The organism is Candidatus Zymogenaceae bacterium (genome assembly GCA_016931225.1).
In the GTDB taxonomy this organism is placed as follows: domain Bacteria; phylum Desulfobacterota; class Zymogenia; order Zymogenales; family Zymogenaceae; genus JAFGFE01.
The window spans coordinates 57,672-173,014 of sequence record JAFGFE010000014.1 but is presented as its reverse complement, the minus strand read 5'-3'; the positions used below and the strand labels follow the sequence as shown (position 1 = coordinate 173,014).

General features: G+C 56.1%; 95 protein-coding genes, 1 tRNA gene and 1 pseudogene (2 of these 97 cut by a window edge). 45 read left to right on the top strand and 52 right to left on the bottom strand.

Annotation, left to right across the window (positions count from 1 at the left end):
• The 10 genes from ftsE to JW885_06220 all read right to left on the bottom strand — a co-directional run.
• Positions 1-497 carry the 5' portion of a cell division ATP-binding protein FtsE gene (gene ftsE, locus JW885_06265; protein ID MBN1881760.1) on the bottom strand. Its footprint begins 157 nt before the window's first position, so the window shows 497 of its 654 coding nt (coding positions 1-497); it begins with the start codon at positions 495-497; its stop codon lies off the left edge, out of view.
• A 180-nt stretch (positions 498-677) separates the two neighbouring features.
• Positions 678-1,076, bottom strand: a complete 399-nt coding sequence (locus tag JW885_06260) for a hypothetical protein (protein MBN1881759.1) — start codon at positions 1,074-1,076, stop codon at positions 678-680.
• A 141-nt stretch (positions 1,077-1,217) separates the two neighbouring features.
• Complete coding sequence (gene ruvB, locus JW885_06255) at positions 1,218-2,240, bottom strand: Holliday junction branch migration DNA helicase RuvB (protein ID MBN1881758.1); 1,023 nt, start codon at positions 2,238-2,240, stop codon at positions 1,218-1,220.
• A 16-nt stretch (positions 2,241-2,256) separates the two neighbouring features.
• Positions 2,257-2,868 carry a Holliday junction branch migration protein RuvA gene (ruvA, locus tag JW885_06250; GenBank protein ID MBN1881757.1) on the bottom strand — a complete coding sequence of 204 codons (612 nt, stop codon included), beginning with the start codon at positions 2,866-2,868 and terminating at the stop codon, positions 2,257-2,259.
• Complete coding sequence (gene ruvC, locus JW885_06245; protein ID MBN1881756.1) at positions 2,865-3,413, bottom strand: crossover junction endodeoxyribonuclease RuvC; 549 nt, start codon at positions 3,411-3,413, stop codon at positions 2,865-2,867. The genes ruvA and ruvC overlap by 4 nt, the downstream gene beginning before the upstream one ends.
• Positions 3,358-4,107, bottom strand: a complete 750-nt coding sequence (locus JW885_06240) for a YebC/PmpR family DNA-binding transcriptional regulator (protein MBN1881755.1) — start codon at positions 4,105-4,107, stop codon at positions 3,358-3,360. The genes ruvC and JW885_06240 overlap by 56 nt, the downstream gene beginning before the upstream one ends.
• Before the next feature lie 165 nt (positions 4,108-4,272).
• The gene (locus JW885_06235) at positions 4,273-4,662 is read right to left on the bottom strand and encodes a hypothetical protein (GenBank protein MBN1881754.1); all 390 of its coding nucleotides are present in this window, start codon (positions 4,660-4,662) and stop codon (positions 4,273-4,275) included.
• A gap of 270 nt (positions 4,663-4,932) precedes the next feature.
• Positions 4,933-5,595: an OmpA family protein gene (locus JW885_06230; protein MBN1881753.1), complete on the bottom strand. Its 663-nt coding sequence runs from the start codon at positions 5,593-5,595 to the stop codon at positions 4,933-4,935.
• Positions 5,596-5,677: 82 nt separating this feature from the next.
• Entirely contained in the window at positions 5,678-6,211 is a 534-nt protein-coding gene (locus JW885_06225; GenBank protein ID MBN1881752.1) for a glycine zipper 2TM domain-containing protein, read from the bottom strand.
• 212 nt (positions 6,212-6,423) lie between these two features.
• Positions 6,424-7,611, bottom strand: coding sequence for a PQQ-binding-like beta-propeller repeat protein (locus JW885_06220; GenBank protein ID MBN1881751.1), 1,188 nt, complete (start codon positions 7,609-7,611; stop codon positions 6,424-6,426).
• A 287-nt stretch (positions 7,612-7,898) separates the two neighbouring features.
• On the opposite strand from JW885_06220, the gene JW885_06215 reads away from it, so the two are divergent.
• From JW885_06215 to JW885_06190, 6 genes are all read left to right on the top strand, one after another.
• On the top strand, positions 7,899-8,750 hold the full coding sequence (locus tag JW885_06215) for an NAD(+)/NADH kinase (protein MBN1881750.1): 852 nt from the start codon (positions 7,899-7,901) through the stop codon (positions 8,748-8,750).
• Between the two features lie 3 nt (positions 8,751-8,753).
• Positions 8,754-10,478: a DNA repair protein RecN gene (recN, locus tag JW885_06210; GenBank protein ID MBN1881749.1), complete on the top strand. Its 1,725-nt coding sequence runs from the start codon at positions 8,754-8,756 to the stop codon at positions 10,476-10,478.
• A 77-nt stretch (positions 10,479-10,555) separates the two neighbouring features.
• Positions 10,556-11,089, top strand: a complete 534-nt coding sequence (locus tag JW885_06205) for a GNAT family N-acetyltransferase (GenBank protein ID MBN1881748.1) — start codon at positions 10,556-10,558, stop codon at positions 11,087-11,089.
• 72 nt (positions 11,090-11,161) lie between these two features.
• Positions 11,162-11,725: a YfcE family phosphodiesterase gene (locus tag JW885_06200; GenBank protein MBN1881747.1), complete on the top strand. Its 564-nt coding sequence runs from the start codon at positions 11,162-11,164 to the stop codon at positions 11,723-11,725.
• The gene (locus JW885_06195; GenBank protein MBN1881746.1) at positions 11,722-12,390 is read left to right on the top strand and encodes a hypothetical protein; all 669 of its coding nucleotides are present in this window, start codon (positions 11,722-11,724) and stop codon (positions 12,388-12,390) included. Before JW885_06200 ends, JW885_06195 begins: the two co-directional genes overlap by 4 nt.
• Positions 12,391-12,485: 95 nt before the next feature.
• Positions 12,486-14,552, top strand: a complete 2,067-nt coding sequence (locus JW885_06190) for a DUF3160 domain-containing protein (protein ID MBN1881745.1) — start codon at positions 12,486-12,488, stop codon at positions 14,550-14,552.
• 168 nt (positions 14,553-14,720) lie between these two features.
• Here JW885_06190 and JW885_06185 read toward each other — a convergent pair whose 3' ends face one another.
• Positions 14,721-16,073, bottom strand: coding sequence for a TldD/PmbA family protein (locus JW885_06185; protein MBN1881744.1), 1,353 nt, complete (start codon positions 16,071-16,073; stop codon positions 14,721-14,723).
• 425 nt (positions 16,074-16,498) lie between these two features.
• On the opposite strand from JW885_06185, the gene ubiE reads away from it, so the two are divergent.
• Positions 16,499-17,209, top strand: coding sequence for a bifunctional demethylmenaquinone methyltransferase/2-methoxy-6-polyprenyl-1,4-benzoquinol methylase UbiE (gene ubiE / locus JW885_06180; protein ID MBN1881743.1), 711 nt, complete (start codon positions 16,499-16,501; stop codon positions 17,207-17,209).
• 175 nt (positions 17,210-17,384) lie between these two features.
• Here ubiE and JW885_06175 read toward each other — a convergent pair whose 3' ends face one another.
• From JW885_06175 to JW885_06155, 5 genes are all read right to left on the bottom strand, one after another.
• Positions 17,385-17,873 carry a hypothetical protein gene (locus tag JW885_06175; protein MBN1881742.1) on the bottom strand — a complete coding sequence of 163 codons (489 nt, stop codon included), beginning with the start codon at positions 17,871-17,873 and terminating at the stop codon, positions 17,385-17,387.
• Positions 17,874-18,120: 247 nt separating this feature from the next.
• The gene (locus JW885_06170; protein ID MBN1881741.1) at positions 18,121-18,801 is read right to left on the bottom strand and encodes a zinc metallopeptidase; all 681 of its coding nucleotides are present in this window, start codon (positions 18,799-18,801) and stop codon (positions 18,121-18,123) included.
• 74 nt (positions 18,802-18,875) lie between these two features.
• Positions 18,876-19,676, bottom strand: a complete 801-nt coding sequence (recO, locus tag JW885_06165; GenBank protein MBN1881740.1) for a DNA repair protein RecO — start codon at positions 19,674-19,676, stop codon at positions 18,876-18,878.
• A 114-nt stretch (positions 19,677-19,790) separates the two neighbouring features.
• Positions 19,791-21,125, bottom strand: coding sequence for a magnesium transporter (mgtE, locus tag JW885_06160; protein ID MBN1881739.1), 1,335 nt, complete (start codon positions 21,123-21,125; stop codon positions 19,791-19,793).
• Between the two features lie 190 nt (positions 21,126-21,315).
• Positions 21,316-21,897 (bottom strand): isochorismatase family protein, encoded by a 582-nt coding sequence (locus JW885_06155; protein MBN1881738.1) that lies wholly within the window; start codon positions 21,895-21,897, stop codon positions 21,316-21,318.
• Between the two features lie 540 nt (positions 21,898-22,437).
• On the opposite strand from JW885_06155, the gene JW885_06150 reads away from it, so the two are divergent.
• From JW885_06150 to JW885_06115, 8 genes are all read left to right on the top strand, one after another.
• Positions 22,438-23,817 (top strand): MFS transporter, encoded by a 1,380-nt coding sequence (locus tag JW885_06150; protein ID MBN1881737.1) that lies wholly within the window; start codon positions 22,438-22,440, stop codon positions 23,815-23,817.
• A 92-nt stretch (positions 23,818-23,909) separates the two neighbouring features.
• On the top strand, positions 23,910-24,212 hold the full coding sequence (gene gatC, locus JW885_06145; protein ID MBN1881736.1) for an Asp-tRNA(Asn)/Glu-tRNA(Gln) amidotransferase subunit GatC: 303 nt from the start codon (positions 23,910-23,912) through the stop codon (positions 24,210-24,212).
• Between the two features lie 13 nt (positions 24,213-24,225).
• The gene (gene gatA / locus JW885_06140; protein MBN1881735.1) at positions 24,226-25,686 is read left to right on the top strand and encodes an Asp-tRNA(Asn)/Glu-tRNA(Gln) amidotransferase subunit GatA; all 1,461 of its coding nucleotides are present in this window, start codon (positions 24,226-24,228) and stop codon (positions 25,684-25,686) included.
• 111 nt (positions 25,687-25,797) lie between these two features.
• Positions 25,798-27,228: an Asp-tRNA(Asn)/Glu-tRNA(Gln) amidotransferase subunit GatB gene (gene gatB / locus JW885_06135; GenBank protein ID MBN1881734.1), complete on the top strand. Its 1,431-nt coding sequence runs from the start codon at positions 25,798-25,800 to the stop codon at positions 27,226-27,228.
• Between the two features lie 211 nt (positions 27,229-27,439).
• Complete coding sequence (locus JW885_06130) at positions 27,440-28,945, top strand: AsmA family protein (GenBank protein MBN1881733.1); 1,506 nt, start codon at positions 27,440-27,442, stop codon at positions 28,943-28,945.
• A gap of 5 nt (positions 28,946-28,950) precedes the next feature.
• Positions 28,951-30,018 carry an S-methyl-5-thioribose-1-phosphate isomerase gene (gene mtnA, locus JW885_06125; GenBank protein MBN1881732.1) on the top strand — a complete coding sequence of 356 codons (1,068 nt, stop codon included), beginning with the start codon at positions 28,951-28,953 and terminating at the stop codon, positions 30,016-30,018.
• Between the two features lie 195 nt (positions 30,019-30,213).
• A complete protein-coding gene (gene pcnB, locus JW885_06120; GenBank protein ID MBN1881731.1) occupies positions 30,214-31,551 on the top strand; it encodes a polynucleotide adenylyltransferase PcnB in 1,338 nt (445 codons plus the stop codon).
• 66 nt (positions 31,552-31,617) lie between these two features.
• Positions 31,618-31,695: transfer RNA gene (locus JW885_06115), tRNA-Pro, on the top strand.
• A gap of 528 nt (positions 31,696-32,223) precedes the next feature.
• On the opposite strand, the gene JW885_06110 is transcribed toward JW885_06115, so the two are convergent.
• The 5 genes and pseudogenes from JW885_06110 to JW885_06090 all read right to left on the bottom strand — a co-directional run bounded on the left by JW885_06110 (position 32,224) and on the right by JW885_06090 (position 39,886).
• Positions 32,224-34,065 carry a hypothetical protein gene (locus JW885_06110; GenBank protein ID MBN1881730.1) on the bottom strand — a complete coding sequence of 614 codons (1,842 nt, stop codon included), beginning with the start codon at positions 34,063-34,065 and terminating at the stop codon, positions 32,224-32,226.
• Between the two features lie 641 nt (positions 34,066-34,706).
• The gene (locus tag JW885_06105) at positions 34,707-35,309 is read right to left on the bottom strand and encodes a methyltransferase domain-containing protein (GenBank protein ID MBN1881729.1); all 603 of its coding nucleotides are present in this window, start codon (positions 35,307-35,309) and stop codon (positions 34,707-34,709) included.
• Positions 35,310-35,312: 3 nt separating this feature from the next.
• Positions 35,313-35,822 (bottom strand): annotated as a pseudogene (gene tsaA / locus JW885_06100) (tRNA (N6-threonylcarbamoyladenosine(37)-N6)-methyltransferase TrmO).
• A gap of 228 nt (positions 35,823-36,050) precedes the next feature.
• Complete coding sequence (locus JW885_06095; protein MBN1881728.1) at positions 36,051-36,428, bottom strand: hypothetical protein; 378 nt, start codon at positions 36,426-36,428, stop codon at positions 36,051-36,053.
• 17 nt (positions 36,429-36,445) lie between these two features.
• On the bottom strand, positions 36,446-39,886 hold the full coding sequence (locus JW885_06090) for a PAS domain S-box protein (protein ID MBN1881727.1): 3,441 nt from the start codon (positions 39,884-39,886) through the stop codon (positions 36,446-36,448).
• A gap of 564 nt (positions 39,887-40,450) precedes the next feature.
• Between JW885_06090 and JW885_06085 the strand changes: the two genes are divergently transcribed.
• On the top strand, positions 40,451-41,101 hold the full coding sequence (locus JW885_06085; GenBank protein MBN1881726.1) for a class I SAM-dependent methyltransferase: 651 nt from the start codon (positions 40,451-40,453) through the stop codon (positions 41,099-41,101).
• Positions 41,102-41,130: 29 nt separating this feature from the next.
• On the opposite strand, the gene JW885_06080 is transcribed toward JW885_06085, so the two are convergent.
• Together JW885_06080 and JW885_06075 are read right to left on the bottom strand one after the other, a co-directional pair.
• Positions 41,131-41,613, bottom strand: coding sequence for a class I SAM-dependent methyltransferase (locus JW885_06080; GenBank protein MBN1881725.1), 483 nt, complete (start codon positions 41,611-41,613; stop codon positions 41,131-41,133).
• Positions 41,614-41,843: 230 nt separating this feature from the next.
• A complete protein-coding gene (locus JW885_06075) occupies positions 41,844-42,047 on the bottom strand; it encodes a hypothetical protein (GenBank protein MBN1881724.1) in 204 nt (67 codons plus the stop codon).
• A gap of 455 nt (positions 42,048-42,502) precedes the next feature.
• Here JW885_06075 and JW885_06070 point away from each other — a divergent pair, with 455 nt between their 5' ends.
• Positions 42,503-43,132 carry a 4-vinyl reductase gene (locus JW885_06070; protein ID MBN1881723.1) on the top strand — a complete coding sequence of 210 codons (630 nt, stop codon included), beginning with the start codon at positions 42,503-42,505 and terminating at the stop codon, positions 43,130-43,132.
• Between the two features lie 751 nt (positions 43,133-43,883).
• On the opposite strand, the gene JW885_06065 is transcribed toward JW885_06070, so the two are convergent.
• The 9 genes from JW885_06065 to JW885_06025 form a co-directional block, all read right to left on the bottom strand.
• Positions 43,884-44,285 (bottom strand): GAF domain-containing protein, encoded by a 402-nt coding sequence (locus JW885_06065; GenBank protein ID MBN1881722.1) that lies wholly within the window; start codon positions 44,283-44,285, stop codon positions 43,884-43,886.
• A gap of 243 nt (positions 44,286-44,528) precedes the next feature.
• Positions 44,529-44,849 (bottom strand): hypothetical protein, encoded by a 321-nt coding sequence (locus JW885_06060; protein ID MBN1881721.1) that lies wholly within the window; start codon positions 44,847-44,849, stop codon positions 44,529-44,531.
• Between the two features lie 279 nt (positions 44,850-45,128).
• Positions 45,129-46,637, bottom strand: a complete 1,509-nt coding sequence (locus JW885_06055; GenBank protein MBN1881720.1) for a hypothetical protein — start codon at positions 46,635-46,637, stop codon at positions 45,129-45,131.
• Positions 46,638-47,067: 430 nt separating this feature from the next.
• Positions 47,068-47,676, bottom strand: coding sequence for a hypothetical protein (locus JW885_06050; GenBank protein MBN1881719.1), 609 nt, complete (start codon positions 47,674-47,676; stop codon positions 47,068-47,070).
• A 216-nt stretch (positions 47,677-47,892) separates the two neighbouring features.
• Positions 47,893-49,566, bottom strand: a complete 1,674-nt coding sequence (locus tag JW885_06045) for a hypothetical protein (GenBank protein ID MBN1881718.1) — start codon at positions 49,564-49,566, stop codon at positions 47,893-47,895.
• A 306-nt stretch (positions 49,567-49,872) separates the two neighbouring features.
• Entirely contained in the window at positions 49,873-50,829 is a 957-nt protein-coding gene (locus JW885_06040) for a hypothetical protein (protein ID MBN1881717.1), read from the bottom strand.
• A 309-nt stretch (positions 50,830-51,138) separates the two neighbouring features.
• Complete coding sequence (locus tag JW885_06035) at positions 51,139-52,779, bottom strand: FGGY-family carbohydrate kinase (GenBank protein MBN1881716.1); 1,641 nt, start codon at positions 52,777-52,779, stop codon at positions 51,139-51,141.
• 1 nt (position 52,780) lies between these two features.
• Positions 52,781-54,298 carry a fucose isomerase gene (locus tag JW885_06030; GenBank protein ID MBN1881715.1) on the bottom strand — a complete coding sequence of 506 codons (1,518 nt, stop codon included), beginning with the start codon at positions 54,296-54,298 and terminating at the stop codon, positions 52,781-52,783.
• A 42-nt stretch (positions 54,299-54,340) separates the two neighbouring features.
• Positions 54,341-55,360 carry a LacI family DNA-binding transcriptional regulator gene (locus JW885_06025; GenBank protein MBN1881714.1) on the bottom strand — a complete coding sequence of 340 codons (1,020 nt, stop codon included), beginning with the start codon at positions 55,358-55,360 and terminating at the stop codon, positions 54,341-54,343.
• Positions 55,361-55,638: 278 nt separating this feature from the next.
• On the opposite strand from JW885_06025, the gene JW885_06020 reads away from it, so the two are divergent.
• The 6 genes from JW885_06020 to JW885_05995 all read left to right on the top strand — a co-directional run bounded on the left by JW885_06020 (position 55,639) and on the right by JW885_05995 (position 62,089).
• Positions 55,639-56,799: a DUF2961 domain-containing protein gene (locus tag JW885_06020; GenBank protein MBN1881713.1), complete on the top strand. Its 1,161-nt coding sequence runs from the start codon at positions 55,639-55,641 to the stop codon at positions 56,797-56,799.
• Positions 56,800-56,887: 88 nt separating this feature from the next.
• Positions 56,888-58,285: an MFS transporter gene (locus JW885_06015; protein MBN1881712.1), complete on the top strand. Its 1,398-nt coding sequence runs from the start codon at positions 56,888-56,890 to the stop codon at positions 58,283-58,285.
• Positions 58,286-58,643: 358 nt separating this feature from the next.
• Positions 58,644-59,909: a hypothetical protein gene (locus JW885_06010; GenBank protein MBN1881711.1), complete on the top strand. Its 1,266-nt coding sequence runs from the start codon at positions 58,644-58,646 to the stop codon at positions 59,907-59,909.
• A gap of 32 nt (positions 59,910-59,941) precedes the next feature.
• Entirely contained in the window at positions 59,942-60,790 is an 849-nt protein-coding gene (locus JW885_06005; protein ID MBN1881710.1) for a phosphodiester glycosidase family protein, read from the top strand.
• A gap of 58 nt (positions 60,791-60,848) precedes the next feature.
• Positions 60,849-61,421 carry a nitroreductase family protein gene (locus JW885_06000; GenBank protein MBN1881709.1) on the top strand — a complete coding sequence of 191 codons (573 nt, stop codon included), beginning with the start codon at positions 60,849-60,851 and terminating at the stop codon, positions 61,419-61,421.
• A 122-nt stretch (positions 61,422-61,543) separates the two neighbouring features.
• Positions 61,544-62,089 carry an AhpC/TSA family protein gene (locus JW885_05995; protein MBN1881708.1) on the top strand — a complete coding sequence of 182 codons (546 nt, stop codon included), beginning with the start codon at positions 61,544-61,546 and terminating at the stop codon, positions 62,087-62,089.
• A gap of 123 nt (positions 62,090-62,212) precedes the next feature.
• On the opposite strand, the gene JW885_05990 is transcribed toward JW885_05995, so the two are convergent.
• On the bottom strand, positions 62,213-63,529 hold the full coding sequence (locus JW885_05990; GenBank protein ID MBN1881707.1) for a fucose isomerase: 1,317 nt from the start codon (positions 63,527-63,529) through the stop codon (positions 62,213-62,215).
• Entirely contained in the window at positions 63,526-64,800 is a 1,275-nt protein-coding gene (locus JW885_05985) for an ROK family protein (GenBank protein ID MBN1881706.1), read from the bottom strand. Before JW885_05985 ends, JW885_05990 begins: the two co-directional genes overlap by 4 nt.
• A 196-nt stretch (positions 64,801-64,996) precedes the next feature.
• On the opposite strand from JW885_05985, the gene JW885_05980 reads away from it, so the two are divergent.
• From JW885_05980 to JW885_05960, 5 genes are all read left to right on the top strand, one after another.
• Complete coding sequence (locus JW885_05980) at positions 64,997-65,659, top strand: transaldolase (GenBank protein ID MBN1881705.1); 663 nt, start codon at positions 64,997-64,999, stop codon at positions 65,657-65,659.
• Between the two features lie 100 nt (positions 65,660-65,759).
• Positions 65,760-66,038: a UxaA family hydrolase gene (locus tag JW885_05975; protein MBN1881704.1), complete on the top strand. Its 279-nt coding sequence runs from the start codon at positions 65,760-65,762 to the stop codon at positions 66,036-66,038.
• A 22-nt stretch (positions 66,039-66,060) separates the two neighbouring features.
• The gene (locus JW885_05970) at positions 66,061-67,224 is read left to right on the top strand and encodes a UxaA family hydrolase (protein ID MBN1881703.1); all 1,164 of its coding nucleotides are present in this window, start codon (positions 66,061-66,063) and stop codon (positions 67,222-67,224) included.
• 378 nt (positions 67,225-67,602) lie between these two features.
• The gene (locus JW885_05965; protein MBN1881702.1) at positions 67,603-68,964 is read left to right on the top strand and encodes an SGNH/GDSL hydrolase family protein; all 1,362 of its coding nucleotides are present in this window, start codon (positions 67,603-67,605) and stop codon (positions 68,962-68,964) included.
• A gap of 77 nt (positions 68,965-69,041) precedes the next feature.
• Positions 69,042-72,734 carry a PAS domain S-box protein gene (locus tag JW885_05960; GenBank protein ID MBN1881701.1) on the top strand — a complete coding sequence of 1,231 codons (3,693 nt, stop codon included), beginning with the start codon at positions 69,042-69,044 and terminating at the stop codon, positions 72,732-72,734.
• 23 nt (positions 72,735-72,757) lie between these two features.
• Here JW885_05960 and JW885_05955 read toward each other — a convergent pair whose 3' ends face one another.
• From JW885_05955 to JW885_05940, 4 genes are read right to left on the bottom strand one after another with little or no spacing between them, the layout of a single operon-like run.
• On the bottom strand, positions 72,758-73,396 hold the full coding sequence (locus tag JW885_05955; protein ID MBN1881700.1) for an NAAT family transporter: 639 nt from the start codon (positions 73,394-73,396) through the stop codon (positions 72,758-72,760).
• Between the two features lie 15 nt (positions 73,397-73,411).
• Positions 73,412-73,945 carry a MarR family transcriptional regulator gene (locus tag JW885_05950; GenBank protein ID MBN1881699.1) on the bottom strand — a complete coding sequence of 178 codons (534 nt, stop codon included), beginning with the start codon at positions 73,943-73,945 and terminating at the stop codon, positions 73,412-73,414.
• A gap of 11 nt (positions 73,946-73,956) precedes the next feature.
• Positions 73,957-74,295: a hypothetical protein gene (locus JW885_05945; GenBank protein MBN1881698.1), complete on the bottom strand. Its 339-nt coding sequence runs from the start codon at positions 74,293-74,295 to the stop codon at positions 73,957-73,959.
• A gap of 14 nt (positions 74,296-74,309) precedes the next feature.
• Complete coding sequence (locus tag JW885_05940) at positions 74,310-76,163, bottom strand: FAD-binding protein (protein ID MBN1881697.1); 1,854 nt, start codon at positions 76,161-76,163, stop codon at positions 74,310-74,312.
• A 238-nt stretch (positions 76,164-76,401) separates the two neighbouring features.
• Here JW885_05940 and JW885_05935 point away from each other — a divergent pair, with 238 nt between their 5' ends.
• Entirely contained in the window at positions 76,402-76,707 is a 306-nt protein-coding gene (locus JW885_05935; protein ID MBN1881696.1) for a cupin domain-containing protein, read from the top strand.
• A gap of 88 nt (positions 76,708-76,795) precedes the next feature.
• On the opposite strand, the gene JW885_05930 is transcribed toward JW885_05935, so the two are convergent.
• From JW885_05930 to JW885_05900, 7 genes are all read right to left on the bottom strand, one after another.
• Complete coding sequence (locus JW885_05930; protein MBN1881695.1) at positions 76,796-77,266, bottom strand: hypothetical protein; 471 nt, start codon at positions 77,264-77,266, stop codon at positions 76,796-76,798.
• 90 nt (positions 77,267-77,356) lie between these two features.
• The gene (locus JW885_05925) at positions 77,357-77,950 is read right to left on the bottom strand and encodes a hypothetical protein (GenBank protein MBN1881694.1); all 594 of its coding nucleotides are present in this window, start codon (positions 77,948-77,950) and stop codon (positions 77,357-77,359) included.
• 280 nt (positions 77,951-78,230) lie between these two features.
• Entirely contained in the window at positions 78,231-78,965 is a 735-nt protein-coding gene (locus JW885_05920; GenBank protein ID MBN1881693.1) for a DNA alkylation repair protein, read from the bottom strand.
• A 281-nt stretch (positions 78,966-79,246) separates the two neighbouring features.
• A complete protein-coding gene (locus JW885_05915; GenBank protein MBN1881692.1) occupies positions 79,247-79,978 on the bottom strand; it encodes a hypothetical protein in 732 nt (243 codons plus the stop codon).
• Positions 79,979-80,147: 169 nt separating this feature from the next.
• Positions 80,148-80,954 carry an ABC transporter ATP-binding protein gene (locus JW885_05910; GenBank protein ID MBN1881691.1) on the bottom strand — a complete coding sequence of 269 codons (807 nt, stop codon included), beginning with the start codon at positions 80,952-80,954 and terminating at the stop codon, positions 80,148-80,150.
• A complete protein-coding gene (locus JW885_05905) occupies positions 80,951-81,886 on the bottom strand; it encodes an ABC transporter permease (GenBank protein ID MBN1881690.1) in 936 nt (311 codons plus the stop codon). Before JW885_05905 ends, JW885_05910 begins: the two co-directional genes overlap by 4 nt.
• 338 nt (positions 81,887-82,224) lie before the next feature.
• Positions 82,225-83,202, bottom strand: a complete 978-nt coding sequence (locus JW885_05900) for an ABC transporter substrate-binding protein (GenBank protein ID MBN1881689.1) — start codon at positions 83,200-83,202, stop codon at positions 82,225-82,227.
• 326 nt (positions 83,203-83,528) lie between these two features.
• Between JW885_05900 and JW885_05895 the strand changes: the two genes are divergently transcribed.
• The 10 genes from JW885_05895 (at position 83,529) to JW885_05850 (ending at position 98,081) form a co-directional block, all read left to right on the top strand.
• Complete coding sequence (locus JW885_05895; protein ID MBN1881688.1) at positions 83,529-84,035, top strand: tetratricopeptide repeat protein; 507 nt, start codon at positions 83,529-83,531, stop codon at positions 84,033-84,035.
• A gap of 51 nt (positions 84,036-84,086) precedes the next feature.
• Positions 84,087-84,656: an HDIG domain-containing protein gene (locus JW885_05890; GenBank protein MBN1881687.1), complete on the top strand. Its 570-nt coding sequence runs from the start codon at positions 84,087-84,089 to the stop codon at positions 84,654-84,656.
• Between the two features lie 73 nt (positions 84,657-84,729).
• On the top strand, positions 84,730-85,728 hold the full coding sequence (locus JW885_05885; GenBank protein ID MBN1881686.1) for an MBL fold metallo-hydrolase: 999 nt from the start codon (positions 84,730-84,732) through the stop codon (positions 85,726-85,728).
• On the top strand, positions 85,718-88,588 hold the full coding sequence (locus tag JW885_05880) for a tetratricopeptide repeat protein (protein ID MBN1881685.1): 2,871 nt from the start codon (positions 85,718-85,720) through the stop codon (positions 88,586-88,588). Before JW885_05885 ends, JW885_05880 begins: the two co-directional genes overlap by 11 nt.
• 15 nt (positions 88,589-88,603) lie before the next feature.
• Positions 88,604-92,185, top strand: a complete 3,582-nt coding sequence (locus JW885_05875) for a tetratricopeptide repeat protein (protein MBN1881684.1) — start codon at positions 88,604-88,606, stop codon at positions 92,183-92,185.
• A 14-nt stretch (positions 92,186-92,199) separates the two neighbouring features.
• Positions 92,200-93,081, top strand: a complete 882-nt coding sequence (locus JW885_05870) for a purine-nucleoside phosphorylase (protein MBN1881683.1) — start codon at positions 92,200-92,202, stop codon at positions 93,079-93,081.
• Positions 93,078-94,406, top strand: coding sequence for an amidohydrolase (locus JW885_05865; GenBank protein MBN1881682.1), 1,329 nt, complete (start codon positions 93,078-93,080; stop codon positions 94,404-94,406). The genes JW885_05870 and JW885_05865 overlap by 4 nt, the downstream gene beginning before the upstream one ends.
• Positions 94,407-94,421: 15 nt before the next feature.
• Positions 94,422-94,802 carry a cupin domain-containing protein gene (locus tag JW885_05860; GenBank protein ID MBN1881681.1) on the top strand — a complete coding sequence of 127 codons (381 nt, stop codon included), beginning with the start codon at positions 94,422-94,424 and terminating at the stop codon, positions 94,800-94,802.
• Complete coding sequence (locus JW885_05855; protein MBN1881680.1) at positions 94,799-96,118, top strand: amidohydrolase; 1,320 nt, start codon at positions 94,799-94,801, stop codon at positions 96,116-96,118. Before JW885_05860 ends, JW885_05855 begins: the two co-directional genes overlap by 4 nt.
• 217 nt (positions 96,119-96,335) lie before the next feature.
• On the top strand, positions 96,336-98,081 hold the full coding sequence (locus tag JW885_05850; protein MBN1881679.1) for a carbamoyl transferase: 1,746 nt from the start codon (positions 96,336-96,338) through the stop codon (positions 98,079-98,081).
• Positions 98,082-98,182: 101 nt separating this feature from the next.
• Here JW885_05850 and JW885_05845 read toward each other — a convergent pair whose 3' ends face one another.
• Complete coding sequence (locus JW885_05845) at positions 98,183-99,568, bottom strand: pyridoxal phosphate-dependent aminotransferase (protein ID MBN1881678.1); 1,386 nt, start codon at positions 99,566-99,568, stop codon at positions 98,183-98,185.
• 1,074 nt (positions 99,569-100,642) lie between these two features.
• Here JW885_05845 and JW885_05840 point away from each other — a divergent pair.
• The 4 genes from JW885_05840 (at position 100,643) to JW885_05825 (ending at position 107,010) form a co-directional block, all read left to right on the top strand.
• The gene (locus JW885_05840; protein MBN1881677.1) at positions 100,643-102,322 is read left to right on the top strand and encodes an ABC transporter substrate-binding protein; all 1,680 of its coding nucleotides are present in this window, start codon (positions 100,643-100,645) and stop codon (positions 102,320-102,322) included.
• A gap of 84 nt (positions 102,323-102,406) precedes the next feature.
• Positions 102,407-103,714: an ABC transporter permease gene (locus JW885_05835; GenBank protein MBN1881676.1), complete on the top strand. Its 1,308-nt coding sequence runs from the start codon at positions 102,407-102,409 to the stop codon at positions 103,712-103,714.
• A 144-nt stretch (positions 103,715-103,858) separates the two neighbouring features.
• Positions 103,859-104,860 carry an ABC transporter permease gene (locus JW885_05830; GenBank protein ID MBN1881675.1) on the top strand — a complete coding sequence of 334 codons (1,002 nt, stop codon included), beginning with the start codon at positions 103,859-103,861 and terminating at the stop codon, positions 104,858-104,860.
• 11 nt (positions 104,861-104,871) lie between these two features.
• Positions 104,872-107,010, top strand: coding sequence for an ABC transporter ATP-binding protein (locus tag JW885_05825; protein ID MBN1881674.1), 2,139 nt, complete (start codon positions 104,872-104,874; stop codon positions 107,008-107,010).
• A gap of 254 nt (positions 107,011-107,264) precedes the next feature.
• Here JW885_05825 and JW885_05820 read toward each other — a convergent pair whose 3' ends face one another.
• The 6 genes from JW885_05820 to JW885_05795 all read right to left on the bottom strand — a co-directional run bounded on the left by JW885_05820 (position 107,265) and on the right by JW885_05795 (position 112,824).
• Positions 107,265-108,302: a flippase-like domain-containing protein gene (locus tag JW885_05820; GenBank protein ID MBN1881673.1), complete on the bottom strand. Its 1,038-nt coding sequence runs from the start codon at positions 108,300-108,302 to the stop codon at positions 107,265-107,267.
• Positions 108,299-109,303 (bottom strand): glycosyltransferase family 2 protein, encoded by a 1,005-nt coding sequence (locus JW885_05815; protein ID MBN1881672.1) that lies wholly within the window; start codon positions 109,301-109,303, stop codon positions 108,299-108,301. The genes JW885_05820 and JW885_05815 overlap by 4 nt, the downstream gene beginning before the upstream one ends.
• A gap of 304 nt (positions 109,304-109,607) precedes the next feature.
• Positions 109,608-110,135, bottom strand: coding sequence for a hypothetical protein (locus JW885_05810; GenBank protein MBN1881671.1), 528 nt, complete (start codon positions 110,133-110,135; stop codon positions 109,608-109,610).
• A 199-nt stretch (positions 110,136-110,334) separates the two neighbouring features.
• Positions 110,335-110,583: a hypothetical protein gene (locus JW885_05805; protein MBN1881670.1), complete on the bottom strand. Its 249-nt coding sequence runs from the start codon at positions 110,581-110,583 to the stop codon at positions 110,335-110,337.
• A gap of 155 nt (positions 110,584-110,738) precedes the next feature.
• Entirely contained in the window at positions 110,739-112,148 is a 1,410-nt protein-coding gene (locus JW885_05800) for a HAMP domain-containing histidine kinase (GenBank protein ID MBN1881669.1), read from the bottom strand.
• Entirely contained in the window at positions 112,141-112,824 is a 684-nt protein-coding gene (locus tag JW885_05795; GenBank protein MBN1881668.1) for a response regulator transcription factor, read from the bottom strand. The genes JW885_05800 and JW885_05795 overlap by 8 nt, the downstream gene beginning before the upstream one ends.
• Before the next feature lie 205 nt (positions 112,825-113,029).
• Between JW885_05795 and JW885_05790 the strand changes: the two genes are divergently transcribed.
• Together JW885_05790 and JW885_05785 are read left to right on the top strand one after the other, a co-directional pair.
• Entirely contained in the window at positions 113,030-113,641 is a 612-nt protein-coding gene (locus JW885_05790; protein ID MBN1881667.1) for an isoprenylcysteine carboxylmethyltransferase family protein, read from the top strand.
• A 241-nt stretch (positions 113,642-113,882) separates the two neighbouring features.
• Positions 113,883-115,343, top strand: partial view of a phospholipid carrier-dependent glycosyltransferase gene (locus JW885_05785; GenBank protein MBN1881666.1) — the 5' portion only. 216 nt of this gene lie beyond the right edge of the window; the window shows 1,461 of its 1,677 coding nt (coding positions 1-1,461); it begins with the start codon at positions 113,883-113,885; its stop codon lies beyond the right edge, outside the window.

The window sequence follows — 115,343 nt, the reverse complement described above, 5'->3', positions numbered from 1 at the left end:
CCGGTGGGCTCGTCGGCAAGCAGAATGGGCGGCTCGTTGACAACCGAGCGGGCGATGGCGACCCGTTGCTGCTCCCCACCGGACAGTTCCAGAGGATAGGCCCGTTCCCGATCCTCCAGACCCACAAACTTGAGCACCCGGCGCACCCTCCTGTTGATCTCCCGACGTCCGATCCCCATTACCTCCAGGGGAAAGGAGACGTTATCCAGCACCGTCAGGGAGGACAACAGCTTAAAATCCTGGAACACCACCCCCACCGCCCGCCGTAAATAGGGAACCTTCCTTCGGGGCAGAGAACCCACATCCACCCCGTTGATGAATACCTGACCCTTCGTGGGACGCTCCGCCAAAAATAGAAGCTTGAGGAGCGTCGTCTTCCCCGCGCCGCTGGGACCGGTCACGAACACGAACTCACCCTTCTCCACATGCATGCTCACATCCGAGAGCGCGTCCGGGCCCATGCCGTAATTTTTGTATACATGGTTAAGGCGTATCATGGGATTTCTGTTCCGGTATGCCGGTTAAAAAAAAACCATATCCGAAGTACATCGGAAATGATCCTTTCCGCCCCCACGAGGAGAGAAAATAACCTCTTCGTTCCCACCCTCATCCAGATATTCAGGTATAACGGGCTTTTTGATCCGCCGTCCCGCTATATAAAAATGAAAAACACCCGATCAATCAGTATCTTCGTTCGCCAGGTAATCGAGGATTACCTCGTCCAAAGTCTTTTCGGAGATACCTCCGTCACCGAGGTCCACCTCCGCCTGTGCGGGCACTTCGGGAGGAATATTGGGCACCGCCTCCGCCGCCGGCTTCGCACCGGCGTTGTCAAACACGCCGTTTTTCAGGTCCATGAGCATCATCTTATGCTGCTCTTTCATTATCTCCCGCACGACATCGTCCATCTTCTCTGAACTGACGATATCCGCATAGCTCGTGCGTTTGGAATGGAGTATCGTACCCGCCTGATATAACAGCGTGGTGACCACGGGATTATCCGAACCGCTATCCTCGGTCTGGACGTGGTACAGTACACCCTTATAGCGTACATTATGGTTGAATCCCGGTATCATATATAATTTATTCCAACAGGAACCTAAATGAGATTGCTTTGCTCTATAGCCATCAGTCGACGGGCAAAGACCGAGATATTCCTCTGGTGCTTATACGGACTGTAGCAAAATTGCACATAAATAGCAAGATAAATGTGTTACTTAATCGAACAGAGACTTCTGCTCCTGTTTCGGTGATCGGTTAAAGTGCTGATACGCCCGGCGGGTGGCCATTCTCCCCCGGGGAGTTCGATCCAAATACCCCTCCTGGATGAGATACGGCTCGTACAGGTCTTCGATGGTGTCTTTTTCCTCGCTCACCGCCGCCGACAGCGTCTCCACCCCCACCGGGCCGCCGTCGAACTTGTCTATGATCGTCAAGAGCAGCCGTCGATCCATCTCGTTGAAACCGGCCTCGTCGACATCCAACATTTCAAGGGCCTGATTGGCCACCGCCGTGTCGATAACGCCGTCCGCCCGGACCTGGGCGAAATCCCGCACCCGGCGCAGCAGTCGATTGACGACCCGGGGAGTTCCCCGGGACCTGGATGCGATCTCCCGGGCCCCCTCGGGGGTGATTTCGACGTTCAGGATTGCAGCGGATCTTTTGACGATCTCCTCGAGATCGGCCACGGTGTAAAAATCGAGCCGCGCCACCACGCCGAAACGGTCCCTGAGAGGGGAGGTGATGAGCCCCGCACGAGTCGTCGCCCCCACCAGGGTAAATTTGTCGAGCCCGATCTTGATGCTTCGGGCGCTGGGTCCCTGACCGATGATCACGTCCAGGGAATAATCCTCCATCGCCGGGTAGAGAATCTCCTCCACCACGGGACTCAGGCGGTGTATTTCGTCGATGAAAAGAAGCTCCTTTTCCTCGACGTTCGTCAGGATCGCCGCCAGGTCCCCCGGCCGTTCGATGACCGGCCCCGACGTGGCCCGAATGCCCACCCCCAGCTCGTGGGCGATGACATGGGCCAGGGTGGTTTTCCCCAATCCCGGCGGGCCGTAGAGGAGCACATGATCCAGGGCCTCCCCCCGTTTCCTTGCCGCCTCGATGAACACCGACAGGTTCTCCTTGATTTTTTTCTGGCCTACGAACTCACTCAACCGCTTCGGCCGGAGTCCCGCCTCGAAAACAAGGTCGTCGTCGATCGGTGTGGGGCTGTTGAGCCTCGTATCGCTCATAACCTGGACACCCCCCTCACCCCTGTTTCTGTCCCAAGAGCTTCAACGCGTTCTTCAATAACGCCTCCACATCCGACGCATCTCCCTCGGACTCCCGTCGGGAGGCCTCCCGCACCACCCGCTCCGCTTGGGTGCGGGGATAGCCGAGCTGCACAAGTGCGTCGATGACATCACCCACCCCCAGCCGCCCGCCGACGGCCGCCCGGCCCTCTTCCGTGCCGATGCGCTTTTCCACCTTCTCCCTGAGCTCCAGGGGAATGCGCTCCGCCGTTTTTCTGCCCACCCCCGGCACCGACATCAACCGACTGATATCTCCGGCCAGCACCGCTTCGTCCAGCTCAACGGGGGAAATGCCGGACAGCACCGCCAGCGCCACCCTGGGGCCAATGCCCGAAATGCCGATGAGATCGAGAAATGCCCGACGCTCCTCGGGGGTAAGAAATCCGAACAGGCTGATATCGTTCTCCCGAACGCTGGTGTGAACCAGCAGAGACACCTCATGGCCCTCGCCGGGCAGGCGGGCGTACGCGGAAAGAGACATCAGCACTCGATAGCCCACGCCCCCCACATCGACGATGATCCCCTCCAGGGATTTGTAGAGGATATTTCCACGGAGCGCTGCGATCATATGGTTTTTTTCATGCCCAGGGGGCCCATGTTGTGCATATGGCACACCGCCACCGCCAGGGCGTCGCAGGCATGATCCCCGATATCACAATCCAGAGAGAGAAAACGCCGGACCATCGCCCCGACCTGGTCCTTCCCGGCGGCGCCGTATCCGGTTGCCGCGGCCTTGACTTCCCGGGGCGCGTACTCATAGACCGGGATGTTCGATTGGGCCGACGCCAAAAGGAGCACGCCCCGGGCATGGCCCAGCCTGATGGCACTTTTAACGTTCTTCGCGTGAAACAGGCCCTCCACCGCCACCGCGTCCGGCCTGATATCAACGATGATCCGCTCGATTTCCCGGTGAATATGTGCAAGTTTCTCGGAGAGGGCGTCGTTTCTCGACGGCTTTATTTCACCCAGGGCCCGAACCGAAACATCCCGCCCCCGACACACGACGCCGTAGCCGGTAACGGTCACCCCCGGATCGATGCCCAGTATGGTGTATTCGTCAGAAATCGAGTCCCTCCATGATTTCTTCGGGGATGTCGAAATTGGCGTACACATTCTGCACGTCGTCGTTATCCTCCAGCGCTTCCATGAGCCGGAGCATCTTTTCGGCGTCCTTTCCCTCTAAAGAGATGGTATTTTGGGGGATCATGGTCACCTCGGCGCTCTGTATCGGGAATCCCCCGGATTCGATCGCCTCTCTGACGGTCTCGAAGTCCCCCGGCTCGCACACCACCTCGAAGGAGTCTCCCTCCTGGCTCATATCCAGCGCTCCGGCCTCCAGGGCGACCGTTAACAGCTCATCTTCGTCCACATCTTTGGCCTCGATGATGATCACACCCCGCTTCTCAAACAGCCATCCAACGCAACCGTTCTCCCCCAGGTTCCCGGAGTTTTTCGAAAAGATGTATCTGATGTCCGCCACCGTCCGGTTTCGATTGTCCGTCAGGCTTTCAACCAAGACCGCCACCCCCGCTGGGCCGTATCCCTCATACACCACCTCTTCGAAGCTCTCTCCCTCCAGCTCCCCGGTTCCCTTCTTGATGGCCCGCTCGATATTATCCTTGGGCATGTTCGCGGCCTTCGCAGCGGCGATGGCCGTCCTGAGCCGCGGATTTGTATCAGGATCGGGGTCGCCCATTCTCGCGGAGACGGTGATTTCCCGGATGAGCTTCGTGAACATCTTGCCCCTTTTTACGTCCACGATGCCCTTTTTATGTCGTATGCTGTGCCATTTGGAATGTCCTGACATGGCGTGAATCCTCTCTACGTGTTCCCTGATAGTATGGTATCGTCTCCCGGTGCGTGTGCCGGGCGGGTGCACGCACGACACCGGGGATATATACAAAAACCGGTGTATTACATATTACCTGTTGACCGCGTGTCAATCGACTGCCCGTTCGCCCGGCGCAACCCTTCAGATTTCGGGGGGAAACGGCGCATCGCCCCGCTGGTCGGTGAGCTTGAGCACAGAGCCGAAATTATCGAATATCAGAAACGAAACGCCCGAGCCGTCGGGGGCGGCGCAACCATCGGTCATGATGCTCCTCTCCCACCCGACCTCCACCTCAACCCTCCCCGCATCATCCACCGTCACCTCCCCGATCTCCATGGTGTAGGTAATCCCGGGCGCGTCGGCCATATCCACGGTTATCTTCTCTTCGAGCGCTCCATACACGCCCGCATACCGTACGGAGACCAGGGCCATGAATCCTGCGGGGTCGCCTGCGGCATATGCCGCAATCAACTCATCGACGGCATCCATCACGTCCCGGCGGTCCATATCCGCAAGACCCGTCCTACCCATAGTGGCGCAGCCCGCCGGCGTCACAAGGCACACACAAACCAGCAATATAACAAACAACCGCACTGAAAACACGGTGAATTTCCTTCCCGATGCCAACGATTCGATAAAAAATCCTACACCACGCCTATTTTATATCCATATCTTTTAACGATATCAGCATACACCAATACCGGGCGAACACAAAGAAAAAACAGAACGGAATATACTCCGCCATTAGAAAAAAGCCCCCAATATCGAGGGCTTTTCCAGATCCATACGGGAGGGCGTCCGTTATGACGACCCTACCATGATCAACTCCACTCGACGATTCGTTTGCTTGTTATGCGCCGAGTCGTTGGGAACAATAGGTCGGTCCTCACCGTATCCGTAGGCCGTAATCCTGCGGGGATCGACGCCGTAGGATATCAGTGCGTTTCTGACCGCGTTCGCCCGCTTTTCGGACAGCATCTGGTTGTACTCCCGGGTACCGTCGCTGTCGGTATGTCCCTCGATGATGACCGAAACCGACGGATCGCTGTTGATGATGCCCGCAACCCGCTGGAGTTCCGAATACGCGCCGGGCAGAAGCTCCGCGCTGTCGTATGCAAACAATACATCGTTGGGGAAATAGGCCGTCATTCGGTTTCCGGAGTGGGACGTCTCGTAGCCCATGTCATTGAACTGCTGTTCCTGCCGCTCGAAGGCGTAGCCGATGGCGCCCCCCACCAGCGCGCCACTCACGGCACCGATGGCGGCCCCCTCTCCGGCATGGCCGGACTCATTCCCGATAACCGCCCCCAGGCCCGCTCCCACGCCGGCGCCGATGAGCGCCCCCGCGACTGTGGGAGAAACTCCGCCGGACGAGGTGCAGCTTACCAAACCGAACACGAGGGCGAGGGACAGGGCAAGGAATACGATTACCCCCTTGCCCTTCTTTTTGTATATACGTTTCATTATAATCACCTCTCCTCATCAAACCATTGAAAAACACGGGCCCTCCGTATCCGGCGGGCCCATGGTACGTTTTTCGTCATCGTTACGGCGACATAACCCGACGGTTTTGCTCCTTGTAGTAGTTGTCGGAGTAGGTCGGAGAGCTTTCCCGTGGAGGATTGTTCGTATTGTATTCGCCGCCGTAATACGGGTAATAGTTGGGGTCGTTGTAGTAGGGATCATTGTAATAGGGGTCGTTATAATACGGATCGTTGTAGGAGGGATCTCCGTAATACCGGTTGTTATATTCGGAGTTGTACTGTTGATCGTAGTATCTTCGATTCTGATTTTCAAATGCATACCCGATGGTCCCGCCGATGAGGGATCCTGCCAGGGCGCCGATGCCCGCACCTTCCTCCGCATGACCACTCTCATTCCCGATGACCGCACCCAGACCCGCTCCCGCCAATCCGCCAAGCAACGTACCGCTCAGCGTCGGTGTCAGCCCGTAATTGTTGTACGGGTTGCCCCCATAATAGCCGTTGTTATATCCGCCGTAGGAATAACACCCGGCAAGGAGCAATGCCGCCGCACCCATTAATAAAACAAACAGGCGCATGCTTCTATTCTTTCTCATGGTCTTTCCTCCCCATGTTTTTTGATTGGTTCTATCCTATGATAGGACATTTTCAACAAAAATACCGTGATATGTATCACACCCCCTCTTTCCCTGTTCTCTGCATTTTTGCAGGGTGTATCGAAATGCGGGCGACTCTCCCTCCCAAGGCGGATTTCGAAAAACCGTCTCGACCCGGCCCGTTCGGCACGCCGCGTGCGGGAATGCACCCGTTACAGGGCGAGACAGTAGAGCCAACCGGTATCGGTGGCCACGTAGACCCTGCCGAAAAAAAAGACCGGACGCACCCGCACTCCGCCGTCCAGGGTTCCGCCCCACAGTATCGCCCCGTTCACCGTGGAAAAACAGATCACCTTCCCCTCATAATCCACCGCCAACAGATACTTGCCGCCCAGTGCGATATGACTTACCGATGTATCGCCTGCGTCCACCTCCCAGATCGTTCGTTTCATCTCCAGATCGAACGCGCACACCCGGGAATAGCCGTCTCCGCCCGCCATATCCGATCCGCCCAAGGCCGCCAGGTGCCCGCTGATATAATAAAGCGCCCCCGCGGTATAGATTCGGCCCCTCTTCAGGATGGGGGACGGCCCCGCCTCCATGGCCGAAAGCCCGATGGAGCCGAGATAGCGTCTCCAGGAATTATAATTCGTCTCTCCGGTCCTCACATGATAGGGGATGATGTACTCGTCTCGGAACAGGTAGACGGCGCCGTCATAAAAGACCGGGGCCGAAAAATAGACGATGTCCCGATATCCCTCCTCCTTTTCCTTGCCGGTCAGCTTCGTGGACCAGACCAGCGCCCCGTCCCGCATGCTTAACGCATGAAGATAGGAATAGGATCGGATAAACAGCAGTTCGCCGTCGGTGGCGGGGGGAAATTTCAAGATCGCCTGGTAACCAATCAATCGCTGTTCCCAAAGAGTGTGACGCTCCTTTAGATCATGGGCGATGACCGAGGTTTCTCCCGCGTTGTCGACAAAGCTGTAGTAAATCCGTGTGTCGGTCATGAGGGGGACCCCGGCGGTCCCACCACTCTTTTGCATCACGCGGCTGCCGTCCGAAAGATCGTACACATGATTGGCCGAAAGCGCCGATGTTTCCTGTGGCCCCATGAACATGCCCCGAACATCCCGGGGATCGAGGCCGGAAAACGAGGAGTAGTAGAGATGGCAGTTCCGCATACGGATGTGGAATTCAGTATCGTCCGCCAGGGCGCCGTCGACCGCATTGAAGGCATACAGATGATCCCCCAATTCCAACAGGACATATCGATCCACCACCGCCAGCGGGTTCACCACCCCCTCTGACACCTTTCTTCGCCACAACACCCGGGGCGGCGTTATATATTCTTCACGCCGGAAGGGGGTGACGGCCTTTTTATCCTTGTGCTTGCTCATGCCCGATGTCCCATACTCTGCACTCGCCCCCGATCTTCCGGGGATACCTCCACCTCTCCGGGTATGGATATGAATCGCCGATATATAAATAAAAGACTCATATTAATTATAACACGAAGTTGTCCCCCGTCAAAAAAAACCGTACCGACGATAATTAGACGAAGACAACCGCTCTCGGGTTAAAAATGAATATGGACACCCTCGAGAAACTATGGTATGTATGTGCTTGCCGTTATTATCGAATTGGACCGTCAATGAATGCCCGGAAAAAGGACGATCGGCCCGATATCAACCGCATCGGGATCATCGCCAAGCGAAACAAGCCCCAGGCCGGAGAGATCATCTCCAAGCTGATCCCCTGGCTGGATACATACGGCATTGAGGTGATCGTGGACGAGGAAACCGCCTCCCAGATGACCCTGCCGCAGTCCGTGTCGTCGGGTAGTATCACGAGCCGGTCCGATCTTGTGATCGTTCTGGGTGGAGACGGCACCCTGCTTCACGCCGCCAGACAGGTGGGGGACAGCAGCGTGCCGATTCTGGGCGTCAACCTGGGCGGTCTCGGTTTCCTGACGAATATCTCTTTGCCGGACATCTACGACGTCCTGGAAAAGGTATTGGTGGGGGACTACCGTATCGAGGAGCGAATGACGCTCCGATCGGAGCTGGAGAAGGACGCCACTATACCGCCCCATGTCGCCCTGAACGACGTGGTTATCAACAAGGGGGCGCTTGCCCGAATCATCACCCTCAAGGTCAACATCAACCAGAGGTACATGACCACCTACCGGGGGGACGGTCTGATCATCTCCACACCCACCGGCTCCACCGGCTACAATATGTCCGCCGGCGGCCCCATCATTTACCCGACGCTCTCGGCCATTATCATCACCCCCATCTGTCCCCACACCCTCACGAACCGGCCGATTGTCATTCCGGGGGACGCGGTCATTGATATCAAGCTCGTCTCGGAAAGCAGCGACGTGTTCGTTACCCTGGACGGGCAGGTGGGGTTTCAATATCCGATGAACAGGAGACTCACCATCAGCCGGGGCGCCACCAAGATACTCCTCGCGGAGCCGACCCATCTCGATTATTTTTCGGTACTGCGCAGCAAACTTCGCTGGGGAGGAAAATAAGCGATGCTGGTGGAGCTTTCCATACAAAATTTTGCCATCATCGATTCCCTCAGGATCACCTTCACCCGCGGCATGAACATCCTGAGCGGGGAAACCGGCGCCGGCAAATCCATCATCATCAGCGCCGTCAACCTGATATTGGGGGACCGGGCCCAGCTCGATCTGATCCGCACCGGCTCCGACGAGGCGGTGGTGGAGGCGATGTTTCATCTGCCGAAGGACAATCCGGTCACGGAGCTTTTATCCCGGCGGGGCATCGACGACCAGGGTGAGGAGCTGTTGATCAAGCGTATCATCTCCCGGGGAGGAAAGAGCCGGGTACTCATCAACGGGTCGATGACGACCCTCGTGATCCTCTCCGAGGTCGGCGAAGAGCTGATCAACATCTCCGGCCAGCACGAGCACCAAACCCTCCTCAGGCCGGATCGCCACATCGACATCATCGACTCCTTCGGGAATCTGTGGCCCCTCAGGCGAAAGACCGGAGAGCTGATCCGCCGGGTTCGGACGCTGACCGAACAGATGGAATCATTACGGATGGACGAGGCGGAAAAGGAGCGCCGCATCGAGTTCCTGAGGTTTCAGATCAAGGAAATAGACGATGCGAAGCTGGCGGCGGGCGAGGAGGAGGAACTCAGGGAGGAGCGAACGCTCTTGGCCAATGCCGAAAAGCTCTTCAAAAACGCGGACGAGGCCCACCGACTCCTGTATGCCATGGAGAACTCCGCATCCGAAAACATCGCCGAGGCGCTGTCGAAGGTCCGGGAGTTGGCCGAGCTCGATAAAAACCTGGGAGCCCTCGCAGAAACCCTCGCCGAGGCGCTGTACGGCATCGAGGATGCCGGAAAAGAGCTGGAGTCATACGCCTCCCGGGTCTCCTTCGATCCGGAGCGCCTCGACCAGGTGCAGGAGCGGCTGCGCCTGATCTCGTCCTTGAAAAAGAAATATGCACAAACCCCCGACGGCACAATCACGGATATCCTCGCCTTCGCCGAGAAGGCGAAGGCTGAGCTCTCCGGCATCGAGATGAGCGAAGAGAACATCCAAAGGCTGAAAGGGGAGATTGAAACAGTAAAGGCCGAGGCCCTTCGTCACGCCCGGGAGCTGGGAAAACAGAGAAGGGACGTGGGCGCCCGGTTTTCCCGCATGGTCGAAGAGGAGGTATCGTCCCTGGGGATGCAGGGGACCCGTTTCGTGGTGAACATCGACACCAGAAAAGCGAAGGAGGGGGAGTTTTCCCTGGACGGCATCGCCGCGAACCCCACAGGGATAGATCGCGTCGAGTTTTTCATCTCTCCCAACGTCGGGGAGGAGCCGAGGGCGCTCGCCCGCATCGCCTCGGGTGGAGAGCTCTCCCGTCTGCTTCTGGCAATGAAGAAAACCCTCGCCCAGACCCAGGTCATCCCCACCCTCATCTTCGACGAGGTGGATTCGGGCATCGGCGGCGGCATCGCCCAGGTGGTGGGTAAAAAACTGAAACAGGTCAGCAGCCACCAGCAGGTCATCTGCATTACGCACCTTCCCCAGATCGCCAGTTTCGCCGATACCCACTACTCCGTGGTCAAGGACGCCGCCAGGACCGGGGCGGATACGTCGCGAACCATCACACGGGTGGAGCGGCTCTCCCAGGATGAGCGGGTCATGGAGATCGCCCGGATGCTCGGGGGTGAGATCATCACGGAAACCACCCTGAATCATGCCAAGGAAATGATCGAGACGGCGAGATGACCGGGCGCACCGACCCACCCATCCCTATACCGTACCGAATAAAACGACACTAACCACCCGCGAAATCACGAGAGACCATGATACGAAAAGCACGCATCGAAGACATACCCGCTATGAGGCGGTTGATAGAGCCCTACGGAAAATCGGGAGACATGCTCCCGGTATCCCTCTCGGAGCTGTATGACAGAATCCGCTCCTATTTCGTGTTCGACCGCGAGGACGACGGCGTTGTGGGCGCCGCGGCGCTTCACGTGACCTGGGGCCCCCACGGTATGGAAAACAACGGCGGCACCGACCCGCCGATCGGTTCATCCAGTGCGCTTCCCATGACCGGGGGCCTGGCGGAGATACGATCCCTGGCGGTAAACAAGGCCCATCAGAATATCGGCATCGCCGGGAAGCTCATAGACGCGTGCATCGCCGACGCCCCGTCTCTGGGGGTTAACCACATCTTCGTGCTCACCTACATCCCGGAGTTCTTTCGCCGGTTCGGGTTTACCGTCGTCGACAAGGCCGTCCTGCCCCACAAAATATGGAGCCACTGCCTCAAGTGCGTCTATTTTCCCGACTGCCGGGAAACCGCCATGATCCTTGACCTCGAGCGGGAATAACACGGGAAATCATCACACCCCGACACGAAACGGTATTTTCAGAGACACCCATCCCGGAAGGAGACACAGGCCGTGCGGGTCGCCGTCATTTCCGATACCCATCACAACACAAATCGAGCGAATGAGGTCCTTGACCTCATCGCCCCCTTTGATGTCCTGATTCATGCGGGCGACGGGGTGGGGGACCTGGCAACGCTTGCCGGAGCCGGGGAGTTTCAAACGGTGGGGGTGACCGGCAACGAGGACACAGGAGGGGACTATCCCCCGGAGACGACCCTGGATCTTTCGGGTCTCTTGTGTCATGTGACCCACGGCCACCAGTTCGATCTGAATCCCTACGCCCCCCGAGATATTTGGAAAAAAAATATGGACGACCTCGCACACCGGGGAAACGCCCTGGGGGCCCGGCTGATCATCTTCGGCCACACCCACCGCCCCCACCTCTCGGAGCGAAGCGGCGTGGTCCTCCTGAACCCGGGCGACCTCTACCCGCTGGCCCCGCACTCCCACGCCGGGCTGATACTGATCGGTCAGGAGAGCTTCGAGGTGTCGGTTACCCGATGCGACCGGGACGACCGATGCGAGGTGGTCCTGAGCGGCTCCTTTCAGATACCAAAAGAAGCCCGAACAAAATGACCGTGCGATGTGTCTTACGTATTTCTGTATTACTCCTGTTGTGCGCGTCGGTGGGGATGGGCGGCTTTGGATGTGCGCCGGCGACATATCAAACCATCGGCTTCGCCTCCGGCGAGCCTGTGGTGCTGGACACGGTGTTCAGTGACGATATCGAGCCCCCCCCGGCGACACCGTTTTCCCTCCCGCCCCACGCCACAGGCTGGGAGATCACGGAGAGCGCCGTGGTTGATGTGACCGGAGACGGCAGGGCCGAGCTGATTGTGGTCGTGTGGCGGCCCTGGCGGGACTGGCCCATCATGCGCTGGCACGAGGAGGAAAGCCCCATCGCATCTTATAAAGATAAAAACGGCATGAGCTGTCATTTGATCGTCCTGGAGCCGGACACCGGTGATGAGATCTGGGCGGGGTCGGCCCTGCCGTTTCCGATAGAAGACATGGCGTCGGGAGACCTGGACGGGGACGGCATATACGAGGTGGCGACGATCAGGGGTGAGTACGGTAAGAAATGGTGCGGCGTATGGTGCAAACGCCCCCGCTTCGTGGACATCTGGGAGTGGGAGGACATGGGATTCGTGATGAAGTGGGGGCCGATTCCGGGACGGTTCACGGGTCTTTCCATCACCGATCGAGACGGCGACGGCATCGACGACCTGGTCCTGTGGTAGTCCGGCGCGTGAAAACAGCAATAGTCGTCATTTTTCGACGTCGCCGGGGGAATCTGGTATAATAATTTTTTGCACTTCAGAGAGAGGAAACCGTCATGAAAATACTTCATATAAGTCTGATACTCTGCTCGCTTGCGCTCCTGCTGCTCCCGGCGGGGCTCGCCCTGGCGCTGGACCCTGGGAGCGACGGGTTTGCCGAGTACGATAAGCCGGCGGTGACCGTCCCGGAAACGTACCGGGGCTACACCCTTCCGATCGATGCCGCCGATCTCTCCAACACAGGCAGCTTCGATCTCACCCCCGCCCAGATGGAACACCTGAAGGCCAACGGCTTCGTGGTGAAACCGGCGGACTGGAAAGAGTTCTACCCCCTCTATGACCAGACGTTCTACATGGAAGAGCCTTCCTTCGTCACCACCGACGCGGCGCTCCACGTCTATCACCTCCTGTTCGACAAAATCCTCCGAGACCTGGAGCGTGAGCGGTTCGCGCCGGACATCACGGCCCTCTCCACGGCCCTCAGGATTGATGCGGAAAAACTCTACAACGAGCTTTCCGGCACATCGATGGAGGAGACGGCGAAGCTCGTGCTGGCATACTTTTCCGTGGCGGAAAAGCTCCTGGACCCCCAGACCCCCATTCCCGAACCGGTGAGGGACATCGTCACGAAGGAGCTCGCCCTAATCGACGCCCACACGGGGCTGTCCGAGGGCGTACTCTTCCCGGGCCAGGTCGAGGATTACTCCCAGTACGTCCCCCGAGGCCACTACACCAAGAGCGAGGACCTCTCCCGCTATTTCAGGGCCATGATGTGGTACGGCCGGAGGTGCTTCCGCCTGGACAACAGTGATGAGACGAAGGCCGCCCTGTTGATCACCTATCTGATGGATACGACCGGTGTCGGGGCGGATCCCGCCGCTTCTGTGTGGGAGCGGGTCTATGAGCCCACAGGATTCCTGGTGGGGAAATCGGATGATCTCTCGATTTCGGACTATCGCCCCATCATGAAAGAAGTCTTCGGTGCATCCTTCAGCCCAAAAGACCTGGGAGATAAGAAGAAACTATCCGCGTTCATGGAGAAGGCCGAAACCCTCCCCCCGCCCCAGATCAACTCCATGTGGGTGTACATCTGGGAGGACGAGGATGAGGTCACCAAGGGGTTTCGCTTCATGGGCCAGCGGTTCGTGCTGGACGCCTACATCTTCGAGCAGCTCATCTTCCGCAACGTCGGCACCCTGGAAAACCCGAGGATGCTGCCCGTGGGTCTCGACGTGATGGCGGCCCTGGGATCGGACGAGGCGCTTTCCATCCTGGAAAAGACCGGGGAGACCGCATACCTCAACTATCCCGAGCAGATGGAAAAGGTGAAAGCTGAGATCGCGGGATTGAAAGAGGATTCCTGGACCCAGACCATCTATTGGGCATGGCTCTATACCTTCCTTCCGCTGTTGGAGGAGAAGGGGGCGTCGTATCCCGCATTTATGAGAAATGACAGCTGGGAGCGAAAGGACCTTGCCACCGCCATGGGATCGTGGACGGAGCTCAAGCACGATACGATCCTCTACGCCAAGCAGGTGATGGCGGAGATGGGCGGCGAGGAGCCGCCGGTCATCACCGGCTGGGTGGAGCCCCAGCCGGAGGTCTACGCCCGGCTTTTGGCCCTCACACGGATGACCCGAACGGGCCTCGACTCCCGGGCGCTTCTGACCGAGAACGTCTCGGATATCCTCGATCGTCTCGACAGCCTTCTGGTGTTTCTGCTCGATGTCTCCCAGAAAGAGCTCAAGGGGATTTTCCTGGAACGGGACGAATACGACCGCATCATGTATATCGGCGGCACGCTGGAATGGCTGACGTTATCCGCAGCCGATGGAGAAGGATACGCCGGATTCTTTGAAAAAATCGACTCGGCCCTCGTGGCCGACGTGGCCACCGACGCCGGCGGATCCGTCCTGGAGGAGGCCACCGGCAGGGTGTTCGAGATATATGTGGCGGTGCCCAACGGCAACGGCGGCCTCTCCATCGCCCGGGGCGGGGTTTTCTCCTACTACGAGTTCCCCTGGCCCATCGGCGACCGCCTGACCGACGAGTCCTGGCGGCTGATGCTGGATGAAGGAAGACAACCCGACCGCCCGGCATGGACCGATACGTTCATTAAATAATAGAAAAACTAAAAAACCTGAGAAACAGAACGGGCGGGGTGCTTTATCGGCGTCCCGCCCGTTTCATTCTATATTAAATATTATCTTCCGTTATTTAAATTCTTTAAATAGCGAAGTACGCTATTTAGAAATTTTAAATAATAAAAGTAATTACAATACTCTGTCCGATCACTCCCCGCTCACATCCAGTCCCTCCACCACAAACGAGGGGGAACCTGTCCCGCCGTAGAAGCGGAGGTCATTCCCCACGGCGATGATGCGGGAAAAGAGGGTCATCAGGTCCCCGGCGATCGCCGCCTCCTTGAAGGGCGCGCCCTTCTTCCCGTTTTCCACCAGAAATCCAGACGCCCCCACCGAGAACTCCCCGGTCACCGGATCGGCGGTGTGCACCCCCATCAGGTCGGTGATGATCACGCCCGTCCCCATCCCCGCAATCAGGGCGTCGGCATCCGCATCGCCGGGCTTGATGAAAAAGTTCCTGACGTTTGATGTCGGCGGCGCCGTCACCCCGCCCCGGGCGGCGGACCCGGTGGGCTCCACCCCCGCCCGGGCGGCGTTGACCAGGTCGTAGAGAAACCCGTTCAGCACCCCTTTTGAGATCAGCTCCAGGGTGCCGGCGGGTACGCCCTCGCCGTCCACGGGAGAGGTGGCCACCCCTCCGGGGAGCAACCCGTCGTCCACGATGGTCACCTGCTCCGAAAACACCCGGGTTCCGAGCTTTTTCGCCAGCATCGATTTTCCCTTCATGACGTTCTCGCCCAGAAAGGATGATGAGAGCACCTCGAGGATATCCACCGCCGCCTGGGGCACAAAGAGCGCCGCGCACGAACAGGTGGGAGCCTTTTTCGCCCCCAGCCGGGAGACGGCCTCCTCCCCCGCCCGCCGTCCGACCCGCTCGGGGTCGATCCTGCCCGCCGTCAGGGCGAACTCCGCGTCCCACCCCATCTCCTGATCGGAGCCGTCCCCCGCCATCGCCATCGTCTGGGCGGAGACCACCGTCTTTTCATAGCCGACGTCCACGCCCAGGGAATTGGCGAGAAACATAGTCGCCCGGACCTCTCCGTACCGGGCGCCCCGAACCCTTTTGACCCTGGGATCGACGGCCAGCGCCGACCGCTCTATCGCCAATGCCCGCTCGATCTTCTCGGGAAGCGGCACGTCTTCCAAACCTTCGTCCGTCAGGGGACCGACGTCCGGGATTTCGTGCGCGGGATCGGCGAACCGGTAGCGGTCGTCCTTTGCGGTGTGTTGCGCCCCGGCCAGGCTGTCAGCCACCATACGGTCAAGGGCGTCGTCGTCCGGGCGGGTGGCGAAGGAAAAGCCGATGCCGCCGTCATTGATGACCCGAAGGCTCACGCCGTAGGGGGCGGAAAAGCTGTAATCCTCCACTCCTCCGTCCTCGGCGGAGATGCCCAGACGCGACGACGCGCCGTAATATATCTCCCAGTCGGGAACGCCCGCACTCGCAAGCCTCCCCTCCAACCGGTCTCGCAACAATTCAAACCGCTCCCGGTGATTCATGCTCTACTCCCAAAAATAGAATGGGGAATACTCCCTGAAACCATATGGTACCAGAGTGGAAAATCCCTGTCAAAATCCTTTTTCGATCATCACAATGTTCTCGCATATCTCTCCGGGCGTCGGCATCGATCCGATACCGTTTCGCGGGCGATTGACAAACAGCCCACGATGGGCAATAATGAGCGGGCGTTTTCTTTGCCGTGTTCCCTCTGCGGTGTGTGTCGTGTGATCAACCGCAGGCGAGCCGGGGAGCGCGGGGAAGGTGGGTGTGCGGGGACGGGCCGCCTCCCGAGAGGAACACATCCTATCTTCACAGACACCGACGAGGCCTTCTCGGGGCATCGTCGGCCTCTGAAAACAGCAACAGAAAGCCGACCGCCGGGGGCGTCGTGCCCAGCGGCGTCGGACGATTGAGACCTGTCACCATGACCAAAACCGGCGTTTCGAACCTCTTCGACTCCATCGCGCACCGCTACGATCTCCTCAACCATGTATTGAGCCTCTCCATCGACCGCCTGTGGCGACGGCGGCTGCTCCGCATGGCCGCGCCCCGCCCGGATGACAAAATCCTGGATATCTGCACCGGCACGGGAGACATCGCCGCGGCCTTTCTCCGGGCGGTGCCGGGCATCGGGGTATGCGGCGTCGATTTTTCCCAAAAGATGCTCGAGGGGGGCAGGCGAAAGGTGTCCCGCGTCCGCCCCGGCACGGAAAAGGCGCTCTTTCCCGGCGACGCCCAGGCTCTCCCCTTTATCGATGACGCCTTCGACATCGCCACCATGGGTTTTGGCCTCAGGAACCTCTCGGACAAAAAGGAAGGCATCATCGAGGCGGCCAGGGTGCTCAAACCGGGTGGAAGGCTCTTCATCCTGGAGTTCGCGCCCCCGCGGTCATCTCTGCTCCTGGTTCCCTATCGGCTCTACCTGGGCCGCATCCTCCCGGTCATCGGGGGGATCGTCTCCGCGAATAGGGGCGCCTACGACTACCTGGCGGACTCGATCCACGGCTTTCTGCGTCCCGAGGAGGTCACCGCCCTCATGGAGGAGTCCGGCTTCACCGATGTCACGTCCCACTCCATGACCGGGGGGATGGTGTATCTCTATCAGGGGATCAAGAAAAAGCGGCTTTCGTCATAATGGAAGGTCGTGCCGGTCGGTTCACTTCCGGGCGGCGGGCACGGATATATTATACACAAAGAGACAATCCGGACGGTATTTTTCCAGATAGGGGAGACATCCTAAAAAAAAGAACACCCGGCGTGCCGAACGTTCTTTTTTCGATGTTAATCGATCGTCGATCGGGATGCCCCGATCAGTGCCGGACCTCGCAGCGATTGTCCCCCCAGTAAAACTGGGTCTTCGCCTCCTCCCTTTTTTCCATCTCGGAAAGAATAAAAGACGTCCTGAACAGGTACAGGAGGTATATCTTTCGCTCCTTTTTGGACAGGATATTCCTGAGCCGTTCAAGGTCCATCAGGTCGTCCCGACAGAAATCCCACGCCCGAAGCTTCTTTTCCATCCCTTCAAGATAATGCCGGATGGCATCCACCTCAATGAGGGGGCGCACGTACCGGGAGATCGGGATAAACAGCACGAGAAATACCAGCAAAAACAGGCCGATCACGGCAAGAAGCCCGTCATCGGAGGAGAGTATCAGACTTGATACCAGAAAGGCGATGATGACAACCAAAAGAGAGCCGAGGGTCATCAGAAACTGGCCGGATACCCGCCATCTGTTCTTGAATAATTTATGAGAGGGAAGGCCCATCTTCTTATCGTAGGCTGTGGCATCGAGCTTCATGGCAGGCGCACCAAAGATTGGACAGGTCAGAGATATAACGTGGAATTACCCACTCCTATATAACATTTATATAATACCGCCGCTCATGCGTTTGGGCAAGAGAAAAACGACGGGATCGAAACCATCGACCCCGTCATATCATCATCACACACGACCGGGATCACCCTCTGCCGTCTGCAGCACAAAGAGGAAAGATTGACCGGTCACCATTGGTGTGATCGGCGCACCCCTCCCGGCGAATGGCCTATCAGCGCCGTGAGAGGAGCAGGAAATACAACAGCTGGAGTATCGCCGTCGCCGCGGCCGCCACATAGGTCATCGCTGCGGCCCGAAGAACGGTCCGGGCGCCGTCCACCTCCTGCTCCATCAGCATCCCCGAGGACGACAGCGCCGCCACCGCCCGCCTGCTGGCGTTGAACTCCACCGGCAGGGTAATGATCTGAAACGCCACCGCCGCGCCGAAGAAGATGATCCCGACCTTTATCAGCGCTAAAGACGACAGGATAAACCCGAAGATCAACAGCGGCCACGCCAGGCTTGAGCCGATGCTCGCGACCGGCACGATTGCGGTCCTGAGCTTTAACGGCGCGTATCCCCCGGCGTCCTGCAGTGCGTGCCCCGCCTCGTGGGCCGCCACGCCGACGCTGGCGACGGACTTGCCCGAGAACACGTCGGGGGACAGCCTCAGCACCTTTTTCGACGGATCGTAATGGTCGCTGAGGAATCCGCTGACGGCTTCGATCTGGACGTCGTGCACCCCGGACGTGGCCAGCATCCGTTGTGCGGCCTGGGCCCCGGTCATGCCGGACGCGGTGGCCACCTTGGAAAATTTCTTGAATGTCCGCTTGACCTTCATGGACGCAAAGATCGACAGCAGCAGAGCCGGGCCGACCAGAATATAATATAAAGGATCCAGCGTGAGTAACATCTATATTCCTCCTGTTTTTTTCTTTTTTGGTATATATCGTACTCTATCGTAAGATATCCACTGATCGTGTCTTGTCAAGATATTTTTGAGCGGCGCCGCCTCATTTCGGTGCGTTCCCCCTCGATGATATATCGCTCGAAAAAATCGAGAGACAAAAGGCGCTTTCCGACCTGGTGATGGATGAAAAGAGGCAGGGCCTGCCTGATCTCGCCCCTCGCCTCGCCGGTCAGGACAATGCGCCGCATTTTATCCGGGGGGGTCGAAAGGCCCGCGGCCATGAACCTGCGCGTCCCCGCCGAGAGGGGCATGCCCGCATCCCTCGGGTCACGACATTTCGTGCAGATCAGCCCGCCGGAGGCGGGCGAGAAAAACGCCCTGTCCTCCATTCCCGCCGCCTTACCGCACCGTACACAGCCGTCCAGAAACGGGGCCAGGCCGAGCTGTTCCAGAAGCCGCATTAGATACAGCCACAGCGCTTCTTCCCGGGCGCCCGGGGCCGAGAGAACGGCAAGGGCCGCCGCCAGGTCGTCGAAGAGCTGTGGCGTCGGCTCCTCCTCCGGGGCAAGCTCCAGCACCAGCTCCAGAAGCACCGACGTCCTGGCCAGCGCCTCCATGTCGGAAGACGCCCCCCGGCAGTCGTCGATGAGGGACGCGTCCTCGATGAGAAAGAGCTCGCGGTTTCTGGGGCGATACATCGAGATTGTGACGATATTGCCCCGATCGAACACGTTCACGAATCGCTTTTTGCTCTTTTTCGCCGCCTTCGCCATGCCGGTGATCCGGCCGGTCCTCCGGGCAAGCAGCGTCACCAACAGGTCCGCCTCACCGGTATCCCTCGCGGCCAGCACAATCGCATTCGTCTCGATTCGTTTCATGGGGTTATTTCGTCACCCTCACCGTGCCGAGTTTCATGATACACGGATTGTCCGTGTCCGTCGTTGTCATTGCTACAACAAAGCGGATATACCTTATATCAATATATCAGTATACTACAGAATAATCGCCGTGGCGAGCACGAGGTATACGAGCATGCTGACAACATCGGTGGCGGTGGTCACGAAGGGGCCCGACGAGATCGCCGGGTCGAAGCCCATGGAGTGGAGCATGATGGGCATGAGGGTGCCCAGGGTGGATGCGATGGTGATGGAAGAAAAGATGCCCAGGCCCACCACCAGCCAGAGGTTCACCACGTCGACGAAATAGAGGCTCGCAAAAACGCCCAGGAGCACCCCGTAGGTGACTCCGAGTAGGAGCCCGATCTTCACCTCCCGAAACACCACCGACCACAATCGCTTGAGGTCGATGCTCCCGATGGCGATTCCCCGAACCACGATGGTGGAGGACTGGGAGGCCACGTTTCCCCCCATCCCGGCGATAACCGGCATGAACGCCGCCAGCACCACCGCCTCGATCAGGGTGTTCTCATAAAATCCGATAATCAACGACGCCAGCACGCCACCCATCCAGCTGGCAAACAGCCAGGGCAGCCGTGTGCCGGCGCTCTTGAGGACGGATGAGGAATAGGCGTAGTCGTCCACGGCGCCGGTCAGCTTGATGATGTCCTCGGTGGCCTCTTCTTCCAGGACGTCGACAATGTCATCGACGGTGATGCGCCCCACCAGTCGACCGACGTAATCCACCACCGGCAGTCCCACCAGGTCGTACTTCTTGAAGAGCCGGGCCACTTCCTCCTGGTCCACGTCCACCGTCACGGTGATCGGCTCCTGCTCCAGTATGTCCTCAATCCTCTTACTCGGGGCGGCGAGGATCAGCTTTCTCAAGGGGAGGATGCCGGTGAGCTTTCCGAAACGATCGATCACGTAAACGTTGTGGATGTCCTCGACCTCATCGGCCAAGGACCTGATCTTCTCGATGGCCTGGTTGACCGTCTCCTCCTGCACGACGCTCACCAGCTCCGTCTGCATGATGCCGCCGGCGGACTCCTCGTCGTAGCGCATCAGGCGCTGGATATCCTCGGCGTCGTCGGTGTCGATCTGCTCCAGGACCTCCTGGGCGACGTCGTCGGGCAGGTCGTCTATGATGTCCGCGGCGTCGTCGGACTCCATGTCATCGACGATCTCAGACAGCCGGCCGCTCTCGAGACCCGCCAGGATGAAGTCCCGGGTCTCGTCTTCCAGCTCGACCAGGACGTCGGCGGCGGCCTCCGTATCGAGGATGGAAAAGACGACCTGCTTTTCATCGGGCAGGAGGTACTGCATGAACTCGGCGATATCCGCCGGATGGAATTTGGAAACCTCCTCCTTCAGCTCCCGGAGGTCGTCCTCGGCCATGATTTGTCTGAGTTTTTTCGTTCGTTCTTTCATGAAAGACCCGGTCCGGCATGCGCCCGTACGATACAGGCGAATATCAATTCATGTTGCGCCCCCGACGGCCGATTAAACCATCGGACCTGTCCGGGGATACCATCTGCAATTCGTTGAAATTATTTATTTATATATTACTACCGCTCATCGGGCGGATATGTCGATCGGAAACGACGGCGTGCAGCCCGCATCACTTGAGCATTTTTGATATCGCCTTGAACTGATCCGACCCGGCCCGCTCAAGCAGCAGAAACAGGTACTGTTCCACCGTGCCGATGCCGACACCCGCATCCCTCATGGACGTAATACCGGTCTCCCAGTCCAGCTCCGTCCGGGAACAGACGGCGTCTGCGGCGATGTGGGGGAGATACCCCGCGTCACAGAGGTCCAGGGCGCTCTGCAGGACGCACACGTGGGTCTCCATGCCCGCCAGGATCAGGTGACGGGCGCCTGTGTTTTCAATGACATCCGCTATGTACCGCTCGCCCATGACGCTGAACGAGAGCTTCTCCAGCGGACGATAGCGATCTCCCAGGGCGTCCCTGACCACCGGCAGCGTCGGCCCCAGTCCCCTCGGGTACTGCTCGGTGACCACCGTCGGCAGGTCGAGGATCTTCGCCGCCTCGATGAGGGTGATGGTCTGCCGGATGATTTTATCGGCGATCTTTTCCTTCATGGCCGACGCCAGGGCCTCCTGGACATCGATGACGATTACCGCCGTATCCTTGGTGGTCGGCCGTGACGGCTCGTTCTGCGGATTTTTCCCTGCCATGCCGGCCCCCCTCCTGAATGAAGCCGTCAAAAAGGGGGGAATTCCCCCTCCCCCCGTAATACATTTTCTTGCGACGGTTGGGCGGGTTTTCGGAAGATCCCCCCCACACACGGTAATGATAAACTGTATCACACTCATCGGCAAAGTCAACGTAAAATCCGGCCGAGAACCGAGAGATGACGGGATCGTGCCGAAGATCCGCCCGACGCCGCCGTCCAACGCCCGCTCACACACGGGATCAATGGGAGGCAGAACGTACCATCATTGAACAGGACGGGCATATCTAAATCCGAATACAATAGACAAAAAAACAGATACATCCGCCGCGCCCGGAACGAAACCGGGCGAATCGACACCCGAATCGGAATAATCCGGCGGGGGGATAAATCCCCGATATGCCCCACCCTACGGCCCCAGGTTTTTAATTGACAATCATTCCGACTATATGATACCAATGGAAAGGTTGGAGAGAGTCGTCCGCTCTCCATAACCGGAAGGTGAGGCGCATTTTTTATTGATTCATATATAAAGGACTGATCCATGAAACTAGATTACAAAAAGACCTTTCTGATCGGTTTGGGATTTTTCGGGGTTTCCCTCGTATGGACGCTGTATAACGCCTTCGTCCCGGTCATCCTGGAAAAATTCATCACATCGGGAACCATCATCGGCCTGATCATGACCCTGGACAACATCCTGGCCGTGACGATACAGCCCATCGTGGGAGCGGTCAGCGACAAGACCAAAACGAGAATCGGCCGCCGCATGCCCTATATCATCTTCGGCGCGCCCCTTGCCGCGGTCCTCTTCTTCTACATTCCCATGGCCCAGGCCTTCTGGCTCCTCATCGGCACCATCGTGCTCATGAATATCTTCATGGCCCTGTGGCGATCGCCGGTCGTGGCCCTGATGCCGGATATCATCCCGTCGGTCAACCGGAGCAAGGCCAACGGCGTCATCAATTTTATGGGAGGCGCCGCGGCGCTCATGGTGTTCTTCGTCGGCGGCATGCTGTATGACATCAATCCGAAGGTTCCCTTTATCGGCGTGTCCGTGGTGACGGTTCTCGCAATCATTATCCTCTTTCTCACCATCAAGGAGCCCAAGGAGATCCCCCACGAGGAGGCCGAGGACATCTCCATGAAGCTGGTGAAGACGTCGGTCATCGCCATCGTCGTGGGTCTGATCGCCTACTTCATCCTCAACACCACGGGTCTCTTCTCCGGAACGTTGGGTCAGATTTTCGAGTCGGCCTACCAGGGCCACGTCATGATGGCGATGCTGATTTTCGCACTGATCGTCTTCATCACCCTGCTCAGGTGGGTGGAGAGAAGCTCCATCCTGATATTCCTGGCGATTTTCTGCTGGTTCTTCGGCTACAACGGCGTGGAAACCTTCTTCACCCTCTACGGCATCAACGAGCTGGGTCTTTCCGCCGGGCGGGCGGCGTTCATGCTGGGATTATTCTCACTGACCTTCATCATCTTCGCCATCCCCAGCGGCTATATCGCCACGAAGGTGGGCAGAAAGCGCACCATCATCGCCGGCCTCATCGGACTCATGATCCTGATGGGAGCGATGGCCTACATCAAGAGCATCCCGATCATCATCGGGATCATGCTCCTGGGGGGCGTGTCCTGGGCCTGCATCAACATCAACTCCATCCCGATGATCTGGGACATCACCACGGAAGAAATGCTGGGGACCTATACCGGCCTCTATTATTTCTTCTCGATGCTCGCTCAAACCGTGTCCCCGCCCATTATCGGCGTGTTCAAGGACATCACCGGCAGCTACCAGACCATGTTCCTGGTGGTGCCCGCCTTCTTCCTGATGGCCCTCATCTGCATGTTGTTCGTCAAGAAGGGCGAGGCGAAGGAGGTAACCACCGCCGACATGCTGGAGCAGATGGAAGTATAATTTAAAAGCAAGAAAACAACACGCCCCCCTTCCGGCGGCCTCGGGAGGGGGGCGATATGGAAAACGCCAACGAAGAAAACCGGTGCCCTCTCATGAGCGATAAAGCTGCGAAAATCACGAAAAATGAAGTTCTGTACGTGTCTCGGCTCGCCCGTCTCGACCTGACGGACACCGAAACCGAGCGGATGACCGACAACATCAACGACATTCTTTCCTACATGGAAAAGCTGGGAGAGGTCGACACCACCAACGTCCCCCCCATGACCCATGCAATCCCGAAAGAAAACGTCATGCGCCCGGATGCGGTGGTCCCGTTTACAGACACGAGCGAGATCCTCGCCAACGCGCCGGAATCGAAGAACACGCTTTTTAAGGTACCGAAAGTGATCGAATAGGATTTTTTGCTTCATGGATATTTGCTCATCGACCATACATGAACTTGCGACCGCGTATCGAAACGGCGACACAGACCCGGTGGCGGCCACAGAGACCTTTCTCGAACGCATCGAGCGGATAAATCCGTCCCTCAACGCCTACATACGCATTACCGCAGATACAGCCCTGGCCCGGGCGAAGGAGGCGAAAAAGCGCCTGGTAAACAATGATGCCACGACCCTCACCGGCATTCCCCTGGGCATAAAGGACCTCATGTGTACCCGGGGCATCACCACCACCTGCGGCTCGAAGATTCTCGAACATTTCGTACCGCCCTACAACGCGACGGTTATCGAGCGCCTTGCGGGACAGGGCGCGGTGATGCTGGGAAAGACCAACATGGACGAGTTCGCCATGGGATCTTCCACCGAGTCGTCCTATTTCGGCCCCACGAGAAATCCCCACAACACCGACTATATACCGGGCGGCTCCAGCGGCGGCTCCGCCGCCGCGGTGGCGGCGGACCTGTGCTGTGCGGCCCTGGGAAGCGACACCGGCGGTTCCATCCGCCAGCCCGCCTCCTATACCGGCATCGTGGGTCTCAAGCCCACCTACGGCCTGGTCAGCCGGTACGGCCTGGTGGCCTTCGCCTCGTCGCTGGATCAGATCGGCCCCATGACCAAGGACGTGCGCGATGCGGCGATCCTCTTTTCCGCCATCGCGGGGCATGACAAGCGGGACTCCACCTCCCTGGAGGTGGACATCCCCGATTACACCGAATTTCTCGATCGAGGCGTCCAAGGCCTTCGTGTGGGCGTCCCGAAGGAATATTTCGGCGAGGGGCTGGACGAAGAGGTCGAAGGTCGGGTGATGGAGATGGTGAAAACGCTGGAAGGGGGAGGGGCGAAGATCATAGACGTCAGCATCCCCCGCACCGAGCACGCCCTGGCCGCCTACTACATTATCGCCCCGTCCGAGGCGAGCTCCAACCTGGCCCGCTACGACGGCGTACGCTACGGCTTCAGGGACACGCGGCCCAAGGACTCCCTCATCGACATGTTCAGGCGGAGCCGCTCCGGCGGATTCGGCCCCGAGGTAAAGCGGCGCATCATGCTGGGGACCTACGCCCTCTCCGCCGGCTATTACGACGCGTACTACAAAAAGGCGCTCCAGGTGCGCCGCCTCTTGAGCGACGATCTGGAGGCGGCCTTCGCCAAGGTAGATGTCATTGCGTGCCCCGCGGCGCCCACGCCGGCATATAAAATCGGCGAAAAGCTTGAAGATCCCCTTTCCATGTACCTGGGGGATGTCTACACCGTCACGGCGAACCTGGCCGGCATTCCGGGTATGAGCGTTCCCGCGGGTCTCAACTCCCAGGGGCTCCCCATCGGGGTGCAGCTTTTAGCGAAACCCCTGGGCGAGGAACACATCTTCCGGTCGGCCTACTACCTTGAACAGAATCGCCCGCATCACACTCCGAAACCGAGCCTGTGATCCTTCGGAGTGATTTCATTATTTTTTTTTAATAATTAAAATCAGAACACCCTCACACGATCTTTGTTATAATTCTTTCAATTATGGCATCGAGAAAAAGACGATATCGCCATGAAATATACCGCCGTTATAGGGCTTGAAGTCCACGCACAGCTTCTCACCGATTCGAAGATCTTTTGCGGCTGCTCCACCGCCTTTGGGGCCGAGCCGAACTCCCATATCTGCCCGGTCTGTACCGCCATGCCGGGGGTGCTGCCCGTCCTGAACCGTCGGGTCGTGGAGTTCGGCATCCGGGCTGCCCTGGCCACAAGTGGGGAAATCGCCGAGTTCGCCCAGTTCGCCCGAAAAAACTATTTCTACCCCGATCTCCCTAAGGGATATCAGATTTCCCAGTACGAATATCCCCTGGCAAAGGGCGGACACGTGGAGATCGAGACAAACGGCGAGAAAAAGAAAATCGGTCTGACCCGCATACACATGGAGGAGGACGCGGGCAAGCTCGTCCATGACGACAAAGCTCCCTTCTCCTACGTGGATCTCAACCGCACCGGTGTGCCGCTTCTGGAGATCGTGTCCGAGCCGGACATGAGCACGCCGGAAGAGGCGGGCGAGTACCTCAGAAAACTTCGCAGTATCCTTCGCTACCTTGGGGTGTGCGATGGGAACATGGAGGAGGGGAGCTTCCGATGCGATGCGAACATTTCGGTCATGCCCGAGGGATCGAAGACGCTCGGCACCCGGACGGAGCTGAAAAACATGAATTCCTTCCGCAATGTCGAGCGGGCGCTGGAATATGAAATCCACCGCCAGATAGAGGTCCTGGAAGACGGCGGCAGTGTCGTCCAGGAAACCCGACTGTGGAACGACCAGAAAAACATCACCGAATCCATGAGGGGAAAAGAAGAGGCCCACGACTATCGCTACTTCCCCGACCCGGACCTGGTGCCGCTGAGGGTCGACCGGGAATGGATCGCCATGATCAAGACAGAGCTGCCGGAGCTGCCGGACGAAAAAATCAGGCGATTTCAGTCCGAATACAATCTTTCCGATTATGACGCCCGGGTGCTCGCCTCGGAAAAGGAGCTGGCAGAGTATTTCGAGGAAACGGTCTCTGCCGGGGCGCCGCCGAAGCCGGCCAGCAACTGGATCATGGTGGAGCTTTTGCACAAGCTCAACGATGACAAGGTCTTCATCGCCGACTCCCCCATCCCTCCAAAAGATATGGCCCGGCTCATCGGCCTGATTGAAGATGAGACCATCAGCGGTAAGATCGCAAAGACAGTATTCGCCGAGATGTACGACACGCACAAATCCCCCGAGGTGATCGTCAAGGAACAGGGGCTCGTACAGATTACCGACAGCGGTGAGATCGCCGCCATCGTGGACGACATCATCGCCGCACATCCCGACGAGGTGGCGGCATATCGGGGGGGCAAGGAAAACCTCCTCAAGTTCTTCATCGGGCAGGTGATGAAGGAAACCAAGGGCAAGGCCAATCCGAAGCTGGTCAACGACCTCGTGAAAAAGAAGCTGGGGGCCTGAAGGGAGGGCTGAAGGGGGACAGGGAGGCCGTGAAGCGTGGGGAGGGGATAAGGGGAGGAAGGGAGAGAGACGGTACGGAAGGGGTGGTGCGGGAGGGACGATACGGGAGGAGCGGTACGGAAGGAACGAGGCCGGCATCCGGGATTGGGTCGGATACAGAAACAAAAAGACGTTGCAATATACAAACAGTAAACGCGTGCGCCGTATATACATGAAGAAACCACTCAAAAAGGCACCGATCATAGCGGCTGGTCTCCTGATCGCCGCCGCCATTGTCGCCGCGGCCGTTCCGTACCCGGTACGAAACAAGTCGGCTATGGACGACATCCAGCACCTGTTCTCGGATATCATCAGCCGGGATGTGACGATTCAGGACATCTCGCTCTCTCTCCTTGCCGGACCCCGGATAATCCTGCACGGCGTGACCATCCCCGATGATCCCCGCATCTCCGGGGAGACTTTCCTCACAGCGGAAAAGGTGGTGGTTTCCCTCAGCCCCGTCTCGTTTTTCTCGGGCGCACCGGTGGTGGATCGGGTGAAAATATCGAGCGGGACGCTCAACATCATATCCGACGATGCCGGCCGATGGAACATCGCCACCCTCGGTGCCGACCGCCCCACAGGCGAACCGAACATCACCGATGGTGCCGCCTCCCTCGGCTGGTGCGGACTGTTTTTCCGGGGGATGACCTACCGGGTCACCGAGGCGGTTTTGTGCAAGATGGACGTCGTTGTGTCAACACCCGCGGCCGTGGGGGATACAACAACGACCATCGAAATGAACAACGTCACGGTTTGTCTGAAAAACCGCGAGGCGCTGTCGATGTTTGATTTCGACCCGAGCACCTTCATCGACGGCCCGCCGGTCACCGGGGATGTGACCGCCCGGACGGATTCCGGGATCATCGGCGGGTGCGCCTACACGGACCTGGCCCTTTCCGGATCGATCGGGAAACAGATACTGGTCATCGATGAGGCCACTGCGTCCATCTTCGGCGGCAAAACCGTTCTCACCGGCCTTTGGGACTTTTCCGATACACCCTGGAATCTGGAGATATCGGTCTGCGCATGGGATATCATGGCGAACAAGATTCTTGGCGTCATCACCGGAAACGGCCAGCATTTCTTCGGCGCGATCTCCTGCGAGGGGAGATTTGAGGGCGTCGGCGACAGTTTTTCGGAAATAACCGGGAACCTTTCCGGGGAGGGCATCGTCAGGATTGAAGAGGGGCTGATCCCCGCCTTCAACATCCGAACGGAGCTCATCGCCCTGGGGCTCATCACCAACAACAGCGGCATGCCCCACGATCTCGACACGATATACTCATCAATAACGGGAAGTTTTACCCTTCAAGACGGCGCCTTTACAACCGCCGCCCTCGCCATCACCTCCCCCGAGTGGGACGCCATCGCGGAAGGGACCCTGGAGCTTTCCGGGGCGCTGGTCTTTGATGGAGATATTTTCCTCTCCGATACCGTTACCATGGAAATCAAGCCCGCATATTTCTCGGAGCTTCTCAGCGACGCAAGCGGAAAGCTGACCATTCCGTTTTATATGTCCGGGAGCCTCGAGGAACCTGATTTTCTCCTGAGGCCCGAATTCCTTACGGAAAAAAACGCCGAAGACATCTTCGACGACTTCCAGCGTCAGATGGAAGAAAAATACAAAAGCGGGTTTTCCATCCGATATAACAACATCTCATATCCCATCCAGTAACAGTAATGATTCATACCACATCGAAAAGCGATACCGGTATCGAAACGATACGGTGGCTCGGCGACGGCATCCGAATTATCGACCAGCGAACGCTTCCCGCAAGGGAGGAATACCTCGTCCTCACATCAATAGATCATGTAGTGGACGCCATCAGGACGCTCGCGGTTCGCGGAGCGCCGGCCATCGGCATTGCAGCGGTCATGGGTGTCGCTCTCCAGGCGCGAATTCTGACGAAGGATGCGCAACCGACAAGGGAGTCGTTCCTCTCAAGTCTCGACGATGCGCTCTCTTATCTCGCCTCCTCCCGCCCCACGGCAAAGAACCTCTTCTGGGCGCTGGAGCGCATGCGCGCCGTCGCCCATACCGCCGACGGCGATCCCCGTGCCATCGCCGACGCCCTCCAGCGGGAGGCCGTCGCCGTATACAACGAAGACCTCACCATCAACAGAACCCTGGGCGACTTCGGTCAGGAGCTGATACAAACGGGCGACCGGGTGATGACCCATTGTAACGCCGGCGCCCTTGCCACTGCGGGCCACGGCACCGCACTGGGCGTCATCAGATCCGCGATTGCCGCGGGAAAGAATATCGGCGTCATAGCCTGCGAAACCCGTCCGCTGCTTCAGGGAAGCCGACTGACAACCTGGGAACTGACGCGAGACAACATCCCGGTAACGCTGATTACCGACGGGATGTCCGGAATCATTATGCAGCGCCGTATGGTGGACATGATCATCACCGGCGCCGACCGCATTGCGAAAAACGGAGATACCGCAAACAAGATCGGCACGTATACCCACGCGGTACTCGCGAAAGAGCACGGCATCCCCTTTTATATTGCCGCGCCGGTCTCCACCTTCGACCCCGAGGCGGAAACGGGGGCGGATATCCCCATCGAAGAGCGGGATCAGGACGAGGTGCGCCGTATCCTGGAGACACGCATCTCTCCTCGGGACGTCCCAGTCTTCAATCCCGCGTTCGACGTCACCCCACAGCACTTTATAACCGCGTTTATCACGGAAAAGGGTATCCTGTACCCCCCCTTCGGTGCCGCCATCGCATCTCTTTTTTAAAAACACCGTCATTCGGGAACAAATGATCGAAAAAAGGCCGACATGTTCGGCCATAAATAATAACACGTAAAAAATAATCGCATTAAATATCCGTTCACGTAAAAAAAGTGTTGAAATATTTACATGTTACCCGTTATAATGTTCACAGTACAATTTCCCTCTGCAACTACTGGAACCGCTTGCGGCATTTATTGTGTGAATTGGCTGACTCATAAAATATCATCTTTGATTGCCACCGGCAGGGAAAAACTCGGTAAATCGAAATCGGCTCCGTACCAGCCCCCCTCGGAGCCGACAATACTTCCCCGAGACAGACATCCTATCTCCCGGAAGAACATCGATCCGGATGCCCTGAAGGTGCTTTATCGATTGCATCGGCACGGTTACAAATCGTACCTGGTGGGGGGAAGCGTGCGCGATCTGCTTTTGGGCAAAAAGCCCAAGGACTTCGACATCGGCACCGACGCCAGTCCCCAACAGGTGAAGAAGCTTTTCAATAACAGTCTCATTATTGGGAAGCGTTTTCGTATCGTCCATATCAGATTCAAGAACAACAAGATCATCGAGGTCACGACGTTTCGCGGGGCGAACAATGACAACAACGCCGAAAACGGTTTTCCCACGCGTCGGGACAATACCTTCGGAACCGATCGTGAAGACGCATTCAGACGTGATCTCACGATAAACGCCCTGGCTTACAATATCGCCGATTTTACGGTCATCGACCATGTGGGCGGCCTCACGGATCTGGAAAACAGGATCATCCGTGTCATCGGCGATCCCGAACTGCGGTTTGTCGAGGACCCGGTCAGGATGATCCGTGCCATCCGTCATGCCGCCCGCACAGGCTTTGAAATCGAGGAAAATACCGCCCGGGCCATTTACAAAATGAAGGATAAAATCCTCCTGTGTTCCCCGGCCAGGATACACGAAGAGCTCCTCAAGGATTTTCGAAGCGGTATCTCCGCCAAATCCATCGGCAAGTTCATTGAATTCGGTATGCTTCAGATGCTGTTCCCGACCATCGTGGAATCCACGATGGAGAACAAAGAGGACAGAAACGTTCTGTTAAAATCTCTCGAGCTGCTTGACGTCCTGACCCTGACCGGAAAGGAGCGGACAATCCCCTTTTATTTCTCGGTTATGATGATCGCCTCAACCCACAGGTTGACCACCAAGACACATCAATTGGAAGAGGGAAAAAAGCAGGACGTCCCCCGTCTCATCCAAAAGCACCTGTCGGAATCTCTCGATCATGTGGGGGTTTCCAAAAAGAATATCGACATCATGCGTCAGCTTCTGTTCCTGCACTGGAAGATGTACAACATGATCGACCGCAGGTTTATGCCGGTCTATCTTCGCAGAAAGCACCTCTTCAACGAGGCCTTTGACCTATTGGGAATTACCGTCCGCGCCACCGGTATCTTTCCCGACGCACCCTGGCCCTCGAAGAAAAACAGATACGATCCGCTGTGGCGAATGATTCTTCACTCCAAGAAACGACCGGTAAAAAAAACCAGGCGGGAGGACTGATTATCCCGACTGGATTCTTCCTTGATTTTTCCCCCAGTCGATAGTAGAGTATGTCATGCTTGAAATCGGGGTGTAGCGCAGCCTGGTTAGCGCGCCTGCTTTGGGAGCAGGAAGTCGGAGGTTCAAATCCTCTCACCCCGACCAATTATTTCAAGGAGTTACGGGTTTCCAATACTCCTTTCTTCGTCTCTGACACCAAAATTGACACCGACCAAGAAAGTATCTCGTCAATAGTTAGGTGGTCACCTCATCGGCAATACATTACCCCGATTTCTGTCCTCCAAAAACCGATAAAATCAACGGTGGCATCAAGATGCCTGTCGGTTACGTTCAGATAGCGTTGTGTTTTGCCGACTCCCCTGTATTCCGAAAACCACCTGATCGACTTTCAAATCGGCGTCGACATGAACCAGAGACACGACACACACACGACCTCGTTGTTAAACCTGTTTTTTTCAATCCTATTATCGGAAATACTCATCGCCCCTCCTCGTTACTCGACGCTCCCATACGCTCTGGTATCGCCCAAACTGACAAGAGGTCATCTAAATTCTGTAACGGTGCCATCGGCACATGAAAATGGGCATCCCGAGAAGTTCCAGGATGCCCTTTTGATTCGACCGTCTTGCCCTGTCGTATTCTTTCCGGTATACCTCCCTCCCGTTCCCAGTATTACGGTGATGGGAAAACAGGGTAAATATAATCTTCACCCACAAAGTTCGTTTGAACCATACCACCGCCGTAACTGTTACAGTTGGGAGAATCGTAACATCGGTGGTGGTCGCACGGCGACCAGTCGCTCCCCAATGGTGTGAAGTTCGTACCACTCCAGATAACATTATTCCCAGCCCCTGGATGTATAGAACACAATACAATTCCGTGATGATCCCTTCGTTCCAGGATATTAGGCCGGTCGCTGCAGAACCCGGTATTGTTGGTAATATAGAAGGGCTCTTCAGGGGTACCGATTGTATCCTCTGCTGTTGGAATCTCATCACACTCCTCACCAACTCTCACCATATAGAGATTGGTTCTTCCATGAACGAAAAAGCTATTGCCGTCTATCATTCCCTTGACGGTTCTCCCGTGCAAATTGACACCACTCGCATCGAGTATTGCATCAACAAAAATAAAATTGTCATCAGAGATGGTTGTATCCAAGACATCTTCGCCACTCATATCTATACCGGCTGCCTCCCATCCTTCTACATGTAGATAATTTCCCTGAATTTCGATAAATGTTTCCCTTTTACTGTCGATACGAATACCAACGCTGCGAGGTTCTAAGGAGTTTTGGGAGGAATCGACAGTGATGGTGTTCCCTTTAATCGTGGCGGGAACGTCGTCCGTCCCGATGCATCCCCCTGTCCCAATAAGAAGGGTAATGCCAATTCCTTCTATATTATCGTCTCCTATCACTAATATGTTATTTCCAGATATATCCACATTGAGACCAATTGACGTATCTAGGTAAATCCCAGCGGCCTCGGAGCCAAGGCCTGTCCCATCTACAATAATTTCATTGTCAATAATTAAAGGTCGACTATCCGAAGTGCCGGGGGAACCGGAGATATTCGCACCGATGCCGACTACCCTCGAATGGATAGTATTTTCTTTAATCGTAAGGCCAGATGAATCACTCGAAAATGAGATCGCCCCACTGCGAGCCCCTATCATGCTAAATTCATTTCTGAAAATTATATTATTGCCCGCTGTTCCGTCTTTTATCCCAAGCCCCGAGCCGGTAAAGGTATTGCCCGAAATCATCCCATAGGTTCCCCCTACTATCAAAATCCCCCTGCAGTAGAAACCATCAAGGAGAAAGGTATTGTCATGCACAACCGCGGCATCACCACTCACAATGGTAATGCAGGTTCCTATCTGGCTTCGATTGTTAAATGAGAAGCCCGCTATCTCTACGTTGGATGCTCTAATCGTAACAGGGCCGTCTATAAGAGGATAAGCCGCGTAAAATCCATGTAGCGGTCCAACGCGGGGGATATTATACCCTTGTCCACAGATCGTGGTAAAATCTTTCCAGACGGTAAATCCGCCATAAGGCACATTCGTCTTCACGACAAAGATAGCCTGTTTTCTGGGGTCCTCCAACGCGTCCAGCGCCTCTGTGATTGTCGTATACGGCTTCTCCCAGGTCCCGTCACCTTCATCCCCGTTTACATATGTATGTCCATTGTTCACATATATTAAATACATCGAGAGACGACCCTTTAATAAACTATCGGTTGTGGGATCATATCCGGTGATGGTATCATAAGGGTAGGGGTCTTCTTTATCGAACATAAGGGCATACTCTTCGACGGTATCAGAGTTGTGGTCTCCCGTATCGTCCGTACCCTCTGCGACGACCATCTCATTTCCTTTCTTCTCATCCTTCATTCCCTTGAAGAACTCCGTGACGGCTTCGTCCCCGGCTATTACACTGAGTGGGGTGAACACCCATACGCCAAGAATTAGAAAAAAACATACAAACATGGTAATGGTTTTCCCGTTCATGTCTTTCCCTCATTTAATAGATTGATAAATAATATTTAATTGTCTTGACGCATCGTAAAGGTATGGTTCCGTCTGAACGGTTACCGTATGCACCCCGCTGATGAGAGATTGCAATAAATAGAAAATGAGAATCGCACTGAATAGAATATTCGCTGCAATTCAATAGAAAAGGGAGAAAAAAGCTGTTATGGGATCACGACTTTCATTCGCCGCGTTGAGAGTGATGAAGTGATTCGATGTTTTAAATTATGCTTATTTGTTGCATAATAATAGAATATCTAATGGACTATGTCAAGATTTTTTCTGTTTGGTATATATAAAATAAAATCCCATTATCCACTCACCTGATCATTTCTTTTCCAGGGCGTTGGGTGTCCCTGAAATGCGCGTCCTTCTTGAATTTCCACACGATTGAATGACGGCGGGAATCGCCGCATGGTGAGATGAAAAAACGCCTTGCTTTTATAAGAACAGCGACAGACCCCGCCCATGAAAGACGAGGCGGAAGTTACTCCGCCCCCCCCTCCCCCCCATCATTGCCGTCCCCGGAATCCGGCGAATTCGAGTGGCCCATTTTTTATCTTTTCGATACTGTTCATTGCGACATTCCCCGAACGCCGCGTCCTCCACCCTCGGGATCCTTATTCCACCCCGAACTGAATCATGTAATTGTACCCGAGATCGACCTCGCTTACGACCGTGAAACCGCATTGTGTTATCAATCCCTTGACCTCCGCGGGAAACAGGCGAATATGCTCCGGCGGCCCGAAGGGGAGGGCCTTTTTATGGCACTCGATGACCGCCAGCCGACCGTCCGGCTTCAGAACACGGCGTATCTCCGTGCACAGATCTTTCGCCCTTCGTGTGATATCCGGGATGTGAAGAACGGTCGCCAACAGACAGACATCCACATACGCGTCGTCGATTGGCAGCTGCCCGGTGATATCCGCGGCCGCCGCCGTTATATTTTCGATACTCTCCTCGTCGGCACGGCTCTTCAGGCCGGTAATGTGGGATTCCGATCTATCCAGCGCATAGACAACCCCCTCCTCCCCGATCAGCCCCGCCGCGTGCAGAGAGTACTCCCCCGACCCACAGCCGAGGTCGAGGAAGACATCGCCCGCCTTGAGCTTCAGTTCCCCGAACACGAGAGCCGGATCGTGCATGTTGAAGCTGCTTTTGCCCCGTCTGCACCCACCTTGACCATGGGCTGTTTCATGTCGGCCTTTTTCAGTGCTGTTCATATCTTCTCTCATCTCATCTACGATCTTTCGCATCCACTCGGGGATGCGGACGTCTTGCTGGCGGTAAAACTCCCCAACAAACGGTTTGATATCCAAAACGGGGCTTCCGTCCACCGCGTCAAGCCCGGACACCGTGAGGACGTTTCCCCTCCTCTCGTGCTGCCGGACGACGGTGGTCAAAATCGGATTGGGGCGGGCCGGGCTGCAGGTGGAAAATATCCCCATCAGCGGAAAATCCGCCCTCCCCATCGGATGCACCTGTTTCAGCGTGCGGCTCGACTCCGGCACCATGTGCGCCCAATAGAGGATGACCAGATGAGAATATTCTTCGATGCCATGAAGGATATCGATCATTTCCTCATCGATAATAATCTCCGACATATCATCCCCCGTTCGGTGGACCCGGCGCCTGATGGCATCCACGTTACCCTGCAACTCGATGCCGTCGTCTCCCGCTACCAGAAAGGGCTTTTTCACTCTGTTGTGCACCCTTCCTACCTCATGGATGACCATGCCGCTGGACGGAGAGGTCGGAGTGTTCATTTTTTTCATTCTGTTTCCCGTCCCTTCAGGATTTTTGTATGATACAGACGACGGGGATATCTTGGAGATACCCGCCGTCCCGTTTTACCCCGGCTGCGATTCCGCCCCTCTTTCCGAGGTACACATGTGCAGCTTTCGCTTCATCCGATTGCATCCGCTCCCGTCACGGAACGTTTTTGCCCCGCGAACCGGCTGATCCTACAGATAATAGACAAAGGTTTCGATTTTCGTTCGGTTGTTCTCGTTCCTGTTCCCGTCAAAGGTCACGTTCAGAACGGGGCGTGTCCGATCGCCCTCGGATCCCTTGTGCAATATGCCCAGCGAAATCGCCGTATTCTCATAGGTAGGCGCCACCGTGATGATCCCGTCGATCCCGTTCAGCTCGTTCAATATCTTGGCCTCCCGGTACCTGCCGAACACGACGGCGTAATAACCGACCATACCGTCGGTCGTTGCAACAAGCGCATTCAGATCCTCCCCGAAGACGTCCTCGCCCGACCGGGGACTGGTCTGAGGTGTGCAGGGGGGCCGCTTGATGTGACAGAGAGGAAAAAGTTGCTGGATGCCGCACGACATGTCACTGCACATCCCACTCAGAACGGTTGATCCGGCTGATCGAGTAATTCCCCCAACTGAGCGAAAAGTTCATTGAGTTCAAAGGGTTTTGTCAAAAACCTGGTCCCGGTGATTTTAAAAAAATAGCGCGTTTCCTCTCCCAGAATGTCGCCGGTAATGAACAATACCTTGTTCCCGATATCCTTGTGATATTTCTGAATATAGGTATATAAATTTTGACCGCTCAATCCGGGCATCTTGATATCGGTGACGACGGCGTCAAACTCGTTGTTTTCAATCATATCAATCGCTTCTTCACCGTCTTTGCTTGTCTTCGTGTCGTACCCCTCCTCTTTCAACGCCTCCGAGATAAATTTTCTCAGAGGATCTTCATCCTCGACCACCAGAATTGAGTACGGCCTGTCCGGTTTTTTCGGTCTTTTGTTCTTTTCTGCGACGAGAGGTTCTTGTATCTGAATAATCGGCAGCTCTATGGTAAAGGTCGTGCCCTTACCCAGAGTGCTGTCTACCGAGATGTCTCCGCCATGTTCCTCCAAAATACCATATACGATACTCAATCCAAGTCCCGTGCCCTGACCGACCTCCTTGGTGGTGAAGAAGGGATCGAATATCTTACCGATATATTTTTTGGGGATACCCGGACCGTCATCGATGAATTGAATCACGATCTTCATATCTTGTTGAAAAGATCGAACGATAAGACTCCCACCGCCTCGCTTTCTCAGGGCATCATGGGCGTTGTTTATCATGTTTATAAACACCTGCTGGAGCTGATATGGATCGGCAAACGTCTTTGGTAGATCACCTTTGAGGTCGAGTTTCAAATCAATATCGTTCGTACGCAGTTCATACTCCCTGAGTTTATAAGACTCCTCAATAACAGCATTAATGTCTATCATCTTACGAAGCGGCTTGTGTTCCCTGGCAAACGTAAGGAGAGACTTAATAATGCCCGCGGTTCTCTTCGACTGGCGAATGATGACATCCACATAGCTTCTAATGTCTTCCGGTATCTCTTTTTCTGAAAGCAGCTGCGCATATCCGATAATTGCGGCGAGGGGATTGTTCAACTCGTGAGCCACCCCGGAAAGGATGCCCCCGAGGCTCGAGAGTTTTTCCGTCTGAATCAGCTTCTCCTGCATCTTTTTTCTGTCGGAGATATCGCTCATAACACCGGTCATCCCGACAAGCTCTCCGTCTTTGTACAGTGTCCTGCTTGAAGTCCGAACATACAGGAGCGAGCCGTCCTTATCCACCAATCGGAATTCATGGGGTTCAACGGTTCCTTTCAGTGTTCTCTCGAAACTCTCGAGGAGACCCGATACGTCATCTGGGTGAATATATTTAACAAAATCCTTACCGATAACCTCATCTATTCGATATTTTAAAATCCGTTCAAAAACAGGACTGAGGTATGTAAGATGACCGGAAGCGTCAAGACTGAAAATGAGATCGTTTATATTTTCCACCAACGATCGATATCGTTCTTCACTCTCTCTTAGCTCATCCTCCGCCATTTTCGAGAGTGTGATATCGCTTAAAAAGTTCAGTTCCGCCGGCCTTCCGTTCCATTCTATGGTTACCGAGCTGGCCCTCGCCCAGATTGTCTCCCCCGATTTATCCAATGCTCGAAACTCATATCCATTAAAATTTTCCCCCTTTTTTAATTTCTCTACGCGATCGTTATAGACCCTCTCTTGATCTTCGGGATGAACGAAGTATACCACCGACCTGGAGATGAGTTCCTCTTTAGAATAACCTGATATCTCACAGGTTTTGGGATTGACATATTGAACCAGGTTGTCTTGAGAAACAATGATCGCCTCTCCCGCATTCTCTATAAGAATTCGATATTTCTCTTCAGATGCTCTCAGCTCTTCCAATATCTTCTTACTATCGGTAATATCATTAATGATTCCCTCCAGCAGAACTTCTCCGGTCCCTTCCATCGGGGTCCCGACTCCCTGTTCCCATACCCATCTTTCCTTTCCCGCTTTTGTTATAATTCTATACTCGATCTTATAGGGTCTCTCCTCGTCAACCGCCTGTTGCACTTGATTCCAAACGTCATCCCGATCATCCGGATGAAGGATATCCTTGAACGAGAATGTCCTGTTCTCTATCAGGTCTCTCGGGTCGTATCCGGTAATCCGTTTGCACCCGTCGCTGAGAAAGAGCATTGTCCAGTCGTGATCGTTTTTGCACCGATACACGATACCGGGGATATTCGACATCAACGTGGAAAGCATGCGCTGGTATTCATCCAGTACCTTCTGTGTCTCCTTTCTCTCGCTTTGATCGATGCCGATACCGACGATATATGTCTTATCATCAATAACGGCCCGGGCGCCGGTGAGTAAAAAGGGAATTGTTCCGCCCGATTTCGTGATGAAATCAACCTCAGCAAAAGCTTTTTCTCCCTGAAATACTTGCTGGATCTTTTCCGTCAGCATCCTGCTTTCTTCCTCTGAATAAAAGCCGACCGGCTCCATCTTCATGATCTCCTCGCCGGTGTATCCGGAAACGTCCTCCAGAGTCTTGTTCCATTGTATAAAACGACCTCGGTCGTCAAAGACATAGAACGTACCGGGAAGGCTGTCGATCAGCGCATTGATGAAGGTCTTTTCCCGGGCAAGATCCTCCCGCACCTTTCGTTTTTCGGTGATGTCCTCGATAGTGGTGTATACCATGTACGGTTTTTTCTCACTCAATCGAAACAGCGGTATCGCGTGGATGTTGATCCAAACCGTCTCCATCCTCCTGGGATTATACACACCAAGAACAACATCTTTTATTTCTCGTCCCTCCTTCAGGGCGACTATGGCCGGGTGTTTGTCTTCGGGTAATTCAGAACCGTCCTCATAAAACATTCTAAACCCGGCGGCATCCAAGGATGTCTTGTTCTTCATCTGCTCAAGGGTCTCACCCAGAATCTCCTCGGCGGCGGGATTCACCGAGACGACCCTCCCCTTTTTATCATGGTACACCACTCCCTGAACCATCGTTTCGAACAGCGTCCGGTATTTCTCCTCGCTCCCTTTGAGCGCATTCTCGACTTTCTTCCTCTCCGTGACATCCTCACCCGAGCTCAGGGATCCGATAATCTCCCCCCCCTCGTCCCTCAAAACCGTATTGTTCCATCTGATAATGCGCTCCTCGCTAGTTTTTACAACGACCGGATTTTCGTAATACCCTTTCACATCTCTCTTTTCCGCCATCACTTCCCGAAATATCGTGGTCACTTCCTTCCGAAGCCGTTTTGGGACATAGTTTTTTATCCAATTGCTCCCGAGCAGTTCCTTTTTATTGTATCCGAGTATCTCTTCGCCCTTTTGATTGATGAAAACGATATCTCCTGCTCTGTTAAGACCGAGGATCATTACTCCCATGATTTCAAGATACTGCCCCAGAATATCAACGGTTATCTTGAAATCATCACGCCGCTTCCCTCTGCTCATATACACGCTCCATCCCAAACAGTAGAATTAATCTGCTTTTTACTATTTTATCAAAGCTCTCAAAATATGTATAACTATTATTTCAATTTCCGTTAAGAGGCTTTCTCTCTCATTTCTCCCCGGTTCTCCCCGCCGATCTCGGTGACGGCCCCGCGGTCCTCCGCTTTCACAACCGTGTCGTGAAGCGCAGCGGGCCGGACGAAATCACCCCCTCCAGGCCCTTGCACGCCTCGCGCGTTGTCCGTTGACTCGATCGGCGTACCGACCTCCGGGCGACACCGTGGGGTGGCGTGTATTTCCTGAGAACGGACGCTTCAGGGGTGCGATTTCAGACAAAACCATACAAGCCCCGTGAGATCATACTTTCGCATTGACACCTCATTGGATTTCGTTACTATTATTGATGATATTATGTGGTATATGGAGGCCTCCGACCCTTTTCAGGCAAAAAGCGGATGCCTTTTTTCGCCGCATTGACCTGAAACGTATCCGGAAGGTTCCTGTGTCACCCGATGTATCTCTGTCCATATCGATCACAACGGTACCCCGTCAGGATGAAGCCATATGGCGCGAAAAAAAGAGATAGTTGAAAAGACATACGATACGGTGGCGAAGGAATACGCACAAGCATTCTCGAAAGAGCACGAACAAAAACCCAAAGACCGGGAAATACTCGCCCGATTTGTACGGGAGATCGGGAACAAACGACCGGTATGGGATTTCGGCAGCGGCCCCGGTCACACCACGAAATATCTCCATGATCTTGGTATCGAGATTTCAGGCATGGATATATCGGGAGAAATGGTAAAACAGGCACGATCACTGTTCCCCGACATCCGATTTCAAAAGGGGAACATGCTTCACCTGGGATGTGACGATGACTCAATCGCCGCCGCTGTATCCTTCTATTCTATCGTGCACTGTACCAAAGAAGAGGTCGGCACCGTATTCGGTGAAGTATTCCGCGTATTGCAGCCGGGCGGAGTGTTCCTTTTCACGTACCATATCGGTGACGAGACACTTCATATAGACAGCTTTCTCGATAAAAAAGTAGATATTGATTTCATGTTTTTTACCACCGCCTGTATCAGGAAATGTGTGAAGCGGTGTGGATTTGAGCGGATTGAAATAATCGAGAGACCGCCATACCCAGATGTGGAGTATCAGAGTAGAAGGGCCTATGTATTCGCATGGAAACCGATCATTCACCCGTGATAGTCACACGCACTATGTACGGTTTCTTTTCATGCGTCCTTTGTCGCCACAACACAATGAAATTTTTGTGATCCCTTCTTCTTTGTAATAATATCTATTTCCTCACGGAACCCATTGCGCCTCAACAGGTCCTCAATATCCCGGGTACTGTATAAATGAAAAACGCCGGTGTCCAACGGTCTGCCCTCCAATTGATCGATATCCTCGAAGGCCAAAATCACCTTACCCCCCGGCCTTAACATCCGAAAAATCTTTTCCACCGCATTGTCTGGATGTGACCAAAAATATATCGTGTTCGCCGAACAGACCGCATCATAGCTGTCATCTTCGTACATCTCCGTTTCAAAATCGCCGTGTTGAATACGAACCCTTCCCTTCGCGATACCTCTCTTATTCCTCTTTTTCGCCATCACCACCATGGTATGCGAAAAATCTATTCCTTCAATACACCCGGTGGTGAGAAGTCGTGCGGTTTCTTTGAGAAACCTACCGGTTCCGAAACCGATCTCCAAAATACGATCGCCTTCCTTCAGATCAAGGGCGTCTGTCATGAGTGTATTTACTCCGGTATTGCCCCAATCGAAGATGAGAGGCATGATCAATCGCCCGAAAGACCCTGAGGGCTTACGCGCCTGGCTTGAAAAAAAGGTCTTGATTCCCATACACATTATACCTCTTTGAATCCAACGAGTATTACGGAGACCGGCGGACTCCGGTTTTTTGCCTCTCCCTCACCGCCACCCTATTTCCCCAGCCCCCGGACGGCGTCGCAGGCTTCATCCTCTCCGTTTTCACAGGCACGTTTGAAATCGACCCTCGCTTTTTTTGTTTCACCGAGTTCTTCGTATATCAGTTCCCGACTTAAATAGGACCAGTAATAATCCGATTGTATCTCAATCGCCCGCTCGATATCCGCCATCGCCTCGGCATGCCACCATGCTCCCATCTTCAACACTTTGGTTGTATCACATTTGTACAAAAAGGTCTATTCAGTCAAATGGGATACCGCGATCGTGCCCTTTCTCCCTTCTCAAACACACATCAAACGGTATCATCTCCACATGTCGCCGTCTTGGAGCATTCCCTCACATCTCATGTACACAAGATGTCAATTCTGTATAACACGTCCTTCTCATGGTGCGGCAAAACGTACGGCCAATACCGACAAGTGTGTTCATATGACCCGTTCGTTTCACAATATCCTGACTGCATCGGTCGGACAATCGTATTGCAGCGGGACGGATTCTCGGGCATCGAGCATCAATGAGAGGTGCTTGCAGGGGTATCAAAAAAACCTTTTTCGCCGGGATTTTTGTGAAAATATATAGAAACTATATAGGAGAGATAGTATAATAGTAATACACAAGAATATTTCAACTTTGATTTGAAAGGGAGCGGCACATGAGCCAGAAAGATTCACTCACACACCTCGCGTACAGGTCATTACTCGATTCACTGGAAGACATCCTGGGAGAAAACGGGAAAAACTCGGTGCTCCGTTTCGCCAAACTGGACGACATGATAACCAGTCCTCCCGATTATGATACGGAAAAAAGGGTCGAGTACGAGTCGGTTACAAAACTCTACATCGGTGTCCGGGATATCATCGGCAACAGCGGATATGAGGCGATCATGTTCAGGGCGGGAATGTTCATGATCAAAATGGTGGTGGAACACTCAGAAGCCATACGAAACCTCATCGCCGCGAAGATGGACAGTGTCGAAAAACTCAAGATTGCGTACACGGCGTATATAACGAATGCCGGGTACGATCCGGAAGAGGTCTTGGAGTCTATCCCGGACAAAAACCAGTTCTTGATCCATCGGCCCGATTGCACCGAGTGCGAAGAACTCATCAAGGATGAGAAAAAACGAAAAGAATTCACAAAGCCGTCCTGTGCCTTTATGACCGGGGTCATGAAAGGCGTCGGAGAGTGTTTTAAAAAGGAAATTCAGTCAGAAGTTCAGGAAACGAAGTGTCGTTTTGTCGGTGACGATGAATGTGTCTTCACCATCACATATAAGACGTGAGGGGACGCGATTCCCGGCATCTCAATACTTTTCTCGAGAATTGATTGAAACACAGTACAGAGTGAGTGTATTCGTTTGTCTTATATTGTATATATAAAAATTTTACCAACCGTCGTCACCTCTTCACCACATAATACAACGCCCCGCCTCTCCCTCCACACCCTGAGTAGGTTATTCCCACGCCCGGCGGGGAAACGTGTGTCGGACGGCCGATGACCCGAGATGTATCACAGAGATCGGGCGGCCTGCATCTTGGAACGAACGAGGGAACGTCCTCCGTGTATAAGGGAAACCATTGCACGAAATATATCAACCGATGGGAATCTCTTTCGGGACATCCAGGAGCATATAGCCATGACGTTTCCCGTGCCGCCGTAAAAAAAAGGCCGACTTACCGTCGGCCTTTTCGAATCCGTTTCATATTGCCGGATGAGATCGTCGTATTCATTGATCAATCGATGGAAATTCATTCAGGATTATCCGGCGTTTGAAGCGGATTTTTGTTTTTTTTATCTTCCGGTCCTTTTTTGATGTTGAAACACCGATTGATCCCCTTCATTCTCGGGCAATCCGTGTAGAAATCACACTCCTGACAGACGCCTTTGCCTAATGATACAAGAGACGGTTCGCTCTTCTTTTTTTCTTCTTCTCTACTCATCCGTTCTTCAGATTGTATCCATCATGAGGATGATCGCTTTTTCAAGAAGATTCAACCACTCATTAGACAATAACACGAGACGTCTTTGGTCTGTTATAATTTCGCCTTCAGTATCTTCCATGCCTCGTCCATGATCGGTTGAAGATCACTAACGTCTTTTTGAGTATACTCACTGTTTTTATTTCCGACTCCCGCCACCAATACAACCTTGCCGTTTTCCATGACCGGCAGGTTCATGTGGCCTATCACGGTGACATGGCCTTCTGGATATCCCTTTTTCGTCGGCTTTTGAAGATTCTGGTAGTCATTGGTAATCACCGCTTTCCGTTCCCTTACGGCATCCCCCCAGAGCCCGGTTTCTTCGATTTTGTATACAATCGGCTTGTCAATCATGGCGCAATTCCCCATTGCGGCATCGGACCAACCGACCATCGTCAGCACGTTTTCTGAAGCGTTCATCGTAGCGAAGTAGGCGATAAGCGATGTTGTGATCATACACATTTCATTGTTTATCACGTTCTTGAACTCATTCAGAGGAGAATCCGCCTTCTGTTTTATCCGAAATAGAGCAAGTTCAACATTTTTGTCAACCATCATACATCACACAATACATTCATTATCAGAAAAACTGCACTATGCCAAATGCGTGACTCTCTTTTTCAGCAGTTTGACATGAGCATTATAATTTCGAGATCCTGTTTGTCTCGAAAAAACAGCCACTCCACGCTGCGTGACCGGTCACTTTGCACCGTCAACTGGATCGTCACTGGTGACGACAAGGGAGATGTCGTAGTCAACACTATCGACCGTGGAGTTCACCGAATCATTTTCGATATTCACAGAGGGGGTGTTCCTGAGCTCTTCCAAGCCGCTGCGGACCAGATTTGTTGCCACAGACAGTTTTTCGCTGAAATGCGTATACGTCATGGTCTGGGTAAAGAACATGGAAATGGAAATCACTCCCACGACGAACACGGCAACGGAAATGACATTTTCCAGGATTGAAAAACCGCTCTCGGAATTCGTTCTCTTCAGGTTTTTTCGTATCTTCGTAATCATTTTACACCCCCTTGGAATGACCTGTCTTTCACATACGCAACAACCTTGCCAACCCCGAAATTGTGGCGTAACTAAATGATATTATTGGTGATTTGGTGGGTCTTCTGCGTATCCTCGGGGGGGATTCAGACTTCCGACGCGAAAAACCGTCCGCACACGGATTGATATGGGATAAAATGAGTGATATTAACAGGTTAGGCTTGTCGCGGAGTCTTGGGGCCGCAAAACGGTTTTGCGGTGTGCAACGTGCATTTGCGTGGAATAATCCGTATTATTATCTCACACGCTCAACCATTGACCGGCTGTATCAACCGCTCGACCACTTCCGAAAAGGGAGATGAATATTTTGAAATAATGAAGCTCCTCCTTGCTCCGGAGGATCGAGTATACTTGTTTCGCACAGAGAAACTCCTCGTCACCGATCGTCTTTTCGAAGTGATCCGTCAACAACGCCGCCGATCCCGATCCCTGGGAAAACTCCTGCTTGACCCTCCAGACAATATCCGTCGGTAATGATTCTTCAAACGCCTTTCTGAATATCCATTTTTCGATTGCTTCACCGTGCACGTGCTTGATTTTATACTCCGGCGCAATGGACGTCAGAGAATAGTTCAGGAGTTCACCGGATATCAACGGCGCGACGACCTTGATGGAATGACATTGATTCATGCGATCAAGGCGCAGGGCGGCGTTATGATGCAACAGCCCGAGGACATCCCTCTGCCCGGCGGAGAGTCGGTGAGAATCCATAGACCTCATGTGACTGTAGCCGCAGAATATTTCATCGCCCCCCTCGCCGGAGAGCAGCACCTCGATTCCGTTCTCTTTCGCCGCCCGTGATATGAGGAAATTAGAGACGGCGCTTCTCACCAGGGAGGGATCAAAATGTTCCAGATAGTAGATAACATCCGGCAACACTCCCAGCAGCTCATCAAGGTCCACGATGACTTCATGATGTTCCGTTCCCAGGTATTCCGCAACCGTTCTGGCGCAGGTGATGTCCTCCGATTCCCCCACGCCCAGTGAAAATGTCTTCAGCCTGCATCCGTGGTCTACCCGTTCCCCGATCAATTCGCACGCTAAAGCACAGATAACGCTGCTGTCAATCCCCCCGCTCAACAGACCGGCGGTGGGCCGGGAGAAATCGACTCGCGCACGCATACTCTCTCTCAAAATAGATCGTATGTCACCGGCTACCTGTTCGATGTTTCCGGGTGGATATGTGTCCGGAGCCGATGGAAGTTTCGAGAATCGAACAAATTCACCGTCGCCCGTGAGATAATGCCCGGCGGGAAATTCATACACGTCGTCGGTAATGTGCGTGATGCTCTTCAACTCGGATGCAAGATAAAGCGTGTCGTTCTCTCTTCCGTAGAAGAGGGTCTTTATCCCGAGGAGGTCCCTGGCGGCGAAAAAATCCCGACCGTCGGATATGACGAATGCGAATACCGCGTCGGTGAGGTATTGAAGCATATCAACGCCAAATCGTGCGTAACACTCGAGCACGGCATGCTCCTCCGAAGGAACGGGTCCCGTCGGCAAATCGTCTCGACGCGTAATCTGTCCGTCATAGCAAATCCGCAGGCCTTCTTCTCCAATCCTCCATACGGGTACGATGGTGTGCGGGACATCGTCCGGAATATCCGCTTTCAGATAGTTCTGCGCCATCACAACACGGCCCTTTTTATACCACCCGGAAACATGGGTGCCGCGATGCCTGATGAGCTCGTGAGCGGACAGAACGGTGTCTTGTTCCGGTGTACCGAAGCCTACGACAAAACCACTCATACTGCGGTATCTCCTTTCTCTGTTATCCTTCAACGTATCAAACATGCTTCCATTCCGCAACCCATCCTGGAGTTTTTCATCACGTATCCCGCCTCAAACGTGTTTCTCATTACATTCCGTGTCGTCTGGCACTTCCCTCTATACGCCGGACATACGTTCGCGTGCACACCCTTTGTGTCCCCCGTATGCCGTATCCCGTCGTCGAACGCGTCACCTTCCGAACATTACGAGCATGCGTCCCCCCGTTCTTTGCATCTTCAAGGGAAGGGATAACGCCCGCGGCCTGTGCGCTCGAGAAGATTCCCCAACCTGTATTCAATACATCTTCAAAAAAATCGCCCGGATGCGATCCGGGCGATGAGGTATGGGTATGTATGAAGGGGTATATTGGTATAATATGTAGAAGTATACTCCGAGCCAACGCCGTTGTTTATGGACGGCCGTTGTTGCCGTTGTTGTTGTTCCCGTTATTATTTCCACCGGGGCGTCCGGGTTGCTGTCCCCGACTGGCCGTGGTGGTTCTGCCTTCTCCGATTGTGTTCCTTTCCTCCTTCCCAAACACGATCTCCACATACTCCTTGGCGAACAGCAGCACCACGTCCCCCTCCTCTACGGAAAGGGAATCGTAGGTCTTGATGGTGCGCTCCTGATAGTCGATGACGACTTCCTTGTCATACCGCTCAATGCTGCCGTCAGGCTTGACCACCGCCACGTCGTACTTTCCGACCTCGTTGTAGTAGGGCATGGAGATGAACTCCAAGGCCTCCTTCTCCGGGTCGATGCTGCCGTGAAACTCAAGCTCCGATTTGGTCTGTCTCACCTCGAAGCTCTCGATGGTGGGAAACAGCGTCGGATTTTCCGACACGGAAAGACCCGCCAGACTCCTCAGATCGTCGTCGTCCAGATACTTCTGATACTCGAAGGGATCCAGGGCGCTGGTATTGACGATCCTCACATCGTCGACCACGGTTTCGGCAAAAGCCGGTAAAGAAATGATAGCGATAAGTGCGAAAATGATAACAAACATTCCCCGTTTCATGTTTTGCCTCCTGATAAAAAGGTTATTGGATATATGTAGTATACGGTTTCAGGATAGCAAAAGGTGGGGGAGCAACTGTAACGAAAATCACATACGGATAAAATATTCTCAATATTTGTGATCTTCGTCACTTTTTTCCCGAAAAAAATGCGTTTTCCCCATAAAAAAGCGGGGGATCGCCCCCCGCTTTTTCTCTTTATCCGCCTTTTTTAAATCTTAAAACTCGTAGATCACCTCCAGCATCCCGCCGTATACCCAGCTCGAATCCTTGTAATCGCGAGCGATGCCGTTGGTGTTGTAGAAAGTATTTGTCACCGTCGGATCAGTCCCCGTGACGGAGCCGGAGAGATCGTAATCCAGGGGCTCCAAGGGGATCGTCACCATCCCAGAGAGGGTGATCGTCAGGTTCTGTACCGGTGTGACGAACAGTTCCGTGCTGAGCGTCAGGTCGTGGTATTGATCCTTCCCGGAGCTCGTCGCGTCCAGGTAGTTTCCGGGGACGAATTCAAGTGGATTTGTCAGGTACACGTCATAGTCCCTCTTCACCCACCCCCAGTCATACCGGAGACCGAGCTCGCCGGTACACTCCTCCGAAAATCTCTTCTCCACCCGGACGTCGAGGGAGAGCACGTCCACCTCTTCCCTATCGGACTGGGTGAACAGGTAATCTCCGGCCGGGTTGCTTCCCCCGGTCACCCGGTTGTGGACGTTGTAGTCGTTGGTGAATACCCGGTGTGTGTACATCGGCACGAACGAAAGGGCGAGCCCGTCGGTCGTGTACTTGATCCCGACGCCGGCGCTCATATCCCACGCCTCGAAATCATTCTCATACTCAATGGGGCCCCGGCCGCGAATGAAATACCAATATCCGCCGTTAAACATATTTCCATATCCCGCACCGTTCGTGTTCCATTCAAGCTCATTGTACGACACGCTGAATCTCACGGGAATCGACACTCGCTCATTCAATCCCGCCGTTAGTTTAATATCTCCCCGCATCCCCCAGCCGTCCAGGTCGCCGGAATCCACGTCCTCGGAGTAGTCATTCCCAAATGCGGATATCTCGGCTTCCTTGGAGACGGAACCTGTATACATATCGAGACCGAGGGATGTCTCAAGTCTGAAACACTCGGACGGCGCATATGACACGCCCAAGAACGGTGATACACCGTGATAGTCCAGGCTCAGGATCTCTTCGCTCTCTATGTTGTAGGTAAGGTTAAAAATAGGTAAAGGAGAAACACGCTTACATAAGCCATTTATGCTGTTTTTCCGCGTGTCATCATAAAGGTTGTGGGTCACTCCCACCCCGAGGGAGAGGGCATCGGCCGCCTCCCAGGAGAGGAGCAGTGTCGACGCATACCGGTTCGACCGATGTCCGTTTTCACCGCTTCCCCAGAAATAGTGAGAGAGAATGGGACTTTCTAATGTATCCGTGTAGATGTCCGTATCGCCCCGGGTCTCCCCGGAGAGGTACTCGAAGACGAACGCCAGGTTCATGTTGGAGTTGATCTTCAGAGCGAAGCCGATATCCGTGCCCCAGGTATTGGTCACATATCTGCTGTCGAGATCGGAGGAGCCGATCACCGTTCCCACCGGATAGAGATGACCGTTGCTGTACATAATGTCCCGGGTCGAGACGTCCGAATAGCTCCCCCGGTAGGAGACATCGGAGAGGAACCTGAAGGACGAATCGAGCCGCAACAGCGCCGGATTTTCAAGAAAGACGATCTCTCCCGGGGCACCGTCAAAATTCTCGATGATCTTGGGCGTGTCCGAAACAGTGCTGTTTCGAATGTAGAGATAGTCCTGGCCCGCCGCAACGCCACCGCACACCAGCACCGCCAGAAGAGAGAAAACACCTGCCAACACCCTCACGCACGGTCTCATGTTCTTTTCTCCATTCATAACGATACAGGTAAAAAATCACCAAAATCGATTTGTCTGATTTTAATAAAAAAAATTTATCATGTCAAGCGGATTGCCCGTAAATATTAAATACATGAATATCGTTCGTTTATATACGGTGCGGAAATATATGTCTGCACTGTCACTTCACCTTTCATCCCCCCGTACACCGGAACGATATCCGACCCGGGACACCTCCCATCGGCACCCGTCACGCCGGCGGGCGAATCGTCGTCTGTTTTTTTAGGTTACGATTGAATGGAAAAAAACGGAGGAGTTGATGGCGGGCTATCCGCCCTCAAGAAAGGCCTGTATCATCGGATGCTCGGTGGGATCGGCGTCTTTGTCGGGGAATTCTTCCATGATTTCTTTCTGTTTCTCTCGAAACTCATCGCACGACAGGTCCAGCCGCTCATCGGGTTTGTGAAACTGAACGAAGAAGGCGCAGCAGTCGTCTCCGTTGGCGACACACTTGATCTCACATCCCGACGCGTGAAGCCCGGTGATCGGCCTCATGATCCCCTCGGCGACCCCGACCAGGTAATTGAGGAATATTACACAGTTATAGCGGTTAAACGACAGGCCGTCGGACTCATAGCTGTTTGCAACCTTGAAACAAAGCCTGTTGTGTTCCGCATCGGTAACGATGCTGCATCTGCCCCAGCCCAGCACCGGAAACACCCAGGACATCTCGAATGATATTCGCTCAAACAGCTTTTCAATGGTGAGGTCTTTATATCTTTCCACCTCATTGCCGCCGGTTATCCTCCCCGTATCCCGGGCCGCCCGACTGAGAATCTGCATGAAGCCGTGCTCGCCCAAAAGCCCTTCCATATCCTTTTTCATCGCCCAGATCATCCTCACCGGCAAAAAGATGAACGTTCGGGACGGATCGTTGAACATGATCTCGTTCTTTTCGGTCCACTTGAGGATTGAAATCGTGTTCCGCAGGGGGGGGTGATCGGCGTAGGTGTCACGCAGGCCGCCGAAGAAGTACGAAAGAATCATCAACTCCCGCTCCTCCGGAGAGAGGGATTCCTGTTCTCTGGCGTCCTCTATGTCCCGGACCGTCGGGAGATTCGTCTTTCGCGCCACATTGAGCAGGAGTCGATTTAAGAGGCCGGGGCCATATCCGGCAAGCTTGTCAAGCAACAATGAGATGAACATCTCCCGATGCATGACCAGTCGCAGATCGCCCGAATGGATGGTCCCGTTTTTCAGGTCCCACGTGATGTCTCTCGACATGCTCCACCCCGGTTACGTAACTGATTGGATCGTGAAGGAAAAGATACACGGATTTTTTATAATAACATACTTTTCTGCTTTTTAATACTTCTAATTTTCTGTTGCGGGGATACGCTCGCCATTCTCCCTCTCTCCACGACATGGGAAGGCACACACCGAATAGAGTCGGGCGGGCGGGTAAGGGGATTCTCCTTCCCTGGGGGGATGTATGAGTAAAAGACGGGCGGTGTGTCCGACGTCTTGCCCTTCCATGATGAAATCAAGGGTATTCTCTCATCAATGTCGGTGATTTAACGGCAGGCAATCGGATCATTGCCGCATCAGCACGCGATAGGCCATGAAGTCGTCGTACATGCGATGAAAGACCCGATATTTTCTGTCATGATAGTCCCGGACCGCCCCCGCCTCCGGACCGATCACCTCCCCCGGCGACTCCATCGCGGCCATGGCCTCCATGATCGTGGGGAAATCTCCCCCGGCCACCGCCCCCAGCACCGCCGACCCCAAAAGCACCGCCTCTGGCTCCGCGCCCAGGACGATCCGGCATCCGGTGGAGTTCGCATGCTCCCTCAAGAACACCCGGTTCTTCGTGCCGCCGCCGCAGGCGATTACGGTATCGACGGCGTAGCCCGCAGTGTTCATCTCCTCGATGATGTGCCGGGTTCCGTAGGCAACCGCCTGCACGGCGGCGAGATATACAAGCGCCAGGTCGTCCGCCGTGTCCGACAGGCGAAGACCGCAGACCGCACCCCGCAGCGTGGCGTCGGCCCGGGGCGATCGATTGCCGTGAAAATAGGGGAGCACGTGAAGCTCCTCGGTGAGGGCGCCGGGATGAGATGCCGTCTCAGAAAGGCGGTCGAGCCGCCGGTTGAGAAGCTCATATATCGTCGTACCGGCTGCTTTCGCCTCCTCGGCAAGGGGAGCGGAAGCGCTATGGGAAAAGATGACATGATCGATGAGGGAGCCGGTTGCGCTCTGCCCCCCCTCGGTGAGCCACATCCCCGGTATCATGGCGCCGTAGTAGGGCCCCCAGACGCCGGGGATGAAGCGGGGCTCCGTGCTTACGGCCATGTGGCACGTGCTGGTGCCGCCGATGAGGGCGAGCCGCCTCTCGAAATCGTCGGGAGACAGCGCTCTGCCGTCGACGGTCATCCCCAACAACCCCACCCCGCCGGCATGGGCATCTATGATGGAGACCCCCACCGGGGTTCCGGGAGAAAGCCCCAGCTCATCCGCCGCCCGCCGCGAGAGGCCCTCCCCCACCGGCTCCCCCATGGGGCGTATCCGGGTGCCGATGCGGCGATATCCCTCATCAGAAAGGTCCCCCAGCCCCGCCCGGGAGAAGTAATCATCGTCCCACCTGTTCTCGCGGCCCAGATAGGTCCACTTGCACACGATGCTGCAGAGCGACCGGGTGTCGAAGCCTGTGGCACGATAGGTGAGGTAATCCGGCAGATCGAAGAACCGGGCGGCTCTTCTCCAGGCGTCGGGGAGGTTTCGCTTGAGCCACAACAGCTTCGGCGTCTGCATCTCCGGGGAGATGACGCCGCCCACGTATTGCAGCACGGGATGGCCCATGCGGTTGATCTCTTCGGTTTCCGATATCGCCCGGTGGTCCATCCAGACGATAACGTTCCACCGGTCATCGCCCGTGGGCGAGACGCTCACCGGCCCGTCGTCCGCATCCACCGCCACCAGTGAGCAGGTGGCGTCGAACCCCATCCCGCCGATCCGGCCCCCATCCACCCCCGCCTCACTCATTGCGTCCCGGACGGACCGACACACCATCCTCCAAATATTCTCGGAGCTCTGCTCGACGAAATCGTTCTCCGGCCGGGACATCTCGATCGGGTGGGCGGCCATGCCCCGCATCTTTCCGTTTCCGTCGAACAGACCGGCCCGGGCGCTGCCGGTGCCCACGTCCACGCCGATATAGAATTTATCCGTCATATCACCGCTCCTTCAGCACCCGCACCTTGAAACCCAGCTCTCGGGAGAGGGCGACCATCTCTCCAAAGATGTCTCCGTAGGCCACCGCCGCGTGGTTGCTCATGTAGTGGGCCATGAGGGTATCCCGGGAGATCCCCATGTCGGCGGCCATGAACGGCCACTGCCGGTTCGTCCCCTCCCACCACGCGTCCCTGGTGGCCTCCGGGAGCTTCACGACCTCGCCTTTCCCAACGTCCATCCACAGCTCATCGTCCTTGATATACGACCGGGCCCAGGTGATCTTTCCCGGCAGGCTCTCGCCGGTGAAGGTGCCCCCCGGATTGGGGAAATACGCCGCCGGCTGTCGATAGGAGTGGACGCCCTTGAGGCTTTTCATGTCGTGATTGAAGGCGTAGGCGCTGGAGGATCCGCTGTTGAGCAGCACCCACAGGAACCGGCCGTCGAACTCCGCCCCCCATCGCACGTCGTGAAACATCACGCCTTCTCCCATCCCCTTTTTTTGCAGGATGCGCTTCATCAGCTCCATGGGGATGACGTTTCCCTGGTCGGCCTCGGTGGAATCCACGATGGTCGTGCCGGTTCCCTCGGGGCGGCATCCGCTGTTGAGAAGACCCTCTGCGAAATCGGAGGGGGGGCGCAGCGGGATGAGGCCGAGCTGATACTGCCAGCCGATGCAGTCGGCCTTGAATTCACCCACCAGGTCGAGCACCGTCAGGTAGTCCCGGAGCTGCTCCTTCGTGGCGTTTGCGTCGAAGTCCCCAGCTCCCGGATCGTCGTAGTGAAAGACAACGCCCTTATCCACCACGAACCGATACGCGTCCTCGATGCGCCTTTGATCGATGTCTCTTCCCCGGGCCACCAGCCACGCCTGATCCACCTTGTGCTCGGCGAAGCCGACCCGGGAGAGCAGCCTCGGGCCGAAGTAGCCGTTGATCATGCCCATGCTGGTGTCCCCCAACATGAGGATGAGAATCCTCCGTTTCTCGATCTCCCCTGCGACCTCCCGCGCGATCCGGACGGCCCCCTCATCCACCGGGGCGCTGTAGGCGATCGCGTCTTTCGGGTACGACACACTCCCCACGCTGCACCACTGCTCCAGCCCCGCTATGAAGGCATCGTCCTTCGTCCAGTCCACAGCATCCGTCCATATCCTGGAGTGCCTGCGCCCCACGGTCTCCAGGCACGCGCTGGTGTTGAGAAGCCCCACGAGCCCGGGCCACGTGCCGGAAAAATTGCTGGCCAATAAAAGCGGCGTGTCCTTCCCCACGGTGCCGTCGGTGGTGTGGGGGCCGTAGACCCAGTGGGCGAAGACGCCGATGAGCGGATCGTCCACAGGGCCGAGCTTCTCGATGGACTCGTGGGGCCGGGTCAAAAAGCCGTCGATCCGGTAATGTTTTTTCCCCAGGCGATCGAGGGCCGCTTCAAGCCGGCGCGTGGCCTCGGTCATCTGCGGGAGGGCGTCCTCATTCGGCTTTTCCCGGTAGTCTCCGGGCCAAAAAATCCCGATCCGCGTACTCATGGCGTTTTCTCCCCTTTTTTGTTTGTATTCTTTGTTATCCGTTCAGGTTAGGGAGACTGAGCTTTCCCCGGTCCGTGTAATGCGGACGGGGAGCACCTCCTCCCGAATCCCACAAGTAGTGGCCCCCTCGATCCGATCAATCAAAAGACGGGCGGCCCGACGGCCGATCTCCCGCCTGGGCTGTTCCGCAATGACGATCGGACGACGCATCAATCCCGTGAAGGGAACCCCGTCGAACGCACCGACGGCGATGTTTTCGCCGTCCGAACCTCTCGCCATCAGAATCTCCAGCACCCCCTCGAGGATCCGGTTGTTTGCCGCGACGACGGCGTCCGGTTTTTTGCCCCTTTCAAGAAACGATCGGGCGGCGCGGCGCCCGGTTTCCTCGTCATAGGGCCCGATGTATACCATTTCCTCGGAAAACAAAAGATTCGCATCACGGATGCCTTCTATAAACCCCTTCATCCGCTCGGCCCCGGTCCATGTGTCGACGGGGCCGCCGGCGACCGCGATGGTCACGGCACCCATATCAATAAGCTCCCTCACGAGCCGTCTTGCACCGTCTCGGTTGTCCACCACCACGCTGTCACAGGACACACCGTCAATCCTCCGATCCATCAACACCAGGGGGAATCCCTCCTCCAAAAGCAGCTCCAGCTCCTGATGGGGGGTCAGCCCCGCCGGGGTCACGATCAGCCCGTCCACGGGCCTCGACCGAAGCAGCGAGATATAGTGCGCCTCCCGGCTCCTGTTCTCCCCGCTGGTGGCCACCATCACCCCGTACCCGGCGGAAGACGCCTCCGCCTCGCACGCGGCGCTGATCGTGGCGAAAAAGGGATTGGCCAGGTCGGTCACCAGAAGGCCCAGGGTGTCGGTCTTGCTCGTGCGCAGCGCCCGGGCCGAGAGGTTGGGGCGATACCCAAGCTCCTCCGCCACGGACAGCACCCGTCGGGTGGTTTCTTCACCGATGCGGGAACTCTTCGCCTTACCGGCAAGCACCCTGCTGACGGTGGAGATGTTCACCCCGGCGCGCTTCGCGATGTCCTGCATGGTGGGCTTCACGTATTTTTTTCCTTGCACAATCGATTGTGCATGTTATACTACTCCACGTTTCCGGAGCTGTCAAGGTTAGAAAGCCGGTTACATCCATCGAGTTTCGTCTCCGCCGGCCGCCTCCGGACTCCATACATATACTCTCAACAATAATTCGCCGGGTCGATCCTGTAATATGAAAAAGCGCCCCGACATATGAAACCACGAAAATCTCTCGACACATACATATATATTAAAAATACGGAACTCCGGGAGAAATGTCAATATGGAACACAGGAGGTATTGTTATGATGTATGATCCGAAGTCGCTCTACTCCCTCCCCAAAGGCGTCGAGACCCGCTGGGCCAGCCCGGAAAACTGGAACGGCGTAAAGGGGGCGGGGGGGAAGGAAAACGGCGGGAGAAAGGGCTCCGCCTTCTTCTATCTCCCGGCGGGTGAAGAGAAGGTGCTGGCCCAGGTGTCCGGCACCAGCGGGACGCTTCGGCGTATCTGGATTACCATAAACGATCGCACCCCCGAAATGATCCGGGGGATCCGCCTGGATATCTACTGGGATAATGCCGCCACGCCGGCGGTCTCGACACCCCTGGGAGATTTCTTCGGCCACGGTCTGGGGAGGATGCGCCCCTTCGAGTCCGCCCTCTTTTCCAGTCCCGAGGGGAGGAGCTTCGTCTCCGTCGTCCCCATGCCGTTTAAAACCGGCATGAAGGTGGTGGTCACCAACGAAAGCGGCATCAACCTCTCCCTTTTCTACTACGACATCAACTACACCATCGGAGACGACCACACAAACGACGTCTCCTATTTCCACGCACACTTCCGGCGGGAAAACCCCACCACCTTCCAGCAGGACTTCGAGATCCTTCCGAAGATCGAAGGGAAGGGACGATACCTCGGGGCGCAGATCGGATTGATCCTGGATACAAAGAAGTACGGCACCGCCTGGTGGGGCGAGGGCGAGGCGAAGATATACCTCGACGGGGACACCGACTATCCAACCCTCTGCGGCACCGGGAACGAGGACTACATCGGGTCGGCCTTCAACCTGTGGAGCTTCGTCAATCTCTACCAGGGCTGCGCTCTGGCGGACGAGGAAAATATGCAGTATTCCTTTTACCGGCTGCATATCCCGGACCCGGTCTATTTTTACGAAGACATCCGGGTGACCCTCCAGCAGATGGGCATCTGGTGGGAGGACTCAAAAAAGATGCTGATCGAGATAAATCCGAAGGTGTACCGGGCGGGACCGGGGCTCGTGGAGGTGGACCTCACCACAATCGGTGATGAATGGCCCATCGGCTATTTCGAGCGCCAAGACGACGTCTCAAGCTGCGTCTATTTTTACCTGGATAGCCCCGAAAACGACCTGGGACCGATCATCGGGGCAAAAGAACGGATGGCGGGATTATTCACCGACACGGACAGAAACATTCGATCGAAGCTCTGATCGCCCGATGACACACGGTTGAAAAACGATCCGCCATTGTTCTGATGCGGATATGTTGCTCATTATGTAATTTTCTATGGAGTGCGCCATGAAAAAGCGGGTTGAAAAGTTTCCCCTCTGGAAACAGATTGTCTATTCCAGCGGTGCCAGCGGATTTACCATCGCAGACAGGATATGGGTCAGTTTCATGCTCTACTTCTACCTGCCGCCGGCGGAGTCTGGCATGCCGCAGCTTATTTCAAACAATACCTTCTGGGGATTTCTTACGGTGGCGGGAGTGGTGACCGTCTTCGGCAGAATCGTGGACGCCATCGCCGATCCCCTCGTCGGATACTGGAGCGACCGGAGCACCTCCAAGCTGGGCAGGAGGAAGTCCTTCATGCTCTACGGCGGCCTCCCGCTGATTGTCTGCCTGGCGCTCTTGTTCTTTCCTCCCGCCGATGAGGAGAGCATTCTCAATGTTTTCTACATGGCGCTCATGCTGGGGTTGACGCTCTTCTTCTTCACCGTGTACGTCCTGCCGTTCATCACCCTCATCGCCGAGGTGACCCACACTGAAACAGAGCGCATCAATCTGGTGACCATCCAGGCCCTGTACAAGCTGGGGGGGGTCATCGTCGTGATGATCTTGGGATACATGCTGTGGGGCGCGCTGGAAAACACCGGCCTGGAAAAGGCGAGAGCCCTCCAGATGACGGTGCTGATCCTCTGCGTGGTGGGGCTGATTCTCTGCTATATCGCGGTTCTCCCCATAGATGAACACAGATACTGCGACCCGACCCCCTCCGAGATCGGCCTGTTCAAGTCTTTGAAGATCACCCTCACCAACCGGGCCTTCATCTTCTACATCACCGGCACCATGTCCTTTTGGTTCGGCCTGAATATCATTTCTCAGACCACCACCTATTACATCACGGTCCTTCTGCATCGTGAGGAGGCGTTCGCCGGCAATGTGTACGCGGCGCTGTTCGGCGTGGCGCTCCTGATGTTCCCGATCGTCAACCTGGCCAGCAAGCGCTTCGGGAAGCGGGCCGTCCTGATGACGGGCCTCGCCCTCTTCGCGATCACCACGGGATCGGTCTACTTCCTCGGCTCCGATGTCCTCCCCTTCTCCCCCACGACCCAGGCGTTCGTCATCTTCGGCATCATGGGCATCCCCGTCTCCACGCTGCTGTTGCTCCCCAACGCCATACTGGCCGACGTCGCGGAATACGATGCGATACTCTCCGGCAGCCGCCGGGAGGGGATGTGCTTTTCCGCCCAGGGATTTCTGGAAAAGCTCAATCTGGGCTTCTCGACCATGGTCCTTGCGTTTCTCTTCTCCCAGTTCGGAAAAGACGTAGCCGCGCCCATGGGAGTAAAGATTTCCGGACCGACGGCGATGGTTGTGGCGCTTTTGGGCATCATCTGCTACGCCCTCTACCCGGAGAAGAAGGTCAAGAGCGTGTTGGATAAATACCGAAAGGAGACTCCCATCGTCGAATAATCGGCCCCCGTGTGACGATCTTTCTCACCTCGATCCGGCCCGGAGCACGCCCATTGCCCCGGGCCGTCTTCTTTGGGCAAACGCCGTTCACACCGCGTTGCTCCGCAGGATACTTCCCGCTCCAAGTCCGGAGCGCCCCCATGTATCTCTTTACTCGAAATTCATTTGACATCACCCCCGCAATGCGGGTATTACTAACACTATCACAGACACAACGGGGTACGTAAGATATACCGGGTCCGCCCCCTTGGAAACCGTCGGATATCACAGGACAGCACGGGCCGGTCGCGTCGTGCATACAATCGGAATATGTGGATACATGTCCCGAACCACCCTTCCGAAAGGGAACGGAAAATATATGAAGGCAAGAACAGTCCTGATAGCGTGTATCTCTCTTCTGCTCATCTTCACGGCGCTGGGAACGCCGGGGGGAATCGCCGAAACAGAGACGAGCGACTCCCCCGTTGAATCATCGGCCGATATCACCCGGGGCGAGATCATCGCTCGGGAAGCGTCCATCTTCATCGGCACGGCGCTGTCTCCCATCCTGGGGCTGGTGACCATGGGGTGGATCGAGTTTATCGCCGCAAAAAAGGGGGGGGTCGCCGTCCCATGGGACGCGTCCCTCTGGTTCGTCATCCCCATGACGGTCCTGTGGCTGCTGATCGTACTGAAAGAGACCGTGGGACAGCTTCTGGTGTTCATCGTAAAAATATTCGACGGCATCGACTTTTTCCTCCACAAGCTCATCGTCTTCGTGGCCCTGGCCTCACGACTCCCCCGGCTGTTAGAAGTCATCCTGGGGCCGGGGGGTGTGGAGGCGCCCCCGGCGGACGCGCTGATCCCCGCCCTCTCCTCGATCGCCACGGCCCTCGCACCCGCGGCCTCAGTCGCCGCGGCGCACGCCGTGCTGTCCGTCGTCCTTGGCTTCATCTGTCTGATGGTCTTTCTCGTCGTCTGGCTCGCCGCCAGCACCGTGGAGACGGCTTGCCTCATCTCGCCGGTGCCCTTGGTTGCCACCATCCTCAGGATCGGGCGATTCCTGGTCATCGGCGGGCTGGCCCTGGCCGTCGTCATCAATCCCTACCTGGGCGCGGCCTACGCCTTCTTCGTCGTGCTGATATCCTACTTCGTCTCCGGCTGGTCGTTCCGCCTGTCGATCTACGGCGCGGTCATCGGGTTCGACACCCTGACGATGAAGAGCAGGCGCACCGATCCGGAGTCGGAAGAGGCGCTGCGGGCGTTTTCCACATCGAGGGTGAAGGGCGTGCCGGGGAAAAGCTACGGGCGTCTGGGCGCGTCGGCCGGGGGACTCACCTTCTCCTACCGACCCTGGCTGGTGCTGGCCCGGCGGGACGTCGTGCTGCCCCAGGATACGTCCGGATGGCGGGTAGCCAAGGGGTCCCTCAATCCGCTGGTGGTCCGCCCCGGGAAAAAGGAGGGCGGTTTCGATGAGATGTTCGATCTGGCGCCCCGTTACAAGAACCATGAAGAGAGTGTAGCGAAAAAGCTGTCCCTGAATCCCGAGGTCCCCGACCTCACCCTGGGCAAAAAAATATCCGGAGCCTTCGGCTGGCTGAAGAGCCAGTTCTCCCGGAGGAAAGCGGTCGAGGACGAATCGTGACCGATCACAACCATGTTTCCTGAGGACGATACATGCACTCCTGTCTTTCAGGCAATTCACAGAGCAAATCGGCGGTCCCCGTCGACGAGGAGCGGCGGTTCGGAGGAACCCTCACCCGCAGGATTTTTCTGACCGGGCTGGGTCTGACGGCCGCCTCCATCCTTCTCCCCCGGTGCGCGTCGGTCCCCGGAATAACTGTTGAGACGCTGGGAAACGATGTCGGCACCCACCTGTTCGTCACCACACTCCCCCACGGACACTATCGCGCGAGGATCGTCACCGCTCAGGATATCGTGGGAGAAACCTTCGCCAAAACCACGGACATCCTTGAGGCGACCGGTGCGGACGTCTGTATCAACGGAAGCTTCTTCGAGGCCGACGGATCGCCCAGCGGGCTGTTGATCATCGACGGAGAGGAGCGTCACCCCCACGTTCAAGACAAGGGCGACGGGATACTCTATACCGATGAGGACGGCGCACTGGACCTCGTCTTCATGGACCAATTCATGCCGATCCGTGATCGGGCGGTGGAGGCGATCCAGATAAACCTGTTGAGCATGGACGGCGTGACCTATTATCGGAAGTGGCGACGGGACGCGAAACAAGTCCCTCGAAACTTCATCGGCATACGCGATCGCGGAATCGTCAACGTGATCTTCAAGGACACCAACCTCATTTTGGGAGACGAATACATGAGGCGGGTGCACAACTGCCGGGTGGTGGGCGCCCTGGACGGCGGCGGGAGCGCGTCGGCGGTTTCCAAATCCGGGATCTCAAGCTACCGGGAGGAGCTGGACGAAAAGCGGGAGGTGCGGGTGCCCACCTTCGTTCTGTTCTACAAAAAAGGCCGCGGCGAGATCATCGAGCTTGTAAACGGGTAAGATAAAGCCGCCACACATCAATTTTGCGCATCTATCTCCATTGAAAGGAAACATCTTTATGTCAGATTACAGGACCCTGCTTACGAATCGACGGTCTATCAGAAACTTCACCGACCGAGAGGTCTCCACGGAACTGGTGAAAGAAATCCTTGACGAGACGATCCTGGCCCCCAGCGCCTCCAACGGACAGCCCTGGAAGTTCATCATCGTCAACGGCAGGGAGACACTGAAGCGCCTCTCCGACGAAGGCAAGCGCAACCTCCTTATCGATATCGAGGCGGATCCGAAGCACCCGGTCTCAATATACGCCGAGCAATTGAAGAACAAGGAATACAATATCTTCTACAATGCGCCGTGTCTCGTCATCATTGCGGGGAAGAGGGGATACGGCACTCTGGCCCTGGACTGCGGACTTGCCGCCTGCTATTTCATGTTCGCCGCCGCCGCCCGGGGACTCGGCACCTGCTGGATCGGCCTGGGCACCCAGCTTCGGGACCCCGAGACGCTGTCGCTTTTGAACCTGCCGGAGGATCACGTCATCGTGGCCCCGATCGTCCTCGGATATCCGGCGGAGATCCCCGAGGCCTGGGGCCGCCGAGACCCGGAGATCCTGGCCGTCGTTGACGGGTAAAGGCGACTTGACGGGGTGGAACCAAACCCGTTCACAGAAAAATCGATACGGTGGTTCGTCACAAAAACCGCCGTTTCACCCCATCGGCGGCGCACCACCATCCACACTCACGGAGGAGATCGATGAAACAGATCATTACGGCCGGCATGACCGCCCCGGATTTTACGTTCAACACCCCCTGGAAGCAAAACATCCGGCTTTCCGATGTGGCGGGCGAGCGGCGGACATACCTGATTTTTCTCCGGTACATGGGCTGCCCCCTGTGCCAGATGAAGATATCCCGTCTGAAAAGTGACTGGGGGCGCTTCAGAGAAGCGGACCTCAACGTGGTGGTGGTGCTCCAGAGCGAGCCGGAGAACATCACCGCCCTGGTATCGGAAGACGAGGTTCCCTTTTATATCGCCTGCGACCCGGACGAGGCGCTCTTCCGTCTCTACGGGGTCGCCACCGGGTCGATCTTTCGCTACGCGACGCCGTCGGTGATCAAAAAGGCGATGCGGGCAAAAAAAATGGGCTTTTCCCACGGAAAAAGCGAGGGAAAGGAAATGCAGCTTCCCGCGGTGTTTCTGTTACATACCGACATGAACGTGGCGTATGCCTATTACGGTAGGAACGTGGGGGACGTGCCGGAAAACGACGATCTTTTGGCGACGGCGTCGGGCGCCTGAGGTCAGGGCCTATCGAGGGAGATCGATTGCGACTATACGGGGAGGTGCGGTTAATGGAGGGCGGGAAAATACCGTTACCTCCCGGGTGAGAAACCGGGCCGCCGCCCTCCCGATCGGGCGCCGTCACGCGATGACGCGCCAGCCGTAGATCCGGGCCACGATCTCGAAGGGGGCGATGAAATCGCCGTAGACCATCGAGGCGTGGTGGGCGATGCCGGTATAGATGATCCTGTTGAGGACTCGTTCCACCGGCTCGGGGAACGTCACCTTCAGGTAGGTTCCCTTGAGCTCCTTTTCCATAGGAATGCCCCGCGCCCTGGCCAGGAACAGGCGGTGTTCGTCCCCGGCGGTATCGATGCGCAGGATCGAGACGTCCCCCTCACGCAGCACGAAGTCCGCTGTCACGCCCCTCCCCCCGGCGAAATAGGTGTCGAGGGACCTCGTACACACGCCGTCCCACAGGGAACAGGGGGCCACACCGCAGTGCCACAGAAGGGCGAAGTTTTCGGCGATATTCACCTGGGAAAAGTCGAACAGAAACGGGGTCTCACCCCCGGCGGCGCTGTGGGCCAGCATGGAGAGCGTCCCCTCCAGATCCCCCTCACAGGCGATGATGCGGCCCTCGGACTGCAGAAGCGACATGGCCGCACACGGGGCGATGCCGAACTCCCGGGCGAACTCGGGCCAGCAGCGAAGGGCCAGGGCGTCGAGTTTATTTGATTCCATGAAGGCGTCGAGTTGTGCCGAGAGAGAGGCGACCCTCTCCAGTTGTTCGTCGGTGATGCCGGAGGTATCGAAGGTGTGTTTCAGTTCCTTTTTTCTCCGATTCTTCTCTGCCGCCTTTACCTCCCGGCCGTAAATATCCGCAAGCTCGAAATGATCCACCAGCGTCCCGATCTCCCGGTAGATGGAGAGGTCCGCCACATCCAGGTTGAAAAAACCGTGGGCCCGATATCCGGCGATGCCCACCCGGGAGCGCCTAAGGGCGGCCACCACCCGCACCGCGTCCACCCAGTTCTCGTCGATGGCGTCGCCGATGGTCACGTGATACCCCCGGTGCCCCGACTTGTAGAGGTTCGAGGCGTTCAGGTTGACCCCGCAGACGGAGTTCAGGCGTATCTTCCCGCCGTCATAGGGAAGCTCGTTAAGCCCCCAGAGGAGAATCGGGACCCCGAACTCCCGGTCAAGCTCCAGGGCCAGGTGTCCCAAATGAAAGGTGCCGCTGATGACGACCAGACCGTTGATCCCGTGCTTCCTGAGCTCCGCCGCCGCCTTCCGGGCGTCCTCCACCTCTATGACGAGATCGGGTATCGCGTATACCTGTGCGTTTTCGATACGTTCGAGATCCGCCTGTATTCTCTCGTATATCCCCCGGGCCGCCGTATAATCGAAAGTGGTTCTCGCCAGGCAGACCACGCCGATGGTAACAGGATACTTCATGTATTCCCCCCGACGACACGGCCGTTCGATGCGGGACGCTCCCCCCTCCGCCGAGGGCGCCGATCCTCCCGGATGTATCCCCAGTCCCGGTCGACGAGGCGATAGGCGCCGCCCATCGCGGCGATCTCCGGACCCATATCCCGATAGATGAGATCGGTATTAGCAAAATGGGTGATGAATCCGGTATCCTCGAATCGCTCCCCGATGACGGAGAGCAGCTCCCCGTACGGATCCGGATAGGCGCGAAAGAGCGACCCGGTCAGGACCACCGCGTCCGGCGCCGTGACGTTGACGACGTCCAAAAGCGCCGACACAAAATAACCGAGGCGACGGCGCAAAGCGCGCGCCAGGTCTTTGCCGCCTTCGGCGAAGGCGTCCCGCAGCGTCTCTATCAGGTCGTCCGGCTCGATATCGGACACCCCTTCCTCTCCCGCCCGCCCCATCGCCTCCCGATAGAGCTGCAGAAATCCCTGGTGGGAAAAGTAGAGATCCAGACATCCCCGGCGTCCGCAGACGCACCTTTTCTCCTCGTCCGACACCCGGATGTGGCCGAACTCCCCGTGCCCGGTGACGATATTCCCGTCATACAAAAGCCCCGAGGCGGCGCCGCTGTGGACCGAGACGAACAGGATGCGCCGATACCGCCCGATCAACTCCTCGTCGTGCAGCAGGTATCCCCCCGTACCGGTCACATTCTGTTCCACGACCGTGTCCACACCGGGGAGGGATGCCTCGATTATTCGGAAGATATCGAGGTTCGAAAGCCGGGGCATGAACGTATATGAGCGAAGCACGCCTGTCGTCTCATCCAGGTCTCCCGGCACCGCCGCACCCGCCGCCCGGATCGTGAGGGACCGGTCCCGGGCATCGTGTGTCACCCGGTCCAGGTGATCCCGAAACAGTTGTGCGAAGGCGTCATTGGTGCTCCCCGAATCGATCCGCGACGTGTGATCAAAGAGCGGTGTTCCGGAAAGACCCACAAGCACCGAGTATATGCCCGACCGGTTGAACGTGACGCCCAGGTAGGTGTGCCCGCCGTCCTCAAGGCGATAAAACGTCGCCCTTCGCCCCTTTTGCTTCTGCTCCCCCCGGGTCGGAACGATCAACCCGTCATCGACAAGCCCGTTGAAGACCGAGATGATCGTATCCATGGAATACCCGCTTTCCTCCCTGGCCCTGGCCTTGGAGAGGATTTGGTGCTTCCTGAAGAGGTCGATGATGTGGTTCCGCTTGTTTCGCTTTCTCTTGTCGATATTATATCCGTGGGCCATTGAACTCTATCCGTAATGATGACAGCCGCTTCCCCCGCATACCATTAAGATCCAAAATGCGAAGAAGGGAATTATTTCCTTGATAATTTATCGATATCGATATATAGTGTTGCATTCTACGGGGATTTATGTCTCCTGTCAACGAAAACTTACGACACGTAACAAAATACTTATTCTCCCCCGAAAGGAGGCCGCCATGCAGTATTTTTTGGACAGCGCCAAGCTGGATGAAATAGTCTACGCTTTCGAAAACTGGGGCATAGACGGCGTGACCACCAATCCGAGGCACGTGCTGCTCTCGGGGAAGCCGTTCAATACCGTCATCGGCGAGCTTGCCTCGGAATTCAAGAACGTCGAGTTTCCGATCTCCATCGAGATCAATCCGCACCTGGAAAAAGCCGCCGAGATGATCGACGAGGCGAAAACATACGCCGACATCTCCGAGAACTTCGTCATCAAGATCCCTTGCACCGAAGAGGGATTGATCGCCGCGAAAAATCTCAGCGAAGAGGGCGTCAGAACAAACGTCACATTGGTCTTCTCTCCCTCCCAGGCCATCCAGGCGGCCCGTGTGGGGGCGTACTTCGTCTCCCCCTTCGTGGGGTGGAAGGAATCCAGCGGCGAAGACTGCTCCGACTTCATCTCGTCGGTCGTGGAAATCTACGAAACATACGATTTCGAAGCCCGGATCATCGTTGCGGCCCTCAGAAGCGGCAAGCAGATTGTCGACGCCGCCCTGGCAGGCGCCGATATCGTCACCGCCGGATTCGATGTCTACAGGGAGAGTTTCTCCCACCCGTTCACGGACTTCGGCCTGAAACGATTTCAGGACGCCTGGGACCAGACGAAAATCGATTGACGCCGATCGGAAAACGACGTCCGGCGCAAAGGACGATGTGAAGCAGCGCTACCTTTTTATAGTTTATAGTATATACACACACAGCAGTAAGGCAAGACTCATGATACATTTTCTCGTACACGGCGAAAAGGACAACGTGGCCGTGGCGGTCGTGAATGTTTTAAAAGGGGATACCGGCCGCGTCATGAATATGGCGACCGGAAAAAAGTTCGATATCTCGACCCTCTCGGACATCCCCCTGGGCCACAAGGTCGCCCTGAATGACTTCACAACCGACGACACCGTCATCAAATATGATCACGACATCGGCCGGGCGGTTTCACCCATCAAGAAGGGCGAGCATGTGCACGTGCACAACGTGAAAACGAAATACTGGTAATCCATAACGAAAGAATCGTGTTATGAAACCATTTACATTCATGGGATACAAGCGGGAAAACGGCCGGGTGGGCGTCAGGAACCACGTGCTCATTCTGCCGCTGGACGATATCTCCAACGCCGCCGCCGAGGCGGTGGGAAACAATGTTAAAGGCACCTTGGCAATTCCCCACGCCTACGGACGGCTTCAGTTCGGCGAGGATCTGGATCTCTTTTTTCGCACCCTCATCGGCACCGGCCAAAACCCGAACGTGGCCGCGGTGGTGGTCATCGGCATCGAGGACGGCTGGACGAAACGGGTGGTGGACGGCATCGCCGAGACAAAAAAACCCGTCTGCGGCTTTTCTATCGAGCGCTTCGGTGATCTCTCAACCATCGAGCGGGCATCCCGCAGGGCCGTGGAATACGTCCAGTACACAACAGAGCTTTTGCGCACCGAATGCGACGCCTCTGACCTCTACGTCTCGGTCAAGTGCGGTGAGTCGGACACCACCTCGGGGCTCGCCTCCAATCCCACCGTTGGGGACGCCGTGACGAAGCTGGTGGAGGCGGGGGCCACCGTCTCCTTCGGCGAAACGTCCGAAATCACCGGCGCCGAGCTGGAGGTGAAGGAGCGGGCCGCCACAAAGGAGGTGGGAGAGGAGTTTTATCGGGTGTGGAGCGAATACAACGACTTCATCACCGCCACGAAGACCGACGACCTCTCGGATTCCCAGCCCACCAAGGGAAACATCGCCGGGGGCCTTACCACCATCGAAGAGAAGGCCTTCGGGAACATCCAGAAGATCGGGAAAACCGTAAAATACGTGGGCGTGCTGAAACCCGCCGAAGCGCCCACAGGTCCGGGACTCTGGTTTATGAATACATCCTCCGCCGCGGCGGAGGCAGTGACCCTCTGGATGGCGTCGGGCGCGGTGATTCACCTGTTCCCCACCGGACAGGGAAACGTCATCGGCAATCCGGTGCTGCCGGTCATCAAGCTCTCGGCCAACCCCATCACCTGTGAGACCATGAGCGAGCACATCGACCTCAACGTCAGCGACATCCTCCAGGGGAAGCTGTCCCTGGGCGATGCGGGTGATCGGCTCCTGGACGTCGTCAGGCGCACCGCCAACGGCCGACACACCGCTGCCGAGGCCCTGGGACACCGGGAATTCGTCATCACCAAACTCTACCGTAGCGCATGAGACACCCCCGTCCCGTCTCTTCCCCGATAACGGCCGAAGCGAGATCCCCCCGCCTCGGCCGTTTCGGGCCGCCTCCCGCCCGGCACCGATCAAAAAGAAACGCCTTGCAATAAAACCGATCCCGCCGGTATAATATAACATCGGTCGTTTCGCATACGAAGGCCATCGGGAATTCATGAACGGCCCATTCTTCACCACGTCATTCCCGCCCTCAACAAACCCGACCGAACGATATCCCGCATCCTGCTTTTTTATGCGCGGACGATACGTGTCATTTTTTTTAGGGGAGCTGCTACAATGAAATTCATTACATTATTTTTTGGTTCATGCGCGTTTCGAAGAGCGGTTACGGTGCTCTGTGTCTCGGCGATAGCGCTCATGATGTCTACAGGGCCCGCTTTTGCCCAGCCGGTTCGGGTCATTTTCCTCCATCACTCCTGCGGACACAACCTGATCGAGGAGGGGAGCGTACGCCAGGGACTCACCGCCAAGGGGTATGAATTTTACGATCACGGCTACAACGGCGACGGCCTGCGCCTGGCGGACGGCACCTGGACCGGCTCCAATTTCGACATCCCGGGGGACAACACCGACCCCGACGGACTGGCCGAGCTGTTCGGTCAACCGTTAAACTCGCCGCCGACCAACGCCTTCAGTCACCTGATGGAATACGACGTCATCGCCGTAAAATCCTGCTTTCCTCTCAGCAACATCGGCGACGACGCCCGTCTCGAGGAATTGAAGGGATACTACCGGACCATTCGGAATCGAATGGCACAATACCCGGACAAAACCTTCATCATCGTCACCCAGCCGCCCCAGGTTCCCGGCTCCACGGACGCCTCCGAGGCCGCCCGGGCCAGGAAACTGGCGGATTGGCTTGCGTCCGACGAATTTCTGTCCGGCTATGACAATATCTTCGTGTTTGATTTCTTCGACCTGCTTGCGGGATCGGACAACATGCTCAAGTCCGAGTACCGATTTGATAACTACGACGCCCACCCCAACGCCATGGCGAACCGGAGCATCGGGCCTCTGTTCGTGGCGTTCATCAGTGATGTCATCACCTCCCGAGGCATCACCGGATCGACCCACTCCCCCATACCCACAGATACCGGCTCATCTATGGGCATGGGTGCAGAAACGGGGGCCGATATGGGGATGGGTGCGGACTCCGGAATCGACACGGGTATGGGCGCGGAAACCGCATCCGCACCCACTCCCGGGCCGTCATCGGCCCCGGTCACGGGACTCATCGACGGCTTCGAAACGCCCGCGGGCATCTGGGAGATATACGGCGCCGAGGGAGGCTCCAGCGCCACGTACGCGCCCGACAGATCGGTCTTCCACGAAGGATCGGCCAGCCTCAAGATCATCTACAGCCTGGCGCCCGGCGGGAATCTCACCGTGGCCCCCTATTATGAAACGCCCCAGAACTGGAGCGGCTCCGGCGTCTCCTTCTGGGCGAAGAGCAACGCCCCCGGTATTCCGATCATCTTCGGCGTATCGTCCGGCAATTCGGGAAGTCAGGTGCCCTTTGAGGTCACCCTTACCGTTACCGACACGTGGACCCGGTATGACCTGTCGTGGTCGGAGTTCATTCGAGCCCCTTGGTACGGCGAAACAGGGTCTACTGAGGTGAATTCCTCCCTGATCATCGGCTACGGCTTCACCGTGGACGCGGGAGGCGGAACAACCGACGCGATCCTGTGGGTGGATGAGCTGAGTGTATTGCCGTAATATAACACTATTCGCCGCCTCCCCGTGGAGGCGGCGAATACCGTAACAACCGACACCATACCACGCCGTGTGAAGCCATGCATATTCGACGACTCATTAGATATGTTGTTTTTGTTCTCCCGCTCATCGGCATACTCACAACGACGTCGGCATGCAGAAATCCCGACACCGATGCCCTCCGTCCAACCAAGCCCACCGCCGAAGCGGGGGTGCTCGATCTGACCGAGTGGAACCCGTCGTCCGACGACCCCATATCTCTTACTGGAGACTGGGAGTTTTACTGGGACAGACTCCTCTCCCCGGCAGATTTCGCCGCCGATCCGCCCCCCACCCCCGACGCATTCGTCCCGGTACCGGGCGTCTGGAAGAACCTCTCCCTACACGGGGAGCCCCTTCCCGAGCGGGGATACGCCACCTACCGCCTGATCGTTCTCCTCCCCAAGGGTGATACAAGACACCTCGCCCTGAGGCTCGCGGAAATGGCCAACAAGCACACCCTATACGTCAACGGCGAGTTGATAGTCGGCTCCCCGGAGAGCGGCCGAGACGCGGAAAGCGCCGTCCCGGACAACTACCCGGACGTCGTTCCCATCGGAAATCCCGGAGAGCGACTCGAGATCGTCATGATGATCTCGAACTATCACATCAGGAAGGGGGGCATCTGGCATCCCATATTTCTCGGGAATGCGGAAAACATCAGTAACATCAGGATACGCTCCTTGCTGATGAATATGTTCCTGTTCGGGAGCATCCTTATCATGGGCCTGTATCATCTCGGTCTCTATCATGTCTTTCGAAGGGATCAGTCTCCCCTCTTTTTCGGCCTGGTGTGCTTTGTGATGGCGTGCCGCATTCTGGTAACCGGCGAATACCCTCTGGTCTTATTAATCCCGACAATCAGCTGGCGGGCCGTTATCCTGCTGGAATATGTAACTTTTTACCTGATCATGTCGTTTATGTCATTGTTCCTCTATTCCCTGTACCCAAAGGAGTTCAGAAAATTCTTTCCGCAGTTCTTCACCTCCCTTGCAATAATCTCACTTCTTGTGGTATTCATCACGCCTATCTACATCTCCAGCCACCTGATTCTTCCCATGCAGATACTCGTACTGGCGGCATCGGTCTATGTCATTGTAATGGTGCTGGTGGCATTCATCAGAGAACGCCGGGGGGCGGGAATTATGCTCTCTGGCTTTGTGGTCCTCATTGCAGCATTCATAAACGATGTCCTGTATAACCACGACGTGATTCACACCGGGTACCTGATCGGCTACGGGCTGCTTTTATTCTTCTTTTTCCAGGCGTATCTTTTAAACGTGCGGCTTTCACGGGCGTTTCAGGACGTGGAAATTCTCTCTGAAAACCTCACCCGGGCGGAAAAGAAATATCGCGCCCTGGCCGAAACCGCAAAGGACGTGATTCTCACCCACGACAAGGATTACCGGATTACCTATATAAATCCCGCCGGCATCGAGATAACCGGGTATTCCGAAGAAGAGCTTATTAATACGTCCATACTCGATTTTTTACCCCTCGACCAGGCGAAACAAATCATTGAGAGCCGCCCGTTCTGGATATCCGACTACGAGGAAACCACAACTCTTCAAGTGGAATATATCAACAGGAATGGGCGTCGTTTCCATATGGATGTCAGCGACACCGTCATCCTCGAAAACAACCGGCCGGCCGGCTTTCTGGTGATCGCCAGGGACATCACCGAACGGAAGGAAATCGAAAAACAGCTCGAACAATACAGAAATCATCTTGAAGACCTGGTCATGGAACGGACGGAGGAGCTGAGCAAGACCAACATCGAGCTGCAGCGGGAAATCACAGAGAGGACACAAACAGAGAACGCCCTGAGGATCTCCGAAGAAAAATATAGAAATCTCTTCGAGACGTCCCGGGACGCCATATACATCATGACCAAAGACGGCCGCTACGAGGACATCAACACCGCCGCGGAGGAGATAACCGGCTACTCCCGTCGGGAGCTGCTTGATATGAACGCCGCCGATGTGTATGCCGATCCGACGCTCTCGGATCGATTCAAGCAGATCATGGATGAAACGGGATTCATCAAGGATTTCGACGTCATATACAGGAAAAAGGACGGAACCCTCGTTCACTGCCTGGAGACGTCGACGGCCCGATACGCCCCCGACGGCGCGATGATCGGATATCAGGGCATTATCAAGGACATCAGCGTGATGAAGTTAATGGAACAGGAGCTGAGAACTTCCAAAATACGGGCCGAAGAGGCAAACCGCGCCAAGAGCGAGTTTCTGGCAAACGTCTCCCACGAAATACGCACCCCCATGAACGGCATCCTGGGCTTTACCGAGCTTCTTCTTGAAGAAGACCTGACGGAATCCCAGAAGGAATCCCTCACCATTATTCAGGAAAGCGGGGAGACGCTGCTGCTCTTGATAAACGACATCCTGGACCTCTCGAAAATCGAATCAGGAAAAATGGAACTGTTCCCTGAAGAGTTCGATCCCTTCGAATTCCTGGAACAGGTCCTTTTTATCATGAGGCCCCGGGCCATGAAAAAGGGCGTCGGCCTCTTTCTGACACCCGAAAATCTGACAGTACAGACCATTATCACCGATACCGACAAGCTCCGCCATATTCTCATGAACCTTCTGGGAAACGGTGTGAAATTCACATCGAAGGGATTTGTGGAGGCGACCATCGCCGTGGAGACCGAAAACGGCGGGGCCAGACTCATTATCTCCATCATCGACACCGGTATCGGCATCCCCAGGGAGGATCAGGACCGTATATTTGAACCTTTCACCCAAATCGACGGCAGCATCACCCGCACCTACGGCGGCACGGGTCTGGGTCTGACCATAACGCAAACCCTCTTGGACCTTCTCGGCGGCTCCCTGGATCTGTCGTCCCGAGCCGGTGAGGGGAGCACCTTCACCATCAGCCTTCCGGTTACCCTCCCCGATCCGCCGGCGTTTCGTCCGCCGCTGTTCGGCCGTCGAGAGATATATGGTGCGACTGAACAAACTGCTCCCGAGTACATCATCCCGGCGGTCGGGGATGCACGGGGGAGCATCCTCCTGGTGGAAGACAACGATATCAACCAGCAGCTCATCTCCCGCCTGTTGAGCGATGAGAACTTCAATGTAACCATTGCCCAGAACGGCGCCGTCGCCCTGGAAATTCTCTCGGTGAAAACCTTCGATCTGATTCTGATGGACCTGCAGATGCCGGTGATGGACGGTTACGAAGCGATCCGTCATATCAGGGAAAATCCGATCCTTTCGGACATCCCCATTGTGGCCCTCACCGCCCACGCCATGAAAAAGGACAAAAAGCGCGCCCTCGATGCCGGATGCGTCGGATTTATCACAAAACCGATACGAAAAGACGCCCTCATAGCGGAGATTGCCGCTCATACCGGCATCTCACAGGCACCGTCTTACGGCCAGAAAACGACATATCGGGAGAGCATGAAGGATATCTATCAGGACTTTGTAAAAAGTCTCCCCGAAGAGATGGAACGCCTCACCCAGGCTGTGGCCCACAGTGATTTTCGCGCCGCCGTGCGTATCGGACATGACCTGAAGGGACTTTCGGGAATTTTCGGACAGGATGCCCTCAGCAAGACCGGCAAAAACATTGAATCGGCCGCACGGGACGAAGATCAGGATTCCCTGAAGAACCTCCTGGGGCAGCTTGAAAAGGTAATAGAGGCGATTGTCGCCGAGGAAGAGAATTCTCCCGACCGGGAGGACACCCGGGAAGAGGGCTGATTGATCGTGTGAAACGTCGCCCCTCAGAGGGGGAAAAAGGCCTTTTTTATTCCGTCTATCACAAATTGCACCGCCATTACGCTCAATATCAATCCCATTACCCGCTCAAGGATGCGGATACCCGTTTTCCCCAGAACGCGATGCATCATGTCCGCGCCGACGAATAATGCAAAGGCGACCGTCAGCGTCAGCACGGCGCACACAAGAACCGCACACCGCACTCCCCAACCTTCGGCCCCGGCGGACAGGACCATGACCGTGGTAATGGATGCGGGTCCCGCAAGAATCGGTATGGCCATGGGAACGATGGAGACGTCCTCTTTCGCGGCACCGTCGGCTTCTTCCTCCGGCGTCGAGACGGCCCGGGGGCGATGAAGACTGAGCATGGAAAAACCGATGAAAAAAAGCAGCACCCCCCCGGCGATTTGAAACGCCCCCACGGTAATTCCGAAGAAGAAAAGAATATAATCACCACAGAGGGTAAACACCGAGAGAATCAGCGATGCCGTGGCGCAGGCCTTGAGGGCGGTTATGCGCCGGCGGCGGTGGTCCAGATCGGCGGTGAGGGACAGAAAGACCGTAGCGGCGGACGGCGCACCCACCACGACGAATATCGTCACAAACGCGGTAATAAGAAAGGACACGGTTACGGTTCCAGACATGACGTGTATGACCTGTTAACTCCGACCACGATAGGAGGTATCATCGGAGTCGTACTCCGTGTAGTACCGTCCGAGTGCTTCCAGCATATCCCGAATATCCGCCAGTGCTTCGGTATCGAATCGCTCCATGATACGACGAAGCGCCTTCTCAAGGCCTGCGTGGTGGCGTTGATGATATTCATAGGCGATGCGACCCTCCTTCGTCAGGTTCAGGACCACCTCCTTGTCGTTTCCCGGCTTTTTCGCCGCCGCCACACATCCCTTTTTTTCCAGTTTCTTCACCATCTGGGAAACGGCCCCCTTGGTCACCTCCAGCTCCCTGGCCAGTTCGGTGATATTGATGCCCGGAAGCCTCCCCACGACGTCTATGGTGTTTATTTCTCCCATATGGAAGAGCTTCTCCGTGCCGAAATGCCTGGGGGTTTTTTCCAGCGCTACGTAGCTCTGTGCAACCTGCTCAAAGAGCCTCTCCAAGTGACGGAGAACATCCTTCCTTTCGGGTTTTTTGGCTTCATCCCCGTTGGTTCGATTGATGGTATGTGACGACATGGTGTGTGTTCCTATCCCGTCTTTTTTTTGGCGGGCGAAACGAGGTCCCGCACCGCCGGACCCCTTACCGCCGGTCCGATGACAATATCTCCCTCGGGGGGAATCGGCGTCTGACACGCACGTCCCGTCTTGCCGTTCACCCGCACCGCGCACCGAGTGCACACTCCCCGGTCGCAGCGGCTGTGTGTGTAATACGCCAGGGTTGGATCGATGTTTCGGGCGATGTCGTCCAGAAGATCCATGACACTCATGCCGGGACGGGTGCGCACCTCCCACGTGGAAACCCGACCGTCATCGTCAAGACCCGGCTCCCTTCGGAAGATCCGCACCGTTCTGATATCCTCATTCATCGTGCGTCCACCGTTCAGTTTTGATCGTTATCAAAAAGGCCCATTTTTCTGCCGCATTCGACGGCGTACCCGACGACGTCCATGCCGTCGCCGATCAAGGGGTCGACGCCCGACAGATCGGGCGATATCGATCCCTGGAGAAGCTGACCTCCCTCCATGCGAAACGTGATTCTCTGGAGGAATTGTTCATGATCCACGTTCGGATAATCGAGCCTGATGTGCGTCCCCCGGCTTTCCTCCCGAAATAGGGCCGCCCGGCTCCCCGCCTCCAGGCACAGGGCCAGGTTCTCGATCGACAACGCCTCCAGCCATTCCGGATTATAGGCCCTGCCTTTTGTTTTCACCGAAACGGCGGGAACGGCCTGTGTTCGGATATCGGCGACCCGGTCGGTGCAAGCCGCAAGACCGGCCCCGTCCCGCAGGGGACCGAATCCCCTGTCCGCCGCCTCTTCCAGGCTGCTCCTGACGGCCCGAACATCCTCCCCCCTCTCCCTCTCCAGCGGCGAGACGAGACGGTCGAGACATTTGGACAGAGACTCCCCGTCCGGTTCAACCCGTGCGCCCCGCTCCATGCCCCGGGCCGCCTCCCGCCCCGCCGATGCGCCGGTGGTGAGCATCTCCACCAGCGCCCGATGGGTGCGATGGGCGCCGAAACAGCCCACGGCCGCCTCGCCGGCGGCAAAAAGTCCCGGAAGGTCGGTCCTCCCGTCTTCGTCGACAACGACACCGCCGTTGGAATACTCACAGGACGACCCCACCTCCCAGGAGCCGCAGGACAGAGCCGTTTCGATCAGATCGGTACAATCCTCCCCCTGATATGTCCAGCGGTCTCGATACCATACCCGCATCAGGCCGTCCAGGGTGCCAAAACCCTCGGCCAGCCGATCCCGATCCAGCCCGGCAAAGGAATAACGCACGCCGTTTCCCTCCGTGCCTCTCCCCTCGTGAATTTCCTTGTACCAGTAGTATGTATTGAGGAGCTTGAACCAGCCGGTTTCGGACGCCATGGCCCGCGCCTCGGGGGGTATCTTTTCGAGTATGTCTTCGCCTTTGCCGTTCACGACTTTCGGCTGCGGGAATCCGGGTATCCGTCGGGCCAACACCGTGGCGAGTCCGGGGAAGATCAATCCCCGGTGTATCCGGGGGGAGGTCGCCACGCCGGGCAGAAACAACATAAACTCCATATCGGAAACCCGCGCCCCGGCTCTGAGGGCCATGGCCGGACCGTCTCCGGTCATATCGCTGACCGTACAGCGAAACGAATAGGGCTGAAACCCGCCGGTGCACAGGATCACCGATCGGGCGGAAATCGAGATCAGATCACCCGTATATATATCTACCCCCACCGCCCCGATGCATCGTCCCCCACCGACCAGAAGATCGGTGACGGCCACATCCTCCAGCACGTCGATCCCCGAACACTCGGAAAGCCCCCGCTCCAAAGCCTTTCCGATCGCCTTCCCGGAGGTGAAAAAATTCGCCGAGGGATGAAAATGAAAGTAGTGTCCCGCATCACTCCCCCAGCGCACCAGCTCCAGCACCCGGGCCGGTCCTTCTTCCACGTAGCGCTGTACGATGCGTCTGTCCGAAAGGTAAAAGCCGTCCCGAATGATCTGGTCGTACCAGACCTCCCGGGTGAACGAGGGATCGCCGTCGTACCCGGCATCGATCGCCCCGGGGCCGTCCAGGGAGATCCCCGCCGCGGCCAGGATCGCGTTGCCGGAGGCGCCGACCTTTCCCTTGCCGACCAGAGTCACCCTGTCTTGCGTTTGTGCATGGCGGCGGGCGGAAACTGCGGCGGACACGGCGGCGCCGGACCCGCCCACCACCAGGATGTCCGTCTCAAGGGCTCGATCTATTCCTTTCATGACGAATCCCCGTCGTGATGAGAAATCAGAACAACCTGAACATCATCTTCGGCCTCCCTGATCATACGGGCATCGGGACGGAATGTCAAAGCAAAGTTGTCCTGCGGGATGAATGACCTTTACATCTTCCGTAAACGTGTGGTATGAAAAAGCGACATCGTGTTTTCCCTGAAAGCCTACAAAGGAGCGGCCGATGAAAATTGTTCCGTTGAAAGACGTGAAGCGGACGGACGTGGACATGGAGGGGGCCGGCGGGGTCACAAAACAGCTCCCCATCGGCGGCGGTGACGGCTCTCCGTCCTTTTCGTTTCGGGTGTTCACCGTGAAGCCCGGGGGCCACACCCCCTATCACGATCATCCCTTCGAGCATCTCAATTACATCATCTCGGGCGCCGGCGCCGTGGTGGATGAGGCAGGGAAAGAAACACCGGTGACCGGGGGGGATTTCGGCCTGGTGACGCCCGGGGAAAAGCACCAATATAAAAATACGTCCGATACCGAGGACCTGGTGTTTCTGTGCGCGGTACCGAAGGAATACGAATAACCGGACACCTCATCGACCGATAGGTCATACCATTCGCCATATAAAACGCCCCGGAATCGGGGCGTTTTTTTATTCGTGTCGTGGACTCCTACATCGAGATGATCAGAAGCACCCCCGCCACGATGGCCATGACCGCCAGCACCGCCCCCATGCCGGGAAAACCGACGCCGAGAAGCGGCAGGAGCGAGCCCAGAATCAGCCACAGGGCCAACAGCAGCCTGCCGATGTTTTCAGATGGTTTTCGCCCCCGAAACCCGATGAGAATCAGGATACCGGCGATAATCGCCAGCACCGCCAGAATCACACTGACGACGGAGGAGCCGACGCCCAACAGCGAAAACGCCGCCGCTACGATCAGCCAGACGGCCAGAAGCAGCATCCCCGCCTTTTCTGGCTTTCGGGTGCTCCCGAGCCGCACCAGGATCACCACACCCACCACGATCGCCAGAATATCGACGAGAATGTGAAACACCGATCCCACGGCGGCCAGGGACAGGATGCCCACAGCGATCAGCCAAATGCCCAAAAGCAACAGCTCCGTGTCTTTTGTAAATCTCATGGAATACTCCTTTGAAGAAAGATGACGTGAATACGTTTCAAATTACAGATTGTGCCGATAGTATACCCGACATACCGCCGCAATGCCAGGCTACGTTTCAATTTGCTTGATCGTTTCCTGATCGGGAGACGGCGATTCCGAGGTCATTAGAAGAATTCCGGATACAATGTAAAAAACATATACAAACATACTAATAGTATTGAAATTTATCTCGGGAAAAAACAGGTTTATACCTGCGCGCAGGAAAGAATAAAAAAAACACACAGCGAGCAAAATTCTGCCGACTCTCTCGGTCATTTTCCGCTCATGGAAATTGTTCAAGAGCAACACACCAGCAACAGGGCCTAGAATCTTCGAAGTATAATATGTGATTTTTCCAGCAGTATAATTATCAAATATCAAAGAGTTAAAAAGACCATTTATCAACCACAGTGACAGAAACAGCATCGCCACCTTTTCCGCACCGCTCACCTTCCACATGCGAGCGAGTATGAAAACACCTATTATAAATTGCCCGGTGTTTCCTAATGGAATACTCATTATAACAAAAAAATATTTTACAAGCTCGCGAAACGTGGTGAGATCGGGGAAGGTTAAATAAATAGCTAACAAAAAACCTTGTATACCATAAAGAGCCAACCAAAGACCAAAGATCAGTAATCCTGCATCTTTTGTACGTTGCATGTTTTTTTACTCCTGAGAAGTAATCAGCATATCCATTTTCCCACTTATAAAATAGAAAATTAAGTATAGATAATATGGCAATATAAATCAATGGGGTTTTAATGTTTTTGTATTTCAGAACTATTTTTTTGCATCCTTTTTTCAGAAACGCAGTGTGTACAATCAAGCCTCTGGAAAGTATCCTAAAAATGATTCAGGCGTACCCGGTCGATGTACGCCCTCGCTCACGCCAAATTGTGCACAGTACCCTTCCCCTGTAGACCGTTCGTCTATTTTCCCCCTATTTTCGCTTCTCCTTTTCTTTTAGCCGCTCGACAACCGCCTTCGAGTTCAACTCCCGGAGGGCGTCGGCGGCGATCCACCGGGCGGCGGATGAATCCCGCTCACGAAGGGTATTCGCCGTCTCCACCGCCCGATCCCTCAGGGAGAGGTTTCGCTTCCCGATCTGCCGTAAAGCCCAGTTGATCCCCTTCTTGACCATGTTTCTTTCATCACTCGCCTCTCTCACGATATCCTCGAAGAAGGGAGAGAAGGCGTCGTCCGGGGCCTTCTTGTCGCTGACGGCCAATCTCGCCATCAGCACGAACCCGGCCCGCTTGACGAATTCTTCTGCCCTTTCGCTCCACTGTCGGGCGAGGGAATAGACGTGTTCCCTCAGGGGCGGCTTTTCGAAGAGGTTCATGCAGGTCTGGTCGCACACCTCCCAATCGTAAAAATCCGACGCCCACGACTCCATCAACTCCCCGGTGGTTTGCTTCGGATCGGCCACGAGGGACGCCAGGATCATCGTCTCCCTCAAGCCCCGCTTCCACAGGGCCAGGGCCAGCTCGTGGTCCGTGCCGATCTCCTTCCCTAACGCCCTCAAGCCGGGGACCTTCACCCCCAGGGCCCGGGCCGGATCGATGCCCACCCGGGACATGCCGGCGGCGGACTTCCCGTCCGCCATCTTTAAAAGGCGCGCCACGATTTCCTCCACCCGGGAGGACACATGGTCGGAACTATGTGATTTTTTCATGATATGTACGTCCGGTTTTCAAAAAACGGCATATGACGGATGTATCCTGGACCGATTACATCTGAAAAACTATTCAAAGCACAAAATGACTTCCATACAATGTGCGGATTATTCGCATGTGAGTGTACGACATGGAGGGTATCTGTATCGTGGGAGTGTGTTTGCGTGCATTCCGCAGGCAGGATCGGGAAGAAACAGGGCGAGGAGGCTGTCATGGAGTCGACGAATACCTTATCGCCCTTTTTAATACACTGGGATATCTCCGCGTTTCGTCACGGAGACTACCAGCTTGCCGACCAATCCCCCGAACCGGACATGGAGTAGATCGTGACGTAATAGCTTTGATATCCGGCGAGGCTCAATACGGTGCCGATATCGAGATCCCACCAATCCACAACCGGATTGCCGTACGCGTCGGTCACGTACACCCAGAAATCCGCCTCCCCCGCCGGGTATTCGAAGGTAATGGTCAGCGTCGGTTCATCGGATTCCACCAGGAACTGGGTGGAGTCGCCGGGGCCGTTGAGGTATCCGGACTCGGAGGTGCCCTTCATCTCGGTGATCACGCCGGCAACGAAGATTATAATAATCGCCGCGGCCGCCAGGGCAAGGCACGAACAGCAGGCGATGATCAGCGGCTTGTTCTTCTTTTTCTTTTCGGCGCCGTCCAGGGCGACTTCCGCCGGGGTGTGATATTCTTCCGTCGCCGCTTCCGTGTGAGACGGCCCTTCCTCTGAGGCGGATCGGGGCTTCTTCGACGTTTTTTCCTTCATGGGCAGGGGGGGTTCGGCGGCGTCTTCCGTTTTCTTCGGCGCCTCCTTAGGCTGTGCGGGCGGGACAACTTTTGTCTGCTTCGGGGCGGTTTCCTGTGCGCCTTGTGGTTCGTGTGTTTCACCGAACACCACGTCCGTCGCCTCGGCCTCATCAGGCGCCGGGGCGATGTCGTCCAGGGGGGAGGAGATAACGGTTTTTTCCTTCTCGGTATCGCCGTTTCCGTTTTTTCGGTCTGTCATGTGACATCTCCGCAGTTATTCGTTTACGCATGCGCCGCACCCTCTCATGCGGCATCCCGCCCCCTCGGAATCGGCCGTGCATCCGGGGAATGTAAAAGGCGCTGTATAACGGTGTCCCGCCGATTCCGTGTGCGCCGCCCGATCCCTCGGGGACACGTATCCCGCGATCCTACGGCGCCCCGTTTCGAATCGTCAGCATGGTGCGATCCGTGAGGTTTCCCCGAACCTTCTGAAACTCCTCCAAAAGATCGTCCACCGTGAGTTTCATTTTCTCCGGCCCCTTCACGTCCAGGATGATGTTCCCCCGGTGCATCATGATAAGCCGGGTGCCGATGGCGATTGCCTGCTGCATGTTGTGGGTCACCATCATGGTGGTCAGGCCCAGCTCCTCGACAATGGTTTTGGTCAGATCGATCACCTGCAGGGCGGTCTTGGGGTCCAGGGCGGCGGTGTGCTCGTCCAACAGCAGCACCTTGGGGGAGTTGAGGGTCGCCATCAGGAGCGTCAGGGACTGCCGCTGCCCGCCGGAAAGAAGCCCCACCTTGTCCTTCAGCCGATGCTCCAGCCCCAGATCCAGCACGCTCAGCTTTTCCCGGAAAAGCCGGCGGAGCTTCCTGTTAACGCCGAACCGAAGCCCCCGGCGGGTGCCCCTGGCCTTTGCTATGGAGAAATTCTCCTCGATGGTCATGGAGGCGCAGGTGCCCATCATCGGGTCCTGGAAAACCCGACCGATGAACCCCGCCCGCTGGTATTCCTTGAGGTTCGTGACGTTCTGGCCGTCGATGATGACCTTCCCCCGGTCCGGGGGATACAGGCCGCTGACGAGATTGAGCAGCGTGGACTTGCCCGCACCGTTGGAACCGATAATGGTGATAAAGTCCCCGGTCTTGATATCGACGCTCACCCTGTCCACGCCCAGGTTTTCGTTGATGCCGCCCGGATTGAATACCTTCCTCAAGTTTCTGAGCTTAATCATTCTCCGTCCCCCCCGTTCCTGACGATGCCCACCTTCACCTTGTCCCGCACCACCGGCACCGTCAAGGCGATGACCACCAGCACCGCGGTAATGAGCTTCAGGTCGCTGGGGGTGATCTGGAGCTTTCCGATGCGAAGCGACAGAGCGACCGCGATGGCGAATCGGTAGATCACCGACCCGATGATAACCCCCAGCGTCGCCCGGAACACCGTCATCTCGCCGATGACCGCCTCGCCCACAATGACCGAGGCGAGCCCCGCAACAATCATGCCCACCCCCATATTCACGTCGGCGCTTCCCTGGTACTGGGCCATCAGCGCGCCGCAGAGAGCAACCAATCCGTTGGAGAGGGCCACCCCCAGCATGATTGTGGAGTGGGTGTTGACGCCCTGGGAGCGGATCATATTCTCGTTGTCCCCGGTGGCCCTGAGGGCCAGCCCCATTTCCGTATGCAGAAAAAGGTCCATCAGTATCTTCACCACGATGATCATGATGAGGAAGAGAATCGGATTGACAATCGACGCCGGTATACCGTGGGCCTTGAAAAAGGCGGTCATGCAGTCAAAGGAATCAAAGACCGTGGTCTGGTTTATCAGGGCGATGTTCGGCTTTCCCATGATCCTGATGTTGATGGAGTAGAGTGCGATCATCGTGAGGATTGAGGCCAAAAGGTTGAGGATGTTCAGCTTCGTGGAAAGAAACGCGGTGACGAATCCGGCCGCCATGCCCGCCGCCAACGCCACCGGCAGGGTCAGAAAGGGATTGACCCCCTTGATAATCAACACGGCGCTGACGGCGGCCCCCAGGGGAAAGCTCCCATCCACCGTCAGGTCGGGAAATTCCAGCACTCGAAACGTCAGATACACCCCCAGGGCCAGAAGGCCGAACACCAATCCCTGTGCCAGGGCGCCCATTGCCGCGTAGAATGTCAAAGTCACGTTCTTACCTCATTGTGTCTCATCGTCGAATTTGTGAAAACAGCAGGTGGCATACATCCAAACCGTCGAAATGTTGCAGGCGGCAGATACCATTTATATCAGTCTGTATGAAACAGCGAAAATGCATATATTCTCTCTATCGCCTGCAACATGCCGAAAAATTACGGTGGGGAGGGGGAAGCCCCCCGTACCCCACCGTTTGCGTCTCGAAAACACAGCGCCTGCCGATGTCAACGCTCCATATCATATAAGCAGAGAGCGCCCGTATCTTTCACCCGGCTGGTGTCGTGTTATGTCCTCAGAAAAAATCCTTCAGAAGAAAGAAGGCTTTTTTACTCCGCTCCGAGCACTTCGTCGGCCCGTTCGATCACCACGTCCGGAATGGTTATGCCGATGGCTTCCGCGGAATCAAGGCTCACATAGAGAAGCAGATCCTCCAACGTTTCCGTGGGCATCTCGCCCGGATTTTTTCCTTCCAGGATCTCGACGGCCATACGGCCGGTCTGGAGACCCAGGCGATAGTAATCGATGGCGATGGCGGCAACGGCGCCCCGGGGTACGGAATCCACGTCGGCGGCGAACAGGGGAATGCCGTTATCGACGCAGACCTTGGTGATGGATTCAAACGCCGAAACCACCGTATTGTCGGTGGGGATATGGATGGCGTCGACCTTGCCCACCAGGCTCTCCGCGGCGATGAGGACCTCGCTGGAGTTGGAAGCCGTCGCCTCGACGATCTCCAGTCCCAGCCTCTCAGCCGCGTCTTTCGCCTGATTCAGAGAGGTAAGGGAGTTGGCCTCGCCGGCGTTGTAAATAAAGCCGATCTTCTTGGCGTCGGGCACGATCTCCAGAATCAGGTCGAACTGGGTGTCAACGGGAGACAGGTCGGATGTTCCGGTCACGTTCTTGCCGCCGCCTTCCAGGCTGTCCACCAACCCTGCGCTCACCGGATCGGTGATCGCCGAAAAGAGAACCGGAATCTCATCGGTGGCGTTTACCATAACCTGGGCGGACGGGGTGGCGATGGCCAGAATCAGGTCGGGATTCAGACCCACCAGCTTCTCTGCGATGAGAGTGGCGGTGCCGACCTCGGCCTGGGCGAAGTTGACGTCATACGTTACCTTCTCACCCTCGGGATAGCCGTTTTCATTGAGGTAGTCTATGAAGCCCTCACGAACCGCATCCAGCGCCGGATGCTCCACGAACTGATTGATGCCGATAAGGATCTCCGGCTCCTGGGCGGTTGCGATCCCCACAACCATTCCCAGCGCAAGACACAGCGCCATACATAGCACCATAAAACGTTTCATTGCTTATTTCCTCCAAAAGTATAGGCACAGACACGAAAAGATGAATCCTTTTGGGAATTCATGAGAACAGTTTTATATAACTAAAGTCACTTTATTAACACAGTTCACACCACTCGTCAAGAGAAAAGCTTGACTTGCCCACAGGGTTACAGTATCATGAAAAGGAAGGATGTATGCATGATGATGGTTCATGCAGTTTTTTTTAATTTTTTTCGCCGAAGAGGTAGATCTCATTTATCAACATATTGTGTATTATTCTGTGGATAACACAAAATAAGCATATTAGTCAGAAACCATAACCTATTGTTTTTACTATGGAGTCGCTCATGCAACGACGCCTATTCCGTGTATCCAAAAAGACCGCCTTCATTGCCGCCCTTCTGGCCCTTTCTCTTGTGTCCCTCCCGCTGTTCGCGGTGGAAGAGGATTATGAGACGGTCTATGAAAGAGCCACGAAATCATTCAATCGGGGCGACTATGAAAAGGCCGTAGAGGGCTTTACCGAGGTTATTGAAATCATACTTTCCGGCGACGCAGATGTGGGCATCAATATCGCAACGGTCTACTTCAATCGAGGCTTAAGCTACAAAAAGATGCTCGCATGGGAGGAGGCCGCGGATGATTTTTCCATGGTTATCGGCCTGTACCCCAACGACGCCGAGGCGTACTATCACCGCGGTGGATGTTATAAAATATTAGGACTGGAAGAAGAGGCCCTGCGGGACCATAACCGCGCCTGCGAGATTGACGACGAATACTGCACCGAAAAGATGCTCAAGGAAAAACGGGAGCGTAAGGAAGCGGAGATGTGGTGGAAGACTGACGACGATTAGCAGATCACAACTCTCCTTCCGACATAATACCGGACCCCGGAGAAAGGCGACATGAGCGGCATAGGCATTACCCGAGAAGAGGCCCTGAATCTGGTAACCGAGAGGCTGGACAACCAGGCGCTAGTCAAACACTGCCTGGCGACCGAATCCATCATGCGGCGGCTTGCGCCCCGGTTCGGGGCGGACCCGGAGACCTGGGGCATTGCGGGATTGCTTCACGATCTGGACTACGAGGAGACGAAAGACACTCCCGAGCGTCACGGCCTGGTCACCGAGGAGATTTTGACGGAAAGGGGCATCGACCCCGGCGTCATCGACGCCATCAAGAGTCACAACGCCGAGAAGCTGGGCATGGAACGATCACTTCCGTTTCATTATGCCATCACATGCGCCGAGAACATCACCGGACTCGTCGTCGCCACGGCCCTGGTCATGCCGGAGAAAAAGATCTCCCAGGTAAAGCCAAAATCGGTCATCAAGCGCATGAAGGACAAGGCGTTCGCACGATCCGTCGACCGGGACGGCATCCGACTGTGTGAAGAGATCGATATTCCGCTTGCTGAGTTTGTGGAAATTTCCCTGAACGCCATGAACGAGATATCCGGGGAGCTGGGACTGTAAGCGGCCGCTTCCCCGTCACGAGATAAAACGAACCATACAATATATCCCATTCCTGAGAAGGTCAAACAACAAGGTGTCCGAATGCATCGAGAAAATCGATGATACCGTTCTGCGGCTCAGCATACCCCAGCCCCACTACATACCCAGTAACGTCTATCTTTTGGTATGCAAGTCGCCGACGCTCATAGACACAGGCCATCCCGCATCGGTGTCCGGGAACGCCCTGAAACACGCGCTCAACGAGGTGGGGTACAAGCCGACACATATTAAAAACGTCATTTTTACCCACCCGCATATCGATCACATGGGCGGTGTCCGTCACCTCGAAGACCGCGACAGTATGCGCTTTATCGCCCATCAGGGGACGCTGAGCCACCCCACCGATTTCGACGTATCCATCCATGTTGTACGGAACATGCTTATCAGAATGCGAAAAAAATACCCGGCGTCAAGCAGCTTCCCCGACGTGGTGGATTCTGACGTGGATCGATTCATCGAGGAGTATTTCATGCCCGTGGGAGACGTCACCCTGGACAAGACCGTTGTCGACGGTGAGCTTCTTCACATCGACCATTTTACCCTCCAGGTTATTCATGCGCCGGGGCACAACCCGCACCACATCGTCCTGTGGGACCGGGACCGGGACTGGATGTACACCGGCGACGTGGCGCTGGAAACCGGCACGTCCATGATTTTGGGGATGGGAGACAGCATCAACCGATACCAGAAAACCCTGGAGCGTCTCGGGGGCATCGTCGCAGAAAGGAATATTTCCCGTATACTCCCCGGACACGGAGCGGTCTCGAACGATCCCAAAGAACTCATCCAAAACGCCGGAGACCAGGTTGAGACAATCAAACGGGAAATCGTCGCCCGATTGAAAGACACCCCCATGACGATCACCGAGATTCTCGAATCATTCATTCAGGACATGGTGCGCATACCGCATATATACGCCCTCTCCATCCCGATACTGGACACATACCTCAAACAGTTGACCAGGGATAAGCTCATCAGCGGTGTGCGAAAAAACCACCAGCGTTATTTTACGGTTACAGATAATGTCACATAGATTTCTGAAAACCGGTGCGCGGGAGCTTTTGGGGTTCATCTGCGCCGCTTGCATGTGTTTTTTTATCCTCTGGCTTTCACCCTCCCAGGCCCGGGGACAAGCGGATACGCCCCTTCCGGAAACCGTGACCATAACCTCCCTGGGGATGGGACCTCCACAGATCGACGCCGCCCCGGAGGACCACGCCGCGAAGGCTTCCCTCACCGCCGTTGACGACGCCCGAAGGCGCTCGGTCGTCCTCTACCTCATCGAGACCCTCGGCATCGCCGAATACGACCGGTTGGAGAGGGGAGTTGAATCCCTGATCCTCACGAACTACGAGGACTATATCATCGATTCGACGATGCTCACCGAGGATCACATCCACCTCTCTACCGATGTGATCGTGACGGTGCGGGTCACGCTGGATTCGGCCGCCCTGCTCTCATACATGGAGAATATCGCCCGGCTGGCCCCTCCCGTGGAGGAGGCCTCTGGCCCGAGCGAAGACGAGATGAATGCCTTCGCCTCCCGCGCCGAAAAGACGCTTCTCCAGGCGGACGTGGCGACCGACGTGCTCCTGGACCCGATACAGGGGATTGAATCATATGAAAGCGCGATGTCGCTTTTCGAAACCGCCCGGGACGAGGAGGGCGTCTACAGATGCCTCATGGGAATCGGCAGGGCGAAGGCCTCTCTGGGACACCTGGCGGAAGCGGAAGATTTTTTCGTTCGGGCCGGAGATGTCGCCCGATCCCTCGGCAACACCCGGGACGAGGAGGCTTCCCGCCTGGAGCGGGCGTGGCTCAAGCTTCTGACCGGAGACTATACCGGGGCGTGTGATGATATCTCGGCCCTTCTTGAGGACATCCGGGGCGCAGGCTTTGACGACATCGAGGCCCGGGCGCTGGAGATACTGTCGCAGGCCGACTTCGCCCTCGATCGCCGGGAGCGGGCCCTGGATGAAATTGTCCGGGCGATATTTATCTATGAACGCCTGGGCGACAAGAAGAGCCACTACGCGGCCTACGTGTCGTACGGCCTGATGCTGCTTACGGCGGGCGAGATTGACGCCGCCGTCGAAGAGCTGAAGTATGCCAAGATCATGTCCGAACGAATGGAGGACAGCGAGCGCAGGGCCGTGGTGCTGACGGCCCTGGGGAGTGCGTTTTTTTCCCTCGGAGATTATGAGGGCGCTCTTTTGTATCTCGACGAAGCCGTGACCACGGCCGTACACGCCGGCTGGGATTACGGCGCGGCCCGAGGCCTCATCGAACGGGCGAAGATATTCATAACAATCGAGGATATATCCCGGGCCGCATCAGACGCCGCCCGCGCGGAAGAGCTGGCGAAGACCCTGGACGTCCCGTCGCTTTCGGCCGCGTCCCTTTTCGTTCGAGGCCGCATCGCTGAACTCCAAAACGACCGGGCCGGGGCTCTCGATGCCTACCTGGGGGCGGCGGCCGAAGCCTCCGACATTCGTGTGACCGCCGTCCGGGAGCCGTATGCCCCGTTCACCACGAGCGAGATGAAAACCTGCGTGGAGGCGGCCCTCGGCCTCGCCGCCGGGATGGACGATACCAAGAGCGCCACCGAGGCGGTGTCGTATTATCACAGCGCTTTAACCAACCGATATCTCTTCATCGAGACCTCCAACGATTTTTCCCTCCCTCCCCGTGAACCGGTCTCCGTTTCCGAGTGGAAGGCCGTCGTCGGGCGGACCCTGGGAATCGATGCGGTCTGGAAGAGTCCCGCAACCAACGCCTTCTCCAACGAATCGTTGGACACGCTGACCGAGCGGCGGGAGCAGGCGCTGGACGAGTTTTTCAAGAGCGCCGCCGTGATAAAAAAACAGGCCCCGGTCCTCGCGTTGCTCTCCGGCATCGACCACCCGAACTATTTGTACCTGAGGCAGCTTTTGGGACCCGGCTGCGCCCACGTCCAGTACTTCGTCGGCCCCTCCCGCGCCTTCGCCCTGGTCGTCACCACGAATGATTTCGAGATCGTGACGCTCCCCACCGGATCCGCGGACATCATCGAGGCGACGGAAGACCTCCTGGCGGCGATGGAGGAAGAGGAAACGGTATCCCCGATCCCGGCGATCACGCCGGATGAGGCGCCCGAAGGCACGGCCTTCATCGATACGGCGGGAACCGACTCGGACGAGGAGACGGCGCCCGTCTCCGTGCCCGACATCCTCACTTTCGAAGAGGCGGCCCGGCGTGCGTCGGCCCTTGTGATCTCCCCGATCTCCTCATACTGTGCCGATGCGGATACCATCGGCATCAATCCTGGGCCGGATCTCCCCGGGCTCGCCCTGGCGGCGCTGACGGACGGCACCGGTTTTTTGCCAACGAGCGCCGCGGTGTTCCACTGCCCCGCCGCCTTCCGTCGATATTTCACCCCGACCGTCCCTTTCCCCACCCTCACGTACCTCGTACTCCTGGGGAGAGGACGTATCGATATGCACACACACGAGGGGCTGTTTTACGACACCTCCCTCTCCGATTCCCTTGAAAACGGGTTGATGATGCTCCCCGACGAAACAGTGACGGACTCCGACTTCGTGCTGGTTTTCAACGAAAAAGGGGAGAGGCCCGTTGTCATCCACCCCGCCGCTCTGACCCTTTTTTCCTACCCGCCGGGAGACGACCCCGCATCGATGTTCTGCGCCCTTGAGCTTTTTTACGCCACGGGCCCGGAATGCGGAGCCATCATCCTTCCCCAAGCGGACCCCGACACAGCGGACATCTTCTTTCGGGAACTCATTCTGGGTGTCCGGGAATACGGTATGCCGAAGGGATTCGAAAAGGCCCTCGAGTCCGATAACATATCGGGGAGGGCCGCCACAGCACAGTATCTCCTTTTTGGTGACTTTTAAAAGGGACAACGTCCAATGAACAGGATACGAGTAATAATTTTCTCTCCCCTCCTGTGCCTCCTTCTTCTCGTCGCGCCCGCACTCTCCCAGGAGCGGCACGACGCCTCTTTCATGGAGGCGATGGAGCGGGGAGACTTCTTCCTCCTCAACGATCAGTATGACGAGGCCCTCGACAAGTACGAGGAGGCGAGGTCCATGCATCCCCAGGATCCGAGACCGCTGGGCGGCATCGGCACCGTGTACCTGAAACTGGGCGACCGGGACGCCGCGGCGGCGTCCTTCAGGGAGGCGGTGCGCATCGATCCGAATTACTTCGAAGGGTATTTCAACCTGGGTGTGCTGTACCTCGAAAATCGGGACTACCGGGGCGCCGTTGGGGCCCTCAAGCAGGCCACTGAATTGGACAGGACATCCTCCATTACCCGCTTCTACCTGGGACAGGCCTACGAGGGCGCGGGAGACCTGGACGCGGCGCTGAACGAATACTTCACCGCCGTGGACCTCCGGGAAGATTACGCGGAGGTCTATATAAAAATCGGCGATATCTTCAAAAGCCAGGGGATGACCGAGGAGGCCCTCAAGGCGTACGAAACCGCCACCGAAACGGCCAAACGGTCCTCCGAGGGGCTCATGCTGACGGCCAGGCTCTTTTACGATCTGGGAGACCTGAACCGGGCGAAGGAAACCCTGGATACCCTCTTGACCGAAGAGCCGAAGGACTTCGACGCCCTGATCCTGGCGGCGAAAGTCGCGGGTGATCTGGAAACTGTGGACGACGCCCTTTCGTACCTCGACCGGGCTCAGACACTGAGGCCCGTGGACCCGGAGACATACATCCTCCGGGGGGAAATCCTCACCAAAAAAATGGACTACAGCGGCGCCGCCAAGGCCCTCTCCCGGGCGTCGGACCTGGCCGAGAACGATCCGGAGATCCTCAATCTCTTGGGAAACAGCTATCTCTCCCTGGGGGAATATGAATCCGCCATCGAGACGTTCAGCATCCTTTTGTCCGCGGACCCGCAGAATCCCGGGGCCTACTACGGCCTCGGTGCGGCCTATTTCAGGAGCGGCGACAACACCGTGTCCGAAGAGCTCCTCAGACAAGCCGTGGCCCTCGATCCCTCCATGAGCCTGGCCTACGACGAGCTGGGCTCGGTCCTCCGGGCCCAGGACCGCCCCCGGGAGGCGATGGCGGCCTACCTGAAGGCGGTGGAGACGGATCCTGATTTCGTCGAGGGATACAACCACATCGGCGAGGTGGCCGTGGCCCTGGGAGACATCGAGCGGGCCATCGATGTATACGAGCGGGCGCTGTCGATAAATCCGGATTTCTATCCCGCCTACCTCAACATCGCCGAATCCTATGCCTCGTTCGGCAGGCTGGAAGAGGCCGTCGCCACCCTCGAGGAGGTCCTCAATCTCAAGCCGGATTACACCGAGGCCTACGTGACTCTGGCGGGGGTCTATTTATTGATGGACGACCCGAAGCGGGCGCTAAAGACGGTGGAGAAAGCCCTGAAACAGGAGCCCGATTACGCCCCCGCCTATTACGCCAAGGCGAAGATATATCTCTTCCAGGGCAACGGGGAGCTGGCCGCGGCAAGCTACGAAAAGGCGATAGAGGCCGATGCCGACTATATCGATGCGTATCTGTCCCTCGGGGCCCTCTATTCCTTCGTCGGCGAGACGGACCGGGCCCTGGAGACATACCGCAGGACCGTGGAGAAGGACTCCAAGAACGCGATCGCATATTACCGCATGGCGGAGATACTGCTCAATCGGGAGCAGCCGGTGGAGGCGGCGGGGTTGTTGGAAATCGCCATCGACCTCAATCCCCGATATATGGACGCCCTGATTCTGATGGGGGATATCTACCTGGACAATCGGGAGCTGGAGGAGGCGATGGCGTACTACGAGCGGGCGCGCGAGACCGATCCGACGAACTCCCGGCCCTACAAGGGCATCGGCAAGGTTTACTACTACGAAAACCGCTTCGAGGACTCCATCTGGGCCTACGAAAAGTCCCTGACCCTCGAGCCGGACCAGTTCATGGTCTACTACAGCCTGGGGCAGGTCTACTATCAATTGGGGGATCGGAGAAAGGCCATCGATTACTATGAGCGATCGGCCTCCCTCTCCCCTGAAAATCACCTGGCGTACTACCAGATGGGCATCCTCAAGATGGACGAGGGACGCACCCTCGATGCCATAGAGGATTTCAAGCGGGCGATCGCATCATACCCGGAGTACGTCGACGGCCTGTTCGTGCTGGGGCTTGCCTACAACCAGCTCGGCGAATATGAAAACGCCATCGACGCGTTGAGCACCGCCCTGGACTTCGATCCGGACAACGTGGACGTCCTGATGCTCCTGGGGCGCTCGTATTTCGACTACGGCCTGTTCGACCGGGCCATACCGGTCTTTAACGATATCCTCGCCATCGAGCCGGAAAACGTCAAGGCGATGCTCTATCTGGGAGAGTGCTACTCCACCACGGAGCAGTACAAGCTGGCGGTGGATATCCTCTGGAAGGCCCTGGAGCTGGAGCCGGACGAGGCGGACCTCTACTTCATCCTGGGAACGAATTACACCAAGATGGGCTCCTACGACGAGGCGATCACCGCGTTCAACAACGTGGTGCGCATCGAGCCGGACAACTACCGCGCCCATTACAACCTGGGGGTGATCTTCGCCGTCAGGGGATGGTCCGAGGAGGCGATGCTGTCCCTCAAGCGGGCGCTCTCCATCCAGCCCGATTACACGGCGGCCCTGGAAAAGCTGATGGAGTTCAACACGAACCTGATGGCAAGCTACCCGGAGGACATCACCCCCTACCTGGACCTGGGGGAAGGCCTGCGGCTTGCCGGGAATTACTCGGAGGCGATCCCGTATCTCGAGTACGTCCTGGAGGCGGACCCGGATAACAGCGCCGCCCGCTACTCCCTGGGCATCGCCTACGCCGGCCTGAGTCAATACGAGCGGGCGACGGAATACCTCACCGACCTCTTGAGCGACAACGTCGGCGATTACGAAGCGACGCTCGCCCTGGCCGAGACCTACGCTGCCGCGGGCGACGATGTAAAGGCGGAGAGCACCTACCTGAAACTCATCACGCTTCGGCCCGATGATGTGGAACCCTACGTCACCGTCGCGGAGTACTTCATGGACAAGGCAGAGGTGAACACCGCCCTCAGATACTACGAGAAGGCCCTGGATCAGAACCCCTCGGATTACGAGCTGTTCGCAAAGATCGCCATGGTGTATGCCGGGGAGAACAAGCGGCTCGACCGGGCGCTGGAGCTGACCGACCGCTCTCTGGTTCTCAAGGCGGACAACGCCCCGGCCCTGAAGGCGAAGGGATTCATCTATTACCTGATGAACGACACCGACAGCGCAAGGACCTTCCTCAGGGCGGCTTTCGACAAGAACCCTGACGACGCCGAGGTGAAAACCCTACTGAACGAGCTGGAAGCGATACCGATCGAGGTGACGCCCCCGGACGAGATGCCGGCCCCGGATGAGATAACGGCACCGGACGAGGTGACGGTCCCGGACGAGGCGGCCCCGGATACGAACGAGGATACGGCGACCCAATAACCATGGCGGACGACATGAAAAGAACGGGCGTCTCCCCCGACGATGTAAAGACGCTGGGTGCCGATATCCGCAGGGCCGCACAATACGCGGCGTCCCGGACGTCGCTGACGCCCCGCCGCGGGGTCATCCTGGGCACCGGCCTGGGAGACTTCACAGAAAAAATAAAGATCGATGTCTCCATACCCTACGAAGACATCCCCGGCTTTCCGATCTCCACCGTCACGGGGCACGCGGGCGTCATGCACCTGGGTACGCTCCCGGGAAAAGAGGGAGACATCCCCCTCGTGGTCCTGGACGGCCGCTTTCATCTCTATGAGGGATACCGGCCCGCCCAGATCGCCACGCCGATTCGCGTTCTGAAACTCCTGGGTGTCGAAACCCTGGTCATCACCAACGCCTCGGGGGGCCTGAACCCGAACTTCAAGGCGGGCGAGATCATGCTGATAACGGATCACATCAACTACACCGGTCACGATCCGCTCATCGGAGAAAATCTGGACGAGATCGGCGGGCGCTTTCCCGACATGACCCGCGCCTACGATCCCGAATATCGAGAGATCGCCGTCGGAGAGGCGATGAGGCTGGGAATACTCCTCCATCGGGGGGTATACATCGGAATTAAGGGACCGAGCCTGGAGACGCCGGCGGAAACGAGGCTTTTACGGTCCCTGGGAGGGGACGCCACCGGCATGTCGACCGTTCTGGAGGTGATCGCGGCGGTGCACGCGGGGATGAAGGTCCTCGGATTTTCGATTATCTCCAACATGAACCTGCCCGATTGTATGGAGCCGATACTTTTGGAGGACATCCTGAAAACGATGAAGTCGGCCGCGCCGAAATTGAATGAACTCATACACGCAACCCTTGACAGAATCAATACAGAATCACACCCATGACACAACGAACAGAAGCAGATATTATCATCACCGGCGGCACAATTCTGACCATGGCCGACCCCGAGGTGATCGAATCCGGGGCAATCGTGGTGGAAGACGGCGACATCGTCTTCACAGGCACGGCCGCCGATGCCAAAGAAAGGTTTACCGCCCCCACCGTCATCGACGCATCGGGCTGCGTGGTGATCCCCGGCCTCGTCAACGGACACACCCACGCCGCCATGACCCTCCTGAGGGGCATCGCAGACGACCTGCCCCTGGAACAATGGCTTCATAATTACATCTTTCCCGCCGAGGCGGGGAATCTGGACGATAATTTCGTCTACTGGGGGACCTCCCTCGCCTGCGCGGAGATGCTCCTGGGGGGCGTCACCACCTTCTGCGACATGTATCTCTTCGAGGATTCGGCGGCCCGGGCCGCCCGTGACATGGGGATGCGGGGGGTCCTGGGGGAGGTGCTGTACGATTTCGACTCCCCGAACTACGGCCCCATCGAAAAGGGGTTCGAATACACCGAGACCTTCATCAACACATGGAAGGACGACCCCCTCATCACGCCGTCGGTCCAGCCCCACGCCCTGGATACCTGCGCCCCGGAGCTCTTGGTTCGGGCAAAGGAGATCGCGGATACATACGGTGTGCCGCTGATCGCCCACGTGGCGGAAACCACGGGCAACCGGGAGTACGTCGTGGAAAAATACGGCGCCTCGTCCTTCGTCTACCTGGAGAAGCTCGGCGTGCTGGGGGAGAATTTCGTGGCGGACCACGCCGTGTGGGTGGACGACGAGGAGATGGAGATCATGGCGGAAAGGGGCGTATCGGTCATCACCAATCCGGAGAGCAACATGAAGCTGGCCTCGGGGTGGGCGCCGATACACAAATACCTCGAGCGGGGCGTTACCGTAGGCCTCGGCACCGACGGCGCAGCCAGCAACAACAACCTGGACCTGATGGGAGAGATGGACACCCTGGCGAAGCTCCACAAGGTATATGACACCAACCCGACCCACCTCGACGCCAAAACGGTCCTGAGCCTTGCCACCATCGAGGGAGCCCGGGCCCTGGGCCTGGGGGACCAGACGGGGAGCCTCGTCGTCGGGAAAAAGGCAGATATCGTCGTCCTCGATTTCAACAAGCCGCATCTGATCCCGATGTACGATCCCTTCTCACACATCGTGTACGCCGCCATGGCGTCCGATGCGAGGGATGTGGTTGTCGGGGGCGTGATTCGTGTGAGGGAACGACGGCTGGTCAATACCGATCTGGAGAGAATTATTGCACACGCACGGCAGCTGGCGGGACGCGTCCGCGCGTCGTTGAAGTAACCTTCCCGAGATACGATGGGGGGCATTGACATGTTCATCAGGAATATTTCAGACATCGAGAACATCACCGCGGAAGACAAGTCCGTCCTCAAGGAGGTGCTTTCACCTCTGAAGGACCGGATAGACGTAGGGTACAGCCTCGCCTACGCCGTGGTGGGACCGGGAAGGGAGACCCTCCCCCATCGCCTCAAGACCTTGAGCGAGGTATTCATCATCATCGAGGGGGTCGGCATCATCTCTATCGAGCATGAGGAGCGCCCCGTCACCCCCGGCACGGTGGTTCATGTCCCGCCGGGGAAGCTGCAGTATCTGAAAAACACCGGGGAAAAAGACCTGGTTTTCTATTGTATCGTTGATCCTCCATGGAAAATGGAGGAGGAAGTGGTAGTGGTATGAGCAGAAACGTTGATCTCATCGTCAAGGGCGGTCCGATCCTGACATTCGACGAAAACGACTCCATCCATATAAACGGCCTCGTCGCCATTGATGACGGGAGCATCGTTTTCGTGGGCGAGGAGATGGACACGACCGAGGAATACATCGCGGACGACACGGTGGACGTGGAGGGTGATCTGATCATGCCCGGCCTCATTAACGGCCACACCCATGCCGCCATGTCGGTCATGCGGGGCTACGCCGACGACATGCCCCTTAAGAAATGGCTGGAGGACTACATCTTCCCGGCCGAGAAAATGCTCATGAGTGACGACATGGTCTACTGGGGGACGCTTCTTTCGTCCGCCGAGATGATGAGAAGCGGCATTACCACCGTGGCCGATGCATACCTGTTCCAGGAGTCCGCCGTCCGGGCCTTTCGCCGATCGGGGATGCGGGCGGTGTGTGCCCAGGGAATCATGGATTTTCCTACCCCCCAGTGGGAGGATACCGACGCGATGTTCGAGGTCGCCGGGGAATTTCTCAAAAACCATGCCGGAAGAGACGCCTCGGACCTGATCGTCCCGGCTCTGTTCGTCCACGCCCCCTATACCTGCAGTCCGGAAGTCTACCTGAGGGCCAAGGAGCTGGCGGGTGAATTCGACGTGCGCCTGTTTACGCACCTTGCCGAGACGAAGGACGAGATCAATCAAATAAAAGAGAGATACGACACCACCCCCGTACGACTCCTCGGGAAAGAAGGTGTTCTCTCCGATCGCCTGAGCGCCGTTCACGCCGTCTGGGTGGATCCCGAAGAGATCGAGATCCTCGCGGAACACGGCACGGCGGTGATACACTGCCCCGGAAGCAACGCGAAGCTGGCCTCCGGAACGGCGCCTATCGTCTCCTACATCGAGGCGGGAATCCCCGTGGGCCTGGGAACCGACGGCCCCGCCAGCAACAACCGCCAGGACCTGTTCTACGAGATGGACCTGTGCGCCAAGGAGCAAAAACAGGCCCGTCAGGACCCCGGGATCATGAAGGCCAAGATGGTGCTCGCCATGGCGCTCTATCTGGGCGCCGAGGCGTTGGGCCTTGAGGAAACCATCGGCTCCCTTGAGGCGGGAAAGGCGGCGGATATCATCGTCATGGACCTCTCCCGCCCCCACTGCTCGCCCCTGTTCAACTATCCGTCGCACCTTGTCTATACCGCCCGGGGATTCGACGTCAAGACGACCATCATCGGCGGCCGGGTGGTCTATCACTGGGGGAGGTTTTTCACCTTCGATGAATCCGAGGCCATATCAAAGGTGTTCGAGATCGCCGGAAGGCTGTGACATATCCTGTTATTCCCCGTAATACGCGGAATCCCTTTTCAGTAACACCTCTGATTCATTTTTAGTAAGTCCTATCCCCTTTTCACGCTTTATTTTATATGATATTATTCGGTATTGGATATATTTCTATGTTCTATTACTATGTTGGCATATTACATTAGTTTATGATATTAAAATGCACTGTATTACCATTCAAACACAGAAGGGATGATTATTGATGAATATCCTTGGCCTTCACATTTTCGGGCATGACACGGGCGCCTCGCTCGCGACGGACAAGCGTCTTTGGGCGATCAGTGAAGAGCGTCTCAACAGACAGAAACACTCGGGACTATTCCCGGAACACTCAATACGCTATGTGTTGAGAGCCGCCGGCCTTGCCGGCATTAACGATGTTGATGCAATCGTCGGCATGGCACACCCCGACAAAAAGGGCGTCGACCGATTTGAAAAAACGGTGAGAAAAGTCCTCGACTATTCAGGGAGCATATATACCATTTCTCATCATGAAGCCCACGCCGCCAGCACATACTACACCTCTCCCTTCGATGATGCATCAATCATGGTTGTAGACGGGCTTGGAAGCGAGGCGTTTGCCGTCGGTACGCAAAACAAGATTCCATTCATGCTGCGGGCCCTCAATGAAAAAAAGCGCCGGAGATTTCATGAAGTCCAGTCCTTCTTTCACGGCAGAGGAACGGATTTCAGCACCATCAGCAAGCAGTATACCCTCCCCGATTACCAGAACGGCCTCGGCCTGATTTATATGGCGACGTCGGTCTTTCTCAATTTCGGTGATTTCGGATCCGGAAAAGTCATGGGCCTTGCGCCATACGGGGGGAAAGACAACTCGTTTTACCGCAAGTTTTGTGAGCTTGTTGAAGGCGTGGCGCTCACCAAAAGCGAGAAAAATTTCGTCCGCCACATTGAAAAATTTCAAAAGGCTTTTTACCCGACCATTCCTGTTCGCACAAGGCAACCGCTGCCCGACGAGATATATACTGAAATCGCCTACACGGTTCAAGACATCACTGAAAAATATCTCATCGAAATCGCCAACCATCTCTATAAAATAAGCCCGTCACAAAACCTCTGCTATGCGGGGGGTGTCGGGCTCAACAGCGTGGCTAATAAGAAGATTCTTGACAACTCACCCTTCGAAAATATATTCATTCAGCCGGCCTCTTGCGACTCGGGTCTGGCCCTTGGTTGCGCCTTGTACGGCGCCCACGCGATAATGGGCAAGAAACAGGGGACATATCGATTCAAGAATGCGTATCTCGGCTGTCCCTACGGCGAAGAAAAAATCATCGCCGCCGTCAATGCAACCCGGGGTATCGGCTACAAAAAGGACTCGGACATCGTAAAAACCACGGCCCGATTACTGGCCGACGGGAAGATCATCGGTTGGTTTGAGGGGGCAAGCGAGATCGGTCCCCGGGCCTTGGGACACAGGAGCATCATCTGCGACCCCCGCGATCCGAATATGAAGGATAAGCTCAATGCACGGGTAAAACACAGAGAGTCCTTTCGCCCGTTTGCGCCTTCGGTCCTTTTGGAAAAGGCGTTTGACTATTTCGATCTGGCGTGCGAAAGCCCCTACATGCTCCTTATCGCGAAGGTAACCGAGGCCATGCAACAGGAGGTTCCCGCGATCACCCATGTCGACGGCACCGCCAGGGTGCAAACGGTCACAAAAGACGCCAACGGGAGATACTACGAACTTATCGAGGAATTTTATCGCATAACCGGCACCCCGGTGATTCTCAATACGTCGTTTAATATTGCCGGGGAGCCCATCGTCGAGACCCCTGAAGACGCGATCGCATGCTTCATGTCCACCGAAATGGATTACCTGGTAATCGAGGATTATCTTATTGAAGCAACGGAGGGAAAAAACCTCATTGGGAAACCGGTCGCCGATGAGAACATCATGACGGCGCAAGGAATTCGAAATATGTGAGAGAGCCTTCTCCCCCTCAATTCGCGCGTTTCCCCGGCCCAAAAAAACCGCCCGAATGCTCGTTTCGGGCGGTTTTTTTTCGATGATATTTTTTATATATATTATGGGGCCACGGCCCGTCCCAGGATCCCCTTCTCCTTGTGTCGTCTGACCCTCTTTGCGTCCCGCGTGATGTCATCCACAAACCGCTTGAGAGACTCTATGCCTACGAGCATTCGCGGGGCGTTTTTGGCGACAAACGTCTCCTCCTCCTTCTGAGTAACGGGCGGTTTTTTTCGATATACGTTGAAAACCTCCCTGCCGTCGTAATCCACGAACGCGATGCGGGCGGCGAAATCATCGGACCTGACACGGATAGAGTCCCCCGTAACCAGGGCCACACGGTAGGGGTGCTCCAGCAGCACCCGGGCGAGGTCGTTTGAGGTGCAAATGCCCACGTCCTTCAACCGCGGCTTCAGCTTGTTGAAATCCGCCAGAAAATAGAACGAGCCGTCCGGTATCGTGGCGGAGATACCCTCTATCTCGTTGAATCGCCGGCTGATGACCCGACCCATGATCCGATGAATCTCTCGAATGGTCACCATGTACTCATCAATCTCCTGATTCTCCTCATAGGCCGCAATCCCCGCGTACTGGGTGGGCGTCGAGACGTTGGTGTAGACGGTGGCGGCGACCTTTCTGAAGTCGGCTATCAACTCTTCTGTGGAGTTGTTGGGTAAAATCACATACCCCAGGCGATACCCGCCGGCGGATCGATCCTTGGAGATGCCGTTGGTGACGAACGACCCCTCGGGATAGATCTCCCGTATGCTGACAAACTTTTCCTGTTCAAAGGTGATTTTCGCGTATATCTCATCGCACAGGATAAAGGTATGGTTACGACGGCACACGTCGGCGATATCCTCCAGCTCCTGCCTGGTATAGACGGTGCCCGTGGGATTGTGGGGGTTGTTCAGCACCAGGATGTACTGGCCGTCCTGAATGGTGTTGAGGTATTCCTCCAACACCCCGGCGTTGATCTTGTAGTCGAACCAGGGTTTGAGGTGGTAGGAGTAAAATCGCTTTTTGTCCATCCGCACAAGGGGATAGTACCCGATCCATGCGGGAGACGGAATGATGATGCCCCCCTTGATAATGTGGAAAATGAAGTGAATCAGCTCCTTCGTGCCGGGACCGACGAAAATCCTTTTCGGATTTATGTCGAGATTGAAATGGCGTTTGTTGAATCCGGCGATGGCCTCTCGAAGCTCGATGATCCCCTGGGGATCCGAATAATTACCCCGATGTACATTTTCCTGGAAGGCGCGAATAATGGGCTCGGGCACGTGAAACGGGGACTGGCCGAACGCGTATCCTGCATAATCAAAATCCTCCGTGGCCGTGCCGTTCGCCAGCTTTTTTCGATGCTCTGCAACCATCAAGCCGACACGAATGTTGTCGGGCATATGGATGTTGTCCACAAAATGTTCGATAAGTATATCTTTCATCGTGTTCGTCATCCCTTTTGAAAGTTCAGGAAATACCCGTTTCCCTCCTCATCGTCATTGCCACAAGGCACGAGGGTCGCCATCCATACGCCCCGCATCATAGTTGTATCGGCTCCCCATTCCGCCTCTCTCTATATAAAACAAAACTTCTCTTCGTTTCGCGATATACCGCAACACGCGACTCTTCATGTATATACATATATCCCTTATTTTCGGACGTTTCCGGTGTGAACGGCGCACCGATGCCGTGGACCGTCATTATTTTTGACGGAAGTGTGCGATGAACACTGGCTGTATCGGGGAGAATCCGCGCCGGAATCAAGTGCCGCCGTGTAAGACCAGCAAAGCGGCAAGGCGCGGCGGGAGGATATGGTTCTTCAGAACTCATGAAAAACCGCGTCGTCGCGTGAAGAGACGCTTCCATATAAAAAAACACGTGAAACACTCGTTTCACGCGGACAAGGCACAAAACAATACGAGCGTTGGTCAAAAACCGCTGTTTTGCTCCTTTATTGTTATAATTCTAACATATAATAATCCACTGTCAAGAAATACCCGCACCAAAACGGTCAAAAAGCAGCTCTCCGTCCGTTTTTCATTACTTTTTCTGCGAATACGAGGGCAATTTTTTTAAGTCGTTGACATCCGACCCGAGGTGTGATACGTATGAGAAGTTACGGTGTCTGAACATCGGGCGAAGACACGGAGCCCGATCCTGCGGCTCTTCCTGCGTTTTTAAAAAACCAAGCAGAAAAGGAGGTTAAGCACTCGGATATTCACCGATACCCGTGGGAGATATTCCCTACCCAAGACTCTTTGAGTATCCTTGTCCGTTTTGTTTTTTTCAAAGAAACGCTTTTCACATACAAATCCCCCTTGCTCATCATCACACACACATACACCGAATCGTCGGAGTTACGTAGGTTCGTGGCATAATCGATCCTACAAAAAACTGCGCAAAACCTGAATCCTATTTGCCCACAAATAACATCGCGTCGTGTTTTTTGTTATTGTGTGTATCATGTATTACTATGTTTATTCACATTAGTCAATTTTAAGAAGGAGGTTAGTTTCATGGAAAAGAAGTCTTTCAATCCTCGTATCCACGAACTGATCGACCAGTTCAAGGCCGGGAAGCTCTCCCGCCGGGAATTTGTCAGATACGCGGCGCTCTTGGGCGTATCCGCTGCCGTGGCTCCGAGCCTGATCGGCTGCGCCCCGGAAACCGGCGGCCCCAAGACCAAGCCGTCCGAGCTGACCCGCGGCGGTGTCCTTCGTGTCGCCGCTCCGGTGCACAAGGTCACGCATCCCGCTCAGTTCACTTGGGCCGTTCCCAGCAACCAGATGCGCCAGGTGGGTGAATACCTGACCTGGACCGACGGCGAAAACATCACCCGTCCCTATCTCCTGGAAAACTGGGAGGCCAGCGAAGACCTGCTTACCTGGACCCTGAACCTGAGACAGGGCATCACATTCAACAACGGAGACGAGTTCAACGCCGACGACGTGGTCTTCACCATGAACGAGTGGCTGAACAAGGACGTGGGGTCGTCCCTCCTCGGTATGGTGGGGGCCTATCTCTCACCCACCGGCATTGAGAAGGTGGGCGACTACCAGGTGATCCTCCACTTGGATCAGCCCGAGATCGGCGTGCCGGAGCATCTGTTCCACTACCCGGCTCTGGTGCTGAACCACCGCACCTTCGAGGGCGACTTCATCAAGGCGCCCCACGGCACCGGTCCCTACACCATCGAGACGTACAGCGAAGGCGAGCTGTGCCGTCTAGTTCGAAGGACAGACTACTGGCAGGCGGGCGCGGACGGAGAGTCGCTCCCCTACATGGACGGCATGGAGTTCATCGACATGGGCACCGAGATGTCCCCACAGGTGGCGGCGCTCCAGTCCGGAGAGATCGACATGATCGACTTCTCCGACTCCCCCCGCCCCGACGTCTACGAGACCCTCAAGGACGACGAGCGGGCCAAGATCATCCCCGCCTCCACCGCCCAGGTTGCGGTGCTCAGGATGCGGGTCGACATGGATCCATGGACCGACAATAATGTCCGCATGGCCCTGAAGCTCTGCCAGAACAGGGAAAAAATCCTCAAACTGGCATATTTCGATCAGGGTCTTCTGGGACAGGACTTTCACGTCTATCCCTATCACCCCGAATACTGCGATAAGCCGATCCCGGAATACGATCCCGAAAAGGCCAAGGCGCTCCTGGAAGAGGCGGGATATTCAGACGGTCTTGAAATCAACCTGGCAGTGGGCAACGGCTGGCCGGCCATGGTCCGTTATGCGGAAATCCTCAAGGAAGACGCCGCCCCTGCGGGCTTCAACGTAAACATCGTCACCATGCCCAACAGCCAGTACTGGGAGAAGTGGACGGAAGTGGACCTGGGCATCACGTCCTGGACACATCGTCCCCTGGGCACCATGGTGCTGAACCTTGCCTACACCGTCGACGACGAGGGGAATCCCGTCCCCTGGAACGAGACCCGATGGAGCGACGAGGAATTCTCCGAACTGCTCACAGAAGCCAACGGCACCCTCGATGTCGATAGGCGCCGTAAGATTTTCTGTGAGCTCGAGCGCATCCAATGGGAGCGGGGATCAGTCGGCATCAGCTTCTGGAGAAACGTCTGGTTTGTGACGGGCACCCAGGTTATGGATGTCCAGGCCCACCCGACGCTCTACATGCTGTTTAACGAAGTATGGCTCCAGCAGGAAGAGGCCGCAGAAGAGGTGTAAGCCTCTCAGCCTGACACAACTCACACATTCACGGCGGGGAGCGCGCATGCGCGCTCCCCGCTCTCACCCGTACAGGACTCTTTCATGTTTGCGTTTATCATCAGACGCTTTTTCACGCTGCTGTTGACAATGGTCATCGTCTCCATCTTTGTTTTCGCCATTACCGAGGCGTCGCCGGGCAACGTGGCCCGAAACGTTCTGGGGGCGTTCATCACGCAGGAGCAGGAGGATTCATTCCTCAAGCAGATGGGCCTGGACAAGCCCGCGTACGTCCGGTACCTCTTCTGGCTGTTCGGCAGCGATATGTGGGCGGAATCGAAGGTGGGGATGAACCTGGTGAGCACCGAAACCGAGGACGGCTTCCTCGAATGGTGGGCGGTGTTCGAGCTGACCGACGACGGCACTCTGATCCGCTGGCACCTGGAAGGAGACGATCTCATCGCCGAGCTCAAATCACCCGATGGAGACGTCATCGAATACACCGATAACCTCCGGTGGGAAGTGGGAAAGGACGGCATCAGCCGATTCTGGGGGGTGGACAACAGGAACAGCGCGGTGCTGTGGGAAAAGGGCTCGGACATCAAGGTGTGGACCTTCGTTCCGGGCACCGGGTGGATGGAGACCACCGGCGGTCCCGCAGAATACATCCCGCTGATGAAGGGCTTTGTCCGGGGTGACCCGGGCATCTCGCTTCGAACCGGGCGTCCGGTGGCCAACAGTCTCTTTGTCCGCCTTCGCAACTCCCTGGTGCTTGCGGGCATCGCCTTTATCATCGTCATGCCCCTGGCGCTTTTTCTGGGCCTGGTGGCGGGCGTAAAGGAGGGATCTCTTCGGGATAGAATCCTCTCCACCGGCGGCATCATGTTTTCCGTCACGCCCGAATTTGCCACCGGTATCTTCCTGATACTCATCATGGCGGCCTGGTTGGGCCTCGTCCCCGGGGCCACGGTCTTTGGAGAAGACGCCCCCTGGAGTCGTCCGGACATGCTGATTCTCCCGGTGCTGACCCTGACCCTCATCGAGCTGGGCTATATTCTGCGCATCACCCGGGCAAGCATGGTGGATGTGATGAAATCCCCCTACATCCGCACCGCATACCTCAAGGGACTGCCCCAGGGACGAGTGGTGATGGTGCACGCGGTCAAGAACGCGCTGATCGCCCCGATCACCGTGGTGATGCTGCACGTCAACTGGCTGTTGGGGGGCATCGTCATCGTGGAGGTGGTGTTCGGATATCCGGGCCTGGGAAAATACCTTTTGGATTCGGCCCTCTACAAGGATGTGAACGCCCTGGAGGCGGGGGCGCTGGTCATGGTGATGGTGGCCGTGGGCACACAGCTTGTGGCTGACGTCATCTACACCTTTCTCAATCCGCGCATCCGATACGATTAGGACGCGAAACATCGCCCGTCAACGCGAAAAGGCATCGAGACAATGGACAGTAACGACACTCAACATCAGACACAGAATAAGAAAAACCGGATCAGAAAGCTCTGGGAGGGGGTCTCGGTCGTATTCGACTCCCCCGTCGCCACGATGGGGCTCTTCATTGTCCTGTTCTGGGTATTCGTGGCGATATTCGCCCCGGTGCTGACCCCCTTTACGCCCACGGAACAGGACTGGCGCTTCACAAACAGGGAGCCGTCGCTCACCCCCTATGCCGTCAAGGACTATGAGAGGCTCCAGAAACAGCTGGAGCGCAACAAGGCGGGAGAAGAGATACCCTCCAAATACACGGACCTGGCCTATATCTCGAAAGTGGAGCGGAACTTCGAGAAGACCGACTACGAATATTACCTCAACAGGCACCCCCTGGGCACGGACGAACTCGGCAGGGATATCTGGGCGCGACTCATCTACGGCGCCCAGGTGGTCCTGGTGATCCTCCCCCTACCCGAAAACCTTCCGGACTGGTTCCCGGACTGGATCACGTGGATTCCGGGGGGGACGGCGCTGTGGGGCGTGTTCCTGTCGCTGTTGATCGGCTCCGCCCTGGGGCTTTTGGCGGGCTACCGGGGAGGGTGGGTCGATGAATTCGTCATGCGCATCCTGGATGCGATGATGTCCATCCCCCTCATTCTCCTCTACCTAATCATCATGGCGGCGTTGGGGGCCTCGGCGGTGAATGTGGTTCTGGCAATCGCAATCGTGGGCACCCCCGGCATCGCCCGGCTGGTCCGAAGCCTCGCCCTGGATATAAAGACCCGGGAGTACATTCGGGCCGCCCAGACCCGTGGGGAAAAATCCGCCTACGTCATGTTTCGTGAAATACTTCCCAACGCCCGGGGGCCCATCATCATCGACGCCATGCTCCGGGTCGGGTACGCCATCTTCGCTATGGGAACCCTGGGGTTTCTGGGGCTGGGGATGCCGCCCCCATCGCCGGACTGGGGGAGCATGGTCGCAAAGGGTCGTGATTTCATCCTGGCGGGAAGCCCCTGGCAATCGCTGTGGCCCGCCCTGGCCATCGCCCTCTTGGTGGTGGGGCTGAACTTGCTTGCCGATGGAATCAGGGAAGAGTCGCTGAAGTATCAGTAGAAAGGCATATAATGAACGCCGAAAGCGCAACCTGTATCGTGAACGATCCGGTACTGGAAGTGAAAAATCTGGCCATCGCCTATAAAACAAGAAAGATGGACGTGAACGCCGTCCGCGGGGTTTCGTTTCAGGTGTGCCGGGGCGAAACCCTGGGCATCGTGGGGGAGTCAGGCTGCGGCAAAAGCACCATCGCCATGGGGCTGGTCGGTTTTCTGGGGCAGAACGGCCGGGTAAAAGAGGGGAGCATCCTCTTTCAGGGAGAAAACATGGTCGGCCGACCGGCACACGAGCTTCGCGAACTCCGTGGAAATCAGATTTCCATGGTGTTCCAGGACCCCACCGTGGCCCTGAACCCGGCGATCAAGCTGGGCACCCAGCTTATGGAGGTGCTCACCCAGCATCACGAAATATCAAATCAAAATGCGTATAAAAAGTGCGTTGAGATGCTCAAGCGTGTGCAGCTTCCCGATGCGGCCCAGGTGATGGATCGATACCCGCACCAGCTCTCGGGCGGCCAGCAGCAGCGCGTGGTCATCGCCATGGCGCTCTTGAACAATCCGTCTCTCTTGATCATGGACGAGCCGACGACGGCCCTGGACGTGACGGTGGAGGCGCGGGTCCTGGATCTTGTGAACGACCTGAAGCGGGACTTCGACGCGGGGATCATCTTCATCTCCCACAATCTGGGCGTTGTCGCCCGGGTGTGCGATTATATCGCCGTCATGTACGCCGGTATTATGGTGGAAAAGGGGCCGGTGCGGAAGATCTTCGCCCGCCCCCTGCACCCCTATACCAGGGGACTCTTAAACAGCGTGCCGAAGCTTGGAAGCACAAAGCTCGACTCCGAACTGATCCCCATCCCCGGGCACGTGCCCGCGCCGGGAGAAATACCGGAAGACGCGTGCATCTTTTATCCCCGGTGCGCCTACGCCACCGACATGTGTAAAGAAAGTCATCCCGAATACATGGAGATCGATCCGGATCACATCGCCCGCTGTTTTTACGCGGACAAGATCTACAACGAACAGCACAAAAAAACCAAAAAGCTTCGAAAAAAGCGGGTGCTGGAATCCTGCGATGACGACAACACCGACACGCCGGCCAAGACCTTCCTCCAGACAAGGAACATGAAGGTCTATTATCCCTACAAGTCGGGCAGCGTCCGGGAGCTCTTCGGCGCAGAGGAGCGGAAATACGTCAAGGCGGTGGATGACATCACCGTTCGGGTCCGCGAGGGCGAAACCCTAGGCATCGTGGGGGAGTCAGGCTGCGGCAAGAGCACGCTGGTGAAGGGCATCATCGGCCTTGAGGATGTGACCGGCGGCGGGGGGGACTTCTTGGGGTTCGAGCTGGATGAGCCCCTGAAAGATCGAGACCTTGAATTCATCAGGGAGATGCAGATGGTCTTTCAGAATCCCGATCAGACCCTCAACCCGTCATACCCGGTGGGATACCAGATCGCCCGTCCCATCCGCCGGTTCAAGACCGTTCCGAAGAGCGAGATATACACCGAGGTCATCAGGCTGCTTCGCTCGGTGCGCCTGGAGCCGTATTACTACAATCGGTACCCGAGGCAGCTCTCCGGAGGCGAAAAACAGCGGGTTGGCATCGCCCGGGCCCTGGCGTCCCGGCCGGACCTGGTGATCCTGGACGAGCCGCTGTCGGCCCTGGACGTGTCGGTGCAGGCGTCGGTGATAAACCTGCTTCTTGATATTCAGGACCAGCAGGGAACCACGATGATCTTCATCGCCCATGATCTCTCGGTGGTAAGATTTCTCTCCGACGACGTGGCGGTAATGTACCTGGGCCGGATTATCGAGCGGGGTCCCGCCGAGGCGATCTACGCACCGCCGTATCACCCCTACACCGAGGCGCTGCTCTCCGCCGTGCCCATCCCGGACCCGACGGTGACGCAAAAGAGAATTCGACTCACCGGGAACGTCCCCAGCGCCATCAACCCGCCGAAGGGCTGCCGGTTCCATACCCGATGTCCCCGAAGGGATATGCTGCCGGACGGAGGGGCCATCTGTGAAAAAGAGGACCCGCCCTGGCGCAAGACCGAAGGCGAGGGACACTATATCCTGTGCCACATCCCCCTGGAGGAATTGGAGAAAATCGAGCCGATCATCCACAAGGCGTCCGCCGATTGACGATCTGCACGGACATCGCTCAAGCCTGAATACGAAACCGGCGGTTCATCCTGCAAGATGAGCCGCCGGTTTTTTCGTCTTACCACCCAAAGAAGGAGCGTTCTATCTCCCCCACAAGCCGGTCTTGTTACCTACCCGTGTTCCGAAAGACAACTCCCATCGACCTGGGAGCCTCCCGATTGTCCATCACCGTAAACGATACCCCCCTGCCCCGAAACCGACCCCTTCAAGACACCCCGGGACCGACCCCGCCCTTACGGGGCAGGTTGGGAGACGGGCGTCTCCGTCGGCCCGTCCGCCCCCCGGTGTTTCCTCCCGTCGTGTGCGAGGATGGGATAGGTGCTCCCCGCCAGCAGGACCGAGAGCACAAGCCTGAACGTATGCACGCCGAATCCGGCCATCAGGGCCGTGGGCGCCTCCACCCCGATGAGCACCAGGCCCAGCACCCAGCCGGTCTCGACGGTGCCGTATCCCCCCACGCCCTGGAGCGGAAAGATCGCCCCCAGGATCGCCAGGGTCGAGGCCGCCACAGATTCTCCGAACACCAGGTCGATGCCAAATGCCCGCAGCGCGTACATGAAAAAGGCGTACCGGGCCAGGAAGATGGCCAGGCTGGAGACAAACATCTTCACGGAGATGGAGACGATCTCGACCCGCGCCAGCCCCTCGGTGAGGGACCGAAAGGCGCCCCGCACCTTCCCCCGCAGGCCCTCGTGCTTTTCCGTGTCCTGGTTGTTCGCCCATCGATCCAGGAGCACGTACATCCCCAGGAGCACCCCGCCGATCAGCACCACCAGCAGGGTGAACTGGAGGATCTCGCCCTTCGATTCCGCAATGGTTTGGAGCACGTCTCTTCCGACAAACGCCAGAGAGCCGATAAAGAACAGAACCATCGCCACCAGGTCGAATATCCTCGCGTAAAAGAGCGTCGCCGTCGAGTCTCCCAGGCCGATGTTGAAGTGACGCTTGAGGAGATAGGGATAGGCCAGCTCCCCGGTGCGGAAGGGGAGCACGTTGTTGGTCATGTTGTGCACCGCGGTAATCGCGTAGCAGGACCCGATGCCGACCCGGCCCCGGTTCAAAAGCCGCCAGCGCACCGCCAGGAAGAAATACTGGACGATGTAAATCCCGGCGGCGGCGCATGCCGTTCCGATACGCACGCCGCTGAATGTCCTGAGGCTTTCGGCCACATCCACCGACCGCCACAGGAGATAGAGAAACAACAGGCCCGTGACCGTCGGCAGAACATACCGGCGCAGAATGAATACTATCTTTCGAAATCCCGGTTTCATCTGGTTTTCATAAGCGTTTTTGAGTTGTTCGATTCCCGGGACGTGCCGTGGATCTCCCTGATGTAGTAGCTCTTTTTATCGCCCGACTCATAGAGGTTCCTCAGGATCATCTCACCCAAAAGCCCCGTGGTGAACAGGTTGACGCCCGACACGATGAACATGATAGAGGTGATAAAGAGCGGGCCGTGTTTTTCTTCTATCGGAATGCCGAGGTAAAACTTGCTGAAGGCGACATAGAGAAACAGGATGAATCCGATCACCGCCAGGCCCAGTCCCCCGGCGCCGAACACCTGAAGGGGCTTGCTCAAATAGTCGAGGATGAATTTCAGGCGAAAGAGATCGAAAAAGACCACAAAGGTGCGGCCGATGCCGTATTTCGACTCGCCGTACTCCCGTTTGTGGTGGGCGACCTCCACCTCGGTCACCCGAACCCGCATCTCCCGGGCCAGGGCCGGAATGAACCGGTGAAAATCACCGTACATCTTCACGTTCTTGACCACCGACGCCCGGTACGCCTTGAAGGTGGTGCCGAAATCGTGGATGTCGATGCCGGAAATCCTCTTCAACATCCAGTTGGCGGTCATCGATGGGATGCGCCGGATGAGAAAGCTCTCCTTCCTCTTTTTACGCCACCCCGACACGATGTCGTACCCCTCCTCCAGCTTACTCACGAGGCGGGGGATGTAGGAGGGATCGTCCTGGAGGTCGCCGTCCATGGCGACGATGATATCCCCACGGGCGCAGTCGAACCCGGCGGACAGGGCCGCAGTCTGCCCGAAATTCCCCATCAGGTCGACCACCACCACCCGATCATCCCGTCCGGCCACATCCAGTACGCGATTGAGGGTGTCGTCGGTGCTGCCGTCGTTGATGAAGACAATCTCCCAGGTTCGCTTCATCGGCTCCACCGCACGGGCGATTTCTTCGTACAGCTTCTCGATGACGTCCTGTTCGTTGAACAGGGGCACCACCACCGACAGCGAAACGGCATCAGGTGACATGCTCACCCTCCCTTTCTCATCATGGTATCTAAAATGGTACATTTAAACATCAAACGGATAAAAAAACAACCGAAAAGGAAAAGGTACGGCACCCGAAAAAACCATCCAGATGGAACATGTGTAATGAGTGACGGCGGTGATCTCCGTATACGTGATTGCCTAATAAAAATATCTCCGAATGCCCGCACACCCATACAATAAAGGCGCCCGGAATGAAACATTATATCTCCGGGCGCCCTCCCATGAAAGCTAACATGTTATCAATACAGTCCGCTGTTGAATGTCATGGAACTTTCGACAGTGGTTACTCAGATGTCATGCCCTCATCTTTTTCAGGGAATACCTCTTTGTAGACATCTTCCAATTCAGTTATCGCTTTTTCCAGGGCTTCCTTTTTTTTCTCGAATTCGGAATAGAAAGTGTCCTCCACTTCACCGACCGCTTCGGTTTCCTTGCCTTTGATGGCAGCCATCAATTCATCCAGGTCGTATTTCATTTCGTTCAGAAGCGTGTCCACCTTGTCCCGCTTCTCCTGTATCAGCTCCAGGTGCTGTTCCATCGTGATACGGGCGTCCTCCTCCAGCTGGGCAGCTTCCTCTTTTTTCGTTTTGATCATGTCGTCAAGCTTTGCGAGAGTCTCCTCCGTTGAATCGATGTACGTCTTCATCAGATCATGCTTCATCTCCATGCTTGATTCCAACGCCCCTTCTTCACCCTGAGAAATTGACTCAGTGGTACCCTCCTCCGGTTGTGTCGCCGGTCCCCCGCAGCCGATTGCGAGACCAACTATCATGAGAACCAGCACTGCCGGGATCATGTGTTTGTAAAGCATAATGCTCCTCCTTTCTTCAAGTGATTTTACGCAAGACAAACAGCACATCCGTTCACGTTAGCAAAATAATATGCTTATTTTTGATGAAAAAAATAAAAAATTTCATAGTTCTCTCACCGATCCCCCGTCAATGGATGACGACGCACCCTTTATAATTTCTATTCAATCAGATCATCCCAGATTAATACATTTTCCTGCTTTACGGGAGCAGCCGATACATCATTGTCGCCAACTCCACGGTATCCATATATCGCTGTGTATCCTTTGGGATATTGTGCCGGACGACTTCTTCAATGGCACACATGATATCTGGAAATTCATCATGCGAGGAATGATCAACAAAATCCGCAAAAATCTTGAGCGCGTCTACATCTCCAAACGGATCACTCCAATCAACATAAAAAGGGTTACCCCAGAGATTGAGTATATTGCGAGTCTGTTCGTTCATGGTTCGCTCGTTATGTATCTGTGTTTTCTAATACTGCCTCTGTTTCTCGTCAGATGCACAATACACCCGGTGGATGGCGTGCACGTACCGCGGGGTTACGGCTTCATTCATTTTCTTATTCGGCGCATACTTCTTCCGTTGAATAAAAGCGTCCATCATTCCTCGTGCTCCGTTAGTAAGGGAAACACCAGCGTAAATGTTGTGCCCGTTGCTTCTGTATCGTCGATACGCACCATACCGTTATATCTGCGGGCCACAGCCTGAACGAAAGAAAGTCCCAGACCGTTCCCGACAGTATCCCCCACGTCGCCGCCCCGGTAAAATTTCTCGAAAATATGGGGCCTGTCCTCACGGGAGATGCCATTGCCTGTATCCGAAACAGATATTTCAGCCATCCCGTCAACCATACGGGATCTGACAATCACCGAACCATTCGGCGGCGTAAATTTTACGGCATTGTCGACGAGATTCGCCACCGCACCCAATAGCATGGTCGAATTACCCAAGATAGTAAGTTTCTCTCCCGAATACTCATGTTCAAACCGTATATCATTACTTTCGGCCAACGGCAGAAAGAGATCAAATATCTCCTCAAGAATGACATTCACATCAATCGGACCTTCGAAATTTCCTCCCGTTGCGGACTCGATCGAGGCGATTTCCAGCATGACCTGAATCATCATCGTGAGACGATCGCATTCCTGGATGATCGCACCGATGGAGTCTTTCTCCTCTATGACGGAGTCTTCATTGAAATAGACGGTTTCAGCCGTACCTCGTATACGGGCTATCGGTGTACGCAAATAATGAGCGACATTGTTGGTTATGTCCTGCATTTCACCGATGAGCACCGCTATCCGCTCCAGCATTCGGTTGAATGCCTCGGCCAGGTTGTCGATTTCCGCTCCCCTGTGTGCCAGCGGAACCCGGGAGACAAGATCATCTCGGCCGATGTTTGAAACCGTTGTGGTAATTTCATTGACACCCTTCATCGTTCGCTTCATGATATTCCAGAACACAATCGTTCCGACAAAAAGAATAGACAGAGATGATATGAGAAAAATATTTCGTATCATTTGAACCAACATCCGTTCCGCCCACATGGTCTCTCCCATCTCCAGGACTATCCCGTCGTCATATTTCTTCATATACAATCTGACATATTCCCGTTTCGGCTCATTATAGAGGGTTACGAATCGTTCCTCTCCCGGTTGTATCCCCGCGAGAAACTCCATCGGTATCCGGTCATCCTCGATGATATGTTCAAATGACGTCGTATCAGTCGAAATAAGGACCTCCATATCCGGCGATAGAATAATATAAAACGTGTTTTCCGTTCCCTCTGATGCCGATTCGGCAATGAGCATGTCCCTCAAACCGTCAATCCCTCTCATTTTGTAAATCACTTCAAACTCACCCGCCTCAAGACTCAGAAGATCGTCCACGATCATCTGGGTGGTACGAGACATGGCGATATACATAAGAAGTAACACCGTCACAAGTGCAAGGAAAAATATCGTCACAAAGAGAACCGTCATTCGAAAGGAGACCGTTCTCTTATTCAAGATTTCTCTCTTCAAAAACATACCCGACACCCGGTACCGTGTGAATCAATTTTTTTTCTTCGTCTCGATCTATTTTGCTTCTCAGACGCGATATATGCGACTCGATAACATTCGCCCCTATTCCGACGGCATAATCCCACACATGATCCATGATCATTTTTTTCGAAACAACCCGGGACCTGTTGTACATTAAAAACTCCAGCAGGGCGAACTCCTTCGGTTTCAATTCAACAGGCATACCGTCTCTGGTGACGACCCGTGTTTCAAGATTCATCGTGAGATCGCCCGCCGTCAGGACGGTGGGACCCGCCATGCCGGACGCCCGCCGCAGCAGCGCCTGTATGCGGGCGATCAGCTCCGATATTGAGAACGGCTTGGTGAGATAGTCGTCGGCGCCGATTCTCAGGCCCTGTACCCGGTTCTCCACGGTGCCCCGGGCGCTCAGGATGATAACCGGGGTCAAAATATTCTTTTTGCGCATTTCACGTATGATGGACAGGCCGTCACGCCTTGGGAGCATGATGTCAATAATCGCGATATCATAGGATTCGTTCAGTGCAAGATCAAGACCGTCATCGCCGCGCGTTGCGTGCTCGACAAGGTACCCGCACTCTTTTATCCCCTTGACGATAAATGAGGCGATCGTCTCGTCGTCTTCAATAAGAAGCACTTTCACTCCACACCTCCCCGATGTTCCTAAAATCCGTGGTGATGTTTTTAATTATATGTCTCCGGAATATAAAAAACAATACGCCATGCTCTTTCTAAACATCTTCTAACGGATATTTCAGGTTTTGGTAAGGTTGATCATCTATCATTGCGATGGTAACAATACACCTCATCGAAAAACTCGAATAGATGAGAGAAAAGGAGATGGTTCGATGCGTAATCTGGAAAAATTCGAAGGAGACTTTCTGTATGCCTGGTACAAGCTCCGCGGAGTCTTGATGACACTTCCATACGTGTTCGCCTTTTTTTGCATATGGAACGAGCACGAGCACTATAGTGTTTTTATCTTCGGCCTGGCGCTTGTCATCGCGGCGTTCTTGTTGCGCCTGTGGGCCCAGCTTCACCTGCATTACCGCCTGAAGGTGACAAAAATCCTGACGATGACCGGCCCCTACACATATGTGAGAAATCCGATATATATCTCCAATATCATGCTGCTTGCGGGATATGTGCTGATGTCGGAACTGGTGTGGCTCGTTCCGGTCAGCATCTTCTACGGATACATCGTGTACCACATCGTTGTGGCATACGAGGAACATCACCTGCAGGAGAAGTACGGCGAGCCGTATACGGAATACCTTGAACGGGTGCCTCGCTGGTTTCCGAAAATATCCTTTCACCTGAAAGGCGAAAAGCCGGATGGTGAATGGTCGCGTGTACGTTCCTTCCTCCTTCCGTCCCTCAGGGCGGAGTATCAGTGTCTCTTGATCGCACTGATCCCCCTGGCAAAAGAGCTGCTGGATTATTATAGTTTCATCCGCTGACGGGCGGCGCATCCTCAACTCCGTCACGAGTGTGCCGGCGGTTGAACAATCCCAAAAAAAGAGACTCTCTTAAATGTATGTACATTCTCTCTTGTCTGCTGCCCGTTGGTATATGTCTTGATACTCATAACGAACCTGGCCGTTCTTTGTGCATTGATCATATGCATGGCTCGATAAAAAAACGAGGGGATCAATGATGCCGGAAAAGTATCTATCTTGTAATCAGATGAAAACCGTAAAGATGAAAAAGACCAAATTGATATCAGAAAAGACTCTCATCTTGCTCGCTCTCATCCTCTATGTCATCGTCTATTTTTCCCCCTTGGGCATTCGTCCGATGATCTCCCCGGATGAACCACGGTATGCTGAAATCGCCCGCGAGATGATCGACTCCAGTGACTGGATCACGGCCCATTTGGACGGTGTTCGCTACCTGGAAAAGCCGGTCATGGGTTTCTGGTGGATCGCAATCGCCATGAAGGTCTTCGGCGTGAACGGCTTTTCGGCCCGCTTCCCCTCCGCGCTGGCTGCGGGCCTTGTCGGTCTGCTGCTGTTTTCCCTGGTTCGGCGCAAAACGGGAGATCGATACGGCGGCCTTCTTGCTTCGGTCATCTTCCTGACGTTCGGCATGGTTTATGTTCTGGGCACCTCCTGCATACCCGATACGGTTTTCACCCTCTTCGTCACCGCGACGCTCACCTTTTTTTACTTTTCGCATCAACAGGAAAGGTTCTCAAAGAAACTTCTTTTCCTTTCCCTCGCCGGCGTCTTTTTTGGACTCGGCTTCCTCACAAAGGGTCTCGTGGCGCTGGTGATAGTGGTCCTTGCGGTGACACCCTTCATGATATGGGAGCGCAGGTTTATTGAACTTTTGAAACTATTTTGGATCCCCCTCGTGGCGGCGGCCGTCGTCGCGCTGCCCTGGTCCATTCTCATCCATCTCACAAACAGCGACTTCTGGCACTACTTCATCTGGACTTCTCACATAGAGCGATTTGTCGGGGGGAGCGCCTCCACCAATCTTCATTCGGAGCCGTTCTGGTACTACCTCCCCATTCTATTAGGCGGTACGGCACCGTGGATCATCCTGCTGCCGTCCGTCATTTCAGGGGTGAAAAGAGAAGACTTCACAAAGCCGATATTCCGATTCACGCTGTGCTGGCTCATCTTTCCGCTCCTGTTCTTTTCCGTCTCCTCCGGCAAGCTGGGAACCTATATCCTTCCCCTGCTGCCGGCTGTGGCGATACTTTTTACCATCGGCCTTCACTCATATATCAAAAGCGGGCATAACAAATCCTTTTCCTACAGCACGGCGTTTCTGGGGGCGGTCATGTGGATAACGCTGCTCTACCTCATCGTTTCCTTCTTCATACACGATCCGAAATTCGCGCTTTTCTCGCGAGATGAATTGCCCAAACGTGTGGGGGCCTTCGTCTGTGTCGGCCTCTGGATGATCCTTCTCATCCGGTTATACGGGGCGAAAAAGTTGAAGACCGCCGTTTTTACATTCGCCCTCGCCCCGTTGTTTCTTTTGGTTTCATCCCCGTTGATCTTTCCGGATGTCGTCAAGGAGCACAAGATTCCGGATGGTTTCTATACCGAATACTGCCAAAACATCGAGCCGGACGCGATGGTCCTGGGCTACAAGCATTCCGCATACGTTGCGGCATGGTACCTCAAAAGAGACGATATTTATTTCTAT

Bases quoted from the DNA above. Each gene is read 5' to 3' on its own strand.
- JW885_05880 (MBN1881685.1), top strand. From the start codon at position 85,718: ATGTCACATAGATTTCTGAAAACCGGTGCGCGGGAGCTTTTGGGGTTC.
- JW885_05890 (MBN1881687.1), top strand. From the start codon at position 84,087: ATGAGCGGCATAGGCATTACCCGAGAAGAGGCCCTGAATCTGGTAACC.
- ruvB (MBN1881758.1), bottom strand. From the start codon at position 2,240: ATGAGCGATACGAGGCTCAACAGCCCCACACCGATCGACGACGACCTT.
- JW885_06015 (MBN1881712.1), top strand. From the start codon at position 56,888: ATGAAAAAGCGGGTTGAAAAGTTTCCCCTCTGGAAACAGATTGTCTAT.
- JW885_06150 (MBN1881737.1), top strand. From the start codon at position 22,438: ATGAAACTAGATTACAAAAAGACCTTTCTGATCGGTTTGGGATTTTTC.
- JW885_05830 (MBN1881675.1), top strand. From the start codon at position 103,859: ATGGGGCTCTTCATTGTCCTGTTCTGGGTATTCGTGGCGATATTCGCC.
- JW885_06020 (MBN1881713.1), top strand. From the start codon at position 55,639: ATGATGTATGATCCGAAGTCGCTCTACTCCCTCCCCAAAGGCGTCGAG.
- JW885_06130 (MBN1881733.1), top strand. From the start codon at position 27,440: ATGAAGAAACCACTCAAAAAGGCACCGATCATAGCGGCTGGTCTCCTG.
- JW885_06085 (MBN1881726.1), top strand. From the start codon at position 40,451: ATGGCGCGAAAAAAAGAGATAGTTGAAAAGACATACGATACGGTGGCG.
- JW885_05805 (MBN1881670.1), bottom strand. From the start codon at position 110,583: ATGAACGAACAGACTCGCAATATACTCAATCTCTGGGGTAACCCTTTT.
- JW885_05810 (MBN1881671.1), bottom strand. From the start codon at position 110,135: ATGCTTTACAAACACATGATCCCGGCAGTGCTGGTTCTCATGATAGTT.
- JW885_06190 (MBN1881745.1), top strand. From the start codon at position 12,486: ATGAAAATACTTCATATAAGTCTGATACTCTGCTCGCTTGCGCTCCTG.
- mgtE (MBN1881739.1), bottom strand. From the start codon at position 21,125: ATGAAAGAACGAACGAAAAAACTCAGACAAATCATGGCCGAGGACGAC.
- JW885_05895 (MBN1881688.1), top strand. From the start codon at position 83,529: ATGCAACGACGCCTATTCCGTGTATCCAAAAAGACCGCCTTCATTGCC.
- JW885_05935 (MBN1881696.1), top strand. From the start codon at position 76,402: ATGGAGGGGGCCGGCGGGGTCACAAAACAGCTCCCCATCGGCGGCGGT.
- JW885_05915 (MBN1881692.1), bottom strand. From the start codon at position 79,978: ATGACAGACCGAAAAAACGGAAACGGCGATACCGAGAAGGAAAAAACC.
- JW885_06035 (MBN1881716.1), bottom strand. From the start codon at position 52,779: ATGACGGATAAATTCTATATCGGCGTGGACGTGGGCACCGGCAGCGCC.
- JW885_06195 (MBN1881746.1), top strand. From the start codon at position 11,722: ATGACCGTGCGATGTGTCTTACGTATTTCTGTATTACTCCTGTTGTGC.
- JW885_06075 (MBN1881724.1), bottom strand. From the start codon at position 42,047: ATGGGAGCATGGTGGCATGCCGAGGCGATGGCGGATATCGAGCGGGCG.
- recO (MBN1881740.1), bottom strand. From the start codon at position 19,676: ATGAAACGAATCGAGACGAATGCGATTGTGCTGGCCGCGAGGGATACC.
- JW885_05835 (MBN1881676.1), top strand. From the start codon at position 102,407: ATGTTTGCGTTTATCATCAGACGCTTTTTCACGCTGCTGTTGACAATG.
- gatA (MBN1881735.1), top strand. From the start codon at position 24,226: ATGGATATTTGCTCATCGACCATACATGAACTTGCGACCGCGTATCGA.
- ubiE (MBN1881743.1), top strand. From the start codon at position 16,499: ATGACCAAAACCGGCGTTTCGAACCTCTTCGACTCCATCGCGCACCGC.
- JW885_05845 (MBN1881678.1), bottom strand. From the start codon at position 99,568: ATGAAAGATATACTTATCGAACATTTTGTGGACAACATCCATATGCCC.
- JW885_05860 (MBN1881681.1), top strand. From the start codon at position 94,422: ATGGGGGGCATTGACATGTTCATCAGGAATATTTCAGACATCGAGAAC.
- JW885_06155 (MBN1881738.1), bottom strand. From the start codon at position 21,897: ATGGCAGGGAAAAATCCGCAGAACGAGCCGTCACGGCCGACCACCAAG.
- JW885_05975 (MBN1881704.1), top strand. From the start codon at position 65,760: ATGATACATTTTCTCGTACACGGCGAAAAGGACAACGTGGCCGTGGCG.
- JW885_06045 (MBN1881718.1), bottom strand. From the start codon at position 49,566: ATGAGACCGTGCGTGAGGGTGTTGGCAGGTGTTTTCTCTCTTCTGGCG.
- JW885_06230 (MBN1881753.1), bottom strand. From the start codon at position 5,595: ATGAAACGTATATACAAAAAGAAGGGCAAGGGGGTAATCGTATTCCTT.
- JW885_05965 (MBN1881702.1), top strand. From the start codon at position 67,603: ATGATGTCTACAGGGCCCGCTTTTGCCCAGCCGGTTCGGGTCATTTTC.
- JW885_05930 (MBN1881695.1), bottom strand. From the start codon at position 77,266: ATGAGATTTACAAAAGACACGGAGCTGTTGCTTTTGGGCATTTGGCTG.
- JW885_06205 (MBN1881748.1), top strand. From the start codon at position 10,556: ATGATACGAAAAGCACGCATCGAAGACATACCCGCTATGAGGCGGTTG.
- JW885_06070 (MBN1881723.1), top strand. From the start codon at position 42,503: ATGAGCCAGAAAGATTCACTCACACACCTCGCGTACAGGTCATTACTC.
- JW885_06105 (MBN1881729.1), bottom strand. From the start codon at position 35,309: ATGAACAGCACTGAAAAAGGCCGACATGAAACAGCCCATGGTCAAGGT.
- JW885_06090 (MBN1881727.1), bottom strand. From the start codon at position 39,886: ATGAGCAGAGGGAAGCGGCGTGATGATTTCAAGATAACCGTTGATATT.
- JW885_05910 (MBN1881691.1), bottom strand. From the start codon at position 80,954: ATGATTAAGCTCAGAAACTTGAGGAAGGTATTCAATCCGGGCGGCATC.
- JW885_05945 (MBN1881698.1), bottom strand. From the start codon at position 74,295: ATGAATGAGGATATCAGAACGGTGCGGATCTTCCGAAGGGAGCCGGGT.
- JW885_05970 (MBN1881703.1), top strand. From the start codon at position 66,061: ATGAAACCATTTACATTCATGGGATACAAGCGGGAAAACGGCCGGGTG.
- JW885_06060 (MBN1881721.1), bottom strand. From the start codon at position 44,849: ATGATTACGAAGATACGAAAAAACCTGAAGAGAACGAATTCCGAGAGC.
- JW885_05920 (MBN1881693.1), bottom strand. From the start codon at position 78,965: ATGAAAAAATCACATAGTTCCGACCATGTGTCCTCCCGGGTGGAGGAA.
- recN (MBN1881749.1), top strand. From the start codon at position 8,754: ATGCTGGTGGAGCTTTCCATACAAAATTTTGCCATCATCGATTCCCTC.
- JW885_05855 (MBN1881680.1), top strand. From the start codon at position 94,799: ATGAGCAGAAACGTTGATCTCATCGTCAAGGGCGGTCCGATCCTGACA.
- JW885_05990 (MBN1881707.1), bottom strand. From the start codon at position 63,529: ATGAAGTATCCTGTTACCATCGGCGTGGTCTGCCTGGCGAGAACCACT.
- JW885_05960 (MBN1881701.1), top strand. From the start codon at position 69,042: ATGCATATTCGACGACTCATTAGATATGTTGTTTTTGTTCTCCCGCTC.
- JW885_06240 (MBN1881755.1), bottom strand. From the start codon at position 4,107: ATGTCAGGACATTCCAAATGGCACAGCATACGACATAAAAAGGGCATC.
- mtnA (MBN1881732.1), top strand. From the start codon at position 28,951: ATGATTCATACCACATCGAAAAGCGATACCGGTATCGAAACGATACGG.
- JW885_06065 (MBN1881722.1), bottom strand. From the start codon at position 44,285: ATGATCACAACATCGCTTATCGCCTACTTCGCTACGATGAACGCTTCA.
- JW885_06010 (MBN1881711.1), top strand. From the start codon at position 58,644: ATGAAGGCAAGAACAGTCCTGATAGCGTGTATCTCTCTTCTGCTCATC.
- ruvA (MBN1881757.1), bottom strand. From the start codon at position 2,868: ATGATCGCAGCGCTCCGTGGAAATATCCTCTACAAATCCCTGGAGGGG.
- JW885_05815 (MBN1881672.1), bottom strand. From the start codon at position 109,303: ATGTCACCTGATGCCGTTTCGCTGTCGGTGGTGGTGCCCCTGTTCAAC.
- JW885_05825 (MBN1881674.1), top strand. From the start codon at position 104,872: ATGAACGCCGAAAGCGCAACCTGTATCGTGAACGATCCGGTACTGGAA.
- JW885_05985 (MBN1881706.1), bottom strand. From the start codon at position 64,800: ATGGCCCACGGATATAATATCGACAAGAGAAAGCGAAACAAGCGGAAC.
- gatC (MBN1881736.1), top strand. From the start codon at position 23,910: ATGAGCGATAAAGCTGCGAAAATCACGAAAAATGAAGTTCTGTACGTG.
- JW885_05865 (MBN1881682.1), top strand. From the start codon at position 93,078: ATGACACAACGAACAGAAGCAGATATTATCATCACCGGCGGCACAATT.
- JW885_05875 (MBN1881684.1), top strand. From the start codon at position 88,604: ATGAACAGGATACGAGTAATAATTTTCTCTCCCCTCCTGTGCCTCCTT.
- JW885_06235 (MBN1881754.1), bottom strand. From the start codon at position 4,662: ATGGGTAGGACGGGTCTTGCGGATATGGACCGCCGGGACGTGATGGAT.
- JW885_05995 (MBN1881708.1), top strand. From the start codon at position 61,544: ATGAAACAGATCATTACGGCCGGCATGACCGCCCCGGATTTTACGTTC.
- JW885_05955 (MBN1881700.1), bottom strand. From the start codon at position 73,396: ATGTCTGGAACCGTAACCGTGTCCTTTCTTATTACCGCGTTTGTGACG.
- JW885_06175 (MBN1881742.1), bottom strand. From the start codon at position 17,873: ATGAAGCTCGATGCCACAGCCTACGATAAGAAGATGGGCCTTCCCTCT.
- JW885_05840 (MBN1881677.1), top strand. From the start codon at position 100,643: ATGGAAAAGAAGTCTTTCAATCCTCGTATCCACGAACTGATCGACCAG.
- JW885_06220 (MBN1881751.1), bottom strand. From the start codon at position 7,611: ATGAGCAAGCACAAGGATAAAAAGGCCGTCACCCCCTTCCGGCGTGAA.
- JW885_06030 (MBN1881715.1), bottom strand. From the start codon at position 54,298: ATGAGTACGCGGATCGGGATTTTTTGGCCCGGAGACTACCGGGAAAAG.
- ruvC (MBN1881756.1), bottom strand. From the start codon at position 3,413: ATGTGTACGCCAATTTCGACATCCCCGAAGAAATCATGGAGGGACTCG.
- JW885_05900 (MBN1881689.1), bottom strand. From the start codon at position 83,202: ATGAAACGTTTTATGGTGCTATGTATGGCGCTGTGTCTTGCGCTGGGA.
- JW885_05870 (MBN1881683.1), top strand. From the start codon at position 92,200: ATGAAAAGAACGGGCGTCTCCCCCGACGATGTAAAGACGCTGGGTGCC.
- JW885_06260 (MBN1881759.1), bottom strand. From the start codon at position 1,076: ATGATACCGGGATTCAACCATAATGTACGCTATAAGGGTGTACTGTAC.
- JW885_06005 (MBN1881710.1), top strand. From the start codon at position 59,942: ATGCACTCCTGTCTTTCAGGCAATTCACAGAGCAAATCGGCGGTCCCC.
- JW885_06095 (MBN1881728.1), bottom strand. From the start codon at position 36,428: ATGTCGTGCGGCATCCAGCAACTTTTTCCTCTCTGTCACATCAAGCGG.
- JW885_06050 (MBN1881719.1), bottom strand. From the start codon at position 47,676: ATGAAACGGGGAATGTTTGTTATCATTTTCGCACTTATCGCTATCATT.
- JW885_06225 (MBN1881752.1), bottom strand. From the start codon at position 6,211: ATGAGAAAGAATAGAAGCATGCGCCTGTTTGTTTTATTAATGGGTGCG.
- JW885_05950 (MBN1881699.1), bottom strand. From the start codon at position 73,945: ATGTCGTCACATACCATCAATCGAACCAACGGGGATGAAGCCAAAAAA.
- JW885_05850 (MBN1881679.1), top strand. From the start codon at position 96,336: ATGAATATCCTTGGCCTTCACATTTTCGGGCATGACACGGGCGCCTCG.
- JW885_06000 (MBN1881709.1), top strand. From the start codon at position 60,849: ATGTCAGATTACAGGACCCTGCTTACGAATCGACGGTCTATCAGAAAC.
- JW885_06185 (MBN1881744.1), bottom strand. From the start codon at position 16,073: ATGAATCACCGGGAGCGGTTTGAATTGTTGCGAGACCGGTTGGAGGGG.
- JW885_05940 (MBN1881697.1), bottom strand. From the start codon at position 76,163: ATGAAAGGAATAGATCGAGCCCTTGAGACGGACATCCTGGTGGTGGGC.
- JW885_06170 (MBN1881741.1), bottom strand. From the start codon at position 18,801: ATGTTACTCACGCTGGATCCTTTATATTATATTCTGGTCGGCCCGGCT.
- JW885_06110 (MBN1881730.1), bottom strand. From the start codon at position 34,065: ATGAACGGGAAAACCATTACCATGTTTGTATGTTTTTTTCTAATTCTT.
- JW885_06055 (MBN1881720.1), bottom strand. From the start codon at position 46,637: ATGAGTGGTTTTGTCGTAGGCTTCGGTACACCGGAACAAGACACCGTT.
- gatB (MBN1881734.1), top strand. From the start codon at position 25,798: ATGAAATATACCGCCGTTATAGGGCTTGAAGTCCACGCACAGCTTCTC.
- JW885_06040 (MBN1881717.1), bottom strand. From the start codon at position 50,829: ATGTCGAGAGACATCACGTGGGACCTGAAAAACGGGACCATCCATTCG.
- JW885_05790 (MBN1881667.1), top strand. From the start codon at position 113,030: ATGCGTAATCTGGAAAAATTCGAAGGAGACTTTCTGTATGCCTGGTAC.
- JW885_05925 (MBN1881694.1), bottom strand. From the start codon at position 77,950: ATGCAACGTACAAAAGATGCAGGATTACTGATCTTTGGTCTTTGGTTG.
- JW885_05980 (MBN1881705.1), top strand. From the start codon at position 64,997: ATGCAGTATTTTTTGGACAGCGCCAAGCTGGATGAAATAGTCTACGCT.
- JW885_05820 (MBN1881673.1), bottom strand. From the start codon at position 108,302: ATGAAACCGGGATTTCGAAAGATAGTATTCATTCTGCGCCGGTATGTT.